The sequence below is a fragment of the Pantoea folii genome (assembly GCF_056678875.1).
The window spans coordinates 230,146-343,506 of sequence record NZ_JBWXON010000003.1; the positions used below are offsets into that span (position 1 = coordinate 230,146).

A 113,361-nucleotide genomic window follows, 5' to 3' on the forward strand; every position below is an offset into this window, starting at 1 on the left:
ACCCGGTTTTATCTTCTCGCCGAATGCCACCACGCTGGATATTGCCGCCCAGCCGGATCCCCGCGATCCCGCTGCTGCCGGGTTCACTGACGGCGCATCGGTTGGCCTGCTCGGCATTGAGTTACACACCCGTCGCCGCAACCGTATGAATGGCGTGCTGAGCGCCATTGGTGGCGGCTTTCGGGTGCAGGTGGAGCAGAGTTTCGGCAACTGCCCGCGCTATATCCAGCTGCGCGATTTCCGCTTTGCTCGTTCGCCCGATGAGCCGGCTATTGGTGAGGTTGAAGTGCTCAGCACGCTCGATGAGGCGGCCCGCAACACCATCGCCACCGCCGATACGTTTTATGTCGCGACTTATGCCGAGCATCAGGTTGATGCTTCGCATCGCGGCGGCAAACCCGGTTTTGTGCGTGTGGATGACGATGGCCTGCTGACCATTCCCGATTTTAACGGCAACCTCTTCTTTTCCACGCTCGGCAACATCCACCAGAACGGGAAAGCCGGGCTGCTGTTTATCGATTACCACAGCGGCGATACGCTGCAAATGACCGGCGATGCCAGCGTGATCCTCGACTCGCCGGAGATCGATGCATTCCAGGGCGCCGAACGGTTGTGGACATTCCGCCCGCGCCGCATCGTGCGACGTCATGCCGCTCTCGCCTTGCGCTGGGAAACGGAAGCAGGCGGTATCTCACTGGCGTCAGAAATGACGGGTGACTGGCAATCGGCTGCCGAACGCCTGCGCGCTAACGAACTGGCGCGACGCTGGCGGCCTTTTAGGGTGACGAAGATTGTCGATGAGAGCGCATCGATTCGCTCGTTTCATCTGATGCCAGATGATGGCGCCGGTTTGCTGGCGTATCAGGCAGGACAGCACTTGCCGATTCGCGTGCAGTTGCCTGGTACAGACAAACCGCTGATTCGTCACTACACCCTGTCGGTTGCGCCGTCGGACGGTTTTTATCGCATCAGCGTCAAACGCGATGGCGTGGTCTCGCGCTATCTGCACGATCATCTACAGGTTGGCGACAGTCTTGAAACGCGAGCGCCAGCCGGTGATTTCACTATCAATGCGCAAGAGACACGCCCAGCGGTTTTAATTGCGGCGGGCGTCGGCATCACCCCGATGCTGGCGATGCTGCGCCATCTGGTTTATGAAGGACGCCGCAAACAGCGTATGCGCCCTACTTACTTTATCCAGTCCGCGCGCAACAAAGCGGAACGCCCGTTTGTACGTGAACTGGATGCATTGCTGGCGGCCTCACAAGGCGCATTCAAACTGGTGCGCGTGTTGAGCCAGCCGGACGGTGCCGAACAGGGATTCGATTACGATGTCTCCGGACGCATCGATATGGCGCTGCTTTCACAAGTGCTGCCCTTTAACGACTACGACTTTTACCTGTGCGGCCCGCCGCAGTTTACGCAGGCGTTATATGACGGGCTGCGCAGCTACAATATCGCCGATAAACGCATTCACGCCGAAGCCTTTGGCCCGTCCTCGCTGCAGCGCCGCATGGATGCGCAGCAAACAGAACAAACCTTACTTCCGATTTCGACGCAATCCATACCCGTGATGTTCATGAACTCAGCCAAAGAGGCGCGCTGGACGCCGAATAGCGGATCGCTGCTGGAACTGGCCGAAGCACGCGGTCTTAGCCCGGAATACAGCTGTCGTGAAGGACATTGCGGATCGTGCAAAACGAGGATTTTAAAGGGAGCGGTAACCTACCCGACTGCGCCGAGTGCCAGTGTGGCAGAGGGGGAGATATTAATCTGCTGTGCGCAGCCGGCACAGCAGAATGGCGATATCGAGCCGATTCAGCTCGAGTTATAACGCGGGATTGTCGTTCAGATACAGCGTAAGGACGTTACACGAAAAGTAGTGCAAACCTGCGTTTATGAAGCGATATTTTTATTCTCAATCATCATGGACTTGCAGAAAATGCAGGTCGCACCATGCGGATTTTTTTGGCTGACATCAAATACCGACTTGCGATATTGAGAACCCTGACACTGAGGGCATTTCATAAAAGTAGTGAACAAATTAATATTAGAGACCTGTAACATTGGTTGCTGAAGGGCCTTTCGGTCCATCTTGTACTGAGAATTCAACATGCTGACCCTCTTCAAGGGAGCGGAAATCACTACCGGTGATAGCAGAGAAATGTACGAAGACATCTTTGCTGCCATTTTCAGGGGTAATAAAACCGAAACCTTTTTCAGAATTAAACCACTTTACTGTACCGAGAATTTTATTAGACATAATTAATACCTTTTCTTTTGCCGTGAGGCTGAGTGAACTGAATCGCAGAGAAAAATCAGGACTGAGATAAAACTCAAAGAGAAAGGCTTATTTTCGGCACTGACGTAGATGAGAGATAAACTGTGAACTAACTTTGAAACTGTCTGCAAATCAGACTGGAGGTCATTTACGCATGTCTAATGCAACATTGCAAGACAAAAGAAAAATAAACTTTCCATTCTTAGGATTAACACTCTCAACATTAAATAAAAACCATTTAAAACAACACGATGTAATTTTATCTTTCGGATTTTTCAGGGGTTTTAGAGGTGTTGCGGCCAGTTAACTGCCGTGACTGGCCGCTAATCATCAATGCAGACTATTTATCTACTGGTCCACAACCGCCAATAATTTTCGAGATAGAAACAGCCGGATGAAGCAAATAATCGTAATCACAGTTTTTTTCTTTGTTATACACGCTTCCAGTACATCCAGACAGCAGAGCCACTACCGCAGCGGCAATTGAAAACTTAATGAGCTTATTCATAATAACGCATCCATTTGTTAAAAGTGTTTTTGAAGATGTTTAATTGCTGTTCTCGTGCACTTAACAAATTAATAAATCACAGAGAATAGCACGTAGCAGAACATAAGTACCTTACAGCGCTTATGCGATAAATTATTAATTAAAAACATAACTAAAGACAACATTACGAATTATCTGTTTATTATCATTATTAGATTAAATTTTTGTAGTGAAAGCCTTACAGGTTTTATAAATGTCAGGGTATCTTTCAGAATGACAACCTTAATTATCATTTAAAGAATTAATTACCACATTAGACAAACGGTCACGAAGGTGTTTAATCGACCCATTTGGTCATTCAAGAAAGACTGGCATCCAGAAGGAATATAGCCCCCAGGCCATCATATAATGTGGGCAACTACGCAAAATTGAAAGCATGCCATTATTATTACTAGCCCTGAAAATTCATCCTACGTAACATAACCCACAGTTATTACATGATTGTTAATTAGGGACAGGTAATGGCACTTCAGGGAACATTGATTCTAAATGGCGCAGATTATGTGCCTTTCAATCTTTACGGCGTTGGCGTTTTTATGCCGTTCTCAGGCAAAGGCGTTTACATGAACAACGCTGCATGTGGTGCAATTCCGAATGAAGGTCCAATACCACCGGGTAAGTACTGGATTGTAGAGCGTGGCAGTGGCGGCCTCTTATCAAGGTTAAAAGCAAAGTCCCAGGATTTCTATAACAGAATGTACGAAGGTGCTGAGTTTGACCGTGATGAATGGTTTGCTTTGTTCAGAGATGACTGGACTATTGATGATCACAGCTGGATTGATGGGGTCAAACGTGGATTATTCAGGCTACATCCGGGGCGTGTATCGGAAGGATGCATCACTTTAGTTCATAACTCCGATTATGCATTGATCCGTAATGCATTAATGCAGACTTCACCAATACGCGTTCCCTGCATGAAATCATTGATGGCACGCGGTTGGATTGAGGTAATTGCCAGTGGCAATAACAACACTTGCCCGTAAGATATGTAAAGTCATCTTCTATTTCGCTTTATCGTTGATCGTCGGGCGAACATTAGGTAGTCCTGAAATATGGTTTAATTATGCATGGGCAACCCGTATTGCACATTTTTTTTACGGAGATGGTGAGATTGGAGCAGACAACTTTTATGATTTATATTTCTACATCTCCGTGTTCTCAGTATTTTCTATCACTACGGCAATTTATATTTTAACAATGAAGTTACTACGAAAAATAAGGAGTAGTTAAATGCCAATCCCTCCGTACATGTGGCTCAAAGACGATGGCGGCGCAGATATTAGAGGCTCTGTTGATGTGCATGACCGTGAAGGTAGTATTGAAATCATCGGATTAAGCCACGGTATTAGCCTTCCGGTTGATACCGCCGCTGGAAAAATAACCGGCACACGCCAGCACTCATCAATGCGTATTGAAAAGGAAGTTGATAGTTCAACGCCCTATCTTTATAAAGCTTCAGCTACCGGGCAGACGCTGAAAAGTGCTGAAATTCGTTTTTACAATATTAGCGATGCTGGGCAAGAGGTCTGCTATTACACGGTTCTGCTGGAAAACGTGAAGATCACCAGCGTTCATTGTGGCGTACCCAATGTGAAATTGTCTGGTAACGACAAGATGAATCATTCGGAAAGCGTCAGCATGCAGTATGAGAAAATCACCTGGCGCATTGTGGATGGCAACATTCAATACGCCGATGCGTGGAACGAACGTCCTACAGCTTAACGCTGGCTTTGCGAGTGCTGCTGCTGGATCAAGGTAAGACACGTGGTGACGACATGCGAGGCCATCCACCGTGGAGATTACTGCCACGTAAATCAACGCGTTTGAAACGGCACCTGGCAAGCGCTCTGTATCTGGTGAGCTACTGCTGAGCATACCGTTAAAGCGCAGGCATCAAGATTAATGCTTTTGATGGCGCTGAAGACGTAAAGGTGTTTTAGAAACCCACAAAAGCAAAAACCCAGCCATAAAGGCTGGGTTTTCAGAATGTTGGTGCCCGGACGCGGAATCGAACCACGGACACGGGGATTTTCAATCCCCTGCTCTACCGACTGAGCTATCCGGGCAACGGGGCGCATTAAACCCTACTCAGGCCGCACCGTCAAACGCTTTTCAGCAAAAATCCGCTGACTGCTGGCTTTTACAGCAACCTTCAGACCATCCGGTAAAAAATTTCTGCAACTACCAACTTTAGTGGTGAATTTTTAACCGCACCCGCCGATAACCGATTTGACGACAAATTCCAATTATAAGGTCCACCATGTTTAGCACTATTACATCGGGAATCCTGTCACGCCTGGCGTGGCAGAAGCGCGCTCGCAGCAGCGCCACGCTCAGTTCGTTGCAGGAGGCGATTGCAATGGTTGAGTTTACGCCGGAAGGCCACATTCTCACCGCCAATGAACTGTTTCTGGAGCGCATGGGATACACGCTGAAGGAGATTGCCGGCCAGCATCACAGCATGTTTTGTACGGCTGATTTAGTCCAATCCCCGCAGTATCGCGATTTCTGGCGCCGCCTGAACCGGGGCGAAGGTTTCAGCGATAAATTCCTGCGCGTTGCCAAGCACAGCCGTCCCATCTGGCTGGAGGCTAACTATGTGCCGGTGCAGGATCGCAGCGGCCGGGTGATTAAAATCGTTAAGCTGGCGAGTGATATCACCGCACGGATTATTGATGCGCAAGAGCAGCGCGCTATGACCACCGCCATTGAACGTTCGATGGCGGTCATCGCCTTTAACCTCAAAGGCGAAGTGCTGATGACCAATGACAATTTCCTCAAAACCATGGGTTATCGCAGCGATGAGGTGATTGGCGTCCATCACAGTCAGTTCTGCCCGCCGCAGATGCGCAACAGTGACGAGTATCGCCGCTTCTGGCACAAGCTGAATCAGGGTGAATTTATCTCCGGCCAGTTTGAGCGCGTTAACAAGCTGGGACGCACCGTGTGGCTGCGTGCCACTTATAACCCGGTGTTTAACGAAGCGGGCGAACTGTACAAAGTGGTGAAATTCGCCACCGATGTGACTGCACAGGTGGAGAAGAACCATCTGGAGCGCGAGGCGGCACAGCAGGCATATCAAACTGCACTGCAAACCAGCGAGAGCACGCGCCTCGGTGCCACGGTGATTGAAAACAGTGTGCAAACCATCAATGAGCTGGCGGGCGAACTGCACGGTATTTCCGGCGATATCAGTAACCTCAGCGAATCCTCCGACCGTATTGGTGCGATTGTCGAGAGCATCCGCCGCATTGCCGATCAGACTAATCTGCTGGCACTCAATGCAGCGGTGGAAGCCGCGCGAGCGGGTCAGCACGGTCGTAGTTTTGCCGTGGTGGCTAACGAGGTGCGCACGCTGGCGGCAAACATCAACCGCGCGACTACCGAGATCGAGAATATGGTGCAGCATAACCATACTCTCGCCGAAAAAGCGTTAAAAGGCATCGAATCGAACCTGAAACGTGCCGATCAAGGCGTCGTGTTAGCCAAAGAAGCGGGTGGCGTGATCTCTGAGATTCGCGGCAGCTCCAGTGAAGTGGTGCGCGCCATCAGTCATGTGGCTGAGGCCTTGAAAGAAGAGTAATTTTTCCTGCTTTCTCTTCTTCTATTGCACTGCTGTGACATAAAACTGTCATGGCAGTGCAGTAATCTAGGATAAATCCTAATCAATGCCAGAATAATTCTTATGCAGCTGCCTGATTTACGCGCAGGATTAACCTCCCTGTCGAGCCGTTCCCGTGCGCGTTCGCTGTGCATTGAGGTGCCGTTTGTCAGCCCAGCCATGGACAACACAGCGGTCATGGCTCTGTTTACCGAACACAAAGATTTGATCGGTTTGCCAGTGATCGAGAACGGCACGCCGTTTGGCATGATCAACCGCCATATCTTCCTGTCACAGATGACGCGCCCTTTCTTCCGCGAACTCTATGACCGCAAAAGCTGTATCGCTTTTATGGACAAAGAGCCGCTGGTGATTGATGCCGATACCGAGCTGGATCAGGTGGCGCATCAGGTGGTGGCAACCGGTGATAAATCGGTCACCGACGGATTTATTTTGACCGAACAGGGCCGCTATATCGGCATCGGTTTGGGGATAGATTTGATCCGCACCGTCTCCGATTTGCAGGCGCAACAGCATCAACAAATTTTGCAGAGTATCGATTATGCGCGCGTGATTCAGGACGCGATGCTTGATCGCTCAAAACAGCAAATGGCCCAGCAGCTCAATGACTGGTGCCTGCACTGGCAGCCGCGCGATGGCGTGGGCGGCGACTATTATGCATTCCATCAGGATGAACACGGCTGGCTGGCATTGATTGCCGACTGCACCGGCCATGGTATTCCGGGTGCCTTTATGACGGTGATCCTGCAATCCGCGCTGGAAAACGCGCTGCAGAAAAACCGTCGGGCACCGTCCGATCTGCTGCAATCACTGAATCGTCATATTAAACAAACCCTTGGGCAGCTCAATGCCACGCAGCAAACGTCGCTCTCCAATGACGGCTGTGATGCTATCGCGCTACGCCTTGATACTCACCAACATCAACTCAGCTGGGCCAGCGCACGCATGCATGCGCTGTTACATCCGGCCGCTGGCGAAGCGGAATCGCTCAAGGCCGATCGCGTCGGTGTGGGTTACACCGATACGCCGCAGGATTACATCTGGCCGGAACATCAACGCACGCTGCATCCCGGCGATATGTTGTTGGTGATGACCGATGGCGTGACCGATCAGCCCGGCGGTGAACGCCACATTATGTTTGGCAAAAAGCGCATTCAGACGCTGGTAACACAATATCAAACCCTGCCGATGGACGAGTTGTCAGCGACCTTTGAGCGGGAATTTCTCAACTGGCAAGGCAACCAGCCGCGACGCGATGACGTCACCTGGTTTGGCTTCCGTTATTAATGAGCACCTTATGAACTCAGGTTCAACCCTTAGCCGCGTACCGCCAGAAAGCGTTGCACTGCACTATACTGGCTTCTTCTCGCCGCAGAACATCACCGCCATGGGCGAGGTGATTAAGGTCTTTCTGGAGAACCAGCAGGCGCCGGTGAAAGTGCGCCGCCGCTTGTTCTCCAGCTTTGTTGAAATCGTACAGAATATCCTGCGTTATTCGCAGGATAGCCGCGTCATGAACCACGCCGAGCAGGATTTTCGCTTCGGCACCGTTACGCTGCGCGTAGATGGCGACACCTACGTGCTGGAAAGCAGCAATCAGGTCGATGAAGTCGCCTGTGAGCAGCTGCGTTACTGGCTGGATTTGCTGCGTACCATGAGCAATGAAGAGATCAAACAAGCATACCGCGTAGGTCTGCGAGCTGAGAGCCCTGCCACAAGCAAAGGGGCCAACATAGGATTACTGACACTTGCCCGTGATGTCAGTGAACCGCTGGAGTATGAACTGCGTCCGCTGGAGTCCAGTGGTTACGCCACGTTTTGGCTCAAAGCCACCATTCACCAGGATTGAATTGTTTATGCAAAACCTTGTTATTGCTGCCACAGAAAGCACGCCCGAGGTCAATTTTGACTTCGAAAGCGGTCAGTTTTCTCTGCGCGGAGAATCCTGGCCGGAAAACGCCGCCGCCTTCTACCGTCCGTTGCTGGATGCGCTGGAAAGCTGGCAGCCCGCACAAAGCGGCCAGATCGAAGCCAATATCGCCCTGCGCTATTTCAACAGCTCCAGCACCAAAATGCTGTTCAGCCTGTTTGATCTGTTCAATCAGCTGGCGCAGAAAGGCCAGAAGGTTGAACTCAACTGGTTCTTTGATGAAGAAGATGATGTGTCTGAAGAGTTCGGCCAGGAACTGGCGCTGGACTTTACCGATCTGCAGGTGAATCTGCGAGCGGAAATGGCCTCATGATGGACCTGAATGAGCTGTTTCGCGAAGAGAGCGAGGTGCTAACGCGCGCTCAGGATGTTGCGGCTCAGACCTCGCTCAGTGCAGACGATTATCGTAATGCGTTGCTGAACGTTAATCGCCACTATCAGCGCCTGATGCGCGAGACCTATCGCATGATCTCGCGCAGTGACCGTGCTGAACGCGAGCTGAACCGCGTCAATGAGCAGCTGCATCAACTGGCTCAGGAGCTGGAATACAAAGCCAGCCACGACCCACTCACTGCTGTCTGGAACCGCGGTGCCATCATTCAGCGTATTACGAATACGTTGAGCAATGGCCCGGCGGCGCTGATCATTCTCGATATCGACCACTTCAAGAAGATCAACGATGAGTTCGGACATCCGATGGGCGATAAGGTGATTTGCGGCCTGGTGTCGCGTATTCAGACGCACTGTCCGGAAGATGCCAGCATTGGCCGTATTGGCGGTGAAGAGTTTACCGTGCTGCTGCCGCACTACCGTTTATCGGACGCGGTGATTGTCGCGGGCGCGATTCACGCCTCCCTGAACGCCTCGCCACTGGCGGTGCTGCCGGGTCAGTTAGTGACGGCCAGCCTTGGCGTCAGCTATGGCAAGCCAGGTTCCGATTTCGAAACCCTGTATAACAATGCTGATGCCGCGCTATATGATGCGAAAAACCACGGTCGCAACCGGGTTTTCTTCCGCTAGAAGAGCCTTGTCGCGACAGCATTTATAGCGCAGAGATCAGCATTACCGCTCAGGATCGCGCGATAAATTGCACCGCGACGTTGGGTGCGATCTCGCGCAAATTAATTTTTCTGCGCCGTTTCTACCGGCGGCTCAGACGGTGGCGGCAGGAAGATGTGATCGAGAATATTGCGCATCAACGGTGCTGCCGTCACCCCTTCACTTCCTCCGTTTTCCAGAATCAGCGCCACTGCGACTTTCGGATCATTAAACGGTGCGAACGCGGTATAGAAGATGTGGTCACGCAGGCGCGTCGGGATCATTTTCGCGTTATAGACCTGGTTCTGCTTCAGACTGAACACCTGAGACGTCCCCGACTTCGCCGCAATGCCGTAAGGCGCGGTGTGGAAATACTTATAACCGGTGCCGTTCGGTGCATTGGCCATGCCGAACATCGCATGACGCACCAGCGACCAATACGGTGATTTTGGATCGCCGATTTGCGGTTGCGGCAATTTAGGTTGATAAAGCTGTTGTTCCTTACCACGCTGCGATTTTTCCAGCAGGTGCGGATTAATCACCCGGCCATTATTAAGCAGTGCCACCAGCGCTTTCACCATTTGAATCGGCGTCGCAATCCAGTACCCCTGACCAATCCCCACCGACACCGTATCGCCCTGATACCATGAGTGTTTATGCACTTTCTGCTTCCACTCACGACTAGGCAGCAATCCTGAATACTCTTCATTGAGATCGATGCCGGTGGGTTTGCCGTAGCCAAACTGGCTCAGCATGGTGTGAATACGATCGATGCCCATCATAAACGCCACCTGATAGAAGAAACTGTCCGCCGACTCCTCAATCGCCTTGGTGACATCCAGCGTGCCATGCCCCGACTTTTTCCAGTCACGATATTTACGATCGGTGCCTGGCAGGGTCCAGGTCGGCGCGCCAAAAATAGTAAAGCTTGGGGTGATCACCTTGGTCAGCAGCGCGGACATCGCCATATAGGGTTTAACTGTCGAGGCCGGTGGATACAGGCCTTGCGTGACACGGTTGATCAGCGGCAGATTTTTGTCCTGCAGCAACGTTTTGTAGGCTTTGTAGCTGATGCCTTTTACAAACGGATTCGGGTCATAGCTCGGCGCAGATACCATCGCCAGCACACTGCCATCGCGCGGATCTTCAATCAGCGCCGCCGCACGCTGGCCGGCGAGCTGGCTCTCAACGTACTGCTGCAGATGCAAATCCAGCGTCAGATAGACGTTCTGGCCGGCAACCGGCGGCACTTCTTTCAGCACGCGCACAATGCGACCGTGGTTATCCACTTCCACTTCCTGATAACCGGTTTTGCCGTGCAAAATGGACTCGTAATAGCCTTCAATGCCCTGCTTACCGATGTTGTGGTCAGCAGCATAGTTTTCGCCGACGCCTTCGGCATTCAGGCGTTTGAAATCGTTATCGTTGATCTTAGAAACATAGCCCACCACATGAGCTAAATCGGCGCCATAGGGATACTCACGGTCCTCATAAGTGTCGATGGCCACGCCGGTGAAACGGAACTGATTGACGGAGAAGCGCGCCACCTGCTCATCAGTGAGTTCTGCTTTTAACTCGACCGGCTTATAGCGGCTGTTCTGTTTGAGTTCGTGCTCGAAGGTTTCAATTTCTTCCGGCGTCAGGTCGACAATCGGCGTCAGCTGCTTCAGCGTTTCCTGCATATTGTCGATTTTGTAAGGCGTCACGAGGATGTCGTACCAGGTGACGTTACGCACCAGCGGAATACCGTTGCGATCGTAGATCAACCCTCGCGTCGGCGCGATGGGGATCATTTTGATGTCGTTTTCGTTGGACCGCGTCTGGTAATAGCTGTGCTGATCCACCTGCAGACGATACAGGTTAACGCCAAGGATAATGAAACAGATGACGACCAGAGCAAAAGCGACAAGCGCACGGCGGACAAACAGTTTTTCTTCAGCTTCGAAATTACGGAAATTCATCAGGGGGGCTTAGTCTCTTTGTTATCACGCTAATGATAAGCAGAGATGGCTTTAGAGCCAGCACGAAGATGCACAAGCCTGGGTAAAAGTGTGTCAGATGTTTACGAGAAGAGGTTCAGGTCACCCTGAGTGGTATCGATGATTCCGAGCGGTGAGTAACGAGATCGTGATAAATGGCAGGATTCATTTCGCGCGAAGAAGAACAAGGTCGCCACCCATGACGACCCTGTGCGCTGGTGGGTTTCGTCAGGTGCGCGTTGAAGCGCACCGAACAAAACAGACGGGATTAATCCCCCAGCAGCACCGACTCCAGCGCGATCTTGATCATATCGTTGAAGGTGGTCTGGCGCTCAGCCGCCGTGGTCTGCTCGTGCGTGCGGATATGATCCGACACGGTGCAGATGGTCAGCGCTTTAGCACCGAACTCCGCTGCCACACCGTAGATACCCGCGGCTTCCATTTCTACGCCCAGAATGCCGTATTTCTCCATCACATCGAACATCTGCGGATCTGGCGTGTAGAACAGGTCAGCAGAGAAGATATTGCCAACGCGTGCGTCCACACCCAGCGCTTTGGCGGCATCAACCGCGTTACGCACCATGTCGAAGTCCGCAATCGCCGCGAAGTCGTGATCCTTGAAACGCATACGGTTCACTTTGGAATCGGTGCAAGCACCCAGACCAATCACCACGTCACGCAGTTTCACATCGGCACGCACCGCGCCGCAGGAACCGACACGGATGATTTTCTTCACGCCGAAATCGGTGATCAGCTCTTTGGTATAGATCGAGCAGGATGGAATACCCATACCGTGGCCCATGACCGAAATCTTACGGCCTTTGTACGTCCCGGTGTAACCCAGCATGCCGCGCACGTTGTTCACTTCAACCGCATCTTCCAGGAAGGTTTCTGCGATGTGCTTAGCGCGCAGCGGATCGCCCGGCATCAGCACCACGTCCGCGAAGTCACCCATTTCTGCATTAATATGAGGCGTTGCCATGGTTATTTTCCTTTTTAAAATTGGTGGGCTGTTTTACAGCAGGCTTTTGCCGTAGTCCATGCTGGACAGGCCAAAATACTTCGCAATGGTCTGGCCGATATCCGCAAAGGTATCGCGATAACCCAGCGATCCTGGCTTCACTTTTGGACCGTAAATCATAATCGGGATGTGCTCGCGCGTGTGCTCGGTGCCCTTCCAGCTTGGGTCACAACCGTGGTCGGCGGTGAGGATCAGAATATCACCCTCTTTCACCAGCGCCATCAGCTCCGGCAAACGGCGGTCGAAGAACTCTAAACCGCCCGCATATCCGGCGATATCGCGACGATGGCCCCAGGTGGAGTCAAAATCAACGAAGTTGGTGAAGACGATGGAATTGTCCGGCGCCTTTTTCATCTGCTCGATGGTGGCGTTGAACAGCGCATCCAGACCGGTGGCTTTCACCTTCTGAGTAATGCCCTGCTCGGCGTAAATATCCGCAATTTTACCCACGGAGATCACTTCGCCGCCCTTCTCGTCCACCAGCTTTTTCAGCATGGTCGGCGCAGGCGGTTCCACCGCCAGATCGTGACGGTTGCCGGTACGCTCAAAGTTGCCCGCTTTGTCGCCGACAAACGGACGCGCAATCACACGGCCGATGTTGTAGCCACCGTTGGTCAGTTCTTCACGCGCGATTTCGCACAGTTCGTACAGACGATCCAGACCAAAGGTCTCTTCGTGACAGGCAATCTGGAATACCGAGTCCGCCGAGGTGTAGAAAATCGGCTTGCCGGATTTCATGTGTTCTTCGCCCAACTGGTCGAGGATCACCGTACCGGACGAATGGCAGTTACCAAGATAACCCGGCAAATCGGCGCGTTTTACCAGCACATCGAGCAGCTCCTGCGGGAAGCTGTTCTCTTTGTCGCTGAAGTAGCCCCAGTCAAACAGCACCGGCACGCCGGCGATTTCCCAGTGGCCTGACGGCGTATCTTTACCGGATGACAGCTCGCTGGCATAAGCGTAGGCACCAATGATTTCAGCATTGGCGTCGAGGCCCGGCGGGAAGCGGCCGGTAGAGAGTTCAGCGGCTTTACCCAGACCGAGCGCAGTCAGGTTTGGCAGATGCAGCGGCCCTTCGCGACCTTCATTGGCGCGGCCTTCGAAGCACGCTTCGGCGATATGGCCGAGCGTATCCGATCCTTCATCACCGAATTTATCGGCGTCTTTGCTGGAGCCGATCCCGAAGGAGTCGAGAACCATAATAAAAGCACGTTTCATGCAAGTCTCCTGCGCAATGGCGCGATGACAAGTCAAAAAAAAGCGATCAGATCAGTATACCCGAATGGCCGCTGCCTGGCACGAAGAAGCGTTACTCGCTGACGCGGCGATAGACCACCGGCGTTTCCGCAGGCGCGCTATCACTCAACGTGATAGCTGCTTTGACCGCTTCCGCAGCCTGCTGCCACTGCGCTTCCGACGCGGCATGAATCACCGCCAGCGGGCGCTGTGTATGAACCTGCGTGCCGAGCGTGGTCATGTCACTTAAGCCCACGCTGTAATCAATGCTGTCGCTGGCACGCTGACGACCTCCACCCAGCGACACCACTGCCATGCCCAGCGCACGGGTATCCATGGCGCTGACAATCCCGGCGCGATCGGCATACACCGCTTTGCTCAGGGTCGGTGCAGGCAGATAGCTGTCCATCCGCTCGATGAAATCCACCGGACCATTCTGCGCCGCCACCATGCGCGCGAATACTTCCGCCGCTTGACCGTTATCCAGCACGTTCTGCAATTTCCGTCGTGCTTCGGCGTCGTTGTCGGCTAGCTTGCCGGAGATCAGCATTTCCGAGCACAGCGCCATGGTCACTTCCAGCAAGCGCGGGTTGCGCGCCTCGCCGGTGAGGAACTGCACTGCTTCGCGGACTTCCAGCGCATTACCGGCGGTGGATGCCAGCACCTGATTCATGTCAGTGAGCAGCGCGGTGGTTTTGCAGCCCGCGCCGTTCGCCACGCCAACAATCGCTTGCGCCAGATTTTCCGAGGCTTCAAAGGTCGGCATAAAAGCACCGGAGCCGACTTTCACATCCATCACCAGCGCATCCAATCCTTCCGCCAGTTTCTTGGCAAGGATCGATGCGGTGATCAGCGGGATCGAGTCAACGGTAGCGGTGATATCACGCGTGGCGTAGAAACGTTTATCGGCGGGGGCCAGTGAGTTGGTCTGGCCGATAATTGCGATACCGACATCTTTGATGATCTGGCGGAAACGATCGTCGCTCGGGAAGATATCGAAACCGGGGATCGCTTCCAGCTTATCCAGCGTGCCGCCGGTGTGGCCGAGGCCGCGCCCGGAGATCATCGGGACATAACCGCCACACGCTGCCACCATCGGGCCGAGCATCAGCGAAGTCACATCGCCCACGCCGCCGGTGGAGTGCTTATCAACAATCGGGCCATTGAGGTTCAACGACTTCCAGTTGAGCACCGAGCCGGAATCGCGCATCGCCATGGTCAGCGCCACGCGCTCTTCAAGATTCATATCGTGGAAGTAGATGGTCATTGCCAGCGCGGCAATCTGACCTTCTGATACGCTGTTGTCGCGCACGCCATTGATAAAGAAACGGATCTCCGCTTCGCTCAGTGGCTGGCCGTCGCGTTTTTTTCGAATAATTTCTTGTGGCAGGAACAAGGTTGCCTCCCCGGGAGATTGCTGTGAAATGCACCAAACATTATTCGGGTCGCCATTGATGGCGACCCTGAGGCTGGGATCAGTAGCCCGCTTTGCTGGTCGCTGTCGCGTGGCCCAGCGTATTCAGCAGGCTCGCCAGCAGGCTTGAAGCACCAAAGCGGAAGTGGCGCGCATCCGCCCAGCCTTCGCCCAGAATGTCATCCGCCAGCTTCAGATAGATCGCGGCATCTTCCGCCGTGCGCACGCCGCCCGCAGGCTTGAAGCCCACCTGCTGCTGCACGCCTTTATCGTGAATCACCTGCATCATGATCGCCGCCACTTCTGGCGTGGCGTTAACCGGCACTTTACCGGTTGAGGTTTTGATGAAATCCGCACCGGCATCGATAGCGATTTCAGAAGCGGCGCGAATCAGCGCTTCTTCTTTCAGTTCACCGGTTTCGATGATCACTTTCAGCAGCACGTTGGCAGCGGCGCAGGCTTCTTTACAGGCTTTCACCAGCGCAAAACCGATGTCGCGATTGCCGGCAATCAGCGCGCGATACGGGAAGACCACATCCACTTCGTCTGCACCGTATGCAATCGCCGCATGGGTTTCTGCCAGCGCGATCTCAACGTCATCGTTGCCGTGCGGGAAGTTAGTGACCGTGGCGATGCGAATATCAGGCGTGCCCTGCTCGCGCAGTGCTTTACGTGCCGCAGGGATGAAACGCGGATAGATGCAAATGGCCGCGGTGTTACCGGCTGGCGACTTCGCCTGATGACACAGCGCGATCACCTTCTCATCGGTGTCATCGTCGTTCAGGGTGGTTAAATCCATCAGTTGCAGGGCGCGTTGTGCGGCCGCTTTAAGATCGGTCATGATGCTCTCCAAAAGGTGACCGGCAGACTGTGCCCACCGGATAATGTGATAATTCTAACAAACCACACCTGAATGAATTGCGCTTCATGTCACATGAAAAAAGAAAATTCGTCATATGAATACAATTATTTAGTGATTTAAGTCACAAATAACCGCCAGCACACCCGTTTTCAGGTGCAATACAGGTTGTGAATATTATCACAAAATAGGGCAAAAAAGGGTAATGCTGATTTTATTACTGTAGCCAATACCCGCCAAAACCGCGGGAAATCCAGATTGTGTCGGGAGGAGATCAGGCAGGCAGGGCAAACACGCGCAGGCTGTTCTGCCACAGCGTATCAGCAATGATATCGGGCGATTCACTGCGCAACTGACACAGCACATCAAACACGTTACGCGCGCGCTCAGGACGGTTGGGCTGCCCCTGATAACCCTGCAACGGCATATCAGGCGCATCGGTTTCCAGTAACAGTGAGGTGAGCGGCAGATTAGCAATAGTGTTGCGGGTTTTACTGGCGCGTTCATAGGTGATGGTGCCGCCCACGCCGATCGCATAGCCAAGCTGGATAAAACGTTCCGCCTGCTGCTGGCTGCCAGCAAAACCGTGTACCACGCCACGGCGCGGTAAATCATGGCGACGCAAATGCAGCGCCAGCTGATCGTGGGTGCGACGCGAATGCAGGATCACCGGCAAATCATACTGTTTCGCCAGTTTGAGCTGTGCATCCAGTAACCGCGTTTGCTTATCAAATTGCGCGTCCTGCATATAGAGATCGAGGCCGATCTCGCCGATCGCCACGCGTTTACTATCAGGCGTTTTCAACCACTGTTCCAGCTGATCCAGATGCGCATCCTGATGCTCGGCAATATTGATCGGATGCAGCCCTAATGCGGCATACAGCGCCACGTGCTGTTGCGCCAGCTGGCTGACCAGTGCAAAGCGGCTGGCATCGACGCTCGGCACAATAATGCGTTCCACACCCGACTGCGCCGCACGGGCGATGCTGCCTGCGGCGTCATCGACAAAAGGCGGGAAATCGAAATGACAGTGGGTGTCGATAAATCTCATGCCAGCGATCCTGCATCAAAATCGGCATCATTATCCGCCAGCGGCGGCGTGTGCACCGCACGATTGTCTGGTGCATTCGCCACGGCGGCCGGTGGTGTCACGGTAGTCTGGCGCAGGAACGGTTCGGCATCGCTCAGCCATTGACCTAGCGTCGCGAGGAAATAGCGGCCGCTGCGGCGTCCTAAATGGTAATCCTGATTCAGTGAAGCCAAACGGCTACCCAGCGCCATACTCGCCAGCGGTTTCGGCGGGTAAATTTCAATGATGCGCAGGTCGTCTGGCGGCTGTTCGATAAACTGCTGAATCTCACGATAGCTCTCTTCATGGTGATGCAGGATGTTGATCATCGGCTGCAGTGCGCTGTCACCCAGCCAGCGCTCCATACGTTTGAACCATTTAGGCGTGTAAGACATTTGTGATGGCACGGTGCGGATCACCACAATGGTATCGGCACCGCGTCGTGCGGCTTCACGCACCGGAATCGCATCGCTGATACCGCCATCGAGATAGTTCACGCCATCCATCAGCACACCGCTGCGATAGAACCCCGGAATGGCGCTGGAAGCTTTGATCACGTCGTGCCAGTTCAGGCTGGTAGGGTTGAAATATTCAGCGCGGTAATCGTCACCGCGACACGCGCACATATAGAACTCGCTGCCTTTGGCAAACAGTCCTTCGGCATTGCTGAGCGACAAGGGAAATTCTTGTTTGGTGATGTCGATCAGCCAGTCGAGATCGATCAGATGGCCACCGCGCACAAAGCGCAACGGATCAAAAAACAGTTTGCTGGTGGTATAACGCGTGATGACGCGGCGCGCGTAGCCCGGTTGGGCGCAAACAAACGCAGACAGGTTTTGTGCCCCTGCGGAGGTGCCCAGCATCAATTGAAACGGGTTAAAACCGGCACGCTGAAACTCATCAAGGACGCCTGCGGTGAAGATGCCGCGTTGACCGCCGCCTTCGCAGACCAGTGCAATTTTGTTGGATTTAAACGGGGTGAGCGCCAGGGGCTCAAAGGTGTCCAGTGACACCGGGATGCGTATTCCCAATGGATGTCCCTCAGTTTTCCTGCTCTGAGGGAGCCGCTAACGGCAGCATCCCGGAGAACCAGTCATTGTCATTCCCTGACCTATTGCATCGTGCAATCGGTGCGGCTGCCTATTATGCCGCAAATGACTGGTCTCCGCTTTAGTGACTCGCGGGTTAGCGTTGTGTTAACGCAATCGGTCAGGGTCGTTTACGCCCGGTAAACAGGCTTACGAGGAACAGAATAATACCGACGATGAAGACAATTTTAGCTGCCCATGCTGCCGTACCCGCCAGACCGCCGAAACCTAATGCTGCAGCAATCAGAGCGATGACCAGAAAGATAATACCCCAACGAAACATAAGCCTCTCCTTACCATAGTGAAAATCGAACTGCTTATTAGTACATCACTGTTTTTATTACGATGCGGCACCGGAACAGTGCCGCTTCGCTCGCGTTAAGATTTCACCTTCAGGTCATTCTTCACGCTTTTTACGCCTTCAATGGCTTTGGCGATTTTCTCAGCACGATCAGACTGTGCCTGGTTCGCCACTTCTCCTGATAACTGCACCACGCCATCGGTGGTTTCCACCTTCACGTTGCGCGATGGCACAATGTCATCTGCTAAAAGCTTAGCTTTTATTTCACTGGTGGTTGCGGTATCGCCCGCATAACCTTTCAATGATGTTTCTTTGCTGTCTTTAACGTGCAGTTTGTCACTGACGGATTTCACACCCTCAACTTTTTGCACCAGCGCAACGGCTTTTTCCGCCTGATCCTGCGAAGCGACAAAGCCGCTCAGCGTGACCACGCCCTGATGCGTTTTTACTGAGATATCCGTACTTTTAATCGCTTCATCATCCACCAGCGCCGCTTTGGCTTTAGCAGTGATGCCGCTGTCATCCATAAAACCATCGACTTTTTTCATAGAACTATCGATTTTAGAACCCGTGCTGCTGGTGTCCGCAGCGTAGGCTGCGCCGCCCATCAGAGCAGTGGTAGCCAGAGCGGCAATCAGGGTTTTAGCAATCTTAGTCTTATTCATCGATATCATCCTTCTATCAGTTAACTCACTCGCAACTGCGAATGCGCCAGCAACAAACGGCGTTGCTGCATTCATAGACGTAATGAAACCAGAGGTCTCTTTTCTCGTCCGACAGAATAATCATAGTAGGGATTACAGGTTTTGCTGGCTTTTGTGGTTGATATCTCGCCAAAAACTGATAAACGCAGCGCAATTAGGAGGAGTCTGTAGGATAAAAACAGGGCCAGTGAAAATCACTGGCCCTGTTGTGAGGCGGGATTAGTGCTCGCGCGTTTTGCGGAACTTCACGTCAGGATAGCGTTCCTGGGTGATGTTTAGGTTTACCATGGTTGGGGCGATGTAAGTGAGGTTATCACCGCCATCCAGCGCCAGGTTCACTTCATTTTTGCGTTGGAAATCGTCGAATTTCTTCGCATCGCTACACTCAACCCAGCGGGCGGTTGAGACGTTGATGGCTTCATAAATCGCTTCAACGTTGTATTCGCTTTTCAGACGCGCCACGACCACTTCAAACTGCAGCACACCGACCGCACCCACGATCAGATCGTTGTTGTGCACCGGACGGAACACCTGCACCGCGCCCTCTTCCGACAGCTGAACCAGACCTTTCAGCAGCTGTTTCTGCTTCAGCGGATCGCGCAGACGGATACGACGGAACAGCTCCGGGGCGAAGTTCGGAATACCGGTGAACTTCATATTTTCACCCTGGGTAAAGGTGTCGCCGATCTGAATGGTGCCGTGGTTGTGCAAGCCGATGATATCGCCGGGGAAGGCTTCTTCTACGTGCGAACGGTCGCCGGCCATAAAGGTCAACGCATCCGAGATCACCACGTCTTTGCCAGTACGCACCTGGCGCAGCTTCATGCCTTTCTCGTACTTGCCAGAAACCACACGCATGAAAGCAACACGGTCACGGTGTTTCGGATCCATATTCGCCTGGATCTTAAACACGAAGCCGCTGAATTTCTCCTCGCTGGATTCCACCAGACGCGCATCGGTTTTACGTGGCATCGGCGTCGGTGCCCAGGCCACTAAGCCATCGAGCATATGATCGACGCCGAAGTTACCCAGTGCGGTGCCGAAGAACACCGGGGTAATTTCACCGCTCAGGAACAGCTCCTGATCGAACTCGTGGGACGCGCCCTGCACCAGTTCCAGCTCATCACGCAGTTGCTGTGCCAGGTCTTCACCCACCGCCGCGTCGAGATCCGGGTTCGCCAGACCTTTGACAATGCGCACATCCTGAATGGTATGGCCCTTACCGGTTTGATACAGGTAAGTTTCATCTTTGTAGAGGTGATACACGCCCTTGAACAGCTTACCGCAGCCAATCGGCCAGGTGATTGGCGCGCAGGCAATCTTCAGCTCGCTCTCAACTTCATCCAGCAGTTCCATCGGATCGCGGATGTCACGGTCAAGTTTGTTCATAAAGGTGATGATCGGCGTATCGCGCAGACGGGTCACTTCCATCAGCTTACGGGTACGATCTTCAACACCTTTCGCGGCATCGATCACCATCAAACAGCAGTCAACCGCCGTCAGCGTACGGTAGGTATCTTCAGAGAAGTCTTCGTGCCCTGGGGTATCCAGCAGGTTCACCAGACTTTCGCGATACGGGAATTGCATCACCGAGGTGGTGATGGAGATACCACGTTGTTTCTCCATCTCCATCCAGTCAGATTTAGCATGCTGGCTGGAGCCGCGGCCTTTGACGGTACCGGCGGTTTGGATCGCCTGCCCGAACAGCAGCACTTTTTCGGTAATGGTGGTTTTACCGGCATCCGGGTGCGAGATGATCGCAAACGTACGGCGGCGCGCCACTTCATCTAAAAAGGAAGCAATAGACATGTGTGAATTCTTCTTCAAGGGCAACGCGCGGGCGGCGCGCTGCGAATAAATCGTTCCGGGCAAAGCCGGGGGATAACGGAACCAATGGTGACGCAGTGGCGTCAATTCACAGCAAGATGTGCGCGATCTACATTGGCGGCAGTCCGGTTATCCAGTCAGCATTAAGGCGGCATAGCATACAATATTTCAGCAGGCGGGGAAATCGCGGGATGGAACCTGTGTACACCCTCGCCCTGCCGCTTTCCTGCAAGCGAGAAGAAGAGACTGCTCGAGCGAGGCTTTCATTCAGGGTTACAGCCTCGCCCATTTGCGGGAGAGGCTGGGGTGTGGGAAACGACACACGACTAACCCAACACGCGCACCACTGCCGCCTTAAAGATCTTCACCCCAATCTCCAGCGAACTCAGTTCAAAACGCATATCAGGATGATGCAGGCCCGGCACCAGATTGGTACCCAGCCCCCAGAAACCGGCTTTCACCTGCGGTCTTTTCACCGGGTAGTAGAAGAAGTCTTCACTGCCTGGCGTGGATTTGGTGTCGAGCAGCCCTTCTTCCCCCAGTACATCGACGATCGCTGCCCGGATCACCGCCGTGGCCTCCTCGTGGATTTCTGCAGCGGGCATCTCTTTCAGTACCACCACTTCAGCGCTCGCACCCAATGCAGCCACGCTGTGCTGAATCGCCTGCGTCACTTTTTGTTTTAGCACCTCCATCGGTGCGTTCTCCTGCGAACGCAGATCCCACACCACGCGCGCCTCATCCGGCACCGAGTTGGTGACACCGGCATCACACAGGAAGCGGGTGGCTTTCACGCTCCATGTCAGACCCGGTGCCAGATGGATACTGTTCACCGCCTGTACCGCTTGTACTGCGGCATCCAGCGCATTGACACCCAAATGTGGGCGCGCGGCATGAGCAGGCACACCTTTAATAGTCGCTTCCAGCGTACTGCACGCCGAATAGAGCACGGCTGGCGTGGCTTGTCCGACATGGCACTCTTCCAGTGGACGCACATGGAAACCGAGGATCATCTCGACATCCTCCAGCGCACCGCCCTCAATCATCGATAACGCACCCGCACCGAGTTCTTCCGCAGGCTGGAACAGCAGCTTAAGCTTGCCGCGCTTGATCGCCCCCTCTTTCAGCAACTCCTGTGCCGCCGTCAGCACCACCGAAGAGTGCCCATCGTGGCCGCAGGTATGGCGTGCACAGGCGACGCCGTTAATGATGTGGCCGAGTGCATCCATATCTGCACGTAGCGCCAGTACCGGACCCGGCACGCCGCTGTCAATTTCCGCCACGATGCCGGTGGTGTGATTAATGCCGCGCGTCACGCTGATGCCAGCCTGCTCAAGCTGGTCGGCGATATAGGCGGAAGTTTTGAATTCTTCGAATCCCAGTTCCGGGATTTCATGCAGGTAATGGTAATGATCTAATACGTTCGACACCGCTAAGCTCCTGACAAGTAAAGGCTCATCACAGCATCCGCCGATGTACGGCTATAATCAATCCAGCGTGAATGAAAATGAGTCAAAACTGAGAACTCTTCGCATTCAATAAATGAAATAATTCCATTTATAATCAATAAGATAATTTCAACTTTTTGTCGAAAAAGCCTTCACAAAAAAGTATAGATTGATGCATAATTCACCGTACTTCACCTGACAAATTAAAAAGGACTCAGCCATGTTAACTGCTGAAATGACCTCTCGCCTGAACGATCAACTGAACCTCGAATTCTTCTCTGCCAACCTGTATTTGCAGATGAGCGCATGGTGCAGCGACAAAGGTTTTGAAGGTGCTGCCTCTTTCCTGAAGATGCATTCTCGCGAAGAGATGGAGCACATGCAGCGCCTGTTCGATTACGTTAGCGATGCCGGTTCTCTGCCGGTGCTGGGCAGCATTGCCGCCCCTGCCGTTAGCTGGAACTCACTGAATGACGTGCTGGAAGAAGCGCTGAAGCATGAGCAGCTGATCACGCAGCGCATCAACGACCTGGTACACACCGCGTTGATGTCTCAGGACTACTCCACCTTCAACTTCCTGCAATGGTATGTGGCTGAGCAGCACGAAGAAGAGAAGCTGTTCAAAACCGTACTGGATAAACTGGCGCTGGTGGGCAACAAAGGCGAAGGCTTGTTCCTGGTGGACAAAGACCTGGGGCGCATGAACGTCGAAGGCCACGGCCAGTCATAATAAAGACGACACACAGCTGAAAACACCACGCCCGGCAATGCCGGGCGTTTTTTTATGCTGAAATCGTACGCTTTGATGGCGACGAGCGTACAAACGATCAGGAACATAGACTCAACCAGGAGCGCATCAATGCGCCCCTGCGTTGTCGCATCGCCATACATGGCGACCGCTTACTCCAGCTCTTTCAGACGCAGTTCTGAAGGCTGCGGGCGGCCAAAGAAATAGCCCTGGAACAAGGTACAACCCTCTTCACGCAGCTTGGCGAATTGCTCGCTGCTCTCCACCCCTTCGGCGGTGATCTGAATATCCAGACTGCGGCTCATGCCGGTGATCGCCCGGATAATCGCCAACGCTTCGCGACTGTCACCCATATCGTTGATAAACGACTTGTCGATTTTGATCTTATCGAACGGGAAGGATCGCAGATAACTCAGCGATGAATAGCCGGTACCGAAATCATCCAGCGCAATCTGCACGCCAATCGCCTTCAGGCTTTGCAGGGTGCGGATATTGCCCAGCGTGCCATCCAGCAGTACCGATTCCGTGATCTCCACCTCGAGGCGATGCGGGGCCAGCCCGGATTCGCGCAACGCGCCTTCCACCACCGACACCAGCGAGCTGTTCTTAAACTGCAGCGGCGACAGGTTAACCGACACAGACTGCTCGGTGCCCCAACTCTGTGCCTCGCGGCAGGCTTCATACAGCGCATAAGCGCCCAGCATATGGATAAGCCCGGTCTCTTCGGCAATCGGGATAAAATCATTCGGCATGATCAAGCCCTTAACCGGATGGTGCCAGCGCATCAGCGCTTCATAACCAATGATTTCGTCCTCATTGGTGATCGGCTGATAGTAGAGTTTCAGCTGACGCCCGGTGATTGCCTCACGCAGATCGTTTTCAATCACGCGGCGACTGCGCGCCACATCATCCATTTCCATGGTGAAGTGTTCAAAGCGGTTGCGCCCGTTGCGTTTGGCTTCGTACAACGCCATATCCGCACAGCGCAGCATGTGCTCAGGCGTGTTGGTAACCTGTGACGTCAACGCAATGCCCACGCTCAACCCAACGGAAAGATTGTGCCCTTCAACATTAATAGGCGGACGGATCGCTTCGATCAGGCGCTGAGCCACCACCGCCGCTTCCTGCGCGTTATTGATATTCGGCAGCACGATAGCAAACTCATCGCCGCCAATACGCGCCAGCGTGTCATGGTCGCGCAGCGCACTGCGCAAGCGTTTTGCCACCACGCGCAGCAGATCGTCACCAATCTGATGGCCCAGCGCATCGTTAACGTTCTTAAAGTTATCGAGATCGAGACACAGCGTGGCGCTCAGCGCATGGTGTTGGTTATCCTGGCGCAGCGCTTCACTCAGCTTCTGCCGGAACAGAATACGGTTTGGCAGGCTGGTGAGGTTATCGTGGTGCGCCATGTGGTGAATACGCGCATCGGCTTCACGCTGATCGGTAACGTCCTCAACAATCAGCATCACGTAGTTCTGACGCATATCTTTGCCACTGATGGTGGTGGCGCGGGTATGCAGAATACGATCACCGCCTGCGGTCAGCAGCAGCTGTTCGCGTGAATGGATGCCTTCGCTGCGCAGCGCGATATCCGCCAGGCTATTGAAATAGTCGCTCAGCTCCGCCGACATACACTCGTGCGGACGCTTGTGCATAATCAAAGACTTACTGACACCAAACAGCTGCTCGGCTTTGTCATTGACCATTAAAATCTCGCGGCTGATGGCGTCTTCAACAATCACGCAAGACGGAATGTTAGCGATGATGGTGTCCAGGAAACCAGACAGCTCAGACATCTTAGCGCTCTGCGACTGCGCCAGATCCCGCGCGCGCAGCAGTTGCTGTTCATTCTCACGACGCTCGGTGACATCTCGCGTGATTTTGGCGAAGCCGATCATCTTGCCATCTTCATTGTGGATAGCATCGATCACCACATGCGCCCAGAACGCCGAGCCATCTTTACGATAGCGCCAGCCTTCATCTTCGAAGCGACCGGTTTTCAGCGCGATACCCAGGTTGGCTTCCGGCGTGTTGGCGATGCGCTCCTGAGAACCGTAAAACACTGAAAAATGCTGGCCGACAATCTCCTCGGAAAGATAGCCTTTGGCACGCTGTGCCCCGGCGTTCCAGTTCACTACACGGCCCTGCAGATCCAGCATATAGATAGCGTAATCGGTCACACCTTCCACCAGCAGTCGGAAGGTTTTCTCGTACTCCTGCTGTTTGCGCTGCAGCTCACGCTGCTCGGTGCAGTCACGGGTGATTTTGGCGTAGCCAATCAGCTTGCCCGCATCATCACGAATCGCATCAATGATCACATGTGCCCAGAACGCGCTGCCATCTTTGCGATAGCGCCAGCCTTCATCCTCAAAGCGCCCGGTTTTGAAAGCGGTGCTGAGGTTTTTCTCTGGGATATGATTTTTGCGGTCCTGCGCACTGTAGAAGCGTGAGAAGTTCTGACCAACAATCTCTTCGGCCACGTAACCTTTGGCACGCTGCGCGCCGGCATTCCAGTTTTCGACGTTACCGTCGAGATCAAGCATGTAGATGGCGTAGTCCGTTACGCCTTCAACTAATAAACGGAAACGTTGCTCCTGTTCCTGCTGTTTGCGCTGCTGTTCTTGCTGAACCGTGCAGTCGCGGGTGATTTTGGCAAAGCCCAGCAGTTCGCCGAAGTCGTCGCGAATCGCATCTATCACTACATGTGCCCAGAAGGCGCTGCCATCTTTACGATAACGCCAGCCTTCGGTTTCGAAGCGCCCCACCGCTGTCGCTATTGAAAGCCCGCGCTGCGGCGCACCGTTTTTACGATCTTCTTCGCTGTAGAACAGCGCAAAATTTTTGCCGACGATTTCGTCCGGCGTATAACCTTTGGCGCGTTGCGCTCCTGCATTCCAGTTGGCGACAGTGCCATCGGGTTTGAGCATGTAAATGGCATAATCCACCACGCTCTGCACCAGCAGCCGGTACATGACGTCAGAGTTATTATTCATTGTTGTTCGCCTATTGCTGGCCTGGTATTAATTGCTTCTTAAGAAAAATCTTAATTACCGTGGAGACTTAAACGCAAAAGCGCAGCGCTGACAAGCGTTAATCGTCCACAGACAAAAGTTGGTAGTCAGGTTATCGGCAATGGCGAAAAAACATTCAGCGGGATACTCAATATATTCTGCTACGTTGACGCTGCTCCTGGGGAAAACGCGGACTATCCAGATGGCATTGCAGGGGGAGATGCGCTTGCCAGCATAATGGCGCGCGTGTCGCTAAAATCGGGCACTCTGCCGCCGCAATAAAGGCCGGGATCACGCGCTGGGCAGCGGTTTTCTCAATTAACCACAGTTGATCGTCGAGCGGCGGATGGACGTTCCAGGGTAGCCAGCGTGCCTGCTGATCGGCCAGTAAGCTGGCTGCGCGCGTGCCGGGCGCAACGTGACTGCTGAAGATCAGGTTAAAGCCTGGCTGAGCACTGAGCTGCGCGGCTAAGCCGCTGTCGGCCACCGCATCGGCCGCCACAATGACATCTGCAGGCCGCCATTGTTCCGGCTGCGGCTGTTTCAACAAGCGCACCAATCCCAGCGCCGTGGTGGCGGGCAGTTTGTCCATCGCCAGCAGTTGCGCGACCTCACTGCGAATTTGCGGGCAGAGCTGAACCGCCAGCCCCCGTGCGGTGAGCTGTAAAGCCACTTCCGGACCGCGTCCGTGTTCCGGCACGGCAATCACCGCGCCGTGGGTGGCGGCCATCCCCAGTGCATCCATCTGATCGCACAAACGCTGCGTGCGATCGCCGTAGGACGCATCAGTGATCAACAGCTTAGCCTGCGGCGGGCAGTCAAACGGCAACAGCAGCGCTTCGCGGCTCCAGTCGCCCATATAGGTGATGCCACCGGCAATCGGCAGATGGAACCATACCGAACCCGGTGAATGGCCGCTGCGGCCGGTAAACAGATTTAACGGGCCAATGGCCGTTTGCCCGCGTAGCGGTAACAAACGTCGCGCATACATCGGCACCGCGACGTTAGCCAACTGCAACCAGGTTTGCTCGGTGGCGTACACCGGCGGTGAGCCGATTTGCGCCCAGCAGTCGAGCGAGGCGGCGTGATCAATGTGCGAGTGGGTCAAACACAACGCATCAACCCGGCCAATGGCGCGGATATCCGGGCGCACGCCGGGTTGCGGACCGGCGCCGAGATCCCACAGCAGGCGATAGCCTTCCATCTCAACCAAAAAGGCCGCGGGCAGCTTGCCGCCCACACCGCTGATAACCGTTAAGCTTGCCATGGTAAAACCCCTTGCGGCAGGCGCCGCGCCAGCCGCGTTGCCAATCCCATCAGCAAACACACGACCAGAATCATTAGGCAGCCTACCGCGGCCGCCAGCGAGGCGGAGCCCCCTTCGTCGAGGAACACGATGGTGGGTCCGATGGTTTGGGTTTGCGAGGTGACCAGCAATACCGAAACCTGGATTTCATTCAGTGCGGTGAGGAACACCAGCACCGTGCCCGCCAGCGCAGAAGGCGCAGCCAGCGGCAGTAAAATATCGCGCATGCGGCGCATAAAGCTGGCACCGCACAAGCGTGCCGCCTCATCCAGCGCCGGTTCCAGTTGCGCGAAGCCTGCCAGGGTCGGGCGCAGCACCAGCGCAAGGAAGTTCGCCAGATACGCGGCGAGGATGATCCACACCGTGCCATACAGCGACACATTGATTATCGGCAGCGGCCGCAGAAAGAACAGCATCGCCGCCACGCCAGTGACAATGCCCGGCAAGGCATAGGTGAGTTCACTGGCCAGCCACAGGCCGCGCACCAGTTTGGTCCGTCGCCAGCTGAGGAAATACGCCAGGAACAGCGCGGTGGACGTCAAAATCATCGCCGCCAGCGTGGTTAGCCCGAGGCTGGTCATAAAGGCGTGGCGCACCGCTGGGTAGCCCCATAGCGCGCTGCGGAAGTTCTCCAGGGTCAGCGTTTGCCAGGTGAGTGCCTGACCATATCCGCTGGTGAGTGCAGTGATCAGCAGCGCACTGACCGGCAGCAGCAGCGTCAGCACCATCCACAGCCAGGCGGTACCTTCAATCGCCATGCGCCCGCGCCCTAGCGTTTGCTGCCACAGGCGCGGCGCACCGTTGACGCGCACATCATGGCGCCCACCGAGCCAGGCGCTGGCCGCCATACCCGCCAACGTGATCACGGCAATCAGCAGCGCGTAAACGGCGGTATTGGGTAAGGCACTCGGACCAATGCCGTTGAGCTGCTGATAGACCAGCGTGATCAGTGTCGGCACGCGGGCGGGAATACCCAGCATCGCCTGAATACCGAAGTTACCGGCAGCGGCGACAAAGGTCAGCGCGGCCCCGGCAAAGATCGCCGGACGCGCCAGCGGCAGAATGATGGTGAACAGCACGCGCATCCTGGAGGCGCCGCTGATCTGCGCCGCTTCGACTAAATCGGCCGGTAAGCGACGTAAACCCGCGCGCACGGTGAGAAACACCAGTGGCGCGTTGTGTGTACCGAGCAGCAGCACGATGCCGCTCAGCGAATAGAGTGGCTGTTCGCCGGGCGCAAACCACGGCAAGCCGAGCGAACCAAACAGCAGCGCTAACGGGCTGGACGGTGCCAGCGCCTGCAGCCACGCCAGCGCCGTGACCTGCGGCGGAATCATTAGCGGCAGGATAAAGGCAAACACCCAGGCGGTTTTGGCGCGCAAATCGCTCAGCGCCACCAGCCAGGCAGCGGCGGTGCCGAGCAGCACCGAAATCAGGGTCGAGCTAAAAGCGATGAGCAACGTATTGCCACTGGCAATCAGCACGCGGTCGCTGGCTATCAGGCGCGTTAACCGAGCCATATCCGGCACGCCCTGAGGGGCAATCGCCGTCCACACCAGTCGCAGCAGCGGCGCTACCGACAGCAAGCCAATCAGCAGCACCATCAGTGCCAGGATCAGCTTTTCGCTGTTGAGACGCCAGCGTTGACCGCCACGCGCCGCGTTACGCCATTCGTTGCTCACCACGCTCATGCTTAGCCGCCAAACATTGCGGTGAACTGATCGCGCACCGTGGCATCTTCCTTGATGGCTTTCGCCACATCAGGGGTCAGCAGTTTGATTTTGTTGATTGGCGTAAAGCCGGCTGGCGCAGAAACACGATCGTCCACCGGACGGTTACCCTGCTCGACCACCAGCTTCTGGCCTTGCTCAGACAGCATAAAGTTCACGAAAGCTTTGGCGGCGGGCAGGTTGTGCACCGACTTCATGATCGCTACCGGCTCCGTCACGTAAGAGACGCCCTCTTTCGGGTACACCAGATCCACCGGTGAGCCTTTTTTCTTCGCCAGAATCACGTCCGCGTCCGTGATGATGCCGTACTTATCCAGTCCGCTGGCCACCGCTTTCAGCGCGGGGCCATTGCCGCCCTGCGGAGCCACACCAATCGCTGCCAGCTTCTTGTAGAAGTTCCAGCCGATGGTTGGCGTGTTGATATCGGTGTGCAGCTTGTACAGCGCCGCACCAGAGTAGAGCGGGCTTGGCATGGCGATCTGACCTTTATTGGCCTCTACCGCCAGCGCGTTCCAGCTGTCAATCGGCTGTGCGTGCTGGGTGTTATAAGCAATCACCGTGGCGATGATTTTGGTGCCAAAGAAGGTTTTGTCTTTGTCGTAGAACGACGGATTGATGTGGCTCAGTGGCGCATCTTTGTAGCTGTAGAGCTGGTTCTGATTCTTCAACGCGCCAAGGTTGATGGCATCGGCAATCAGCAGCACATCTGGCTTAGCGCCACCGCTCATCATCTCGGTCTGCAATACGTTCATCAGCTGTGTGGTGCCGTTACGCGTCCACTCCACTTCGACTTTCGGGTACGCGGCTTTGAACGCGTCCACGGTTTGCTGCGCGATTTCCGGCGCCTGCGAGGTGTAGATCACCAGCTTACCCGACGGCGCCTCTTCAGCGTGGCTGGCGGCGGCGAACACTAATCCACTGGCTAACATCAAAGCGTTAAAAGTCGTGCGCATAGCAATTTCCCTAAGGTTTGAACGTTATGAAGGAAGAATCCAACCGTCGCGCAGCGCCACACCAAGGGTCGCGTCAACAACGGGTAAAGCGGCATCGGCCAGATGCAGCGTGATGCTGTGGTCTGGTGCCTCGATGGGTGCAACATCAATCTGGTGATGGCTGCCGCGATAGATCACTCGCTGCACGCGTGCCGCAAACTGCGGTTCACCCGGCTCAGCGAGACGGAAATCTATAGCGTGAAAACTGGCTTTGCCGTGAGGCATCGGGCGTTGGTCTGGTGCGCAGCGCAAGGTGGCACGCAGGCCGCACAGCGTGGCAAGTGCTTTGCCCTCGCTGGTCGGTTCGATATCGCTAACCGGCAGCACTTTGCCGTCATCGATAAATCCCGCCACCATCTCATTCGCCGGTTCACGCCACAGGGTTTGCGGCGTGGCGAACTGCATCACGCGGCCGCCGTCCATCACGACAATGCGGTCGGCCAGCGCCATCGCTTCATGCTGATCGTGGGTGATGTAGAGCAAGGTGGCGTGGCTGTGGCGATGGAAGCGTCGAAACTCCTCTTCCATGGTGGCGCGCAGATGCACATCGAGGTTGGCCAGCGGTTCGTCGAGCAGCACCAGCGTCGGTTTAGCGACCAGACAGCGGGCTAACGCCACACGCTGACGCTGTCCACCGGAAAGATCGGCGGGACGGCGCGAGGCAAAGTTTTCTAATCCCACCAGTTCCAGCGCCTGCTGCGTGCGGCTGTCACGCTCATGGCGCGGCACGCCGTTGACTTTCAGGCTGTAGGCGACGTTTTCCGCCACCGTCATATGTGGCCACAGCGCATAGCTCTGGAACACCACGCCGAGCTGGCGATCTTCTGGTGGCAGGTGCACGCCAGGCGCAGCAAAGCAGCGTTCGCCGACGTGGATTTCACCGGCATCAGCGGTTTCGAAGCCCGCCAGCAGACGTAATAAGGTGGTTTTGCCGCAGCCCGAAGGGCCAAGAACGGCGATGAACTCTCCCTGCGCAATCTGCAGCGAGATATCCTGAAGTACCGGCTGGGCAGCAAAGGCTTTGCTTAACCCGCGAAGTGTGATCGTTGCCATGTTTCTGGCCTTTATCTGACAGTCCGGCTAAGACCCTACGACAATCAGATGACGATCCCGTGACATCGATTTGACGTTTCCGTGCTCAAACAAAACGGGAGGCCCGAAAGCCTCCCTGCTGATTATTCGACGCTTTCAGCCTGCAGATGCATGCCGATATAGCGCTCATAGCGTGATGGCTTCACGCGTGACAGATCCACCAGCACCAGCCCGTCGATACAGTTGTTGAAATCGGGATCGCTGCCGAAATCGATGAACTGCACACCGCCAGGCTCACACACTTCCGAGTACTGCTTGTAGAGCGTGGGAATCGCGGTGCCGAGGTTCGCCAGCAGATGCTTCAGACGACGCAAGTCTTCCGCATAGTTATCACCGGTAAACTGCGCCAACACCTCCGGCAGCGAGGCCGGATAAGGACGGCGCGATTTTGCCAGCGGCAATTCAGTCGGGAAGTACATGCGGTAGAACGCCACCAGCAGATCGCGCGCCGCCAGCGGCATACCGCCGGAGATCGACACCGGACCGAACAGGTAACGGGTCTCCGGGTATTTGGCGATATAGGCACCAATGCCCATCCACAGATAATCCAGGCCGCGTTTGCCCCAGTAGGCGGGCTGGATAAAGCTGCGACCCAGCTCCAGGCCCTGATTGATGATCGGCAACATGCGCTCGTCGTAGTGGAACAGGCTATCGCTGTAGATGCCTTCCAGGCCACGACGCTCCAGCTGCTCGGCACCCGGAATAAAGCGATAAGCGCCCACAATCTCCAGCGCATCGTCATCCCACAGAATCAGGTGATAGTAATCGTCATCGTATTTATCGAGGTCACGGCGGCGACCGCTGCCCTCGCCCACCGCGCGGAAGGCGATTTCACGCAGGCGTCCGAGTTCACGCAGCAGCGGCACCCAGGTCGCGCCGTTACGACGCCACAGGTAAATCTGTTTGCCATCCGGCAGCGAGCCGAGACGCTCACTCTCCATCAGCGCTTTTTTCAGTTCGGCACGATCTTCCGGGCGCGCAATCGCCGCTTCAGTCTGGAACAGACCACGACGGCCCTGACCAATGCGATATAAGTGCTTGCGCAGCCGTTTCGCCAGCTCTTTGCCCGGCGTGTGGCCATCGTGCCAGTTGGCAAACGGGATCTGCTCGCCAATGTGCAGCTTGATGCGCGATCCACGCTGGCGGAACATCTCGCGCACCAGCATCAGCAGCGCCAGCGGTGAGGCGATTTTGGCGGCGGCATAGAACGCAAGGCTATTACGTCCGACGACGTGTGCCGGAACAATCGGCGCACGAGCACGGGCGGCCAGGCGCAGGAAGCTGTGATGCCAGCGGTTATCGCGCACACCACGGCTCGAAAGGCGCGACACTTCACCCGCCGGGAAGATAATCAGTGCGCCCTGATTGTCGAGATGCTGCTGCATGCGCGTCAGCTGTTCGCGACTGGTGCGGTTGCCCATGTTATCCACCGGCAACATCAGATTGTTGATCGGCTCCAGCATCATCAGCATGCGGTTTGCCACGATTTTCACATCACGACGCACCTGAGACACGGCCGCCAGCAGCGCCAGTCCGTCCAGCGCACCGAGCGGATGGTTGGCGACAATCACCACCGGACCGCTGGTCGGGATCTGCTCCAAATCGCGTTCACTTAATTCACAGCGCACATCCAGGTGCTCCAGTACTTGCTCGACCATATCCACCCCTTTCAGGTGGCGATAACGGTCAGCAAAAGATTGGAATTCATGTTCGCGAACCGCCCATTTCAACAGGCTTTTTTGCCAGTTCGCGGGGTGATGGCCTGGCCAGTAAGTATCGAGAAGCTGATCAACAGAAAACATCATTCACCTTTTGTGCGCAGAGGTTTATGGCACCGAAGTTAAACAGGCTTGTTTTCAGATTTATGACCAGTGAGAAAGCGAAACGGAAATAACGGGGGGAAACGCTGGGCGTTAGCCTGTAATGGCGCCGCTAGCGAACCGTACAGAGGATTGTCGAGCCAGCGAGCGGCAGAAGCCGCCCCTGAAAACACAACCACTTATCGATGGTGTGGCACCGCCCGATTCATCGTGCGTGAGCGGTTAAAGTTTTAACGGCGGCAATTGTGAGAACACACTCAACAATCCTTTACTCCACAGCTGACGAATCTGCGAAAAGTAAGGGTGCTGTTCGGTAATATGATGCTGTTCGTTATCTTTAAAGCTGTCGGTGTGATACACCATCACATCCAGCGGCAGGCCCACCGAAATATTACTCGCCAGCGTCGAGTCCATGGAAATCAGCGCACACTGCATCGCCTGGCTGAGCGGGGTTTCATAACGCAATACGCGATCAATAATCGGCTTGCCGTACTTGCTTTCACCAATCTGGAAATAAGGCGTATCCACACTGGCTTCAATGAAGTTGCCCTGCGGATAGATCTGGAACAGGCGCGGCTCTTCGCCACGAATCTGTCCCCCTAATAGCAGCGTGCCACCAAACTCTTCGCCATCACGTTTGATCACTTCACGCAGGGTTTCTCCCACCAGCAGCGCAATGTCATACAGCGAGCGCCCATTCAGCAGATTGGGCTGATCGCTGTCGTGGTTATTACGCCGTAGCAAACTCATCACGCTTTGCGTGGTCGCCAGATTACCGGCGCTTTGCAGCACCAGCGTGCGTTCATCATCCACCTGAAACACGTGTAATTTACGGAACGAGGAAATATGATCGACGCCCGCGTTGGTGCGTGAATCCGATACAAAAATCATCCCTGACGATAAACGCATTGCCACACAATAAGTCATAGTCACGCCTGCAAAAAAATATCACTGCTGCGCATGCACCTGCTGCACCGCGGCCATCGCCAGCATATCCTCACCGCCGCCACCCAGCCGCATACCGCGCACCGGACAAGCATCGAGATAATCCACACCCACCGCCAGACGTAAATGCTGGCGCGTACTGCGCGTATTGTTGGTGATATCAAAGCTGTGCCAACTGCCATCCAGCCAGGCTTCAACCCAGGCGTGAGTAGCAACGTGTTCTACATTGTCCGTATAAAGATAGCCGCTGACATAGCGCGCCGGGATCCCGAGACTGCGACAACAAGCCAGAAACACATGGCTGTGATCCTGGCAAACGCCGCTGCCCGCCGCAAATACTTTCGCTGCGGTATCACTCACCTGGGTGCTGCCAGGCTGGTACGGCATTTTTAACAGCAGCTCATCCATCAGTTTTTCCAGGCTGGCGAGCGGTTTTTCCGCGTGCCAGTAGCGCTGTGCGAAATCGCGTATCGCCGCATCGGGCAAGGTTAATGGCGTGGCACGCAGAAACACCAATGGCGAAAGGATCGATTCAGGGTCGGGGGAATACTCCCCTTCATCCAGAATTTCCACCACCCCGCGCGCGGCAATCTCAAGTTGCTGATGTGGCGTATCCAGCGTCAGCACATGCAACACGTTGCCGTAAGCATCCAGGGTGCGCGTGGCTTCACACGGCAGATCAAGATCCCATGACAGGATTTGCTGGTGCACCGAGTTTTGCGGCGTCAGGCGCAGATACTGGGTGCTGAGTTTGACCTGATGCTCATAGGCATACCAGGTTTTGTGCTCGATGTTCAGTCTCATTTCGCCTCCAGATAAGTCTGATTGATGCTTTCTGCCAGCGCATTGGTCTGCGAGAGAAAGTGATTAAGCCAGCTGTACAACCCGTCACGCGTCAGACTCTCCCAGGTGCTGAAGCGCATTTCGGCCAACAGCACCGTCACCAGATAGCGTGGACGATCCTCACCGCTGCTGCCGATCTGTTCCAGCTGGTTGGCGATCTCCTCAATGCAGGAGTGCAGCGAACGCGGGCTTTCGTTACGCAGGATCAGCATCTCATTCACCAGATCCGGCATCAGCTGCTGCTTAAAGATCGCGTTATAGGCTTCACGCGCCGACACCGCACGCAGCAAGGTATCGAGGCAGTAGTATTCCCGCACCGAATCGGGGTTTTGCTCCAGCAGTTGCTGGTTGACGCTCAACAAACGCGCGGTACCGTCGCTGCGCTCCATCAGCGTGCCGATACGGATAAAACACATCGCATCGCCGCGCAGCAAGGTGCCGAACATCGCGCCACGAAACAGGTGAGAACGCTCTTTAACCCAGTCAAAAAAGCTGTCAGCGTTGGCGCTGGTGATGCCGCGTCGCCGCATGTTACGCATCTCAATCCACGTCGAGTTGATGCTCTCCCACACTTCAGACGACAGACTGCCGCGCACCGCGTGCGCATTGTTCCACGCCTCCTGCCAGCAGCTAAAAATGCTGCTGGGGTTACGATCATCAAGAGCGAAAAAGTTAAACAGCTGCGGCATGGTGAAACGCCCGTTGAGGGTTTCAAACAGCTGGCGCGTGCCGGTGAGATTGAGCGGCAACAGCAGCTCATCGGTTTGGCTGTTACGCACCGGCATCAGCGAAAGCCGGTTGGTGACATCCAGCACCCGGGCAAGTTGTTCTGCGCGCTCCAGATAGCGCGCCATCCAATAGAGGCCACTGGCCGTGCGGCTTAGCATGATGCGTCATCCTCCAGAACCCAGGTGTCCTTGGTGCCACCGCCCTGCGATGAGTTCACCACCAGCGAACCTTCGGTCAGCGCCACGCGGGTTAAGCCACCCGGCACTAAACGAATATCCGCACCGCATAAGGCAAAGGGACGCAAATCGATATGACGCGGCGCCAGGCCGTTGTCGATAAACGTCGGACAGGTGGAGAGCGACAGCGTGTCCTGCGCGATATAGTTTTCCGGGCGTGCTTTCAAACGATCGCGAAAATCACTCAGCTCCTGCTGGCTGGCCACCGGGCCAATCAACATGCCGTAACCGCCAGCGCCGTGTACCTCTTTCACCACCATTTTGCTGAGATTGGCGAGGACGTAAGTCAGATCCTGCGGCTTGCGGCACTGCCAGGTCGGCACGTTGTTGAGGATCGGATCTTCATCCAGATAGAAGCGGATCATGTCGGGCACGTAGGGATAGATCGATTTGTCATCGGCCACGCCAGTGCCAATGGCATTGGCCAACACCACGTTACCGGATCTATACACCGACAGCAGGCCCGGCACGCCGAGCATCGAATCGGGACGGAACGCCAGCGGATCGAGGAACGCATCATCAACACGGCGATAGATCACATCGACTTTGCAAGGCCCGGCAGTGGTGCGCATCATCACCGCACCGTCTTTGACAAACAGATCGGCACTTTCCACCAGCTCAACGCCCATCTGCTGCGCAAGGAAACTGTGTTCGAAGTAGGCGCTGTTGAAGCGGCCCGGCGTCAGCACCACTACCACCGGATCGTTGACCGGTGAGCTTTCGCGCAGGGTTTGCAGCAGGTGAGAAGGATAGCGTTCTACCGGGGCAATATGCTGCTCGACGAACAGTTCCGGGTAGAGGCGCATCATCATCTTGCGGTTCTCCAGCATGTAGGAGACACCAGAAGGCGTGCGCAGATTGTCCTCCAGTACGTAGTACTCGCCGTCGTTGTTGCGCACCATATCTACACCGGTAATGTGCGCATAGATGTTGCGGTGCAGATCGACACCTTGCATGCAGGGCTGATATTGATCGTTTACCAGCACCTGCTCGGCAGGCACGATCCCCGCCTTGAGGATGTGTTGTTGATGGTAGATATCATGCAGGAAGGCATTCAGCGCCTGCACGCGCTGGCGGATGCCGCGATCGAGCATCGCCCATTCACCCGCCGGAATAATACGCGGTACGCTGTCGAACGGGATGAGCCGTTCTGCGCCGCCATCGTCACCATAGACATTGAAGGTGATGCCCACACGATGAAACAACAGTTCCGCTTCTTCGCGCTTACGCGCCACGGCCTCTTTGTCCGCCTGTTGTAACCACTCCCAGTAATGCTGATAGTGCGCACGGTGTTCGCCGTTGCTCAATAACATCTCATCATAGAAGTGTGACGCTATCTGGTAGCTTTCTTTCATGATTTACCCGGCGCTTGTCAGAGGACCTGGATCCTCTCCTGCACAAAGTGTGCCAGAGGCTCACGCCCCAAACGGCACACGCACCCCGATAGCGGAGCAGCGCCGAATAACACTCAGATTGCACCTTACTGGTGCATTAACTGCTGCGCAATTGGCAGCCAGATATCCGTCATCGCTCCATCGCCCCCCGTGAAAGGATCGCGATGCGGCAAAGGTACGCGCGCGATCTGATCTTTCGCCGCGCGTAAACGAGAAGGTTCATCACGCACGGTTTCCGGGGACATTCCTTCAGGATAGGCGCCAACGGCGAAAAAATCGTCTGAGGCGAACACCTGTTTATGGCCGACACCGGCGGGGATCAGCACCGCATCCCCCTCACGTAGCGTCACCATGCGGCCGCTATCGCCGCCAAACAGCACTTCCGCCCAGCCCGACGCCACGCCTAGCACTTCATGGGTGTTGGGATGGTAATGGGTATAAGGGAAGATCGGCGCGCGCCATGCGGCAGGCCAACCGTTGTCGGTGAAGGTTTTTTCAAACCAGGCTGCGCTGTCGCTTTGCAGCTCTTCATCATAGTCAGGCGCAATGCCGGGCCAGATGATCAGCGGCAGTAGGTTGTTCGGGACGCCGCCCGAGGGCACCGACAGCATCAGATGCTGCGGGTTATTCGATGAACCTGCTGAAAAGGTACCGGCGGCGAAAGACATCAGTAACAGCAGGCTGGAAGTGTTGGCAGTCATACTCTTTCTCCGGGAAGCCATGTTGCTTAATTGTGGCAAAGCCCGAGGGCATTGCAATGTGCGCCCACCAACAAAATTCACATAAAAGAAGGATTTACCTTACTAAAGCCAAATTACCTGGCAACATATTTAACATTTTGTGGCGCCGGAAAAGCGGCTAATAAACTGTTATAAAAAAACACCCGGGATCTGTGTCTGATTCACTTCACTGTTATGTGATTAACTGGCAGGCAGTAACATTCAGAGGTGAACTATGGAAGCGATCAAACAAATTCTGCTCGATGAAATCGCCACGCTTAACCGTGAAGGCCAGCGCGATAATCTGCCACGCTTTAGCTTTTCATTCCTCAAAACCCATCCGGGGCTCTGGGCGATCATGTATCTGTGTTACGCGCTGTGCGTGGCGCTGATCTTCTCCACCGAGATGCTTGGCTGGCCCGCGTTCTGGTTCGCTACCGCCTTTGTATTGGTGATGAGCTTCCTGATGCTGATGGATATCAACCCGAAATACCGTTTTGAGGATATCGACACGCTGGATCTGCGCGTCTGCTACAACGGTGAATGGTATTACGTGCAGCCGGTGTCTCAGCAGGCGCTGGATAAGATCGTGGAAAATCCCGGCACGCCTGACCGCGTGCGCAGCGGCATCGATCGCCTGATGAAGCAGAAAGGCGAAGTGGATTTTTATGATGTTTATTACCTGACATGGGGCAATAAACAGGCGGCAACTATCTGATGAATATCGCCTTGCACAAGATGCAAGACAGCACAGGCTACAAAAATCTGACGCGATATTGTTAGATTGCCCTGCAGGTACAACCGGCACATCGGTGACAATTCAGACTGACCATATTGGTAATCCTTTGTGGTCAGTCGTCTCAGGGGCCAACATTTTGCGACAGAGCCGTTAAGCCGACTCCAGCTGAGCAATCAATTTCCCTAACGTCTCCACCGCCGCCTCGGCGCGCGCATCCCACGGCCAGGCGGTGTTGAAGCGGAAACAGTGGCTGAACCCTTCACTGCCCGAGAACAGCTGACCGGGCGCGATACTGATGCCCTCTTTTAACGCCAGATGATACAGCTGCGTGGTGTTGATCTGCTGCGGCAGCGCAATCCACAAGAAATAGCCGCCTGGCGTATCACTGATCTGCGCGTCAACAGGCAGCACACGACGTAAAGCCTGCTGCGCCAGCTGCTTACGTTTTGCCAGCGTTTGGCGCAACTTCTTTAAGTGCGTGTCGTAACTACGGGTGCTGAGGAAGTCGGCTAATGCCAGCTGCATCGGCGCGCTGGTGGAGAGCGTGCTCATGAGCTGAATACGCTGTACGCGCTGAGCATAGCGCCCGGCAGCCACCCAACCGACGCGAAATCCCGCTACCAGATTCTTGGAAAAACTGCCGCAGTGCAGCACATTCCCCTCGCGATCAAAAGCTTTGGCAGGCAAAGGCTTGTCGTGGCCGCTGTAGAGATCGCTGTAAACGTCATCCTCAATCATCGCGACCTGGTAGCGCGACAGCAGAGTGACCAACTGTTGTTTTCGTTCAGCGCTCAGGGTAAAGCCCAGCGGGTTTTGTCGGTTAGTCATCAGCCAGCAGGCTTTGACCGGCCAGCGTTGCAATGCCTGCTCCAGCTCGTCGAGATCGATGCCCTGCTCAACATCGCTGGCGATGGCTATCGCATTCAGTTTCAGCCGCTCAATCACCTGCAAGGCGCCGTAGAAAGAAGGATTTTCAATCACCACCCAATCACCGGGTTCGGTCACCGCTTGCAGGCTGAGGTTGAGCGCTTCCATCGCGCCGTTGGTGATGACGATATCGTCCGGCGACAAGGTGATGCCCTGCTGGGCATAACGTTGCGCCAGAATTTTACGCAGCGCTTCGTTGCCGGGCGGCAGGTTATTTAAGGCATCACTGGGTTTCAGATTGTGCGAGACCTTGACCAGCGAGCGCATTAACTGACGCTGCGGAAAGAGTTCGGGATCGGGAAAGGCAGAGCCAAACGGCATGATGCCAGGGTCACGCGTGGCTTGCAGCACATCAAACACGAAACTGTTGGTGTCCGCCTGCTCGGTTTTGGCAATCGCCTGTGTCGGCAGACGCGGGCGGCTTTCGCCAGCTCGTGGCGCAACGTAGTATCCGGATTGCGGTTTTGACAGGATCCAGCCCTGACTTTCCAGCACTTCATAAGCGTGCATCACCGTCATCAGGCTAAGGCCGCTCTGTTCAGCCTGCTGACGTAATGACGGCAACTTTTCACCCGGCGGCCAGATGCGCGCTTCGATCTGCGTCCGAAGCTGATCGACCAACTGCTGATATTTCGCCACCCTGGCTCCGATGTTGGAAATGAGTGCGGCTATTTTCCCTCACCCTGGCCCCCTCCCGCAAGCGCGAGAGGGGATGGTTGGGATGGGGGCCATCACCGCACAAAAATCCTTACGGCAACTGCACCAGTTGCTGCTCATTTTCGACAAAATTCGGCAGTTCGTGGATGCGTTCTGGCGGCACCGGTTTGCCCAGCAAATAACCCTGCAAGGTATCGCAACCCAGGCCGGTGAGGAACGCTTGTTGATCCTGCGTTTCCACCCCTTCCGCCACCACTTTGAGATCGAGCGACTGCGCCAGTGCCACAATGGCAGAGACAATGGTGGCATCTTCAGATTTCGCCTGCAGTTCATTGACGAAGGCGCGGTCAATCTTCAGCTCACTGGCGGGCAGACGCTTGAGATACAGCAGGCTTGAATAGCCGGTACCGAAATCATCAATCGAGGCTTTCACGCCCATATCCGTTAGTTGCGTCAGAATTCGCACACTCTCTTCCGGATCGCGCATCGCGGTGGTTTCCGTCACTTCCAGCGTCAGCAATTCGGCCGGTATCTTGTGCTGAGCCAGCGCCTGGGTGACGGTTTCTACCAGGTTGCTCTGCTCAAACTGCAGCGCGGAGAGGTTCACCGCCACCGACCAGTGTGGATGGCCCTGCAGATGCCAGCAGTGCAATTGACGGCAGGCTTCGTTAATCACCCAGTTACCGATGTTGATGATCATGCCGGTCTTCTCGGCAATCGGCAGGAATTTGTCCGGTGCCAGCAAACCGCGCGTCGGATGTTCCCAGCGCAGCAGTGCTTCAAAACCGAGAATCGGACCGCTCGGCGCACAATATTTTGGCTGGTAGAACAGACGCAACTCTCCGTTATCCAGCGCTTGCCACAGATCGTTATTGAGCTGTAATTGCGACTGCGCCAGGGTATTCATCGATGGCTGGAAGAAGTTGTAGCCGTTGCGGCCGTTGTTTTTGGTGTGGTACATCGCAGCGTCGGCGTTAAACATCAGCTCGCGCTCATCTTTGCCGTCGCCAGGATAAACCGCGATGCCGATACTCAGCGACACCACCAGCTCGTAGCGTGAAATATCAAACGGACGATCGACCGCTTTCACCAACGCATCCGCTACCGCTGCGGCGTCATTGGGCTCATCGATTTCGATCAGCAGCACGAACTCGTCGCCACCCATGCGTGCCAGGGTGTAGTGCCCTTTCATCTGGCTGATCATGCGCTCGGCCACGGCAATCAGCAGGTTGTCACCCACATGGTGACCAAAGGCGTCATTGACCGCTTTGAAGCCATCCAGATCCATAAACATCAGCGCAAACTGCGACTTCTCGCGATTGGCTTTGTTGATCGATTGCTCCAGACGATCTTCCAGCAAAATACGGTTTGGCAGGCGCGTCAGGTTATCGTGCAGGGCCAGTTGCGCCAGCTCGCGGTTGGCTTCCGCCAGCGAGTGCGCAAGGATGGAGGTGCGCGCTTGCAGGCGTGCATCCAGCATCGAAACCAGCAACGTAATGCCGAGGATCGCCAGCGTTACCACGGTGACCACAATCGCCAGCCAGTTGCTGTTAACGCCCATGTGCGTGGCATGACTCATCATCGGGAAGCTGGCCGCGGCCATACCGGTGTAGTGCATACCAGCAATGGCGCAGCCCATTACCACCGAAGCACCCAGACGCAGAATGGTCACGCGACCATGTCCTTCGCGCAGGTTAAAGGCGAGCCACAGTGCCGCGCCCGATGCCACCAGCGCAATCACCACTGAAGCGGCAACCCAGCCCCAATTCCAGACGATGCCCGGCGCAAACATCAGCGCGGCCATGCCCATGTAGTGCATGGCGACCACGCCGGAACCGAGCACCAAAGCCCCGCCCGTTAAGCGCCGCCAGGATAAATCATGCGATGAGCACACCAGCCACAAAGCAAAAATCGACGCCAGGATCGCCACCGCCATTGAGGTGGCGGTCAGCAGCGGATCGTAGCTCATCACCATATCCAGGCTCATCGACAGCATGCCGATGAAATGCATCGCCCAGACGCCCACGCCCATGGCGAATCCACCGCCTAATAACCAAACCAGCGCCACCTTGCCAGTTGAAGAAGCCACGCGTCCCGCCATATCCAGCGCGGTAAACGAGGCCAGCATCGCCACCAGAATGGAAACGATGACAGTAAACGAATCGTACGAAGTCACTAACATAGTGATTTCCCAAGTTAAAGCCGTTATCAATCAGCTGTGGTGTTATGAAAAAAAGTCAAGGCTATAGGTTTTATTGTGTGTTTTATCGGCAGTAACACTGCCGATTTGAGTCTTTGAACGATGAAAGCTTCCGAAGCGGAAGAAAATAAAAATGATTTATCAGGCGTTGGTTAAGGGCAGCGGGTGCTCAGCAAACAGCGGCGGTGCATTAAACACAGCGGTAAATTCACCGATACGCTCCGCCGGTGTTGGCTTGCCCAGCAGATAGCCCTGCAGCGTGTCAAAACCGAGCCCGGTCAGCAGACGCTGCTGTTCCTCGGTTTCTACCCCTTCGGCCACCATGCGCAGATTGAGACTTTGTGCCAGTGTCAGCATCGCGCTCACGACGGTGGCGTCCTCGCTGTCGGCACGCAGGCTGTTAATAAAGGCGCGGTCGATTTTCAGTTCGGTGGCTTCCAGATGTTTCAGATGCAGTAAATTGGCATAGCCGATACCGAAGTTATCGATCGCCACTTTCACGCCGAGTTGATGCAATTCTGCAATGCGTTGCTGGCTGAACTGCGGGTCGCGCATCGCGATATTCTCGGTAATCTCCAGCATCAGCGCCCCCTCCGGCAGCTGATAGCGCAGCAGTGCATGACGCAAGCTGTCGATGAGATCGCGCTGATGGAATTGCAACGCCGAAAGGTTAACTGACACGCTCCAGTCGCGGTTGCCTTCATCGTGCCACTGTTTTAACTGACGGCACGCTTCGTTGATCACCCAATTGCCCAGCGCCACGATTTGCCCGGTTTTCTCCGCACGCGGCAGGAACATATCCGGCATCAGTAATCCGCGACGCGGATGTTGCCAGCGCAGCAGCGCTTCAAAGCCCATGAGCACCGTGCCGCCTGCGCGGAATTTTGGCTGATAAAACAGGCACATTTCCTGGTATTCCAGCGCATTCCACAAGTCATTCGCCAGCGCCAGCTGATGCTGTGCCACGGCGCTCATCATCGGTTCAAACAGACACCAGCCGTTTCGGCCGCTGTGTTTGGTGTGATACATGGCGGAGTCGGCGTTGAACATCATCTCCTGCTGGCTACGACCGTGCTGCGGGAACACCACGATGCCGATACTCAACGACACCCGCAGTGAATAACGATCCAGTTCAAACGGCGCATCAATCGCATTCACCAGCTGCTGCGCCAGCGCCGAGGCTTGCAAATCATTGTATTGTGGACACAGCAGCACAAACTCATCGCCACCCAGTCGCGCCAGCAGCACGCCCTCGCCCAGCTGCACGCGCAGACGTTCGGCGACCGCGATAAGCAGGCGATCGCCCACGTGATGGCCCCAGGTATCGTTGACGGCTTTGAAGCCGTCGAGATCCATAAACATCAGTGCAAAGCTTTCATCCTGTAAGGTGGCTTGCTTGATCTGTGCCGTCAGCTGCTGCTCCAATAACACGCGGTTAGGGAGCGAGGTGAGATTGTCATGCATCGCCAGTTGGCGCAGTTCGCTATTGGCACGCTTGAGCTTGGCCGCCAGACGCGCGGCGCGCAGCTGGGCATCCAGCATGGAAACTAACAGCGTGAGACCAAGAATGGACAGCGTGATAATGGTCACCCACACCGCCAGTCCATCCTCACTGATGCCATGATGCTGCTGCATGGTGCTCGGCATGCTGTACTCCGCCGCCGCCATGCCGGTGTAGTGCATCCCGGCGATGGCAATGCCCATCACCAGCGCGGCACAGACACGCATAATCCACACGCTCTCGCCCTGGCGCAGATGAAACGCCAGCCACAGTGCCGCCCCCGAGGCGGCATAGGCAATCACCACGGAGAGCGCGACCAATGGCATGTCCCAGCGAATCGCCGGTTCAATCATTAAGGCATTCATGCCGATGTAATGCATCGCCACCACGCCGCTGCCGAGTATCAGGGTGCCACTTATCAGCCTACGCGGGGTCAGATGGCTGCCCTGAACACCCTGCGCGAAGGCAAAGATGGACGAGAGGATCGCCACCATCAGGGAAAGCGCGGTGAGAGTGATGTCGTAACGCATGGTCATCGGCATCATCATCGCCAGCATGCCGATAAAGTGCATCGCCCAAATACCAATGCCCATCGCGGTGCCACCGCCAATCAGCCACATTTTCGCCAGGCAGCCGCGTGAAACCGCGACGCGTCCGGCCGTATCCAGTGCGGTAAACGCAGCAATGAAGGCCACGATCAATGAAACCGTGACCAGAACGCTATCCCAGGTAACCAGCAGCATGTGCGCTCCTAAACTCAGCCCGCTGCGGAGCAGGTGCTGTATCGTCAAAAAAGTTCAAAGAGTTCGAGAACATTGATTAAGGGTGAGTAATGACCGCACGCAGTGAGGCAGAGGAAGGAGCCGATCCAGATAATTCTGGAAACACCGCGCTATGTTTTTTGTTTTTCATCGTCTGTCGCAGTCAGAAAAATTAATAATATCTGATTAATGCACGAACATAGCATTGAACGGTTAATCGCGGTAGAGGGTTAAATCACTCGCTGTTTAGTTTTTTTAACCTGTTGTCACCCCTTGCGATTACTGAGTTATCGGCGAAAAGTGTGAATTGATTAATGAAAAATCTAAGCGCAACGTCCCAAGTGTTGATTTGCTGATCTATAGTAAAGAAAACTGATATAAATCATTAACCCACCATCTAAGAATATTCCTAGATGTCGGGCACTTACGCGGTTAAGCCGATCGTGGCTCTTGTTTGAATTCGGATTCGTTTACATAAATGAATCACCAGGTGAAAAAGCAATGACCTTGGATAATCAGTAAGGAATGATTATGAAACTCAAGCTTTTTCTTTTGGCGTCCAGCCTGAGCGTAGTGCTCGCCCCTACCGCGGCTTTTGCCGCCACCACAACGGGAACCATTAATGCGACCCTGACCCTGACCACCGGTTGTCTGGTGAATGGTCAGTCTGCCACCACAGGCGTCAACTTCGGTACCCTGAACTTTGGTAGCAGCGCCGCAACCTTCGATACCCTGAACGCCACGCTGGTCGGCGCATCGGGCAACGGTATTTATGTTCGCTGCACCACCGGCCAGACTTTCAACGTGCAGGTCACCAGCAGTAATGCTGCACCGGCGACCATTTACGGCACCGTCAGCGGCCAGCCGCGCTATCTGATTCTCGGCTCCAACAATACCCAGGGCATTGCCTATACCCTGTATAGCGATGCGGCGTTTACCACCGCTATCGCCAATAACACCAACATTGCCGCCAGCGGCACCACAGATCCGACCTTAGGCACCAACTATGCCATTTACGGTCGTGTGGTGGGGGGCGGATTTAACCCATTGATCCCGGCAGGTACTTACACCGATACCATTAACGTTGCGGTGAACTACTGAGGTCAGTAGTGGAGTAATCAGGGTGGCCGTGGTGCAGCGTTGGGCGCACAGTGCAGGCGTCCTCGCCCTGCTGATAGGGAGCGTCTCTGCCTGGGGGTTGCCAACCGCAAACTTTCAGGTTTCTGCGTCAGTAGTGGCAGGCTGTGTTGTCTCCGGTACCAATACCGGGGTCTTTGGCACGCTTAATTTCGGTACGCAATCTGGCGTGTCGTCCAGCAGCGTGAGCGCCAGCTATGTGCAAAGCACCACCATCACCCTTGCCTGCACGCCAGGCACTGCCGTCAGCATGAGCATTAATGGCGGCGCCAACTACACCTCCACTCGCAATCTCAAGATCTCGGGCAATACCAATACCGTGCCCTATTACCTCTATACCAATGTTGCACATACCACGGCGATTCCGGTGAACAGCGCCGTGGCGCTGAGTTACAGCAACGCCAATAACATTACTTTGCCGATTTATGGCCTGTTAACGTTGCCCGGCCCCACGCGCGCCGGCACTTATACCGACACCTTAACCGTTACGCTTAGCTGGTGACGGAAGTGATAAAGAAGGATGAATAATCATGAACCTGCGCGCTCTGTTACTATTGTTTACCATGGCACTAATGCCTGCCGCCCACGCCGCTAATTCGCTGATGATTTGGCCAATCGACCCAGCCATTAACCCTGATGAGAAAGCCAGTGAGTTGTGGCTGGAGAACCGTGGGAATGCCACCACCATGATGCAGGTGCGCATCTTTAGCTGGCTGCAAGTGGGCGGTCAGGAACAGTATCAAACTCAGCAGCAAGTGGTCGCCAGCCCGCCAATGGTGCGCCTCGAACCGGGTCAGAAACAGCTGGTGCGCCTGATTAAGCAGGGCGCGCCGCAAGCGGGACGCGAAATGTCCTATCGCGTGGTGCTGGATGAAATCCCCACGCCGCGCACGCCCGGCGAAAATCAGGCGGGATTAACCTTCCAGATGCGCTATTCGGTTCCGCTGTTTGTCTACGGCAGCGGCGTGACCAGCGACAGTGCGAAGCCGCAACTGAGCTGGCAGCAGGTGGACAGTGGTGGCAAGCGCTGGCTGGAGCTCACCAACCGTGGCAATGGCCATGCGCGGCTGAGTAATGTCACCATTGGTGGCCGCCGCCTGGGCAATGGCCTGTTTGGCTATGTGCTGGCAAACAGCAGTAACCGCTGGCCATTAACCAGCAGCGTGAGCGGTGAGCTGTCCGCAGAAGTGAATAAAGGGCACTGGAGCAGCGCGGCCGCGCGTTGATGACGTTTTCGCTGCATCCATGCACGTTGGCAGTGGCTAGCGTGCTATGCCTGTTACCTCAAATCAGTAGCGCGGAGACCTTTTCCGAGCTACCACCGCCCCCTGCGCTGGAGAACAACGCCAGCGGTCAGCAGTACATGCTGGAGCTGGTGGTGAATCAGAACGCGCGCGGCGATATCGTGCCGGTGGAGCGTAAAAACGGCGACTTTTGGCTGCGCAGTGGCGATTTACAGCGTGCCGGTATCCCTGCGGAGAAACTCCAGGGCGAGCAAATCGATGTGAATCAACTTGCGGAGGTGAAAGCAGAATATGACGAGCGCCGTCAGCGCCTGTTGCTCACCGTTCCACCCGCCTGGCTGCCCGCCCAGGTGATCGGTAAAGATCAGCGCGGCCCTCGCTATCCGGGGCGAGCCAGTAACGGTGCGCTGCTCAATTACGACTTCTACGCCACCCGTACGGATAATGCCGGATCGCGCCTGTCGAGCTGGAATGAGCTGCGCGTGTTTGGTCCCAGCGGGCAATTCTCCACCAATGGCGTCTACACCCAACAACTGGAAGGCGGTGTCAGCGGTCAGCAAGAGGGATACATTCGCTACGATACCTGGTTCAGCAATGAAGATGAGAACGATGCAATTAGCTGGCGCGCCGGGGATCTGGTCACCGATGCGCTGAGCTGGAGTAACAGCGTGCGTCTGGGTGGCGTGCAGATTGCGCGTGATTTCAGCGTGCGACCGGATTTGGTCACTTACCCGCTACCGGCGTTTTCCGGCCAGGCCGCAGTGCCTTCTTCCGTCGATCTGTTTATTAACGGTTATCGCAGCACGCAAGCCAATGTGCAGCCGGGTCCGTGGTCGCTGACCAATGTGCCGTTCGTCAATGGCGCGGGCGATGCGGTGATCACCACCACCGATGCCGTGGGGCGCCAGGTCACTACCACGCTGCCGTTTTATGTCTCCAGCAGCCTGCTGCGACAGGGTTTGTCGGATTACTCCTTCTCAGCCGGTGCTATTCGTGAAAACTACGGACTGGAGAACTTTGACTATGGCGCAGCAGCAGCCAGCGGCTCTTATCGTTATGGGTTAACCGACTGGCTGACGCTGGAGAGCCATGCGGAAGGCAGCGACAGCGTGGCCACCGGCGGCGCAGGGGGACTGGTGAAGCTCGGCAGCTGGGGCGTGGTCAATGGTGCGCTGGCACAAAGTCAGATGGAAGGTAAACCCGGCACGCAATACAGCTGGGGTTATCAGTACAACAACAGCTGGTTCAGTATCGGCACCCAGCATGTGTTACGCACCGCCGATTACGGCAATCTGGCGCTGGTCGGCAGCCGGGGCGACAGCGCCAACACCAGCTACTCACTAGCGCGACGCAGCGCGCAGTACACCGCCAGCGTGTCACTCAATCAATACGGCAGTCTGGGCCTGGCCTACTTTGATATTGCCGGCGGATCGGGCGATCGCACCCGTTTATGGAACCTGTCCTGGAGTAAAAACCTGTGGGGTAACAGCAGCCTGTATATCTCCGCCAGCCGCGATCAGGAACAGGGCGACTGGAGCGGTGCCATCTCTTTGGTGATCCCATTCGGCGAGCAGAGCAGTGCTTCGGTGAGCTACGAGCGCGATCAGCAGGGCAACAACAATCAGCGCCTCTACGTGTCACGCGCCATGCCGACCGATGGTGGCTTTGCGTATGATGCGGCCTGGGCCAATCAGGGTGGCGACAGCGGTGATTACCGCCAGGCAAGCCTGCGCTATCGCAATAACAAAATCGACACCTCTGCCGGGTTCTACGGCGATAACGATAACACCACGCAGTGGGCCGATTTCACCGGTTCGCTGGTGCTGATGGATAACCGCGTGTTTGCCGCCAACGACATCAATGATGCGTTTGTGGTGGTGAAAACCGATTACCCGGATGTCACCGTGCGCTATGAAAACCAGGCAATGGGACGCACTGATAATCAGGGCTATTTGCTGGTGCCATCGATCAGCAGTTACTACGGCGCAAAATACGATATCGATACCCTGGATTTACCGGTTGACCGCACCGCACCAAAGGTGGAACAGCGTTTTGCGGTGAAACGGAAAAGTGGTTACCTGCTGAACTTCCCGGTGGAACGTCTGCGTGCCGCCAGCGTGGTATTGCACGATAAACAGGGGCAACCGTTGCCGATCTCCAGCCAGGTGTTGCGCCCGAATCAGGGTACGGAATATATCGGATGGGATGGCATTGTCTGGATGGAGAATCTGAGCGCTGAAAACCCAATTCATGTCGTGACGCCTGATGGGCGCAGTTGTGATACCACGCTGACCATTGCGGACGGCCAGCCAAAAGCGCTGAAGACCTACGGTCCGCTGACGTGCGATCTGCCGCCGCCGTCGCCGGGTTCGGCGGTCAGCACGGCCAATAATTCACAGTCAGGAATTTCACCATGAGAAAGATTTTTTTGCTGCTGGCGCTGTTTATCTTGCCGGGCACCAGTTATGCGCTTTGTAGTTTATCGGCCCCAACGGCGACCTTTGGCTCCGTGACGACATTCGCGGTGGGCTCCACGGTGCAGAACACCTCCAGCACCACCAACGTCAACTGTGGGTCAGGTACGTTGTCGTTGCTGGGCACCGATAACGTCACATACGCCTTCACCACTGCGACCTATCTCAGCGGCACGCGGGCGGTGTTGAAAAGTTCCAGCACCGGTACCGACAGCATTCCCATTCAAATGTGCATCGACAGCGCCTGCGCTACGGAATTGCAGCAGGGCGGCAGCTATCGCTGGAGCTCGGCTTTACTGCTTGGGCTGGGGAACAGCCTTAACTTTAATATTCCGCTCTATTTCCGCACCCTGACGGGACAGGTGATTGCAGCCGGCACTTACACCACGACGATAACCATAACGGTGAGTTATACGGTGTGCGCGGGTTTGAACGTAGCAGGTTTGTGCGTAGGAACAGTGCAAACCAGTACCGGCACCGCCATGCCGATTACCGTTAACCTGGTTGTGACCAACGACTGCACCACCATCACCGCGCCTAACGTGAGTTTTGGCAGCGCACCGCTGGTGGGGAGTTTCTCCACGGTGCAGCAGACCATCAACGTGGTGTGTTCTAAAGGCAGCACTTTCACTGTGGGGTTGAGCAATGGCAGCTACTACAGCGGCACCACGCGCCAGATGGCGAGCGGGACTAACCGGCTGGCTTATGACATTTATAAAGGCACCACCACCACGACACGCTGGGGACCGACCGGCACTGACCGCTGGAGTAGCGCCAGCGCCACCTCCCTGAACGCGGATCTGGTAACGCGCAACTTCACCTATACAGCGCAGATTCTGACGACGCAGAATACGCCAGCGGCGGGGAGTTATACGGATAGCGTGGTGGTGGATCTGTCGTTTTAGGCAGGGCATGAGCGACGATGTCGCTTGTTAAGAGGCACGATGATTGCGTTTCACTGCGCCATACCCACATATCTGCATAAACAAAAAAGCAGCCCCTTCAACAAGGGGCTGCTTTACTCGAATCGCTTCTTAACGGGCTGATATGAGGCCCGTTGTCAGCCAGGGCGTTACAGCGAAGCTCCCACCGGCGTGCCGCCATGGCGCGCCTGATACTGTTTCACCATGCGGCCAATCAGCAGCGTCCCGATCAATCCGCACACCGCCGCGAATGACAACCACACGCCGGGCATCGCTTTATCACCCGTGGCATGGATCAGGTAGCTTGAAACTGCTGGCGTGAAGCCACCAAACAGCGCGGTCGCCAGACTATACGCCAGTGAGAAGCCGGTGGCGCGCACTTCAGCCGGCATAATTTCCGCCAGATAGACCACCATCGCACCGTTATAGCTGGCATACAGGAACGATAACCACAATTCCGCTTCCACCAGATGCGCAAAGGTGGGCGATCCCACCAGCCAGTGCAGCACTGGCCAGGTGGTAAGAATCATCAGGATAGTAAAAGTGATCAGCAGCGGGCGGCGTCCTATGCGATCCGACAGCGAGCCCATGACCGGCAACCAAATCAGGTTAGAGATGCCGACAAACAGCGTCACCATAAAGCTCTGCTCGTCGCTCATCATCAACACGGTTTTGCCAAAAGTCGGGGTGAAGGCGGTGATCATGTAGAACATCACCGTGGTGGTCACCACCATCAGCATCCCCGCCAGTACCAATGCCCAGTTCTCACCGACCGAGCGCATAATCTGTCCCATGGAAGGATGCTGCTTGCGCTTGCTGAACGCTTCGGTTTCTTCCAGCATGCGGCGGATCCAGAACAGGAACGGCACAATCATACAACCGACCACGAACGGAATACGCCAGCCCCATTCGGTGACCGCATCCTTCGCCAGCAGATGGTTCAGGCCGAGGCCGAGCAGCGCCGCGAAGATCACCGCAACCTGCTGGCTTCCAGACTGCCAGCTAACATAAAAACCTTTGCGTCCTTTTGGTGCTACTTCAGACAGATAAACTGACACACCGCCCAATTCCACACCCGCAGAGAAGCCCTGCAGCAAACGACCCAGCAGAATCAGAATCGGTGCGGCGGCACCCAGCGTGGCATAGCCCGGCACCAGGGCGATGGTGAGTGTGCCCAACGCCATCAAGCCCAATGTCAGCAACAGTCCTTTACGGCGTCCGTGATGGTCGATGTAGGCACCCAGAATAATCGCGCCAAGTGGACGCATCAGGAAGCCCGCACCAAAGGTCATCAGCGTGAGCATCAATGAAGCAAAGGGATCATCTCCGGGGAAAAAGGTTTTGGCGATCGCCGTAGCGTAATAGCCAAACACCATAAAATCGTACATCTCAAGAAAGTTACCGCTGGTAACGCTAAAGATGGTTTTGGCCCCGCCTTGCGATGGCTTTTGTAAAGATTGACTCACGCTCATGTTGTCCTTCCTGGGTTTTTCTACCGTTGTAGCGGGTTGCGCCAGGAATAGATGTGATCAGCCTCACCATTGCAGTTTACAAAAGTGATACCAAAAGTAACGAGAAATTAACATTAACGGCGGGAGAAAATAGAAAGGGCCGCTTTCGATGGCGGCCCTTATGAGCGATAAGAGGGGGGATTTATTTCTTCACCGTCTCCATGCCCATCAAACCAATCTTCAGATAACCCGCTTCACGCAATTGATCCATCACGCTCATCAGGGTTTCATAATCCACTGACTTATCCGCCTGGAAGAAGATGGTGGTGTCTTTCTTGCCTTCGGTCTGCGCCGTCAGCGCATTCACCAGCGTCTCTTTGGTGACCGCATCGTTGCCGATATAGATCTGCTTATCTTCCTTAATAGATAGATAAACCGGTTTTTCCGGACGCGGTTGCGGTGCGCTGGTGGAGGCAGGCAGGTTAACACGCACATCCACCGTGGCTAATGGCGCGGCGACCATAAAGATGATCAGCAGAACCAGCATAACGTCGATAAACGGCGTCACGTTGATTTCATGCATTTCGCCATCGCCTACCGAGTCATCGTTTAAACGCATCGCCATAATACTTATCCTACGCGCAGTTTCTGTGCCGCCGTCGGACGGGTCGCTTCTTTCGCGGTGTCCACATTGCCGAGATCCAGATCGCGGCTCTGCAGCAGCATCACCTGCGCCGCAACATCACCCAATGAGGCTTTGTAGCTGGCAATCATGCGCGCGAAGACGTTGTAGATAACAACAGCAGGAATAGCAGCAACCAGACCAATCGCGGTCGCCAGCAACGCTTCTGCGATGCCCGGCGCCACAACAGCGAGGTTGGTGGTCTGGGTTTTAGCGATACCGATAAAGCTGTTCATGATGCCCCAAACGGTACCAAACAGACCGATGAAGGGTGCAACAGAACCGATGGTAGCGAGGAAGCCGTTACCGCGACCGGCATGACGGCTGAATGCCGCAACGCGACGATCAAGGCGGAAGCTGGTACGTTCCTTAATGCCATCAAGGTCTTCGGTACCTGCAGAGAGTTCCAGCTCATTCTGCGCATCGTTCAGCAACACCGCACTATGGCTGTTACTTTTGAAGCTTTCAGCGGCGCGGTAAGCATCATTAAGCGAACGCGCTTCGCCCAGCGCCTGCTGTTCGCGTTTCAGGCGACGTTTCGCCCCGCTCAGCTCAGCAAACTTGCCGAAGAAAATCGCCCAGGTGACAACCGAGGCCAGTAACAGGCCAATCATCACCACTTTTACCACGATATCGGCATGCTGATACATGCCCCAAACGGAGAGGTCCGTTTGCATCAAATCACTGGCTACCACGCTGCGTCTCCAACTTCTGTTGCACAGTTCACGATTGAAGCGCGGATCATAGCAAAAAAATTGACCGAAGTGATAGTAGTTCTCATTACTATTTACAAACGATTAATGCTTCAATTTCTAACAATCTATGTGGTTTTTATGGATGCGCTGGCTGATGTTTTACAAATGTGACCTAAATTGAAAATTTATTAAAACATCGTTTCAAAATGTGATGTATTTCATCCAATCAACATTTGACCACTTTTTCGCCAGCGCAATTTCACTATTCTGAGCCAGCCCTTCCCGATTGTGGTGTGCCTGACACCGCTAATGATCACTAAGCTGGAGCAATAATAATGACATCTAAAAAACGACTCACGATTGCAATCTCTTCTCTGGTTATGCTGCTGGCGAGTGGTGCTCATGCCAAAGTGTTAAAAGTCGCGGAAGTACAGCCCGCCGGTTATCCCACTGTGGTCGCGCTGCAGCATATGGGCGATAAGTTAAAAGAAGCGACGCAAGGACGATTAGAGTTGAAGGTTTACGCTGGCGGCGTGCTGGGCGATGAGGATCAAACGCTGCAGCAGGTTCAGCTCGGCGCGATTGACATGATTCGCGTCTCGCTGGCTCCTGTCACCACTATCGCCCCTGAAACCAGTGTGCTAACCCTGCCCTATGTGTTCCGCGATGAAGACCACATGCACAAGGTGCTGGATGGCGATGTCGGCAAACAGATTGTCGAAAAATTCGATAACGATCCCCGCACTCGCATGGTGTTCCTCGGCTGGACCGACGCGGGCACACGCAACATGATCACCAAAAAACCTCTCACCAAACCCGAAGATTTGCAGGGGATGAAAATTCGCGTGCAGAACAGTGCCATTTCACTGGCCACGCTGAAAGCGATGGGTGCCAATCCTGTGGCAATGGGCGTCAGCGAAGTGTTTAGCGCCATGCAAACTGGCGTGGTCGATGGCACAGAGAACAATCCACCGACGTTTGTCGCCCACAACTATCTGCCCGTGGCGAAGTACTACACCCTGAGCGGCCACTTTATTCAGCCGGAGATGATCCTGTTCTCTAAAGCTTCGTGGGGACGGCTTTCCGCAGAAGATCAGGCGCTGCTGAAGAAACTCGGCAAGGAAGCGCAGGATGAAGAGCGCCAGCTGTGGGCCACTTACACCGCCCAGTCAGTGCAGAAAATGAAAGCCGGCGGCGTGACATTCCAGGACACCAACCGCGATTACTTTATGAAAGCCACGCAACCGGTGCGCGACCAGTTTGGCGGCAATTATCAGGATCTGATGAAACAAATTGCGGATGTGAAATAACCCTCTCAGCGCCGCGCGACCACGTGGCGCCTTGCTCAGGTAACGAAGCATGAATGCATATTCCCGTTTGATGGATGGGCTCTATTTGTTGTGCATGGGCATCGCGGCGGTAGCCCTGTTGATTATGGTCGCGGTGATACCCATCGGTATTTTCGCGCGCTATGTGCTGAATGGTGCCCTCTCATGGCCGGAGCCGGTCGCTATCGTCTGCATGATCATCTTTACCTTTATTGGTGCGCCCGTCGGATTGCGGGCAGGCACACACATTTGTGTGTCGATGGTGACCGATCGCCTCTCTGAGGCTGCACAAAAATGGGCACAACGGCTGTGCAACCTGCTGCTGATCGTGGTGTGCTTAATCCTGCTGCAGGCCAGCTACAGCTTGTGTGAGGCCATGTGGATTCAACCGCTGGCGGCCTTGCCTGCTGTGACGTATGGCGAAATGTATCTGCCCATTCCTATCGGCGCGCTGTTTACGCTGCTGTTTGTGATCGAGCGAATACTGAATGGCGATCAAAGTCAGCGTCCGCTGGTGACGCTGGGCGGCACACACTAAATTCGGAGCACTAAAATGGATGCTTTCATTCTGGTTGGTAGTTTGGTGTTGCTGCTGTTGGTCGGCTTTCCGGTGGCCTTTGCCGTCGGATTTGCTGCCTTTATTGGCGCCTGGTGGATCGATTTGCCATTGGAAGCCGTGGTGATTCAGATCACCAACGGGGTCAACAAATTTTCACTCCTCACCATTCCGTTCTTCATTCTGGCCGGGGCGATCATGGCCGAGGGAGGGATTGCCCGACGCCTGGTAAACTTTGCCTATATCTTCGTCGGTTTTATCCGCGGGGGCTTGTCGTTGGTGAATATCGTGGCGTCGACATTTTTTGGCGCGATTTCAGGATCGTCAGTGGCCGATACCGCCTCGATCGGATCGGTGATGATCCCGCAAATGGAGCAAAAAGGTTATCCGCGAGATTTTGCCGCCGCCGTGACCGCCAGCGGTTCGGTGCAGGCGGTGTTAACGCCGCCCAGCCATAACTCCGTGATCTACTCGCTGGCCACCGGTGGCGTCGTTACCATATCCTCGTTGTTTGTTGCGGGTATTATCCCCGGGCTGATGCTGGGATTCTGTTTGATGGTGATGTGCCTGGCGTTCGCACGCAAGCGCGGTTATCCCAAAGGCGAAGCCATTCCGTTGCGTCAGGCGGTGAAAATCTTCTTCGATGCGTTCTGGGGACTGTTTACCATCGTCATTATTTTGGGCGGTATTCTTTCCGGCATTTTTACCGCTTCGGAATCCGCTGCGATCGCCTGCCTGTGGGCGTTTTTTGTCACGATGTTCATCTATCGCGATTTCAAATGGAATCAGCTGCATATTCTGGTGTTTCGTACCATCAAAACCGTCACCATTGTGATGGTATTGATTGCCTTTGCGGCGGGCTTTGGCGCAGTGATGACCTTTATGCAACTGCCGACCATGATCACCGATGCCTTCACCAGCATCTCTGATAATAAATACGTGATTCTGATGTGCATCAACGTGTTACTGCTGGTGATCGGCACCTTGATGGACATGGCCCCTATTATTCTGATTTTAACCCCTGTCTTGCTGCCCGTTGCCACCAGTCTGGGCATCGATCCTGTGCATTTTGGCATGATTATGATGACCAACCTGGGTATCGGTCTGATTACCCCGCCGGTCGGTACCGTGCTGTTTGTTGCCAGCGCCGTCAGTAAACAGAAAATTGAGCAAGTGGTGACGGCCATGCTGCCCTTCTACGTCACGCTGTTTTTCATCCTGATGCTGATCACTTACGTGCCCGCGCTATCGCTTTGGCTGCCGCATGTCATGGGTGTGATGTAACGCGAAATCGCAGGGACGCGCTTTTGCCCGGCCAATTCATCGACTGACTCCGATAATCCGCAATCAGGGTCAACCCACTGCGGTGTTTCGTGGTAACGTGGATGTTTTGTGGTAAGTGTCAGGAAAGGCAGTGATGGCAACGAATAAAATTGATACCACGCTGGTTAGCGCGGGACGAAGCAAACGTTACACTCAGGGCTCAGTTAACAGCGTCATTCAGCGCGCATCTTCACTGGTTTTTGACACGGTTGCTGACAAAAAACGGGCGACGGCAGGTCGTGCATCGGGCGAGCTTTTTTATGGTCGCCGTGGCACCCTCACCCACTTCTCGCTGCAAGACGCCATGACCGAACTGGAAGGCGGCGCGGGTTGCGCGCTGTATCCGTGCGGTGCAGCGGCAGTATCTAATGCGATTATCTCTTTTGTCGAAGCGGGCGATCACATTCTGGTGAGCGGCGCCGTGTATGAACCAACGCAAGATTTCTGCACCAAAATTCTCAGTAAGCTGAATGTCACCACCACGTTCTTTGATCACTGCATTGGCAGCGAAATCAGTGAACTGATTCAGCCGAACACGCGCGTGGTATTCCTCGAATCTCCCGCCTCCATCACCATGGAAGTGCAGGACATTCCCGCCATCGTCGCCGCCGTGCGTGCGAAAGCGCCCGACGCGATCATCATGATTGATAATACCTGGGCGGCGGGCGTGTTGTTTAACGCGCTGGAGCATGGCATCGATATTTCGATTCAGGCGGGCACCAAATACATTATTGGTCACAGCGATGCGATGATTGGCACCGCCGTCGCCAATGAACGTTGCTGGCCTCAGCTGCGTGAAAATTCGTACCTGATGGGCCAGATGGTGGATGCCGATACAGCGTATATGGCCAGTCGCGGCTTGCGCACGCTCGGTACGCGTTTGCGCCAGCATGAAGAGAGCGGTTTGCAGGTCGCCGAATGGCTGGCCGCTCAACCGGAAGTGGCGCGCGTCAACCATCCGGCGCTGACGCAGAGTAAAGGTCATGAATTCTGGCAGCGCGATTTCAACGGCAGCAGCGGGCTGTTTTCCTTCATCCTGAATGAAAAATTGAGCCGTGAGCAGCTGGCGAATTACCTCGATCACTTCCACCATTTCAGCATGGCTTATTCCTGGGGTGGCTATGAATCCCTGATTCTGGCCAACCAACCGGAAGAGCTGGCAGAGATTCGCCCGGCAGGCGGCGTCGATTTCGACGGTACGCTGGTGCGTTTGCATATTGGTCTTGAACACGTTGATGACCTGCTGAACGACCTGAAAGCGGGCTTTGCGCGCTTAAAACAGTAAATATTTAAACAAAACCTAAACCATTTCGTGTCGCATCGGTGAGATCAACGTCTGCGATGCCACAGATGGTTAAAATAGAATCCTTGTGACTCGATGGGATAGCAGATGGGTGTTTTACATGAGATTGTTCACGCGCTCTGGCATCAGGATTTTGCCGCGCTGGCCAATCCGGATGTCGTGTGGATTGTCTACGGCGTGATGTTTTTAACGCTGTTTCTGGAAAACGGTTTGTTGCCTGCCTCTTTTCTGCCGGGTGACAGCCTGTTGCTGCTCGCAGGCGCCATGATTGCCAAAGGCGTGATGGATTTCGTGCCCACCATGGTGATTCTGACCACTGCCGCCAGCCTGGGTTGCTGGTTGAGTTATTTACAGGGGCGATGGCTGGGCAATACGCGGATGGTCAAAAGCTGGTTGATGCATTTGCCGGCGCAATATCATCAGCGCGCCTGGAATCTGTTTAACCGCCACGGTTTGATGGCGCTGCTCGTCGGGCGTTTCCTGGCGTTTGTTCGTACCTTGCTGCCGACCATGGCGGGCATTTCGGGTTTACAGAATGGGCGCTTCCAGCTGTTTAACTGGCTGAGCGGCGCGCTGTGGGTCGGGATTGTGGTCGCCATGGGCTATGGCATCAGTCAGGTGCCGTTTATCAAGCGTCACGAAGATCAGGTGATGGCGGTGCTGATGGTGCTGCCGATGGTGTTGCTGTTTGTCGGTCTGACCGGCAGCATCGTGGTGATCTGGAAAAAACGCCGCCAGAAAACGAGCTAATCCGATACGGGTTGCCATAAATGGTAACCCTTCAATGGTTCAGTGCAGTTTCGTCGCGCGCGCATTCATGCACATTTGGCCATTCAGATGGCGTCAAACAGCACCCATTCGCTCAGGGCCATTTCGTTAAATACACATTTATCTGCATTGGTTCAGGCAGCGTCAAACGGCAACGTTTGGCGCACGCGGCTGGCTTCCTCTCCCGGCGTCACGCCGAAATAGCGTTTAAACTCCCGCGAAAACTGCGAAGGGCTTTCATAGCCCACGCGCACCGCTGCCGCACTGGCTTTCATCCCATCCTGCAACATCATCAAGCGCGCCTGATGCAGACGATAGCGCTTGAGGTATTGCAACGGCGAGGTTTGGGTCACGGCTTTAAAGTTGTGATGAAACGCCGAAACGCTCATGTTCACTTCGGCTGCCAGCATATCGACGCTGAGGCTTTCGGCGAAATGGCTTTCGATGCGTCGCAAGGCGCGCGCAATCTGGCTGAACTGGGTCTGACGATTCACCAGCGACAGTAGCGCACCGCCAATCGGGCCGGTGAGCACGTAGTAGATAATTTCCCGCACCAGCTGTGGGCCCAGCACGCGCGCATCACGCGGATGGCTCATCGCATCCAGCAAACGCTCGGCAGCGCACAGCATCTCTTCACTCATAAACGCCGAATGGATACCGGAAGTCTGCAACTGCGGCTGAAATTGTTCGTCGTCGCCAATATCCATCAACAGATCCTGCAAGCTGGCGATATCCACGCTCAGGCACATGCCGGCCAACGGCTCTTCCGGAGTGGCTTCGGTTTCGCACTCCACCGGCAGCGGTACGGTCAGCATCAAATACTTCGTGGCGTCGTAATGAAACACCGTGCTGCCGAGATAACCGGTTTTACGTCCCTGGAAAAGAATCACAATGCCGGGTTGATACATCATCGGCGTACGCGGAAGCGTTTCGCAAGCGTAGATGAGCTTGACGTTTTCCACAGCGCACAGCGGCTTACGCGCATCATTCATTAGCGCGGTTACGCGCTGCGCCAGCTGGCGGCAAAGGGCATCGTTCGGCATGGATCACTCTCAGGCAGCAAAAAAATCAGTGTGCCGCAATGCTGCTCAAAGCTCCACCCTTCAGCAGAATCAGGCAAGATTCTGGCAGAAATGACCAGGGTAAAAGGGCGAGGTGATTGCCACAATGATCCTGCGGTTGAGTTTGTTGACTAGACTTAACCACAGCGCTTTTACGGTAAGTCACTGCGACAGATAAGGAGCAACTATGGCAGAGCAACCCATTATCAAACTGCACGACGGCAATATGATGCCGCAACTCGGACTCGGTGTCTGGCAAGCGAGTATCGAGGATGCCCGGGCGGCGATTGTCGAGGCCCTAAAAGTAGGCTATCGCTCGATTGATACCGCCGCCATCTACAAAAATGAGGAAGCCGTCGGTCAGGCACTGCAGGACACCGATGTCGCACGCGAAGACATTTTCATTACCACCAAACTGTGGAATGACGACCAGCAGAACGGTCAGCAGGCGATTGAGACCAGCCTGAAGAAGCTGCAACTGGAGAGCGTCGATCTCTATCTGATGCACTGGCCGTGCCCGGAAAAAGATCACTACGTTGAAGCCTGGAAAAAGATGATTGAGCTGCAACAGCAGGGCTTAACCAAAAGCATTGGCGTCTGTAACTTCCATGAAGCCCATCTCAAACGCCTGATCGATGAAACAGGCGTCTCGCCGGTGGTGAACCAGATTGAGCTGCACCCGATGCTGCAACAGCGCACCCTGCATGCCTGGAACGCACTGCATCAAATCCAAACCGAATCCTGGAGCCCGCTGGCGCAAGGCGGTAAAGGAGTATTCGATCAGGAGATCATCCGCGAACTGGCGAAGAAATACGGTAAGACGCCAGCGCAGATTGTGATTCGCTGGCATCTGGATAGCGGATTAGTGGTGATTCCAAAATCGGTGACGCCGGAACGTATTCGTGAAAACTTCCAGGTGTTCGACTTCAGACTGGAAAAACCCGAGATCAGCGAGATCACTAAGCTGGATAAAGGAAATCGTTTGGGGCCGGATCCGGAGAGCTTTAACGGCTAAGTCGGCACCGTTTAATCGTCAGGCGGATACGGCCATTCCGTACTCGCCTGCATTGGCTTCACAACAGCCATGCGGTCATGTGCGGGTTGCTATGAATCGTGACCCTGTCGATTTGACGATCTGTTGTAAGGTGCGCATCACTGCGCACCTTTTTTCTTATGGCACCGGATTGACCTGCAACTGCCCCGCCGTGCCGCGGTCGGCTAATTCCAGCGTCTGGCTGTAGTAGACAAACGGGAAGTGATCCGACGAACTCTGCGGGAAGCTCACCAGCAACTCCACATCACCATCCACCCACACCGTATCTTTCCAGCCGCGATCTTCGCCCATCGGCTGTGCGCCATTGACGCTTTTGATCAGGAACATCACGCCCTGAATATGCAGCGATTGCGGGCGATCGGCATGGATAATCCAGCGTTCAAAGGTGCCCTGCTGCACCGTGGTGTCGATGCGGCTCATGTCCCACAGTGCGCCATTGATGCCCGGCACACTGTCGCCAATGCGGAATTCGCGCGTGCGCACCGCCACGCCATCCAGAATCTGATCCGCTAATAAACGCATCGGCAGATTGTCGGTAACCAGCGGCAGTAAGCCGGTGGGGCGCAGGCTCAGAACCAGCGTGTTGGCGAGGATGGAGGAAGGTTCAAACAGACCACGCAGGCGATCCATCAGGCCCGCCGCAGTCCCTGCCGTAATCGAGACTTCATCGCCCTGCGACATATCCACCAGCACTTCACGGCGTTCACCGGGTGCCAGCGACAGCGTTTGCACCGCAACGGGCGCAGGCAGGAAGCCTTGATCGCTGGCAATCACGGTAAACGGACGATTATCCGAGAAGCTCAAATCAAAGCGACGCGCGTTCGAAGCATTCAACAGGCGCAGACGCACCCAACCACGCGACACCTCGACATACGGATTCTGCACGCCGTTGACCAGCAACGTATCCCCGAGGAAACCGCCGTCTGATGGTGGGTTATAAACCGGCGTGGCAAAGTTATCGAGACGCTTGTCCTGGATAATCAGCGGGAAGTCATCAACGCCATAGTGTTTGGGCAGCGGCAGCGCTTTGCTGACGTCATCTTCAATCAACCACATGCCCGCCAGGCCGTTGTAGACGTGTGGCGCCATACGATTTGGCGTATTGGCGTGATACCACAAGGTCGATGCCCCCTGACGTACCGGCAATACCGGCGCCCAGTCAACGCCGGCTGACATCATGCGCGGTGCACCGCCCATTAAGGCACCCGGCACCTGCAATCCACTTACCGTCATCGCCACCGGTTCGTTGAGACGGTTGCTGTAAATCAACTTCACGTCATCGCCGCTGTAGACGCGCACCGTGGGACCGAGGTACAGGCCATTAATACCCCAGACCGGCACTTTATTGTTATTACCGCTAAATGACCAATGGCTGCGTTGCAGCGTCAGAAAGAGCGGTTGGCCACGGCGAGACTCAAGCAGTGGCGGAACAGGAAGCGGCACATCGCCCATCGGAGCCGCAGCGTAGGCGGCATAAGGCATGCTACTGGTCGCCAGCGCAACACCGGCGGAAAGCTGAATAAACTGACGTCTGCTGCAAGACATAAAACTTCAGACCTTTTGAGCGGGGCGTGAAGACGCCGTGTCCATGTTGTTCTTGTTAGTGAGTTTTTGCTGTGATGAGCACGGGGCAGCGTTTCTACCCCGTGGATGGCTAGAGTTTACCGTTTTTTTCGCGTTCGGCGACTTCGGCGTTCAATTCTTCCAGCTTAGCAGACATTAATTCGCGGCAGTGGGTGGCTAATTTGCGCACCGAGGTGGTTTCAAACTGTTTGGTATCCACTGGCGGCAGCATTTCAACAATCACCAGGCCGTTGTTCCAGCGATTAAGTTTCACTTTGCCGTGGGTATTCGACACCACCACAGGGATGATCGGCACACCTGCTGCCACTGCAGCATGAAACGCACCGGTTTTAAACGGCAGTAAACCACGGCCACGGCTGCGGGTACCTTCCGGGAACATCCAGAATGAAATCTTCTTTTTATTAAACTGCTCGACCAGTTCACCGATGGTGCCATGCGCTTTGGCGCGGTTATCACGGTCAATCAGCAAATTACCGGTCAGCCAGTAGAGTTGACCAAAGAATGGGATCCACAGCAGGCTCTTTTTGCCGACGGTGACCGTGGTCGGCTGCACGATCTTCGCCGCCGTGATCATGTCGTAATTGTTCTGATGGTTGGCAATGTAAATCGCATTGCCATAGCTCTCCGCGTCGGCGGGTTTGCGCAGCTCGACTTTGACGCCAAACACCGTCGACAGGCGACCAAACATGTGGCCGAACGTCGCCACATGGCGAGGATTACGCGGTGAGAACAAACACCAGATACTGCCGAAGATGCACACCAAAATCGAATAAACGATAACAATAATCGTGCGTAAAATTAGTAACATAGCTTCCTCAAGTTGGGCAATCCATTGCCTGGTCAGTCTTATTCTTCGCTACTGGCGTCACTTTTCGGGCGCGCTGGCGCGTTCACTTCCACGCTATCAATGCGCTGCAGGCCACGCGACACGCTGCCACGACGACCGCGATCGGCACGCACTTTTTGCAGATCTTCATCGCGCATGATCAGCTTACGCTTGCCGACATACAGGGTAATCGAACTGCCCGGCGGCAGAATCAGCAACCACTGCAGCTTATCCACGCCCGCAGCGGCATCCGCTGATGGAATAGAGATGATTTTATTACCTTTGCCTTTCGACATCTGTGGCAGATCGCCCACCGGGAACATCAACATACGTCCGGCCTGGGTAATCGCCAGCAGCATATCATCACCCGAATGCACCGCCATTGGCGTCATCACTTTGGCATTGTCTGGCAACGTTAGCAGCGCTTTACCGGCGCGGTTGCGCGAAATCAAATCGGCAAAGGTACAGATAAAGCCGTAACCCGCATCGGAGGCCATCAACAGTTTTTGGTCGTCCGCTTCCATCAGCACCTGTTCAAACGCGGCACCTGGCGGTGGCGTCAGTTTGCCGGTTAGCGGCTCGCCCTGCCCGCGCGCCGATGGCAACGAGGTCGGATCCAGCGTATAACTACGGCCGGTGGAGTCGATAAAGGCCACTGGCTGATTGCTCTTACCGCGTGCGGCGGCGAGGTAACTGTCACCGGCTTTGTAACTGAGACCGGTTGGATCGATATCGTGGCCTTTGGCGCTGCGCACCCAGCCCATCTGCGACAGCACAATCGTCACCGGCTCGGCACTCACCAGCTCGGTTTCGCTCAGCGCTTTAGCTTCTTCACGCTCATGCAGCGGTGAACGGCGATCGTCACCGTAGGTCTGGCTATCTGCCAGCAATTCTTTCTTCAGCAGGTTGCTCATCTTGCGTTCGGACGCCAGAATCGCCTGCAGTTGATCGCGCTCTTTCTCCAGCTCCGCCTGCTCACCACGAATCTTCATCTCTTCCAGTTTGGCGAGATGGCGCAGTTTCAGTTCCAGAATGGATTCGGCTTGCGTATCGCTGAGTTCAAAGCGCGACATCAGCACTTGCTTAGGCTCGTCCTCGGTACGGATGATGTGAATCACTTCATCAATGTTGAGGAACGCCACCAGCAAACCTTCGAGGATATGCAGGCGGCGCAGCACGCGCTCTAAACGATAGTTCAGGCGGCGCGTCACGATATCGCGACGGTACACCAGCCATTCAGACAGGATCTCCAGCAGGTTTTTCACCGCCGGACGGTTATCCAGCCCAATCATATTCAGGTTAACGCGATAGCTCTTTTCCAGATCGGTGGTGGCAAACAGATGATTCATCACCTGCTCCACATCCACACGATTCGAGCGTGGCACAATCACCAGACGCGTTGGGTTCTCGTGGTTGGATTCATCACGCAGATCTTCCACCATCGGCAGCTTTTTATTGCGCATCTGGTTAGCGATCTGCTCCAGCACGCGCGCACCGGAAACCTGGTGCGGCAGTGCAGTGATCACCACATCGCCATCTTCTTTCTTCCACACCGCGCGCTGACGGATCGAACCGCGCCCGCTTTGGTAGATTTTACGGATCTCGCTGCGCGGCGTGATGATCTCGGCTTCGGTCGGATAATCCGGGCCCTGCACAATATCCAGCAACTCATCCAGCGTGGTGTTGGGTTTGTCGATCAGCTTCACCGCCGCTTCCGCCACTTCACGCAGGTTGTGCGGTGGGATATCGGTGGCCATGCCCACGGCGATACCGGTGGTGCCGTTCAGCAGGATATTCGGCAGACGAGCCGGCAACATCTTCGGCTCCTGCATGGTGCCGTCAAAGTTCGGGATGTAATCGACCGTGCCTTGTCCCAACTCACCCAGCAAAATCTCGGCATATTTGGAGAGGCGTGACTCGGTGTAACGCATCGCGGCGAAGGATTTGGGATCGTCCGGCGCACCCCAGTTGCCCTGACCATCCACCAGCGGGTAGCGATAGGAGAACGGCTGTGCCATCAACACCATCGCTTCATAACAGGCGCTGTCGCCATGCGGATGGTATTTACCTAATACGTCACCGACGGTACGGGCAGATTTTTTGAATTTGGCGCTGGCATTGAGGCCCAGTTCCGACATCGCGTATACAATTCGGCGCTGCACCGGCTTGAGGCCATCGCCGATATACGGCAGTGCGCGGTCCATGATCACGTACATGGAGTAGTTCAGGTACGCGTTTTCCGTAAATTTGTGCAGGGCAAGACGCTCTGCACCATCCTGCGTCAATTCGCTCATTAAGCTCGCATCCTCACTTCGTGGCCCGCAACGGCGGGGCATCCGGCGCTCATTTGGCGAGGATAGTACCTTATTCGTGCGAGTTAGTCACAGGGAAGCCAATGACCGCAGGCAGAATCGTATGGCATTAAATAACGTGATATCGGTTGGAAAATGAAAAAGGAATGAGATCAATATCACAATCAATATTCCCATTAATATGTGAGCAGGATCGCAATTAATTATTAACTATTTCAGGTGTATTAAAGCTGTCCGTAATCATGGACAACATTTAGTATTGTTGCTTACACCGTCCTTTCCTAAATTTATACTCCATAAGACATCAATATTGCGCTCCTGATTTCTGGCATTAAGAAATAGATAACGAGGAAATAATCTTAAAAACGCTTTGCCAAAATAAAGGGTGACCGAATGCAAATACTGACTTCGCGACAACACCGTTTAGTCAAACTGCTGTTGCAACATGCTGCACCGCAGCCGATCAGAGAATTAGCCCTACAGTTGGGCGTGTCAGAAAAGACGATTCAGCGCGACTTGCAGTGGCTGGAAAGCTGGCTTGGTAGCTGGTCACTGACGCTGGAGAAAACCCCAGGCCGCGGCGTGCGTTTGCGGGTTGATGATATCCAGCAGCGCCTGCAACTGGAGCAGCAACTCAACGGCGATGAAAGCAGTGCCGATGCGCTGGGGCAAAACAGCCGCCGAGTAAAAATTGCCTCGCAGTTGCTGAGTGACGCCCCGCGTGCGACCTCCATCAGTAAGCTGTCGGAACGCTATTTTATCAGCCACGCCTCGATTGTGAATGACCTGAAAGTGATTGAAGAGTGGCTGCAGCCGTTGGGTTTGACGCTGCAACGTGGGCCAGGTGGCACCCATATCGAAGGTAACGAACAGGCGCTGCGTCAGGCAATGGTCTCCCTGATCAATGATGTGATGCAGCAAAACGTTGCCGGAACGCCGCTGTTGCCACGTCTCGATCCCGGCAGCCAGCAGGCACTGGTGCATTATTTTGGCGATGAGGATGTGGCTTTTGTGCAGACACTGCTGCAACAGATGGAGCAGCAACTCAGTTACCCGCTGGGCGATGCCTGGTATCTGAATCTCTGCACCCATATTCTGATCATGATGCACCGGATGGCGCAGGGGAATGCGCTGGCACTGGCAACTCTGGCCACAATGCAGGATCTCGATCAGCGCATTTTACTGATTGCCCAGCAAATGGTGACGCAGATTGAACAGCGGATGTGCTGTGCCCTGCCCGCCGATGAAGTGGGTTTTATTTATCAATATATCGTGTCATCCGGCATTGTGGTGGAAGAGCGCGGCGATAATGCGCCGATGCATAATCAATTCTGCACCGCAGAGTCCGTAAAAATAACCTGTGAATTAATTGATCGTTTCGCAGCCTTTATTCAGCAAGATTTAGCGCAGGACCGATTATTATTTGACGGCTTACTGGTGCATATAAAGCCACTATTAAATCGACTCAAATATCATATTCATATTCGCAATCCGCTGCTGGAGGATATTCAGCAGGAAATGAAAGGCATATTTTCGTTAACGCACCAGGCGATGCAATTAACCGCTCGCACTTACGGGCTTTCGCCAGTGGCTGACGACGAAATCGGTTATCTCTGCGTGCATTTCCAGGCCGCGCTGGAGCGGCAAATTGCCCATAAACGCATTCTGGTGGTGTGTTCCAGCGGCGTGGGGACGTCGCATCTGCTGAAAAGCCGCATCTTGCGGGCATTCCCTGACTGGGAAATCGCGGGTGTCGTCTCCGCCAGCAATCACGCCGCGTTTTGTCAGAACCAGACAGTGGATTTAGTGATCACCACTATCCATCTCAACGCCGGGCCTATTCCGGCAGTGTATGTGAGTGCATTTTTTAACGATGACGATATCCGGCGGGTCACTGACGCCATGATTGGCAGCCAGCTGCCGGACGGCGCGCAATGCGCGTTGGCTGAACATTAATTGAATGAGGTAAAACCCATGGACATTTCCCGCATTCTGACGCCACGCCGCGTTAACCTGGCGCTCACCGCCACCACCAAAGAAGAAGTGATCAACGAACTGACCGATCTGCTGTATCAGGACGGCGCCATCACCGATCGTGCAGCCTTTATTGAAGATGTCTGGCTGCGTGAAGCTGAGGGCTCAACCGGGTTCGAAAACCACGTTGCCATTCCGCACGGCAAGTCTTCCGCCGTCCAACACACCACATTAGCCATTGGTCGTACCCAACAGGATATCCCCTGGGAAACGCTCGATGGCAGCCAGGTGCGCTGCATCATCCTGTTCGCGGTGCGACTGGAAGATCAGAACACCACCCATATTCGCCTGTTGTCGCAGGTGGCCAGCGCGCTGGCCGATGATGAGGTGATAGCCCAACTGCTGGTGGAAAACGACCCCAGCAATATCATCCGGCTGTTTAGCCAGTACGCCGAAACCGACCTCTGTTAATCCCCTAACTTTTTGAGGTGACACATGAATATCGTCTGTGTAGCGGCCTGCACGGCAGGCATCGCGCATACCTATATTGCGCGTGAAAAACTGATCAAAGGCGCTCATGCACTGGGCCACACCATCCACGTTGAAACCCAGGGCACCATCGGCACTGAAACCTCGTTGACGCGTGAAGACATCGCTGCCGCTGACGTGGTGATCCTCGCCATTGATGTGAAGATCAACGGTGAAGAACGCTTTCAGGGCAAACCCATCGTACGAGTGAAAACCGAAGTGGTGATCAAGTCACCGGTGAAATTCCTCGAAAAAGTGGCGGATTCACTGGCGCGTGCCTGAGGAGATCCATCATGAACGACAACAAACGTCAGTACGGACAAGAGATCAAAGGCCATCTGCTCACCGGGATATCCTGGATGATCCCGCTGATCGTCGCCGCCGGGATCTGTATCGCGCTCGGCCAGGTGATTGGCGGGCCGGATGTCGGCAAGCAAACCGGCACTATCGCCTGGATGTTGAATCAGATCGGCGGCTGGGGCATGGGCTTGATCGTGCCGCTGATCAGCGCGGCCATCGCCTACTCCATCGCCGATCGTCCCGGCTTTGCGCCCGGTTTGATCGTCGGTTTTATCTGCGGGCAGATCGGCACCGGTTTTATTGGCGGTATGCTCGGCGGCTTCCTGGTGGGTTACACGGTATTGCTGTTGCGCCGCACCATTAAGCTGCCGCAGTCGATGCAGGGGTTGATGCCGATAATGGTGCTGCCGGTGTTGAGCACCATCATCGCCGGTCTGTTGATGATGACCTTTATTGGCCAGCCGATTGTCTGGCTGCAGAAGGCGCTGATTCATCTGCTGGAATCGATGCAGGGCGGATCGAAGTTTGTGCTGGGTGCGGTGCTGGGTGCGATGGCGACTTTTGACTTCGGCGGCCCCATCAACAAAACCATGTCGCTGTTCGCCGACGGCATGCTGGTCGACGGGATTTATGGCCCGGAAGCAGTGAAGTTCGTCGGCTCAATGATTCCGCCGTTTGGCATCACGCTGTCGTATCTGCTGACGCGCCATAAGTACACCAAAGCGGAGAAAGAGGCGCTGAAAGCCGCCTTCCCGATGGGTATCTGCATGATTACCGAAGGGGTGATTCCGATTGCGGCGCGTGACCTGCTGCGTGTGGTCGGCAGCTGTGTGGTGGCCTCTGCCATCGCCGGTGGGCTGATTATGGTGTGGGGCGTGGAAGCACCGGTGCCGCATGGCGGGATGTTTGTGGTGCCGCTGTTCACCAAACCGCTGATGTTCTGTCTGGCGCTGGGTATCGGCACCGTGGTGTGCGGCGTGATGCTGTCGCTGATGAAAAAACCGGTGACGCAGGCAGATGAAGAGTTCGATGACGTGGAAGCCCCCGGCGTCCGCGACGAAGAGATCAAATTCACACTGGAATAAGGAGCCACCATGTTTGCCATGATGAACGACCTGATTCAGGCCGCTGCCAAACAGCAGTATGCCGTGCTGGCGATTAACTGCTTCAACCTTGAAACCGCGCGGGCGGCGATTCAGGCCGCCGAACAGCAGCGCGCACCGCTGATATTGAATGTCTATCAGGGTCACAGCACGCACTTCCCTCCTGCTGTGGCCGTGCCGCTGGTGCAGGCGCTGGCGAAAGACGCCACGGTACCGGTTGCCCTGGCGCTGGACCACGGCAAGGCCTTTCCGCTGATTGGTCAGGCATTCCGCGCCGGGTTCACCGGGCTGATGATCGATGCCTCTGCCGATCCGCTGGCCGAAAATATTCGCCAGACCGCAGCGGTAGTGAAGATGGCGCACACCGCTGGCGTTTGCGTCGAAGGCGAGTTGGGGCATATCGCCGATGCGCCGACCTACGAGTTAGCCGATGCCTCCGTGAAGATGACGCAGGTTGCCGACGTGCTGCCGTTTATCGAACAAACCGATATCGATTTGCTGGCGATTTCGGTGGGCACCGCGCACGGCCTTTATCCGGCAGGCGTGAAGCCGAAGATTGATTTCCAGCGCTTGCAGGAGCTGCATGCGGTCTCAACACGACCATTGGCACTGCATGGCGGTTCGGGCACACCCGCCGAGGATATTCGCCGCGTTGGTCAGCATGGTGTGGCGAAGATTAACGTCGGTGCCGCCGTGTTTGATGCCGGTAAAAACGCGGTTGAGCAGGCGCTGAAACAGCATCCGCACGCGGAACTGGCCGATCTGCTTGGGCTGATGGAATCCGCCTGCCGTGAAGTGGTGATTGAGTATCTGGGCTGGTCGGGATCGGCTGGCAAAGCGTAGTGCTCGGGCGCGCTCACCCTAAATGGCACCCCAACGGGGACCCGTAGGGTACGCATTTAAGCGTAGCGCTGAAACGAACGCACGTGATTTGACGCATTTATACGCACCTGAAAAGCCGCTTCGATCATCGTGATTTAAAGCAGCGGCAAGATACCGCGCGATAAGTCGTGCAGCAACAGGATGCAGAAGCATTTCCCTTTTTATCCATCATCGGGTCGGCGCACGCGTCGGCTCTGGTAAAACTCACGTTGAGGAAATATTAACATGTTGATTTCAATGAAAGAGATGTTGGCACCGACTCGTGAACACCGCTACGCCATCGGCGCATTTAACGTAGCAGACAGCTGCTTTATCCGTGCCGTGGTGGAGGAAGCCGAAGCCACTAACACCCCGGCGATCATCTCGATTCACCCGAGTGAGCTGGAGTTTGTGACCGATGAATTCTTTGGCTATGTACGGGAACGCACGCTGAAGAGCAAAGTGCCCTTCACCATTCACCTCGACCACGGTGCATCGATTGCGCAGGTGCTGCGCGCCATCCAATGTGGATTTACGTCGGTGATGATCGATGGATCACTGCTGCCGTACGAAGAGAACGTGGCGCTGACCAAAGAGGTGGTGAAGCTGGCGCATTCGGTGGGTGTGTCGGTGGAAGGTGAACTCGGCACCATTGGTGATACCGGCACCACCGTGGAAGGTGGCGTTAGCAAAGTGATCTATACCGAACCGGCGCAGGCAGAAGATTTTATCCAACGCACCGGCGTCGATACATTGGCAGTGGCAATTGGCACCGCACACGGTATCTATCCAAAAGATATGAAGCCGGAACTGCAGATGCATATTCTGAAGGATATTGCCCAACGCACCGATATTCCGCTGGTGCTGCACGGGGGTTCTGCTAACCCGGATGCGGAGATTGCTGAGGCGGTGACCCTCGGCGTGGGCAAAATCAATATTTCCAGCGATATGAAGTACGCCTACTTCGCTAAACTGCGCGAAATTCTGGCGCGTGAAACCTGGTGGGATCCCAATGTGATTTATCCGGAAGCGATTACCGCCGCCAAAGCAGTGATTCGCTACAAGATGAATCTGTTTGGTGGATTGGGTAAAGCGAGTTTATATCGCTGAGTACCCGAATGGGGCCATGTTGCCCCTTTTGAGCCACGCAATAATCGCGCCGCTCCAGTAGCGGCGCGATGCATCAGGCCTGAGTTTACTTAATCACACCCAGCCACTGCGAGGCGATCTGCGCATATTCGCCGGTGGCGGTGCTGAGATGTAGCCACTGATCGACATACAGTTTCCAGCTCATATCATCACGCGGAATCATGTAGGCTTTTTCACCATACTGCATCGGCTTACCCGGATTGATGGCGCACAGCGTCGGGTAGTGCTTCATCTGGAACAATGCTTCGGACGCATCCGTAATCATCACATCGGCTTTCTTATCCACCAGCTGCTGGAAAATACCGACGTTATCGGCCAGTTGCAGCGTCGACTGCGGTAAGTGGCTGTGCACAAAGGCTTCATTCGTGCCGCCAGCCGGTTCAATCACCCGCACGCTCGGCTTGTTGATCTGCGCGACGGTTTGGTATTTGTCTTTATCATCACAGCGCACCAGCGGGATTTTGCCATCCACACCCAGCGGCTCGGCAAACCAGGCAATCTGCTGGCGTTTTAAGGTAACGGACACGCCACCCAGCGCGATATCACACTGCTTCGCCACGAAATCGTCACTCATGGTTTTCCAGGTGGTTGGCACCCACTGCACTTTGGCACCCAGACTTGCCGCCAGTGACTGCGCCATGCTGATATCCAGCCCTTCATACTGCCCATCGCTGCGCAGATAGGTGTAAGGCTTGTAGTCTCCCGTGGTACAGACTTTCAGGGTTTTACTGCTACGAATCTCGTCGAGGTGGGATTGCGCCGACGCAGCGCCACTCACCAGAAGTAATGCACTCAGTATCGCGGTTTTCATGGTTTCTTCTTTTTTATGTTGATGTTGGTTTGCGCGCGGATTGTTGCATAGCCCTGCGCATTGTTGCTTTATTAGCAAAAGTCTTGTGATCAATCACGCATTTTTTTGCTTCGCCTGCGCGCGTACAGTGTGCGCTATCAACGGGAAACGGAGCGAATCATCCATGAGCAATATTTTAATCATCGACGGCGGCAAAACCTTTGCCCACTCGAAAGGCGAACTCAACCACACCCTCACTGACGTGGCGGCCAGCCAACTGCGCGATCTGGGCCATAACGTAGTGGTCACCCTTGCTGACAGCGACTACAACGTGGCAGAAGAAGTGCAAAAATATCTCGACAGCGATGTGGTGATTTATCAGATGCCTGGCTGGTGGATGGGCGAGCCGTGGACGGTGAAAAAGTACATTGATGACGTGTTCACTGAAGGCCATGGCTCACTGTATGCCAGCGATGGTCGTACGCGCAGCGACGCGGGCAAAAAGTACGGTTCAGGCGGTCTGATTCAGGGCAAAAAATACATGCTGTCGCTGACGTGGAACGCACCGCTGGAAGCGTTTAATGACCCTGAGCAGTTCTTCGAAGGCGTGGGCGTGGATGGTCTCTATCTGCACTTCCACAAAGCCAACCAGTTCCTTGGCATGGAAGGTTTACCGACCTTTATCTGTAACGATGTGATCAAGATGCCGGACGTGCCGCGCGATATCGAACGTTATCGGACTCATCTCAGCCAGATCTTTGCTTAACTGTAAGCACACCGGGAAAAGAGGAAGCGTTATGTTAACCGTCGTTGCAGAAATTTGCGTCAAGCCAGGCCGCCGTCATGTGGTGCTGGATGCCATCAATAAATTGATCCCCACCGTGCTGGAAGAAGAGGGTTGCCATCAGTATGACGCGCTGGTTGACCATCAGGCGCAGGTGCCGTGGAAGCAGAATTCCCCAGATTCCATTTTCATGCTGGAGCAGTGGGAATCGCTGCGCCATCTTGAGCAGCATCAGCAAATGCCGCATATGGATGCGCATCGCGCCACGATTAAAGACGATGTGGTGGATGTGAAGATCCTGGTATTAGAGCCGGTTCGTTAATCGTCCAGGCCTCTGCTTGTGCAGGGGCTTTTTTATAGCAGGCGATCTTGTTCAATCTTCTCGCGCAGAAAATCGAGAAAACAGGTAATGCGCGAGGTGAGTGACTGGTTGCGGTAATACACAGCATGAACCGGCAGACGCCATTCACGCGTTTCCTGCTCCAGCACCTGCACTAAATCACCCCGCTCACGATCTTTACGGCTGACAAAATCAGATAAACGTGCAATACCCTGGCCTGCCAGCGCCAGCTGACGTAGGGTTTCTCCGCTGGAAGCCGACAACGTGGGTTTAATTTGCAAAAACTCACCTTCACGCTGCCATACGGGCCAGACGTTATGCGCATCCAGCTGGCTGAATCCCAAAAGCTGATGGGCTGACAACGCCTCAACTGATTCCGGGCTGCCATACTGCTGCAGGTAAGCCGGGCTCGCCACTAAACGCGTGGCGCTGCTGCCCAGCACGCGGGCACGCAGCGTAGAATCACGCAGCTCCCCGACACGAATCGCGATATCGGTCTGCTGCTCCAGCAAATCGATCATGATGTCGTCGGTATTCAACTCCAGCTGAATCAGCGGGTACCGCTGTCGAAATTCCGCCACCAGCGGCACGATTACATGCAGCATAAAGGGGGCGTTGGCATTGATGCGCAATCTGCCAGAGGGGATATCGCGACGTTGGGCGATCTGCTCTTCCGCCCTTTCTACCGACGAAAGGATCTGGCGCGCATGATCGAGGAAGATCAAGCCTTCCTCGGTGAGCGCGAGACGCCGCGTGGTGCGGTGCATTAGCGTGGTTTGTAATTTGCTTTCCAGCCGACTCAGCGCCCGGCTGATACCAGAACTGGTTTGATCGAGCTGCTCGGCCGCCGCTGTGATTGAGCCGGTATCCACCACCGCCACCCAGGCGCGTAGCTCTTCCAGTGTGATTTTCACGTTCCTTTCCCCGGTAAAAATGTTTGGCTTGCCCAAATAACAAGGGACGCCGCAGCGTCCCAGGTCATCAAGCTTCCAGGTCGGCGAGGTCGCCTTTTTCCTGTAGCCAGTTACGGCGATCTTCAGAACGTTTCTTCGCCAGCAGCATGTCCATCACGCGCAGCGTCTGCTCGACATCATCATCGCTGACCGTCAGCTGTACCAGACGGCGCGTGTTCGGGTCGAGCGTGGTTTCACGCAGCTGCAGCGGGTTCATCTCACCCAGACCTTTGAAGCGCTGTACGTTCGGTTTGCCTTTCTTGCGCTTCAGCTGCTCCAGCACGCCCTCTTTCTCGTCTTCATCCAATGCGTAAAAGACTTCTTTGCCGAGATCGATGCGATACAGCGGTGGCATGGCGACATAAACATGGCCATGTTGCACCAGCGAGCGGAAGTGCTTCACAAACAGCGCACACAACAAGGTGGCGATATGTAAGCCATCGGAGTCCGCATCCGCAAGGATACAGATCTTGCCGTAACGCAGCTGGCTCAGATCTTCACTGTCGGGATCGATACCGATCGCCACCGAGATGTCGTGCACTTCCTGCGAGGCCAGCACTTCATCCGATGAGACTTCCCAGGTGTTCAGGATCTTACCTTTAAGCGGCATGATCGCCTGATAATCACGATCGCGCGCCTGCTTGGCCGATCCACCTGCGGAGTCCCCTTCCACCAGGAAGAGTTCGGTGCGATTCAGATCCTGTGCGCTACAGTCGGCCAGTTTGCCCGGCAGTGCCGGTCCGCTGGTGAGCTTTTTACGCACCACTTTCTTGGCCGCGCGCATACGACGCTGGGCACTGGAGATCGCCAGTTCGGCAAGCATTTCGGCGGCTTGCACGTTCTGGTTCAACCACAAGCTGAAAGCATCTTTCACGATAGCCGAGACAAATGCCGCGCACTGACGCGAAGAGAGACGCTCTTTGGTTTGACCGGCGAACTGTGGATCCTGCATTTTGACCGACAGCACGTAGGCGCAGCGATCCCAAATATCTTCCGCAGACAGTTTCACGCCGCGTGGCAGGATATTGCGGAACTCGCAGAACTCACGCATCGCATCCAGCAAGCCCTGACGCAGACCGTTAACGTGCGTCCCGCCTTGCATGGTGGGAATCAGGTTCACGTAGCTTTCGGTCAGCAGTTCGCCGCCTTCTGGTAGCCATAGTAACGCCCAATCCACCGCTTCCACATCACCCGCGAAGCTGCCGACAAAGGGTTTTTCCGGCAAGGTAGGGAGGCCGTTGACTGCTTCTGATAAGTAATCAGAGAGGCCGCCATGATAGAGCCATGTCTGCTCGGTATCATTGACCTTGTCTTTAAACACGATCTCCACGCCCGGACACAGCACCGCTTTGGCTTTCAACACATGCGTCAGGCGCGACACCGAGAAGCGTGGACTGTCGAAGAAACTCTCATCCGGCCAGAAATGCACGCGCGTGCCAGTGTTACGTTTGCCGACCGTGCCGGTCACCGTCAGATCCTGCACTTTATCGCCATTTTCGAAGGCAATATCGTAGACCTCGCCGTTACGGCGCACGGTGACTTCAACACGTTTTGACAGGGCATTAACCACCGAAATCCCCACGCCATGCAAGCCGCCGGAGAACTGGTAGTTTTTGTTGGAGAATTTACCGCCCGCATGCAGACGGCAAAGAATCAGCTCAACCGCTGGCACACCCTCTTCCGGATGGATATCTACCGGCATGCCGCGACCGTCATCGATGACTTCCAGTGACTGATCCGCATGCAGGATCACTTCCACGCGCCTGGCGTGACCCGCCAGCGCCTCATCGACACTGTTATCGATCACTTCCTGGCCCAGATGGTTTGGGCGCGTGGTATCGGTGTACATCCCCGGACGACGACGCACCGGTTCAAGGCCGGTTAAGACCTCAATGGCATCGGCATTATAACTTGATTGGCTCATCGTAACTGTCTGATTAGCAATAGGAATAGGGGTCCATCTCGCAGCAATCAGGGAGCATTTAATCCCAGAAAATCAATGATCTGCGCAAAATGGCGTTCGAATCCGATATAAGCATGATTGCCACCCTCTTCGACCGTTTGGCGGCATGCGCTGTAGTATTCCAGCGCCTGGCGGTAATCGAGTACTTCATCGCCGGTCTGTTGCAGCAGCCAGAGTAAATCGGGCGCTTCGAGAGGGTCAATCTGCATGACTTTCAGATCGTAAATGTGGCGTGACTCTAACACATATTGCTGGCCGGTGTAGGGATTACGGTTCTCGCCGAGATAATCCACCAGCAGCTCAAACGGGCGCACCGCTGGATTGACCACCACCGCAGGCAGCATAAAGCATTGCGAGAGCCAGGTAGCGAAGTAGCCCCCGAGCGAAGATCCCACCAGACCGAGCGGTTCACCGGCGTACTGCATCACCAGCTCTTCCAGCATGCTGGCGGCTTCGGCGGGGAACGTGGGCAGCTGCGGCACCAGAACATTAATGTGCGGATGATGTTGGGCTACCCACTGCTGCAGTTGTGTGGCTTTGGCCGATTGCGGTGAGCTGTTGAATCCGTGCAGATAGATCAGCGCCGCCATCGCTTAGTAGCCCTCGGAATCTAAATCTGGGCGGAACAGATCGCTTTGCAGACGATTCACTTCGGTCTCCAGTAAGCCATCTGCCTTCAGAGTTAACCAGCGCCAACCTGGTGCGACGTTATCGATGGTGAAGTTGGTGCAATGCGGTTTGAACTGCACGCAGGTCGAAGGAGAAGCCAGCACGCGACGACCATGCCAGTCGAGATCTAATTCCTGATGAATGTGGCCACACACCAGATTACGCGCACGCGGGAAGTGTTGCAGCACCGCTTCTAATTGATGGGGATTGCGCAAGCTATGCTGATCCAGCCAGGTACAGCCGGAAGCGAGCGGATGATGGTGCAGCAACACCAGCGTATGGCGCTCAGGATGCTGGCGCAGCGCCTTGTCGAGCCACTCGAGTTGGTATTCGCTTAACATGCCATGCGGCACACCAAAGACCTGACTATCCAGCAGCACCAACTGCCAGTGCTCACCCAACAGCACATGTTTATCGGAAGCGATTTCGGCATCGGCAAGTGTATTGACCATCGCGGGCTGAAAATCGTGATTCCCCGGCAGCCAGACACACGGCTTTGGCAGGCGTGAAATGCCCGCTACAAAGTGTTGATAAGCTTCGACGGTGTGATCCTGGGCGAGATCGCCGGTGGCGATAATCAAATCATAATCGCGCTGTTGTGCCATGATGGCGTCCAGCACCGCATCAAAACTCGACCAGGTATTTACCCCAAGCAGCGATTGATGTTTTCCTGCAAAAAGATGGGTGTCCGTGATTTGTAAAATCCTGATATCGGCCCCATTTGCCGCAGGAAGAGTAAGCAGGCTATCCAAAGCGTTTCCTTTCTCTCCACGCCATAGTTGTATGCTATCAGCAGACCGGCACTGCTACAGCACCGTGCGCCAGACAATAGCGCAACCAATCTGCAAGAAACTGGTTAATCTGATGTTTTTCATCGCGCTGATGCAGTTTTTTATTAGGGTAATCATAGCGCGCTTTGAAGCGATAGATCTGCTGAGTGGAACACACTTCAGCGACCATCGCATCATGGTACAGCCGAACGGACATGGATGGCAGGCTCCAGTAACTTACTGCCGGGGCCACCTGGCGAATCTCCAGCAGCGTGGTATAACGCGTCGACTCTTGAATAGTCAGCTGATAACGGGCGCCGCTCACCTGATAGATCACCGACGCGCCTGCCTCGTCATCACGCGGCAGCAGGCGACGCAGTTGGGCGAAATTGGTTTCGCACAATCGCATCATTTCGGGAAAGTCAGGGGTATAGCGCTGTTTCATTTTAGCTTCCACTCTTGTCGTAGTTTTTCATGGTGCAACGCCAGCCATTGCAGGGCGATGACAGATGCCGCGTTATCAATAATCCCCTCTTCCACCCAGCGATAAGCCTGTTCGCGGCTCACCACATGGACAAGAATATCCTCATTCTCTTCCTCCAGCCCGTGATTTCCCTCTGCCAGGCTGGCATCCACTTCGCCCACCAGCACCGACAAACGTTCAGACGTTCCGCCTGGGCTGGCTAAATAATTCACTATCGGTTTCACACGCCCGACCTTGAGGCCTGCTTCTTCTCCGGCTTCGCGACGCGCCACATCTTCCGGCGTTTCACCGGGTTCAATGATACCGGCCACCATTTCCAGCAGCCAGGGCGTTGGGCTGGAATCATAAGCCGGGATGCGAATCTGTTCGATTAGCACCACTTCGTCGCGTAAGGGATCATAGGGTAGCAGCACGGCGGCGTGTCCGCGCTCAAAAACTTCGCGTACCACCTCACCGCTCATCTCGCCATTAAAGCGGCGATGGCGGAAACGGTAGCTAATAATGGAAAAAAAACCATCGTAGCGTGTATCGCGTGCAATAATTTCTACATCGTTTTTTGTGAAAGTCACAGGGGATTTTTTTTCACCCGCCATCATCTGGTTCCTTATGCAGATTGGGATGGAGCGAAGAAAAGCCAACCCTTGTGCTCCGTCCGAGTGGTTCTTTCTGAATTATTTACGTAAATTAGGGGAAGAAGGCACGTTCAGCCAACTTATCTCTGACGCCGCCTCTGTAGAATCGGCGATTATTTTTTGGCTTACCTGCAGCACTACCAGTGCAATTTGCTGCAACAAAAGGAATGCAAATGAAAAAACTGCTCCCACTTTTTATTGGGTTGAGCCTGGGCGGATTTAGCCTTGCCAGCCAGGCAGAGAACCTGTTGCAGGTTTACCAGCAGGCGCGCCTTAGCAACCCGGATCTGCGTGCTTCAGCCGCTGACCGTGATGCAGCCTTTGAGAAAATTAACGAAGCGCGTAGCCCTTTATTGCCACAGCTCGGTCTGGGCGCAGATTATACCTATAACAACGGTTACCGTGACAGCAGCGGTCTTCATTCCAACACGACCAGCGCTTCTCTGCAATTAACACAAACCATTTTCGATATGTCGAAATGGCGTGCGCTGTCGCTGCAGGAAAAAACCGCCGGGATTCAGGATGTCACTTATCAGGTCGCACAACAGGATCTGATTCTGAATACCGCAACGGCGTATTTCAACGTGTTGAAGGCGATTGATACCCTTTCTTACACAGAAGCGCAGAAACAGTCGATCTACCGCGAATTGGATCAAACCACCCAACGCTTCAACGTGGGTCTGGTGGCGATCACTGACGTGCAGAACGCCCGTGCGCAGTACGACAGCGTGCTGGCCAACGAAGTGACCGCGCGTAACAACCTTGATAACGCGGTGGAATCGCTGCGTCAGATTACCGGTATGGATTATCTGGCACTGGCTTCACTGAATATTGATCGTTTCAAAACCGCACGCCCGGATGCCGTTGCTTCCTTGCTGAAGCAGGCTGAAAGCCGCAATCTCAGCCTGTTATCTGCACGTTTGAGCCAGGACCTGGCGCGCGAGCAAATTCGCTCTGCTGAGTCTGGTCATATGCCAACGCTGGATCTGACTGCCTCTACTGGTGTGTCTAACAGCAAATATGGCGGCAGCCGTGCTAACCAGAGTTCTGGCACCACTGACTCCATCACGGGTTCCAACCAGGTTGGCCTGAGCTTCTCCCTGCCGCTGTACAGCGGTGGTTCGGTGACTTCGCAGGTGAAACAGGCGCAGTACAACTTTGTTGCCGCCAGCGAACAGCTGGAAGGCGCACATCGTAGTGCGATCCAGACCGTGCGTTCTTCGTTCAACAACGTTAACGCGTCTATCAGCAGCATCGATGCTTACAAACAGGCCGTTGTGTCTGCTCAGAGCTCATTGGATGCGATGGAAGCCGGTTATCAGGTGGGTACCCGTACCATCGTTGATGTGCTGGATGCGACCACAACCCTGTTCAACTCTAAACAGCAACTTTCTGATGCGCGTTACAGCTACCTGATTAACCAGCTGAACATCAAATATGCGCTGGGTACGTTGAATGAGCAGGACCTGCAGCAGCTGAACAGCACGCTGGGCAAGGAAATCACCACCGCACCTGCAGTGGTGGCACCGGAAAACAGCCAGCAGGCTTCACGTGTCGATAATGGTCCGAAAACTTCGGCACCTTCAGCCGCCGCGAAAGCGCGCCCGGCTGCCGCGCACAGCAGCGGAAATCCTTTCGGTAATTAATCCCTTAAGGGGCCGCTTGCGGCCCCTTTCGCATTCAAACGTATAACAACGTAAAGATCCCCCAGCCATCCGGCTTCTCGCTTCATTTTCCACCACTCATCACCTATCCTAAGCCCCACCTTTGGGCACAGGATGAAAATAATGAAACGGACTAAACATATTCGTCATGCCGCTTTTCGTAAAAGCTGGCAGGCACGCCATTTAACGCCAGTGGCACTCGCGGTTACCGCAGTGTTTATGCTGGCTGGCTGCGAACAAAGCGATGAGACAGTATCGCTGTACCAAAACGCGGATGATTGTGCGAAAGCTAACCCTAGCCAGAGCGCGCAATGTACCACTGCGTATAACAATGCGAAGAAAGAAGCCGAACGCACCGCACCGAAATACGCCACGCGCGAAGATTGCGTCGCAGAGTTCGGTGAGAATCAGTGCCAGCAAACACCTGCTCAGGCCGGTGTCGGTAGCACCAACAATGCCGAAGCGCAGCAGAGCGGTAGCTTCTGGATGCCGCTGATGGCCGGTTACATGATGGGTCGCATGATGGGCGGCGGCGCGGGCTTTGCGCAGCAACCGCTGTTCTCACCGAAAACCCCGAACAGCCCGGCTAACGGTCAGTTTGTCGATGCTTCTGGCAAAAACTACGGTACCGCAACGTCGGGCCGCAGCATGAACGTGCCGAAAACCGCGATGGCGCCAAAACCGGCGACCACTTCCACCATCACGCGTGGTGGCTTCGGTGAAACCGTTGCGAAACAAAACACCATGCAGCGCAGCAATGCCACCAGCACCAATCGCAGCAGCACTGGCAGCAGCCGCTCGATGGGAGGCTAAGCCGTAGTATGCAACGTATTGCTATCAGCGAACGTCCGGACTGGCGCGAAAAAGCCAACGAATACGGCTTCCAGTTTCACACCATGTACGGTGAACCTTACTGGTGTGAAGACGCTTACTACCAGTTCACCCTGGCACAGGTTGAGCAATTAGAAGATACCACCGCCGAACTGCATCAGATGTGCCTGCAGGCGGTGGAAAAAGTGGTGAACAGTGATGAACTGCTCACCCGCTTCTGCATTCCCAAACACACCTGGGACTTCGTACGAGACTCGTGGAAGCTGCGTCAGCCGTCGCTCTATTCCCGTCTGGATTTAGCCTGGGACGGTAAAGGCGATGCCAAGCTACTGGAGAATAACGCCGACACGCCGACCTCTCTGTATGAAGCCGCCTTTTTCCAGTGGATCTGGCTGGAAGATCAAGTTAATGCGGGCAACCTGCCACAAGGCATTGACCAGTTTAATAGCCTGCAGGAAAAGTTGATTGAGCGCTTTGCCGCGTTGCATCAGGAGCACGGTTTTCACTGGCTGCACTTTGCCTGCTGCCGTGACACCGAAGAAGATCGTGCCACAGTGCAGTATATGCAGGATTGCGCCACCGAAGCCGGCCTGCCGAATGAATTCCTGTATATCGATGAAATTGGGTTGGGTGAAAGAGGCCAGTTTACCGATCAGCATGATCAGGTGATCAGCAACCTGTTTAAGCTTTATCCGTGGGAATTTATGCTGCGTGAAGTGTTCTCCACCAAGCTGGCAGATGCCGGTGTGCGTTGGTTAGAACCGGCGTGGAAAAGCATTATCTCGAATAAAGCGCTGCTGCCGCTGCTGTGGGAAATGTTTCCTGACCATCCCAATCTGCTGCCCGCCTTCTTTGCCGACGACAAAAATGCCCCGCAGATGGACAAGTACGTGGTGAAACCGCTGTTTTCACGTGAAGGCGCCAATATTCGCATCATTGAAAACGGCCAGGAGATCGCCCGTGCTGACGGTCCGTACGGCGAAGAGGGAATGATCATCCAGCAATTCCATCCGTTGCCGAAGTTCGGCGACAGCTACACCTTGATCGGTAGCTGGCTGATTGACGATCAACCTGCTGGTATCGGCATTCGTGAAGATCGCGCGCTGATCACTCAGGATCTGTCACGCTTCTATCCTCATACCTTTATCGAATAAATGCTGTGCCGCCCGTCAGACGCGGGCGGCCAGTGCATTAACTGACCTGCACCGAAAGCATACTGATTGCGCCCATCTCCATCCCTTCCACCGGAATGCTGATCGACTCCTCCTCGGCACGCGCGCCTAGGATATACAGCAACGGCAGATAATGTTCTGGCGTTGGGTTGGACATCTCTGCACCTTCATGCTGCAGATAATTCACCAACGGATGATCTGCTGCTTCACCGGCAAAGCTCAAATTCTCACGCACAAATTCATTGAAGCTTTCTGCCCATGGATAGCTTGTGGCGGCACCCTGCCAGCGAAGCATCCGCAGGTTATGCACCACGTTACCGCTGGCGACGATCATCACGCCTTCGTCACGCAGCGACGCCAGTTTGCGACCTAATTCGAAGTGCCATTGCGCCGATTGCGTCCCATCGATACTTAACTGCACCACCGGGATATCGGCTTGCGGATACATTTTTGCCAGCACGCCCCATGAGCCGTGATCAAATCCCCACTCCTGGTCGGCATGGACGTCAATCGGTGCCAGCAGATCGATCACTTGCTGTGCCAGCTCTGGCGAGCCCGGAGCCGGATAACGCACATCAAACAGCGCCTGCGGGAAGCCACCAAAATCATGGATGGTGCGAGGATTATGCATGGCCGTCACCGCCGTACCGCGTGTGTACCAATGTGCCGACACCGCGAGAATGGCGCGCGGACGTGGCAATGTTGCACCCAGATGCTGCCATGCGCGGGTATAGGTATTGTCTTCCAGTACGTTCATCGGACTGCCGTGACCTAAAAACAGGGCGGGCATACGGTTGTGGCTCATGATGGTTCCTCTGACGAAAGTGTCGCTTTATTAGCCGCTACGATACGCGCTTTCGTGCCGGGATTAACGCTGATAACTGTGATGATCTCTATCAGGGAATTTGAATAAGAAATCGCGAAGTGAATGGACGGTGAAAATGGGGTTTTAAGATGTACTTAAGCGCTATAAAAAATCCGCAGCCTGGAAAGCCGCGGATCTTTTGATGGCGATAACTGAGGTTTAGCTTGCCTGGCGCGTTTCACGCTCGCGGCGATAAGCCACCAGGTCTTCAATCGTCACGACCGGCATATCGTGTTGTTTGGCAAACACAATCGCTTCTGGCGCATGCGCCATGCTGCCGTCGTCATTGGTCAATTCACACAGCACACCGGCGGGTTTGAAGCCTGCTAATGTCACCAAATCGATGGTGGCCTCAGTGTGACCACCACGCGTCAGCACACCGCCTTCGCGCGCGCGCAGCGGGAAGACATGGCCTGGACGGTTGAGATCGCTCGGCTTCGCGCCATCTGCCACAGCGGCACGAATGGTGGTGACGCGGTCAGCGGCAGAAACGCCAGTGGTAACGCCTTCCGCTGCTTCGATGGTGACGGTGAAGCCGGTGCCATAGGAGCTGGTGTTGGTTTCGACCATCATCGGCAGATCCAATTGCTGGCGGCGTTCTTCGGTGATGCACAGGCAGACAATGCCGCTGCCGTGGCGAATGGTCAGCGCCATTTGCTCTACGGTCATGGTTTCGGCGGCAAAGATCATGTCGCCTTCGTTTTCACGATTTTCATCGTCGAGCACCATCACACCGCGACCGTTACGCAGCGCATCGATGGCGCGTTCTACACGCTGTTCCGGCGTGCCAAATTCAGAAAGAAGCGTCTGATTCATGGTAAAAAACCTTATAAAAATATATGAGTTACCAGAACCAGGGCGTGCTTAGGAGTGCGCAAATATTACACATGGCAAAAACGTGACGCGGGCGTAAGCCCGGCTGATGTCGTTACCCTCTCCCATCCGGACTCTAACCGTCGGCCCCGGAATTACACCGGATCTGCTGACCTTTCACTTTGCAGCGAAAGCGCTCGCGGGCTTTCAGCCGAAGCTGATTTACCGCCGGTGGGGAATTTCGCCCCGCCCTGAGAATAAGCGAGGTCACTATAACGCCAATCATCTGGACGGGCAATCGACAAAAGCGCAAATGCTTTTGCATTTACTGCGATGCGGAATTCAGGTTTAACCTTTTCGTTTCAGGCATTACACTTAACCTTTGTTGAGTCGGAACACGTGCTGTTATCAGCCACCGCAACCAGGAAATCATCATGATCGACACGAAAAAAATTGAACAACTGGCTCGCCAGGTCCATGAAGCCATGCCAAAAGGGATTCGCGACTTTGGTGACGATGTCGAAAAGAAAATTCGTCAGGTATTGCAGGCGCAGTTAACCCGCATGGATTTAGTTAATCGTGAAGAGTTTGATGTGCAGACGCAGGTACTGCTGCGCACGCGCGAGAAGTTGGCCGCACTGGAACAGCGCCTGGCAAAACTGGAGAGTGAGAGCCCAGCCGCACCGGCACCTGCGGTGGTGACACCGGACCCGGCGGGTAAGATCGACACTCCGCAGTAATTCGCTGACTCGGCGGCGTATATTGCTCGAAAACACTCGCTGAGCTTACATTGCTCGCAGACAACAACAGGCGGCCATTGGGCCGCCTGTTTAGTCAGAATACGCTTGCTTCTTCACTCGCCGTGAGTGATAGCGAATCATCTGGAATCTTAGTGCTCGCCGTGAGTGGCTGCGAATCATTGAAAATCCCAGTGCTCGCTTTTAATGACAGCGAATCTTCTGGGATCTCAATGCTCATCATGAGTGGCTGCGAATCGTCTTGATGATGTTAGAGGTGGAGATACCGTCTTCAAAGTTCAGCACGCGCACGTCACCGCCGTTCGCCCAAACCTCTTTACTGCCCGCAATATCTTCCGGCTTATAATCGCCGCCCTTCACCAGCAGATCCGGTAACACACCTGCAATCAAACGCTGTGGCGTATCTTCTTCAAACAGCACCACCCAATCCACCGCTTCCAGCGCACCGAGCACGATCATACGGTTTTCCTGTGGGTTAACCGGACGGGTTTCACCTTTCAGACGTTTGGTGGAAGCATCACTGTTTACCGCAACAATCAGACGGTCGCCCAGCTTACGTGCATTGGCAAGATAGGAAACGTGGCCCGCATGCAAGATGTCGAACACGCCGTTGGTCATCACCACTTTCTCACCGCGCTGACGCGCCAGCGCCACCGCTGCTTTAAGCTCGGCTTCGGTCATCACACCAAACCCGCTGTCGGGACGTGCATGAATAGCGTTTTCCAGCTCAACGGTGCTCACGGTTGATGTGCCGAGTTTGCCCACGACCACGCCCGCTGCGGCATTGGCGAGGAAACAGGCTTCTTCCAGACTGTCTCCGGCCGCCAGCACGGCGGCCAGCACGCCAATCACCGTGTCACCTGCACCGGTGACGTCAAACACTTCCTGCGCCTGCGTCGGCAGATGCAGCGGCGATTTGCCCGGTTGCAGCAACGTCATGCCGTTTTCAGAGCGGGTGACCAGCAGCGCGGAGAGCTCATAATCGGCGATCAGCTGCATGCCGCGGCTGACAATCTCTTCCACGGTTTTGCATTTACCCACCACGGCCTCGAATTCAGACAGGTTTGGCGTCAGCAGAGTCGCACCGCGATAGCGCTCAAAATCCGTGCCTTTCGGATCGATCAACACCGGCACGTTGGCTTCACGCGCCAGCTGAATCATGGCTTGCACGCTGCTCAACGCGCCTTTGGCGTAATCTGACAGCACCAGTGCACCGGCCTGCGCCAGCGATTGACGCATACGATCGTGAATAGGCTGTGGATCAACCTGCTCGAAACCCTCTTCGAAATCGAGGCGGATCAGCTGCTGGTTGCGAGAAAGCACGCGCAGTTTGGTGATGGTGGGATGGCTTTTCACCGCGACAAAATCACAATCGACTTTGACCTTTTCCAGCGTCTCACTCAGCACACGTGCCGCATCGTCTTCACCCGTCAGGCCAATCAAACGCGAACCAGCACCCAGTGCAGCAATGTTCATCGCCACGTTGGCCGCGCCGCCTGGACGCTCTTCGATGGTATCGACTTTCACCACCGGTACCGGGGCTTCAGGCGAGATACGGCTGGTTGGGCCATACCAGTAGCGATCTAACATGACATCGCCAACAACCAGCACAGCGGCTTTGCCAAAAGCGGGCAGTGTTACTTTCATTCCAAAGACTCCAGACTACGGTCAAAATTATGTGCGGATAATAACATACCCCGATGAGACTTCGAGCCACAGGTGCGAGGGCTGCGCGCCTTCCTGTAGGCCGGGTCACTAAGGGCGAAGCGTTATTTTACGCTTCCGCGCTATCAGATTCGGTGGCAGCCAGCCAGCGTTGCCAACTGCGATGCACGGCAGCCCGCTCAGTAGCAAAAGATTCCGGCGCAACGTGCCCCGGCAGCTCCTGCAATGCCAGATGGTGCAATGCATCACGCAGCGTGACATAGGCGTGAGTCAATGCCTGCGCTTCTTCTGCATCCATGATCTCCTGACGCGCCATCAACTCAAAAATACGCACATTGTCTGACCAGCGCGTCAACGCAGGCTGCTCTGCCGCGTAGCCTAAGACAAGATATTGCGCGATGAATTCAATATCGGTGATGCCGCCCTCATCGGTTTTGATCTCCCAGCGCCCTTTGTGCTTGTTACTGAGGTGGGCACGCATTTTCTCGCGCATTTCACGCACTTCTTTTTGCAGTGCAGGACGCTCACGCGGCAGGCAAAGAATGCCGCGACGGATGTCATTGAAGCGATCGCAGAGCGACGTCTCACCAAACACAATACGCGCACGCACCAGCGCCTGATGTTCCCAGGTCCAGGCTTCATTACGCTGATAATCATCGAAGGCGGCAAAGGTACTCACCAGCATGCCCGCCGCGCCAGACGGACGCAGCCGCGCATCGACTTCATACAAGATGCCTGAGGAGGTGCGCGTGCTGAACAGATGCATCACGCGCTGCGCCAGCCGCAGGTAAAACTGGCGGCCATCAATCACGCGTTCGCCATCAGTTTCCGCATCGTCCGGGCAGTCGTGCAGGAACACCAAATCCAGATCGGAGCTGTAACCCAGCTCCCAGCCACCCAGTTTGCCGTAGCCGACCACGGCAAAACCACGCTCGCTGTCGCTGGTGAGGTGCGAAGGACGACCATAGCGCTGCACCATCATTTGCCACGCTTGCTGCACCACCGATTCGATAATGGCTTCCGCCAGCCAGGTTAAGTGATCACTCACTTTCATCACCGGCAGCGTTTCAGCGATATCGGCAGCGGCAATACGCAGATGCTGCGCCTGCTTGAACTGGCGCAGCGCTTCCAGCTGCTGTTCTTCATCATCGGTAGGAATGCGCAGCAGATACTGGCGCAATTCATCGCGATACGCATCGGTGGCTGTCGCCTGGTACAGCGTGGCGGGATCGAGCAGTTCATCCAGCAACAGCGGATAACGTGCCAGCTGGCTGGCGACCATCGGCGAGGCGGCACACAGGCGGATCAGATGACGAAGTGCGCCGTGGTATTCCGTCAGCAGCTCCAGATAAGTGCTGCGGGTTAACACACCGAGCAGCAGCGGCGTCAGGCGACCCAGTACCACATCGGCATCTTCGCGTGGACAGACTTCACTCAACAGGCGCGGCATCAGTTGATCAAGCGCCAGACGTCCACGCGGACCGATGGTACGGCGGCTGACATCCTGGCGGAAACTGTTGAGCGATTCGTACAGCGCATGACGTTGCGCTTCGTTCAGCTGTGGCACGACAGGAATGAGATCGCTCTCCTCCAGCGTGTCCTGCCACAAGCCTGCGAATTCAGCCAGCTGCGGTTGATCGTCAACGTCTGGCGCATCATCACCAATCAGTTCATCAAAGATACTGCGCACGCCTGCCATCTGCTGTTCAAGCTGCGCCATCAGCGCATCCCAGTCCGCCGCGCCCATCGCCCAGGCTAAACGCTGACGATCGAGTGGGTTTTCCGGCAGCGTTTGCGTCTGCTCATCGTTGATGCTTTGCAGCAGGTTTTCCAGACGACGCAGGAACAGATAGGCCCCGCGCAAATGTTCCACCTGCGCCGAACTCAGCAAAGCCAGTTCACCGATGGCCTGCAGCGTTGGCAGCAGGGAACGGAGCTGAAGTGAGCGCTCACGTCCACCACGAATGAGCTGGAACACCTGCACGATAAATTCGGTTTCGCGAATGCCGCCCGCGCCGAGTTTGATGTTGTCTTTCAGGCCACGACGCCGTACTTCACGTGCAATCATGCCTTTCATGTTACGCAGTGACTGAATCACACTGAAATCGATGTAGCGGCGATAGACGAACGGACGCAGCATCTGCTGCAGTTCCTGGCTCCAGTGGCCCTGGTCGTCGCCCATAAGGCGCGCTTTGACCATCGCGTAACGCTCCCAGTCGCGGCCCTGCTCCTGATAATAGTCTTCCAGCGCAGCAAAGCTCAGCACCAGCGGTCCACTGTCACCAAACGGGCGCAGGCGCATATCCACGCGATAGACGAAACCATCCACGGTAGGCTGATCCAGCACTTTAATCAGGCGCTGGCCCATGCGGGTAAAGAATTGAGCGTTATCGAGTTCGCGACGGCCACCTTGCGTCACGCCGTTTTCCGGCCAGGCAAAGATCAGGTCGATATCGGAAGAGAAGTTGAGTTCGCCGCCGCCCAGCTTGCCCATGCCAAGGATCAGCATGGGCTGCGCTTCACCGGCTTCATTGCACGGCGTGCCGAAATCGCGGCTGCAATCCTGCCACACCCAATCACGAGCGGCAGCGATGAGGATCTCCGCCAGCGTGCTGAGTTGCGTCAGGCTCTGTTCAGTGCTGGCGTGTTGCAGCGCCTGCATCCACGCTATACGCACCAACATATGGCGGCGGAACAGGCGCAGTTCGCGCATCAGGGAAGTTTCATTTTCCACGCCCGCCAGCGCCTGATTTAGCCAGGCACTGTAGTGTTGCCACTCATCTGGTAGAGGCGGTTGCTGCTGGAGCTGTTGCCACAACTCCGGATGCTGCTGCAGGTTATCAACGATAAAGTCACTAAAGGTCAGCGCGCCCGCCTGCTCTGCCGTAAAGGCGGAAGGCGGCATATTCAGGCGCTCGGCCACGATAGCTAACTGCGCCTGCATCAGCGCCGGTAACGGTAACAACATCTTCCCTCCCTGATTCGATTGTGCGTCCGACTTAGCGTTTCACTCCGCTATTCAGCCAGAACGGCGATGGCCGAATGGCCAGATTAACCAGTTGAATCAACCCGCGCTCCTGCTGGATGCGAATCGCATGCTGCAGCTCCTGCCAGCCTGCCAGCCAGACATTCACCTCTTCCGCTGGATAAGCCCCTGCCAGCAGATGCACCGCTAACAGCTGGCGATTCAGGCGCGTGGATTTGTCCTGAAATTCGTTAAACAGCTGCACGTCGACAAAGGTCTCACGCAGATCGGCAGCAATACGGCTGAGCATGATGTCGCTGAAGCGTTTGAACGAACCTTGCAGCTTGCTTTTGCTCTTATCATCCAGCCAGTTCTGCCATTGCGACTCCACCAGCCAGTGAGTAAGTGCTAACTGGGCTTCGACAGAGACCGCAGAAAAACAGGCGGTTTCCGCATCAATTTCTGCATCTGCTAACAGCTCATCGAGACGCGTCAGCTTCTGACGCAGATCGCTGCTCGCCTTGCGCGGCACCAGCGCACCAAATAGCGAGAACGCCTGTCGCAGGGTTTCCAGCGCATCCATCACCGCTTCTTTGGCATCGGCATTTCCACGCAGCCACACTTCTTCATGGTACTGCCACTGGTTAAGACCGGCGGTCATCGCGTTGATCATGCCCTGCTCTACCGTGGCTTTAGCGCCGATTTTTTGTAGCGCTAATGCACGCAGCGGACGGGCAGGATTGCCCTGAGCCAGCTGATAACCGCGCGCGGCTTTGCTCAAGCTGCCCAGGCGCAGGCCGCCTGCGGTGATCAAGGCTTCAGCGAACTTCAGCATGTCGGCGCGCTGGCCGCTTTTCAGCTCCAGCTCCACTTCGTACAGCGGCTCGCTCAATTCACCTGCGGCAACGTCTCCACGATCAAACGCCACTTCAATTTCGCTCTCACCAAACTGCACCAGCCAGGCTTCACGCTGGAAATGGGTGCTGAACAGCGGTTGCAGGCGCTGCTGTAATGCCGCCACATCGGTGCCTTCTGGCCAGATTTCAGCCGGCAGCTGGGCGATATCCAGCGTTGGCTCGGTGAGGTCGACGTTATATTCCGGGCGCTGATGCAGACCGCCCACGGTTTTGCCGGCGGCCTTCAGCGTCATCTCATAACGCTGATCGACACCGCGGATGCGCAGGCCCATGTCCCAACGACGTAGCTGATTGTCATCGGTCTCAAAATAGATGTTGGTCAGCTCGCGTGCGGCGAAGTGCTGATGTGGCCACGCGGCAAGGGTTTCACCGAGTTTTTCGGCGGCTTGTGGTGTGGCAATGAACTTTAATTCGATTTCGATGGTCATAATTTTTTATTCAATACGCTGCTGGCACTTACGAGTTTAATCTGGCGAAGAGTAATGCACCGGAAGCCCGCTGTCTCCGCTTTCTTGTGCTTTTACGACCCTTTTCGCACCAGATTGAGACCAGGATAGTTCTCATTCAGATTTTTGAGAAGCGTCTCCAGACTGTGCCGGTAATTTTACGCCATTAAGAAAAAACGACATCGAATGAAAAAAATCACACTTGCTGCCCTTTCTTTGCTGGCATTTAGCGCCATCGCCCCCGTTCATGCTGCTGACGAAAAGCGTTATATCTCCGATGAATTATCCACTTGGGTACGCAGCGGCCCGGGCGATCAATATCGCCTGATTGGCAAGTTGAATGCCGGAGAGGAAGTCACCCTGTTGCAGGTCAACAACGATTCCCAATATGGCCAGATTCGTGATGCCGAAGGGAAAACCAACTGGATCCCACTGTCCCAGTTGAGTGCCGAACCGAGCCTGCGCACTCGCGTGCCACAGCTGGAGCAACAGGTCAAAGATCTCACCGCTAAGCTGGCGAATATCGACAACAGCTGGAATCAGCGTACTTCTGAAATGCAGAGTAAAGTGGCGAACAGCGACGGCACCATTGACGGCCTGAAAGCGGAAAATCAAAAGCTGAAAAATGAGCTGATTGTCGCGCAGAAAAAAGTCAGCGCCGCGAACGTCCAGTTGGATGACAAACAGCGCACCATCATCATGCAGTGGTTTATGTATGGCGGCGGCGTGTTAGGTGTTGGCTTACTGCTTGGTTTGGTGCTGCCGCACATGGTGCCGCGCCGCAAGAAAAACGATCGCTGGATGAACTAAAACCGCCACGCCGATTTGTTCTTTTCTTCAAGGGGATCGTAAGATGCCCCTTTTGGCGTGCCCGATATTTAGCCAAAGTATGCAACAATAACGCAACATGCGTGCACGGCGCGCAGAATACATTGCCTCTGGAGTGGTTGAGTGAAGACGTTTCTGGTCGGTGGCGCGGTGCGTGATGCCTTACTGCGTTTGCCGGTAAAAGATAGAGATTGGGTGGTGGTCGGTGCCACACCTGAAGCGATGCTGGCACAAGGTTATCAGCAGGTGGGCCGGGATTTTCCGGTTTTTTTGCACCCACGCAGTCGAGAAGAGTATGCACTGGCGCGTACCGAACGCAAAAATGGCAAAGGCTACACCGGTTTTGTCACACAATTTGCCCCAGACGTGACGCTGGAGCAGGATTTGCAGCGCCGCGATCTCACCATCAATGCCATTGCGCAGGCCGACGACGGCAGCTTAATCGACCCTTATCGCGGACAGCAGGATTTGGCGAAACGCACCCTGCGCCATGTCTCATCCGCCTTTAACGAAGATCCACTGCGCGTCCTGCGTGTGGCGCGTTTCGCTGCCCGTTTTGCCCACCTCAATTTCCGTGTCGCGGATGAAACGCAGGCCTTAATGCGTGAGATGGCGGAGAGCGGCGAATTAGCTGACCTTACGGCCGAACGCGTGTGGAAAGAGACCGAGAAGGCACTGCTGACCCGCAATCCGCAGGTCTATTTTCAGGTATTGCGTGACTGCGGCGCATTGCAGGTGCTGTTCCCGGAGCTGGATAACCTGTACGGCATTCCGGCGCCGATCAAATGGCATCCCGAAATTGATACCGGCGTGCATGCGTTAATGACGCTGACGATGTCTGCCGCACTGTCAGAGGAGCTGGATGTGCGCTTTGCCACGCTGTTCCACGATGTCGGTAAAGCATTAACGCCGCCAGAAAAATGGCCGAGTCATCATGGTCACGGTTTAGCCGGCGTGCCGATTGTCGAAGCACTGTGCCAGCGGCTGCGCGTGCCCAATCAGGTGCGCGATCTGGCGTTAATCGTCACCGAATTCCACGATATCGTCCACACCATTGAACGCCAGTCAGCGGAATCACTGGTTGCCCTGTTCGATCGCATTGATGCATGGCGCAAGCCCGATCGCGTAGAGAAGATGGCACTGACCAGCGAAGCCGATGCGCGTGGTCGCACCGGAATGGAAAGCATGGCCTATCCACAAGGCGATTATCTGCGTCAGGCGTTTGCGCTGGCTCAGGCGGTGCCAACGAAGGATGTGGTTGCAGCAGGTTTTAAAGGACCAGCCGTGCGGGAAGAGTTGACGCGTCGTCGGGTGATGGCAGTGCAGGATGGGTTGATCAACGTGCGGCCAGCATAACCGGCCGCACGCCGCGCTTACATGAAGATGGCGTAAACCGCCGCCGCCACAATAAAGCGATAGATAGCGAACGAAACAAACGAAATACGTTTAATCAGTTCCAGGAACACTTTGATCGCCAGCAGAGCCACGATAAAGGCGGTCACGAAGCCGACGGCGAACATTGGGAAATCCTGCATGGTCAGGAAGCCCATGCTCTTGTAGAGATCCAATCCGGTGGCACCAATCATCATCGGCACCGCAAGGATGAATGAGAACTCTGATGCAGCATAACGGCTCACGCCCATCAGCATACCGCCAGAAATGGTGGCACCCGAGCGCGAGAAGCCCGGCCACAGCGCCAGACACTGGAAGCAGCCAATCATAAACGCCTGGCGGTAAGTGATATCATCGATACCTACCGCTTTAGGCTGTTTAGGTTTGAAGTACTCAGCCACCAACAGCAACACGCCGCCGACGACCAGTGCGTACATCACGTTAATCGGATTAAACAGGCTTTTGATTTGATCGTGCAGCAGCAAGCCAATCACCACCGCCGGAACCATACCTAACAAAATGTGAATCAGGGTCAGTTTCCCGGTTCCAGTGCCTTCATGCGGCTCTTTACCGAAGTGAATACCAATCAGTCCGAACAGGCGACGCCAGAACATCACCACTACCGCTAAAATTGAACCCAGCTGAATGACGACTTCAAAGGTTTCAGCTTTATCGCCCTCGAAGCCCAACAGATGGCCAACGATGATCATATGGCCCGTAGAAGAGACCGGCAGGAATTCCGTGAGGCCTTCCACAACCCCCAGGATTGCAGCAACCCAAAGCTGGTGAATATCTGCCATCAAAATTTTTCCTCTATCCGTTTTAAACAGTAAAAAGGCGGTCGCAAGGTGCTACCGCCTAAAATTATGCCTGCGCCACGCTGAAGGAAACCTTAAGAAAATCGGCAAGTTCGCGTCCGTTAGCGCAACGGCCTCAAGTGAGACACACCATAATTTGGTTTGGTTTCATTGTGATGGCAATCACGGATGATTTATTTAGGAATAGTCCCGCGCTCGATACGCACGCCAACGGTCGCTGCCTGGGCCACCGCGCCAGGTTTCCCGACCTTGATGCGCACACCGGGCGTTTTGAAACGATTCATCAACAGATCGGCAATTTCTTCCGCCACGCGTTCGACCAGGGCAAAGCGCTGGCCCTGCAGATGATTGAGGATAACCTCGGTGACATCGGCGTAGCTCAGACAGTCGTTCACATCGTCACTCACCGCAGCACGACGGTTGTCCCACGCCATTTCGACATCGAGCACCAGCTTCTGCTGCATGCCCTGTTCCCAGTCGTAAACGCCAATGGTGGTGAACACGGTGAGTTGTTCTATAAATACGATATCCATGATGTCAGTCTCTGTTTTTGGCTAAGCCGGATACCACTTCCGGCGGATTATGCGTATTATCCACGCTTATCGAGAACAAAACGACCCAAAAGGAACGGTACGAGGCTATGAGTGCTATCGCGCTTGGTATGATTATTTTCGCGTATCTTTGCGGCTCGATTTCCAGTGCGATCCTGGTTTGTAAACTCGCGCGCTTACCCGATCCGCGTACCGCCGGCTCCGGCAACCCTGGTGCGACCAACGTGTTGCGCATTGGTGGTAAAGCCGCTGCGGCTGCGGTACTGATCTTCGATGTGGCAAAAGGGATGATTCCGGTGTGGATCGCCTATCTGCTGCACGTCACGCCGATGTATCTCGGCTTAACCGCGATTGCCGCCTGTCTCGGCCATATCTATCCGGTGTTTTTCCGTTTTCGTGGTGGTAAAGGCGTGGCAACCGCATTCGGTGCGATCGCGCCCATTGGCTGGGATTTGACGGGATTGATGACCGGCACCTGGCTGCTGACGGTGCTGCTGAGCGGCTACTCCTCGCTGGGTGCGATTGTCAGTGCGCTGATTGCCCCGTTCTACGTGTGGTGGTTCAAACCGCAGTTTACCTTCCCGGTTTCGATGCTCTCCTGTTTGATTCTGTTGCGTCATCACGACAACATCCAGCGCCTGTGGCGCGGGCAGGAAAATAAGATCTGGAAGCGGAAAAAGAAGAAATAAAAAAACCGGCGCGATGCCGGTTTTTTCGTTTTAGATGGCGGGCAATTCGGCCAGTGGCCAACGTGGCCGGACACTGACGCCCAATCCACCGCGTGTGCCGCCTTTCAGCCGCACCATGCCAGCGTAGGCAATCATCGCGCCGTTATCAGTACAGAACTCCGGGCGTGCATAAAACACCTCGCCACCGCGCTTTTGCATCATCTCGGCCATACGCTCACGCAGCGTACGGTTGGCGCTGACACCACCGGCAATCACCAGGCGTTTAAAGCCGGTCTGCTCCAGCGCGCGTTTGCACTTGATCATCAGCGTATCCACCACAGCATCCTCAAAAGCACGAGCGATATCGGCACGCGCCTGCTCATCGCCGTTATGTTCACGAATGGTGTTGGCGGCGAAGGTTTTCAAACCCGAGAAGCTGAAATCCAAACCTGGGCGATCGGTCATCGGGCGCGGGAATTTGAAGCGACCCGGCGTGCCCTGCTGCGCCATGCGTGACAGCATCGGCCCGCCTGGATAATCCAGACCGAGCAGTTTGGCGGTTTTATCGAAAGCTTCGCCAGCCGCATCGTCAATCGATTCACCCAGCAAAGTGTATTCACCAATACCCGTGACGCTGATCAACTGCGTGTGACCGCCGGACACCAGCAGTGCCACAAACGGAAACGCCGGTGGATTCTCTTCCAGCATCGGCGCCAGCAGATGGCCTTCCATATGATGCACAGGCACCGCAGGCACATTCCACGCAAACGCCAGTGCACGGCCGATAGTGGCGCCCACTAAAAGCGCACCGACCAAACCTGGACCGGCGGTATAGGCCACGGCATCAATGTCTTTTGCGGCTAATCCGGCTTCTTTCAGCGCAGCCTGAATCAGCGGAACGGTTTTACGCACGTGGTCACGTGAGGCCAGTTCGGGCACTACGCCACCGTAATCGGCGTGCAGTTTGACCTGGCTATATAATTGATTCGCCAACAGACCGGATGCATCGTCATAAATCGCGATGCCGGTTTCATCGCAGGACGTTTCAATACCCAGAACTCGCATAGCTTTTATCACCCTCTTCTTGCGGCGCGCAGTGTAGCACAGGCGAATCACACGCTGGACGACTTTGCCAGGAAAAAGTGTTTTTCTGTCGCACAAAGAGTGCGCTATACTCCACGGCCTGAAAAAACCGGCAGCCGCGATGGCATATGTCTCTGTTGGTTCTAAATTGTTCATGGTGCTTTACAACTCGGCTACGGCTGGAGTAAAATGCTGCACCATTTTAAAAGTGCTGGCGCCGCAGTCAGCAGCAAAACCGAATTTATCGAGGTAAGAGTTACATGCCGGTAATTAAAGTACGTGAAAACGAGCCTTTCGACGTAGCACTGCGTCGCTTCAAGCGTTCTTGCGAGAAAGCAGGTGTTCTGGCGGAAGTTCGTCGTCGTGAGTTTTATGAAAAACCAACGACTGAGCGTAAGCGCGCTAAAGCGTCTGCTGTTAAGCGTCACGCCAAGAAACTGGCTCGCGAAAACGCACGCCGCACTCGTCTGTACTAATTTCTTTCGGAAGTTCGCTTCCGCCGCGTGTTAAACGCAGACAGAGTCAAGTAAGAGGCCGTGCTTTCCGAAAGGAAGCGCGGCTTGTTGCCGTTTATGAGCTGAAAAACCGGGGCTTATGGCTGGACGAATTCCACGCGTATTTATCAATGACTTACTTGCCCGCACGGATATCGTGGATCTTATCGATGCCCGCGTTAAGCTGAAAAAGCAGGGTAAGAACTATCACGCGTGCTGTCCTTTTCATAACGAGAAAACCCCCTCTTTCACCGTAAGCGGTGAGAAGCAGTTTTATTACTGCTTCGGCTGTGGCGCCAAAGGTAACGCCATCGACTTCCTGATGAATCACGATCGTCTGGATTTCGTTGAAAGCGTTGAGGAGCTGGCCACGCAACACGGCTTAGAAGTGCCGTATGAAGCGGGCAACGGCCCCAGCCCGATGGAACGTCATCAGCGCCAAAGTCTGTATCAGCTGCTGGAAGGCCTCGACGGTTTCTATCAGCAAAGCCTGCGTAACCCGCAAGCGACATCTGCACAAAATTATCTCGCCACACGCGGTCTCAGCCAGCAAGTGATCGATCACTTCGCGATTGGTTATGCGCCAGCAGGCTGGGATAACGTGCTGAAACGTTTTGGTCAGCAGAAAGAGGACCGCGAATCCTTGATGGAAGCGGGCATGCTGGTCAGTAACGATTCCGGCCGCACTTATGATCGTTTCCGCGATCGCGTGATGTTCCCGATTCGCGATAAGCGTGGGCGCGTCATTGGCTTTGGTGGACGTGTACTGGGCAACGATACGCCGAAGTACCTTAACTCGCCGGAAACACCGATTTTCCATAAAGGCCGTCAGCTATATGGCCTGTATGAAGCGCAAAAGAATCATCCGCAGCCAGCGCGTTTACTGGTTGTAGAAGGCTATATGGACGTGGTGGCGCTGGCGCAATTTGGCATCGATTATGCCGTTGCTTCGCTGGGCACCTCGACCACCGCGGAACACATTCAGCTGCTGTTCCGCTCTACCGACACGGTGATTTGCTGTTACGACGGTGACCGCGCGGGGCGCGAAGCCGCATGGCGTGCATTGGAAACCGCATTGCCTTACATGAATGACGGTCGTCAGCTACGCTTTATGTTTTTGCCAGATGGCGAGGACCCGGACACGCTGGTGCGTAAAGAAGGCAAAGAGGCGTTTGAAGCGCGGATGGAGCAGGCTTTACCGCTCTCCACGTTTTTATTCGACAGCCTGATGCCGCAGGTCGATCTGAGCACGCGTGACGGTAAAACCAAGCTGGCAACGCTGGCGCTGCCTTTGATTAGCCAGATCCCCGGTGAAACCTTACGCATTTATATGCGTCAGAATCTGGGTAATAAACTCGGCATTCTTGACGATAACCAGTTAGACAAGCTGATGCCAAAGCAGGCAGAAAGCGGCACTGCGCCAACGCCTCCCCCGTTGAAGCGCACCACCATGCGCGTGTTGATTGCGTTACTGGTGCAGAATCCGCAATTTGCCGCCATCGTTCCTACGCTGGACGGGCTTGAGCAGTCAAAAATGGCGGGTTTGCCGCTGTTTGTGGAGTTAGTCAGTCGTTGTACGGAGAATCCTGGCCTGACGACCGGACAGCTACTAGAGTTATATCGCGGGACAGAATTTAGCCAGCCCCTTGAAACGCTGGCAACCTGGAACCACATGATAGTGGATGAAGAAGCAGAAGCCGTGTTCCAGGATTCACTGGCGAGTCTTTATGACTCAGCCCTTGAACAGCGCCTTGAAGCGCTTATCGCACGCGACCGTACCGAAGGCCTGAGCGCCGCCGAACGCCGCGAGTTCTGGGCCTTAAGCCAGGCATTAGCGAAAAAATAAGATTATTACCGGGTCAGAACTGTGAAGGCTGTGAAAGCACACATTCTGACTTGGGTGTACGGTTTTCGCTTTTTTAAGCACACCGTACGAGGGCCGTCGGCGTCGAAGCCAGTTTCGTTACCGCCAGCGCGCAGCAACCGGAGCGTACTGAAGTACGTGAGGATTGCGAGCACTGCCGGGGACGAAAATGGCGAGTAAGCCAGGCCCGCAAAGAAAGAACTCAAGCGGCTTAAGTGCCGATATATGAAGGGTCGATACCCTGGCCGCGTTGAAGGCAGCGGCAAAAGAACAACGCCTTCACTGTTATAGTTGGCTCGCTGCCGACCGACACCAATCTAATTAACAGAAGTGTGGATACCGTCTTATGGAGCAAAACCCGCAGTCACAGCTTAAGCTGCTTGTCACCCGTGGTAAGGAGCAGGGCTATCTGACCTATGCTGAGGTCAATGACCATCTGCCGGAAGATATCGTCGACTCCGATCAGATCGAAGACATCATCCAGATGATTAACGACATGGGTATTCAGGTAGTTGAAGAAGCGCCTGATGCCGATGATCTGATGCTGAATGAAAACAGTACTGATACTGACGAAGATGCCGCAGAAGCTGCCGCGCAGGTACTCTCTAGCGTTGAATCTGAAATTGGTCGTACTACTGACCCTGTGCGTATGTACATGCGCGAAATGGGTACCGTTGAGCTGCTGACACGTGAAGGCGAAATCGACATCGCCAAGCGTATCGAAGACGGTATCAACCAGGTTCAGTGCTCTGTTGCTGAGTACCCGGAAGCCATTACCTATCTGCTCGATCAGTACGATCGCGTGGAAGCGGGCGAATCTCGCCTGTCTGACCTGATCACTGGCTTTGTTGATCCGAACGCGGAAGAAGATATCGCGCCAACGGCGACTCACGTCGGCTCTGAACTGTCTGAAGAAGACCGTAACGACGACGAAGAAGAAGACGAAGATGATGACGACAGTTCTGACGATGATAACTCCATCGATCCAGAACTGGCGCGCGAGAAGTTCAACGATCTGCGCACCCAGTACGAAACCACCCGTACCGTAATCAAAGCCAAAGGCCGCAGCCACGCTGATGCCGTTGCAGAAATCAATAACCTGTCTGAAGTGTTCAAACAGTTCCGCCTGGTGCCGAAGCAATTCGACTACCTGGTGAACAGTATGCGCGTCATGATGGAGCGCGTGCGTACGCAAGAGCGCCTGATCATGAAGCTGTGTATTGAAATCTGCAAAATGCCGAAAAAGAACTTCATCACCCTGTTCACCGGCAACGAAACCAGCCCAAGCTGGTTCAAAGCGGCGCTGGCCATGAATAAACCATGGTCTGAGAAGCTGCTGGAAGTTGAAGATGAAGTGACGCGTTCACTGCAGAAACTGCAGCAGATTGAAGAAGAAACCGGCCTGACCATCGAGCAGGTTAAAGATATCAACCGTCGCATGTCGATCGGCGAAGCCAAAGCGCGTCGTGCGAAGAAAGAGATGGTTGAAGCTAACTTGCGTCTGGTTATTTCTATCGCGAAGAAATACACCAACCGTGGTCTGCAGTTCCTCGATCTGATTCAGGAAGGTAACATCGGCCTGATGAAAGCGGTTGATAAGTTTGAATACCGTCGTGGTTATAAATTCTCAACTTATGCGACCTGGTGGATTCGTCAGGCTATCACCCGTTCTATCGCCGACCAGGCGCGTACCATCCGTATTCCGGTGCATATGATTGAGACCATCAACAAGCTCAACCGTATTTCGCGCCAGATGCTGCAAGAGATGGGCCGTGAGCCAACGCCGGAAGAGCTGGCTGAACGTATGCTGATGCCAGAAGATAAAATCCGCAAAGTGCTGAAAATCGCTAAAGAGCCGATCTCCATGGAGACGCCGATTGGTGATGATGAAGATTCGCATCTGGGCGATTTTATCGAAGACACCACGCTGGAGCTGCCGCTGGATTCTGCTACCTCAGAAAGCCTGCGTTCAGCCACCCACGACGTGCTGGCGGGTCTGACTGCGCGTGAAGCGAAAGTCCTGCGTATGCGTTTCGGTATCGATATGAACACCGACCACACGCTGGAAGAGGTTGGCAAACAGTTTGACGTTACCCGTGAGCGTATTCGTCAGATCGAAGCCAAGGCGCTGCGTAAGCTGCGTCACCCAAGCCGCTCCGAAGTACTGCGTAGCTTCCTTGACGATTAATCCTCGTTAAGACGAAAAACCCCGGCTTGCCGGGGTTTTTTATTGCCTTCAAAACGGCGTCAGCCCTTTTTCCTGCATCATTTTGCGCGCGTTATCGCTCTGTAAATACTTCACAAACTGCGCTGCCGCCTGCTTCTGCTGGGTGCTACGCGTAATCACCGCGCCGTATAGCGTATCCTGCTGCACCGTTGGCGGAATCAGTCCGACAATGGTAATCCCCTTCACTGCCTGCAATTCACTGTTCTGCTGGAAGCCCAGCTCCGCTTTGCCCTGCGCCACCGCTTCACCCACTGGCGTGGCGGGGATCACGGACACTTTGCTGGCGGTCTTCGGCCCCAACTTCAGCTTACTCAGCATTTTGCCTTGAATATATTTGCCGCTGGCACTGTCTGATATCGCGATGCTGGATGCTTCCGTGAGAACCTGTTTGAATTTCGCCACGGTGCTGATATCCGGCGGCGTCATGCCCTGCTTCACCGCCATCGCGATATAGGAGTGCGCCAACACCTGATGACTGCTGCTATCAACAAATTTGGCCTGCTCCAGTGGCTTGATAGCGTAATCGACCATCACCAGCACATCGGCATTATCCTGACGTTTCAGACGATTAGGGATCGCCTGTGGCGTATCGCCCATCGATGGCGCCGCTTCCAGCTGCAGGGTATTGCCAGTTTGCTGCTGATAATCCTGCTTCAGGCTCTCAATCACCGGATACATGCCACCGGAGCTAAATACTTTCAGCGTCTCTGCCTGTGCCGTCTGTTGCGCCATCACCAGCAGCGCCGCTAACGCGATTGTGCGTTTCATCTTCCCTCTCTTTATTTGCCATAAAGATTTGGGTTTAGTCAGAAAACGCAAATTGAACAACTTTAGGGCCGCGTTAAGCGGAGCACGCTCACGCGTTATTCTGTAACCAATCATGAAGTTGGTGATAAGCTGCCGCCATCTCCTCTATCGTCGCGCGGTTCAACCCGCTGGGATTGGGCAGCACCCACAAACGCGTTTCGCCCAAGGTTTGCGGCTGCTCGCCCCACTCCACTTTGCGCTGTCGGAACGCTTTCTGGAACGCATCTTTACCCAGCACCGCCAGCGCACGCGGCTGATAGCGTAAGATCTTCTCCTGCAAACGCGCCCCGCCATCGCGCAACTCATCACCCGCCAACTCATTGGCCTGAATGGTCGGACGCTCAACCAGCATGGTAATGCCACAACCGGTTTCCAGCAGCCGCTGCTCCTGTTCCGGTTTCAGCAATTCGCGGGTAAAACCGGCCTGATGGATCACCTTCCAGAAGCGATTCCCCGGATGAGCAAAGTGGAAGCCGGTGTGCGCCGATGACTTGCCCGGATTGATGCCACAAAACAGCACCTGCAAATCCGGTGCAATAATGTCCTGAATATCGTGCTCGCTCATGCACTCTCCAATCCTGCGCGCTGTTTCACCGACCGACGGCTAACCGCCAGCATATTGCGCGCTTCCTCATCATCCGGACAGGCGCGCGCCAGCGCCACCGCACCGACCATTTCGGCCAGCATACTGGCGGCGACATCATCAGCCTGAGGATGGTGCATTTCGTTGAGTGCCTGCGCCAGCCGTTGCCGCACCGCATCACGACGTTGCGAGAACAGCGTGCGTGTTTCAATCGGCAGATGAGCAATCTCACTCACCAGCGCAGGCATCGGGCAGCCTTCTCCCGGCGTGTTGCGATGATGCTCAGAAAGATAGCTGTCGATCAGTTGGGTCAATCGCTCGGCTGGATCTTCGAGTTGGGTGATGGCGGCAAAGCGCTGTGCCGAATCGGCAAACATCTCGGCAATCACCGCTTCAACCAGCGCTTCCCGAGAATCAAAGTGCGCGTAGAAGCCGCCGTGAGTTAAGCCCGCGCGCTTCATCAGCGCCGCCACGCCAATGCCTTCAGTGCCGCATTCACGCATCACCACTGCTGCCTCATCCAGTATGCGCTGCCGCGTGCGCGCCTTGTGGCTCAGCTTTTCCATCTCTCACCATCCTGCTCATCGTTAATGGCAATCAGTGTAATTATTACGATCATCATATTCCAGCTTGACGAAAAATATGATGATCGTCATATTAAGTTCCATCAGATATGACAACCATCATTTAAAGGAACCGACCATGACACAGCAACTGGCTTTGATTACCGGTGCATCCAGCGGCATTGGTGCAACTTACGCGAAACAGCTGGCCGCACGCGGCAGCAATTTGATTCTGGTGGCGCGTGATGCATCACGTCTTAACCAGCTGGCGCAATCACTGCGTGACGCGCACGGCGTGGAAGTGAGTGTGCTGGCGGCCGACCTGACGCGCACTGAAGATTTGCAACGCGTGGCGCAAACCCTTGCGGACAACGAGCGGATTACGATGCTGGTAAACAATGCCGGGATGGCAGTTGAAGGCGAGTTCGTCGCGGGTGATATCTCGCAAATACAAACCATGCTGACGTTAAACATTGTGGCTCTGACGCAGCTGGCACATGCAGCCGCGCAAGCATTCCGCCGCCATGGTACGGGAACGATTGTGAATATCGCTTCCGTGCTGGCACTGGTGAATGAAATGGCGAATGGTGCGTACAACGCCAGTAAGGCCTTTGTGCTCTCGCTGACGCGCAATATGCAGCGTGAGCTGGCGGAGAGTGGCGTGCGTATTCAGGCGGTATTGCCGGGCTTAATCCGTACCGAAATCTTCGAGCGCTCGGGGAAATCGGTTGATGACCTTCCGGCTGAGAGCGTGATGGAGGTTGAGGATTTGGTGGCTGCGGCACTGCGCGGGCTGGATAGCGGTGAGCTGATCACCATTCCTTCAGTGGAAGATCTGGGACTATGGCAGAGCATGGAGAGTGCTCGCTTCGCCATCCTGCCGTTTATCTCGTTGAATAAGCCGGCTTCGCGTTATTTATGAGATGTGAGTGGTGATTGAGATGAGGTGGAAGGATAGCCTTGTCTCAAAAACCTGCTGAGGTTGTGGGCTGATTGAGCGATCTTAGGGGGTGGGAAGGGATTTTTGCTTGGAGATCAAGGAGTCAGAGATTGTTCTAATTTTCACCAACCGATTGGTGAACGCTGGATCACCCCTCCGAGATACTTTATAATCCCCGCTCCGCTGGCCCCTTAGCTCAGTGGTTAGAGCAGGCGACTCATAATCGCTTGGTCGCTGGTTCAAACCCAGCAGGGGCCACCAAATTTAGTGATATAAATCATTCAGTTAAGCCACCTTCTTGGGTGGCTTTTTTGTTTTCATAATTCATCATTGGCAGCAAAATGGCAGCAGATTTTTTTTCAGCCTCAACTGATGCTTACAACTTTGATTCCAAGAGGCTCCCACAGTGGGCTCTAAACCCGTCTCCAAAGGTGCTTGGTAGAGAAAGGATCTATGTTGAAACAACCCTTTGAATCCTTAACCTAACTTGGGAAGATTAATTTTTTATATACACTAATAAAATCATTGAGTTAGATTATAGCGAGTCAGAAAATTTAATTTTTTAGAAGCCTATAAAAATTGTTGCTTATAATTATTATGTGCTTCTTAAAATATAATATGATGGCTTTATCGTTCTAAGTAGCGATCAAGCCAAAGTTCTTCTAACTTTTTGAGACGGATAGGGTCAATGCCTCTTGAAAATTTTTTCTTTTTGTATTCTGCATGCTGTAGAAAATACACCAGAAAAAATGATCTTAATAATGAACTGTAACCATCCAATCGAATAATTTCTTCTTTAAGTCTCCTCTTTCTATCTTTACCCGTAATCTTCTTAGCGTCAGCTGCGCTTTTAATATCCTCAGGGGGAAGATCTTCAAGCCTCACGGCTTCAGCCCATAACATATCAATTAATATTAGACATCTACGTCTGATACCATCGTGACAAGAAAGCCACAAGCGAATTGAACGCTGAACGCTAACATGCTCTTTGTCATTACTATTTCTTTGATGAAATGAATACTCGTAATCCAATAGACTCCTCATGGCAGCGCTTTGCCTTAGGAATTCAGTACCTAATATTGGATAAGCATCACCTACTCGGAGATGTCCTTGCATAATGCGCAGACAAATATCATTAAGTTCGTTGAAAACTCGTATTGCCGGTTCTAACGCCCAAATGTCTCTAGCATTATTACGACTTTCTGCTTTCATCTTATCTATCTCGGCAATGACTTCTAAAGTAGCAATTTGATAGAAGTCTCCAGATGAATGTCCAAAGTAAATAACTTTACTCCAATCAATCCTTATTTCACTCCATCGTTTTCTGTAAGTCTCTGCCCAGTCAAGTCTAAGTTGAGTTCTTTGACTCATTAATATGAAAATCTGACATAAACCAATAAGTGCTAAAACCCCTGTTGCATATGCTGTAAATATAACTGAAGAAGTGTCGCTCATTCTTTAATTCCTTTTCAATTGATTAAACAAGCAAATATTGAAACATTTATTTTTTTCCATCCGATACATACTCATATTATCTATCTTTATTTATTTTAGAGTCATTTATATTGACTTTCAATCTGCCATTTTTTCATATATTTTCATCAAAAAACATTAATTAATTAACAGTTTTCACTTATTTTTTGGAAAATTTCATAACCGATAAAAATTAAAAAAGCCCGGCTAAGCGGGCTCTTCAGAACATAGTTGCGTTCATATCCACAATGGTTGCTGCTGGTTTCTGCCTGGATGCGGCGGCACAGGTTTAACGTTACCCGGTTTCATAATGATCTCAGAAACCGTTTCATGAGATTTAAACGTACAGCTGCAATTGATATTCTGGCACTGGTTATAACGTTCTTTGGTTGTTGCTGATACTTGAAAGCTGCTGCGGGTATGTGCGGCATTCCCGCACAAAGGGCAATTCATCATAATGTCGTCTCCAAACCCCAATTGAGATAAATACTACTCAATTTAACCCTTTTGAGATAGTACTATTCCATTTCAAGCGAATCTATTTTCACTTCAAGTTCAATACTGGTCGTGTAACCATTCTCCGCGCTCAATCCGTGCGTCAGCGTCGTGATAATCCATTCCGCCGTATCAATCTGCTGTTTAAACCCGCTGACCTTCACCGGCATTTCCGTGTAGAGATCGGCCCGGCCACGTGCCAGCTGAATAGAGAACGTTGCCACCCCGCGCTGCAGCCGTTCCCACTGCATTTTGGCGGCGCGCTCGGCGTTGGCCCGGTTCGCATAGGTGCGGCTCAGCACCAGGACGTTTTCATCCGTGCCGATCAGATAGTCGCCCTGCTTTGCCTCCGGCTCCTTCTTCTGCGCGGCGGGCTTTCGCCGCTTACGCTTCACCGTGGCTTCCGGTTTCTTCTTCGGCTCGCGGGTGTGCAGCCAGCTCGCGATCACGCCGGTGTAGGCGTCCCGGTCAGCCAGCGTAAACCGATGGCCATCGCCGTCTTTGCGCACGAGCGTGATGACGGGCAGCACTTTACCGCTGGCTGTTTTACCCTGGCCCTGCCGGATAAACAGCAGGTTGCCGTCCTTGATGCAGGCCACCGCGCCGCACTGTTTTGCCAGGCGCATTAAAAAGCTGGCGTCTGACTCGTTGGTCTGGTCGATGTGATCGAGCGCCATTTTCGCCACGTCGTCGCCCACCGCCGTTTTGAGTTTGTGCCGCCCGGCAATCTCTTTCACCACCTCACCGACGCTGGTCTGGTGCCACGACTTTTCGCGCTTCGTGTTCAGCGTCTGACGGAAGTCCGCGCTGCGCGCGCGCAGGGTCAGCCGGTCCGGCGTGCCGCTGTGCTCGATTTCGTCCACGATGTAGGTGCCTTTCGGGAAAAGCGCCTCCCCTTTCCAGCCCAGCGCCAGCTCCAGCTCAACGCCCCGGCGCGGCATCAGCAGCTGTCCATCCGCGTCGTCCAGCTCGATGTCCAGCTGGTCCGCCTCAAAGCCCCGGTTATCGGTCAGCGTCAGGCTTATGAGTCGCTGCTCAATTTTCTGCGTGATGTCCGCACCGGCAAGCGTCAGCCTGAAGGCGGGCGCATTCGCCTGCCCGTTAATCCAGCTGCCCGCCATCATGAGAACAGCCCGCCCACTGCCGCGCCCACTTTACCGGCGGCGTCGGTGGCCGCGCCCTGCATGGCCGACAGCTGATCGCTGAGGCTGCCGAACATTTCACCTAGCGATTCATCGGTGCGCTTCAGCGTAAGCGTGAACTCAATCCGCCGGCACACGCCGTTGCTGAAGAACTCCGCTTTGGTCTGGCTCATGCTCTCGATCACGAACATGCCGTAAATCGTGCCGCTGCCCTCAATCAGCGGCCACGCGCGCCCCAGCTCGGCAATCTGCTCGAGCGCAAACAGCGACAGCCTGCCGCCGGTGATTTCCGGCAGCAGCACGCCCGACAGCGTGATGGTGTCGTTTTCCGGACCGAGGAACTGCAGCGCCGGGCGCACGCCCACGCGGCTGTTCGACGGGAAGCGCCAGCTGCGCTGGAGCTGCAGCTCCTGATACGGCACCGTCTTGAGCATGAAAACAAACAGGCCCAGCGTCATCATCATTATTCAAACCCTCCACGGTCACGGTAGCTGCTGCGGGCGCGGGACTGCGCCTGCCGCTCTTTCGCCTCAAGCCTGCGCATCACCTCGTCCACCACGTCCTGCGCGTTCTGGCCCGGCTGCTGCACGATGGTGATCGGCGCGTGAATGCTCACGGGCGCTGCGCTCATGCCGGACTGCTGGCGCGGTGCGTCCTGCCGGTACGCCTGCGCGGGCAGGCTCAGCGGGTGCAGCGGCTTCGCCTCCGCCGTTCCGGCAGACATGCCGAGCGTCATCGCCGCCATGGCCGCCAGCTGCGCGGTGCGTTTCCGGCTCGTCACGCTCACCGGCCCGCCTACGATTTCCGGCCCGTTTTCACCCACCACGCCAAACTGGCCCGCCGGGATGTTGCCGCCGGTGTCGTACATGCCCGCAAACGCCGGGAAGCCGCCCGTGGGCAGCGTTACCCCGCCACCGCTGACGCTGGCCGCTTTAGGCGGTTGTGGCAGCTTTGTGCCAGCCGCCGCCTTACTGACGAGGCCGAACTTGTCCAGCAGCTCGCCGATCCCGGCCTTAAGTGAGTCAAGCGGGTGCATCACCATGTTCAGCCCGTCGGCCAGCGCCTGCCCGAACGCTTTGCCCTTCGCGGCGGCGCTGTCCAGTTCGGCCGCCGTGGACTGCACCGGCGTCAGCAGGTCTTTAAACCAGCCAAACAGCGCCTGAACCTTATCGCCAATCCACTGGAAAACCGGCTGCAGCGGTGAAAACGCCTCGCTGATGGGACCGGCGGCGGCCCTGAAGCCGTCCACCACGCCGCCTAAAAAGGCTTTAATCGGTGCCCAGTATTTCCAGATAACCAGCGCCACACCGGCAAGCGCGGCGACGGCCAGCCCGACGGGACTCAGCAGCGCACCCAGCGCCCATATCACCCCCGTCAGCACCGTGCGCAGCAGCGCCAGCGGCGACTTCACCAGCCACATCAGCGCGCCACCGGCACCGCGCACCGAGGCGGCCAGCGGCGCAAGGGCGGCACCGGCCAGCCCGCGCACCTGCGCGCCGAGCGCACGCACACCGGCCATCGGGTTACGGAAAGACGCAACCAGCGTCTGCCCGGCGTCCTGCGCCTTCTCCTTGATTTTCTCCAGCGCGCCCTCGCGGAACGCGTTGAGAATGCCGCCGCTTTCCTCGTCATCGTCACCGCCGCGCAGGGACGCCAGCGCGTCGCGGATTTTCTCCAGCCAGTTCACCGATTCCCCGGCCTCGCCGCCGCTGAACAGTGAGAACAGCTTTTTGATGCCGTCACCTGAAGACGTCAGCCCGGGCGCAAGTTTTGCGAATGCCTTGCCCAGCCCGCCCAGCAGCGGCGAGAGCTTCGCCAGCCCTTTCAGGCCGATCATACTCAGCCCGAAGCGCAGCATCAGGATCGGCCCCAGCACGGCGGCCATGCCCACGGCGAGCGTGCCGAGCGCCAGCGTGACGGTTGCCACCACGGCGGCGATTTTCATCAGCCTGCCGGCCAGCTCCGGGTTCGACTCCACCCAGCGGCGCATGGTGCCGGTGACGCGCTTCACCGCGTCCATGATTTCCAGCAGCGGCTGGCGCAGCGCGTCGCCGAGGCCGCTCAGCGTGTTGGCCGCGCCGGATTTCACCAGCAGCCACTGCGCGGAAAGCGAGTCCTTATTGATGTCGGACTCTTTCTGCATGGAGCCGCTGGCCGCGTTGCCCTGCGTCAGCTGCAGCTGGCGCCGCAGCTCCGGCATGTTGTTGGCGAGCTTCGCCGCGTCCTTGCCGAACTCCTTGCCAAATACCATGGTCATCGCGGTAAGACGCTTGTCGGCGGGCAGGTTGTTCACCTTTTCCAGCACGCGCTGAATGGTGCCCATCGCGTCGGTAGTCATCTGCTTCTCAATCTGTTTCGGATCGAGCTTCAGCAGCGCCATGCCGCCCATAAAGGACTTGCCCTGCATGGTGGCGACGGAGAGTTCACGCACCATGGCGTTTGCCGCGCTGGCGGCGGTTTCCGACGTTGCGCCAAGGCTCAGGAACGTGGAGCCGAGCGCAGCGGCCTTGCGGTAGTCCAGCCTGTCCGCCACGCCGCCCATGCGCTGAAGCACGTCGATAATGTCCGAGCCTTTGGACATCGCGTTGTCGTCCAGGTAGTTCAGCGCGTCGCCCAGCTGCTCGATGTTGCGGGTGGGGATTTTGTAGAGCTGCGCAATCTTGCCCAGCCCCTCGGCCAGCTCACCGGCGGGCAGCTCAAACGCGGTGGATGCCTTCGCCGCCGTGGTGGCAAACGCCAGCAGGTCGCGCTTCTGGTCCTCGTAGGAGTCGTTCTGGTTGGTCACGCCCATGCGCGCGCCGCCCTCAACCAGCGCGGCGTAGTCAATCGCGCCGTTGTCCATCGGCAGCTGCTCGCTGGCGGCCTTGATGGCGGCCTGCATGTCGTAGAACTGCGCCGTGCGGTTGCCGTCGTTGTCGCGCAGGCCGTTCACTTGCTTCGCCACGCCCTTCATGGCGTCTTCCATGTCTGCCGAGGATTTCACGGCGGCCAGCACCGGCGCGCCCATCGCCAGCCCGGCCACGGTGGTCGCCGCACCGGCACCGGCAATTTTATCGCGCACCTCAAGCGAGCGGGCGTGGCGCTCCCGCACCGCGTTGAGTTTCTCCTGCTGCTCGCCGAGCCGCTTCAGCGACTTCTGCTGGCGGTCAATCGCCGCGCGCGCGTCATCGGCGCGGCCTTTCAGGTCGCGCTGTGCCTGGCTTAATTTTTTAGTATCAATGCCGGATTCAGTAAGCGCGGCGCGCTGGCGCTGCACCGAACCCAGCAGGCCGTTATAGCTCTGCTGCAGCTCGCGCACGCGGTTTTTCGCCTGCTCCAGCACCCTCGCCTGCGCGGCGGTGGGCCGGTTAGTCTCGCTGAACTGCGTCGCCAGCTTTGCCGCTTCTTCGCGCGCGCCCTTGAGATTGTTTGCGGTGATGGCAAGCTGTGACCGGGCCTTGCGGAAACCGTCGATGCGCGCGGCCTGCGCGTCTAAATCTTTCAGGCTGGCGCGCGCGGTGCGCAGGGAGTCGGCCAGCTCGCGGGTGCTGGCCTTTGCAGAACGGAAGGGGCGGGTCAGTTTGTCTACCGCGTTAAGAACAACCTGCAGGCGCAAGCCTTTATCACTCATCGCTGGTCCCGTGTCGCATTATCGCCTTATGCCGCCACTCCAGTACCTCGGTCAGCGTCATGAACTCGGTAACGGACGGCGGCCAGTGAAAGACGGTGGCGATGTCCGCCACCAGATCGTCAACCGTCAGGCCGTCGCTAAATCCGACAGCACCGACTTCTTCAGTAAAAAAGTGACCACCTCAACCGACAGGCTCACCAGATCGGCGGGGTCCATCTCGGTGATTTCCTGCGTGGTCAGCGCCGGGGTGGTGACGCGCGGCAGCACGGTGATCATGGCGTTGACGTCCATGTCCATCAGCGCCTGCAGGCGGGTGCCGCGCAGCGCGCCGGACTGCGGCTTGCGCACGACGACGCTTTTAATCTCGGTCTTGCCGCGCTGGATCGGGGTGTCCAGTTCAACGGTTTTTTCGGTGTTTTTGTCGGTCATGATGATGTCTCGCTAAAAGGGGTAAAGGCGGCAGGGTTTGCCCTGCAGGGTTGATTACAGGCCCAGCGCGTTACGGTGCGCTTCCATCAGGTCCGTGCCGTCCACGATGTGAACCATGTTCACCAGGTCAATCTCGTAGAGCACTTCGCCATTGATGGTCAGCTTCGCGTAGCTGTTGGTGCCGGACACTTTGGTGGTGCTGGATTCGCCGGTCTTCCACTCGCCGGAGTCCAGCTCCTTGTGACGTCCGCGCACGACCAACTCCACCGCCTGCACCTCGCCGGTGTCGTCGCGCTGAATAGAGCCGGTGAAGCGCAGCTGCACGCCGTCCACGGTCAGGGTGCCCATCTGCTTGAACAGTTGCGCCTCAACGCCGCCGCAGGTGAACTCGGTATCAAGCGCGCCGTCGTCCAGCCCCATGTCGATGTCCACCGCACCGGCCATGCCGCCGCCGCGATACTTCTCGAACTTGCGGGTGATTTTTGGCAGCGTCACGGACTCAATCAGCCCCTGCCAGTTGTTGCCTGCGTTGAACAGGTTCAGGTGCTTGAGCTTGCGGGGTAATGCCATGATTCAGTCTCCTTATGCGCTGACGCGGCTCGCGAAATCGACCAGATACTGATCGGAGATGCGCTGGCGCAGCAGCAGGTTTTCCAGCGGCGGCACCGGCGTGTAGTCGTAGTCAATCAGCAGCTTGCCCGCCTTGAGCGTGTCCTTGTCGTTCACGCTCTCATCCAGCCAGCAGTCCGCGCCGATGAGATAGCCCTGACTCACGAGGCTGCGCAGCTTGGCGCGAATGCCCTCGATAATGTCGCGGGCCAGCGACGGGTTCAGCGGGCCGTCCACCGCCCACATGTGCGCCTCGGCCATGGTGTCGGCCAGCACCTGCGCGGTGCGGGTGTAGCACTCAAACGCAAACAGCGGGTCATCGCTCAGGCAGCGCGAACCCCAGAAACGGAAACCGTCTTTGCGGATCAGCGTTGTGATGTCGTTCTGGTTCAGCAGGCCGGAGTCGGTAGCCGGATCCTGCAGGTCCCAGAAAACGTCTTTGGAAATGCCGGTAACGCCGTTCACGCCGACGTTCGACAGGGATTTGTGCCAGCCGGTCTGCTCGTCGATTTTGGCGCGCAGGCCGAGCGCGCGGGCGGTGGCGAAGGCCGTCGCGTCCGCTTTCAGCACGGTGTCAAAGTTGATGAAGTCCGGCCAGATGAGCATGCCCTCGCGCTGGCTGAAGTTCGCGCGGTAGGCGATTGCCTCTTCCACGCTTTTACAGCCGTACGCCGACAGGTAGGCAAAGCCGCGCAGGCTCTGCGCCACGCTCAGCAGCTCGGTTGCAACGGCCTGCGTGTCGTGTCCCGGCACGCCGAGAATGCGGGGCTTAACGCCGCACACCGCCTGCGCGGCCAGCAAAGCTTTCATGCCGGTGCGCTGGCCGTCGGTGACGCCGCCGATGATGTTGACGGTGGTTTCCGCCTCGGTTTCGCCCTGCGGCACGCGCACCACGACGGTGAAGGGTTTGGCCTGGTCGGCGATGGCGTCCAGCGAGCGGGCCAGCGTGCCGGACTCGCCCGCCCTGCCGCTCGCGGTAAGAACGTCGGTCAGCAGCACCGGACGGTTAAGCGGGAACGTGGCCGCGTCGGCGTCGTCGCCGGTGCAGACCAGGCCAACAATCGCCGTGCTGATGGTGGTAATAGTTCGCGTGCCCTCGTTGATTTCCTCAACGCGCACGCCGTGGTGATAATCCTGTGCCATATGGCGGTTCTCCTGTGAAGGGGTTCCGCTATGGTCGGCGCTATGTTACTTCGGGGCACTGATTTGCTGTTGTGTGGGTAATGACACAACGGACGAGCGCAGCGCCCGTTGCTCTGATGCGGGGATATAGCGGTATAGCGTTTTGACCGATACGCCGATCACCAGTGATACCTGAAGGAGCGTTGCCCCCTGCGCCAGCATTCGCCTGGCACGCTCCGTGATTTCGGGGGTCATTAAGCGCCGCCTGCCACCAATGCGACCTTTTTCCCGCGCAGCTGCAAGACCGGCGCGTGTTCGCTCCACTATCAATTCACGTTCCATTTCGGCAAGCGCGCCCATGACATGAAAAAAGAATCGCCCCATGGGCGTGCTGGTATCAATGCTGTCCGTCAGGCTGCGAAAGTTAACGCCCCGCTCGCGCAGCTCCTCCGTCAGCATAACCAGATGCTGCATACTTCGCCCCAGCCGATCGAGCTTCCACACAACGAGCGTGTCGCCCTGTCCCAGCGTGCGCAGCGCCTTCTTAAGTCCCGGCCTGTCGCGGGATTTCCCGCTAATTTTATCCTCCAGTATCAGGTCGCAATTTGCGCTCTTTAGCGCGTTACGCTGTAAATCCGTGTTCTGCTCATTTGTTGACACCCTGATATAGCCAATCAGCATGGACTTATCCTGTTAAAAGCCGCGAAGTGTGCCAGCAGGCCGCTAATCAGTGCCAGAAGTATCTTTCTCATAAACCTTGGTTTGGGCGACGGCTCCGCGCTGCCCGTTGGTGTGCCGGTGCCTTGGCCTTTAGCGACGGTACCTACCG

General features: G+C 55.3%; 104 protein-coding genes, 2 tRNA genes and 1 riboswitch (1 of these 107 only partly in view). Of the genes, 42 read left to right on the plus strand and 64 right to left on the minus strand.

The window, feature by feature from the left end:
- A protein-coding gene (locus AC1MDE_RS06065) for an FAD-binding oxidoreductase (RefSeq protein WP_480344384.1) crosses the window boundary here: on the plus strand, positions 1-1,834 show its 3' portion. 209 nt of this gene lie to the left of the window's left edge; the window shows 1,834 of its 2,043 coding nt (coding positions 210-2,043); its start codon lies off the left edge, out of view; it ends in the stop codon at positions 1,832-1,834.
- Positions 1,835-1,896: 62 nt separating this feature from the next.
- Here AC1MDE_RS06065 and ymcF read toward each other — a convergent pair whose 3' ends face one another.
- Positions 1,897-2,115, minus strand: a complete 219-nt coding sequence (gene ymcF / locus AC1MDE_RS06070) for a cold shock small protein YmcF (protein ID WP_480344385.1) — start codon at positions 2,113-2,115, stop codon at positions 1,897-1,899.
- Positions 2,051-2,263, minus strand: a complete 213-nt coding sequence (gene cspE / locus AC1MDE_RS06075) for a transcription antiterminator/RNA stability regulator CspE (protein ID WP_072226484.1) — start codon at positions 2,261-2,263, stop codon at positions 2,051-2,053. The genes ymcF and cspE overlap by 65 nt, the downstream gene beginning before the upstream one ends.
- A gap of 172 nt (positions 2,264-2,435) precedes the next feature.
- Here cspE and AC1MDE_RS06080 point away from each other — a divergent pair, with 172 nt between their 5' ends.
- Positions 2,436-2,588 carry a hypothetical protein gene (locus tag AC1MDE_RS06080; protein WP_167347091.1) on the plus strand — a complete coding sequence of 51 codons (153 nt, stop codon included), beginning with the start codon at positions 2,436-2,438 and terminating at the stop codon, positions 2,586-2,588.
- 33 nt (positions 2,589-2,621) lie between these two features.
- Here AC1MDE_RS06080 and AC1MDE_RS06085 read toward each other — a convergent pair whose 3' ends face one another.
- Complete coding sequence (locus AC1MDE_RS06085) at positions 2,622-2,789, minus strand: YhfL family protein (RefSeq protein WP_064511320.1); 168 nt, start codon at positions 2,787-2,789, stop codon at positions 2,622-2,624.
- Positions 2,790-3,289: 500 nt separating this feature from the next.
- Between AC1MDE_RS06085 and AC1MDE_RS06090 the strand changes: the two genes are divergently transcribed.
- Both AC1MDE_RS06090 and AC1MDE_RS06095 read left to right on the plus strand, forming a co-directional pair.
- Positions 3,290-3,811 (plus strand): DUF2778 domain-containing protein, encoded by a 522-nt coding sequence (locus AC1MDE_RS06090; RefSeq protein ID WP_058959275.1) that lies wholly within the window; start codon positions 3,290-3,292, stop codon positions 3,809-3,811.
- Between the two features lie 247 nt (positions 3,812-4,058).
- Positions 4,059-4,550 (plus strand): Hcp family type VI secretion system effector, encoded by a 492-nt coding sequence (locus AC1MDE_RS06095; protein ID WP_034823348.1) that lies wholly within the window; start codon positions 4,059-4,061, stop codon positions 4,548-4,550.
- 268 nt (positions 4,551-4,818) lie between these two features.
- Here the strand turns inward: AC1MDE_RS06095 and AC1MDE_RS06100 are convergent.
- Positions 4,819-4,894: transfer RNA gene (locus tag AC1MDE_RS06100), tRNA-Phe, on the minus strand.
- A 194-nt stretch (positions 4,895-5,088) separates the two neighbouring features.
- Between AC1MDE_RS06100 and AC1MDE_RS06105 the strand changes: the two genes are divergently transcribed.
- From AC1MDE_RS06105 to AC1MDE_RS06125, 5 genes are all read left to right on the plus strand, one after another.
- Positions 5,089-6,411, plus strand: coding sequence for a methyl-accepting chemotaxis protein (locus AC1MDE_RS06105; RefSeq protein WP_479399573.1), 1,323 nt, complete (start codon positions 5,089-5,091; stop codon positions 6,409-6,411).
- A gap of 102 nt (positions 6,412-6,513) precedes the next feature.
- Positions 6,514-7,737, plus strand: coding sequence for a SpoIIE family protein phosphatase (locus tag AC1MDE_RS06110; RefSeq protein WP_038644771.1), 1,224 nt, complete (start codon positions 6,514-6,516; stop codon positions 7,735-7,737).
- 10 nt (positions 7,738-7,747) lie between these two features.
- Positions 7,748-8,299: a SiaB family protein kinase gene (locus AC1MDE_RS06115; RefSeq protein ID WP_097118104.1), complete on the plus strand. Its 552-nt coding sequence runs from the start codon at positions 7,748-7,750 to the stop codon at positions 8,297-8,299.
- A gap of 7 nt (positions 8,300-8,306) precedes the next feature.
- Entirely contained in the window at positions 8,307-8,693 is a 387-nt protein-coding gene (locus AC1MDE_RS06120) for a DUF1987 domain-containing protein (protein WP_034828496.1), read from the plus strand.
- A complete protein-coding gene (locus AC1MDE_RS06125; protein WP_080748190.1) occupies positions 8,690-9,400 on the plus strand; it encodes a GGDEF domain-containing protein in 711 nt (236 codons plus the stop codon). Before AC1MDE_RS06120 ends, AC1MDE_RS06125 begins: the two co-directional genes overlap by 4 nt.
- A gap of 101 nt (positions 9,401-9,501) precedes the next feature.
- Here AC1MDE_RS06125 and mrdA read toward each other — a convergent pair whose 3' ends face one another.
- The 11 genes from mrdA to AC1MDE_RS06180 all read right to left on the minus strand — a co-directional run bounded on the left by mrdA (position 9,502) and on the right by AC1MDE_RS06180 (position 22,346).
- Positions 9,502-11,379, minus strand: a complete 1,878-nt coding sequence (gene mrdA, locus AC1MDE_RS06130) for a penicillin-binding protein 2 (protein WP_058959211.1) — start codon at positions 11,377-11,379, stop codon at positions 9,502-9,504.
- 286 nt (positions 11,380-11,665) lie between these two features.
- Positions 11,666-12,379, minus strand: a complete 714-nt coding sequence (gene deoD, locus AC1MDE_RS06135; RefSeq protein WP_034828492.1) for a purine-nucleoside phosphorylase — start codon at positions 12,377-12,379, stop codon at positions 11,666-11,668.
- A gap of 33 nt (positions 12,380-12,412) precedes the next feature.
- Positions 12,413-13,636, minus strand: coding sequence for a phosphopentomutase (gene deoB / locus AC1MDE_RS06140; RefSeq protein ID WP_480344386.1), 1,224 nt, complete (start codon positions 13,634-13,636; stop codon positions 12,413-12,415).
- Between the two features lie 91 nt (positions 13,637-13,727).
- Complete coding sequence (gene deoA / locus AC1MDE_RS06145; protein ID WP_058959210.1) at positions 13,728-15,050, minus strand: thymidine phosphorylase; 1,323 nt, start codon at positions 15,048-15,050, stop codon at positions 13,728-13,730.
- Positions 15,051-15,129: 79 nt separating this feature from the next.
- Complete coding sequence (deoC, locus tag AC1MDE_RS06150) at positions 15,130-15,909, minus strand: deoxyribose-phosphate aldolase (protein ID WP_058959209.1); 780 nt, start codon at positions 15,907-15,909, stop codon at positions 15,130-15,132.
- Between the two features lie 292 nt (positions 15,910-16,201).
- Positions 16,202-16,978, minus strand: a complete 777-nt coding sequence (locus tag AC1MDE_RS06155; protein WP_160833663.1) for a TatD family hydrolase — start codon at positions 16,976-16,978, stop codon at positions 16,202-16,204.
- A complete protein-coding gene (locus AC1MDE_RS06160; protein ID WP_479399580.1) occupies positions 16,975-18,027 on the minus strand; it encodes a patatin-like phospholipase family protein in 1,053 nt (350 codons plus the stop codon). Before AC1MDE_RS06160 ends, AC1MDE_RS06155 begins: the two co-directional genes overlap by 4 nt.
- Positions 18,028-18,205: 178 nt before the next feature.
- Positions 18,206-18,367 (minus strand): DUF1328 domain-containing protein, encoded by a 162-nt coding sequence (locus tag AC1MDE_RS06165; RefSeq protein ID WP_007893192.1) that lies wholly within the window; start codon positions 18,365-18,367, stop codon positions 18,206-18,208.
- A gap of 95 nt (positions 18,368-18,462) precedes the next feature.
- Positions 18,463-19,050, minus strand: a complete 588-nt coding sequence (osmY, locus tag AC1MDE_RS06170) for a molecular chaperone OsmY (RefSeq protein WP_224933861.1) — start codon at positions 19,048-19,050, stop codon at positions 18,463-18,465.
- A 258-nt stretch (positions 19,051-19,308) separates the two neighbouring features.
- The gene (gene prfC / locus AC1MDE_RS06175) at positions 19,309-20,898 is read right to left on the minus strand and encodes a peptide chain release factor 3 (RefSeq protein WP_479399582.1); all 1,590 of its coding nucleotides are present in this window, start codon (positions 20,896-20,898) and stop codon (positions 19,309-19,311) included.
- 344 nt (positions 20,899-21,242) lie between these two features.
- Complete coding sequence (locus tag AC1MDE_RS06180) at positions 21,243-22,346, minus strand: M20 peptidase aminoacylase family protein (protein WP_166933495.1); 1,104 nt, start codon at positions 22,344-22,346, stop codon at positions 21,243-21,245.
- Positions 22,347-22,584: 238 nt separating this feature from the next.
- Between AC1MDE_RS06180 and ftnA the strand changes: the two genes are divergently transcribed.
- Entirely contained in the window at positions 22,585-23,094 is a 510-nt protein-coding gene (ftnA, locus tag AC1MDE_RS06185) for a non-heme ferritin (RefSeq protein WP_038644750.1), read from the plus strand.
- A gap of 170 nt (positions 23,095-23,264) precedes the next feature.
- Here ftnA and AC1MDE_RS06190 read toward each other — a convergent pair whose 3' ends face one another.
- The 11 genes from AC1MDE_RS06190 to AC1MDE_RS06240 form a co-directional block, all read right to left on the minus strand.
- Positions 23,265-26,108 carry a sensor domain-containing protein gene (locus AC1MDE_RS06190; RefSeq protein ID WP_480344387.1) on the minus strand — a complete coding sequence of 948 codons (2,844 nt, stop codon included), beginning with the start codon at positions 26,106-26,108 and terminating at the stop codon, positions 23,265-23,267.
- Between the two features lie 166 nt (positions 26,109-26,274).
- On the minus strand, positions 26,275-27,393 hold the full coding sequence (locus AC1MDE_RS06195; protein ID WP_082678149.1) for an MBL fold metallo-hydrolase: 1,119 nt from the start codon (positions 27,391-27,393) through the stop codon (positions 26,275-26,277).
- Entirely contained in the window at positions 27,381-29,123 is a 1,743-nt protein-coding gene (locus AC1MDE_RS06200) for an ABC transporter permease (protein ID WP_058961910.1), read from the minus strand. Before AC1MDE_RS06200 ends, AC1MDE_RS06195 begins: the two co-directional genes overlap by 13 nt.
- 2 nt (positions 29,124-29,125) lie before the next feature.
- On the minus strand, positions 29,126-30,115 hold the full coding sequence (locus AC1MDE_RS06205; protein ID WP_058961911.1) for an ABC transporter substrate-binding protein: 990 nt from the start codon (positions 30,113-30,115) through the stop codon (positions 29,126-29,128).
- Positions 30,116-30,139: 24 nt separating this feature from the next.
- Positions 30,140-31,207, minus strand: coding sequence for an ABC transporter ATP-binding protein (locus AC1MDE_RS06210; RefSeq protein ID WP_058961912.1), 1,068 nt, complete (start codon positions 31,205-31,207; stop codon positions 30,140-30,142).
- 122 nt (positions 31,208-31,329) lie between these two features.
- Positions 31,330-33,048 (minus strand): bifunctional ornithine lipid synthase OlsF, encoded by a 1,719-nt coding sequence (gene olsF, locus AC1MDE_RS06215; RefSeq protein WP_034828463.1) that lies wholly within the window; start codon positions 33,046-33,048, stop codon positions 31,330-31,332.
- 240 nt (positions 33,049-33,288) lie between these two features.
- Positions 33,289-33,993, minus strand: coding sequence for a proteasome-type protease (locus AC1MDE_RS06220; protein WP_038644739.1), 705 nt, complete (start codon positions 33,991-33,993; stop codon positions 33,289-33,291).
- Between the two features lie 21 nt (positions 33,994-34,014).
- The gene (locus AC1MDE_RS06225) at positions 34,015-34,815 is read right to left on the minus strand and encodes a transglutaminase family protein (protein ID WP_034828459.1); all 801 of its coding nucleotides are present in this window, start codon (positions 34,813-34,815) and stop codon (positions 34,015-34,017) included.
- Positions 34,812-35,741: an alpha-E domain-containing protein gene (locus AC1MDE_RS06230; protein ID WP_038644735.1), complete on the minus strand. Its 930-nt coding sequence runs from the start codon at positions 35,739-35,741 to the stop codon at positions 34,812-34,814. Before AC1MDE_RS06230 ends, AC1MDE_RS06225 begins: the two co-directional genes overlap by 4 nt.
- A complete protein-coding gene (locus AC1MDE_RS06235; RefSeq protein ID WP_166933480.1) occupies positions 35,735-37,174 on the minus strand; it encodes a circularly permuted type 2 ATP-grasp protein in 1,440 nt (479 codons plus the stop codon). The genes AC1MDE_RS06230 and AC1MDE_RS06235 overlap by 7 nt, the downstream gene beginning before the upstream one ends.
- Positions 37,175-37,299: 125 nt before the next feature.
- Entirely contained in the window at positions 37,300-37,914 is a 615-nt protein-coding gene (locus tag AC1MDE_RS06240) for a cupin domain-containing protein (RefSeq protein WP_058961914.1), read from the minus strand.
- 253 nt (positions 37,915-38,167) lie between these two features.
- Here AC1MDE_RS06240 and AC1MDE_RS06245 point away from each other — a divergent pair, with 253 nt between their 5' ends.
- Positions 38,168-38,650: a YlaC family protein gene (locus AC1MDE_RS06245; RefSeq protein ID WP_034828452.1), complete on the plus strand. Its 483-nt coding sequence runs from the start codon at positions 38,168-38,170 to the stop codon at positions 38,648-38,650.
- Between the two features lie 171 nt (positions 38,651-38,821).
- On the opposite strand, the gene AC1MDE_RS06250 is transcribed toward AC1MDE_RS06245, so the two are convergent.
- From AC1MDE_RS06250 to AC1MDE_RS06260, 3 genes are all read right to left on the minus strand, one after another.
- A complete protein-coding gene (locus AC1MDE_RS06250; protein ID WP_058961943.1) occupies positions 38,822-40,237 on the minus strand; it encodes an aminotransferase-like domain-containing protein in 1,416 nt (471 codons plus the stop codon).
- Positions 40,238-40,346: 109 nt separating this feature from the next.
- Entirely contained in the window at positions 40,347-42,437 is a 2,091-nt protein-coding gene (locus AC1MDE_RS06255) for a putative bifunctional diguanylate cyclase/phosphodiesterase (RefSeq protein ID WP_479401513.1), read from the minus strand.
- Between the two features lie 159 nt (positions 42,438-42,596).
- The gene (locus AC1MDE_RS06260) at positions 42,597-44,699 is read right to left on the minus strand and encodes a putative bifunctional diguanylate cyclase/phosphodiesterase (RefSeq protein WP_479401511.1); all 2,103 of its coding nucleotides are present in this window, start codon (positions 44,697-44,699) and stop codon (positions 42,597-42,599) included.
- 549 nt (positions 44,700-45,248) lie between these two features.
- On the opposite strand from AC1MDE_RS06260, the gene AC1MDE_RS06265 reads away from it, so the two are divergent.
- From AC1MDE_RS06265 to AC1MDE_RS06285, 5 genes are all read left to right on the plus strand, one after another.
- Positions 45,249-45,818 carry a spore coat protein U domain-containing protein gene (locus tag AC1MDE_RS06265; RefSeq protein WP_034828445.1) on the plus strand — a complete coding sequence of 190 codons (570 nt, stop codon included), beginning with the start codon at positions 45,249-45,251 and terminating at the stop codon, positions 45,816-45,818.
- 67 nt (positions 45,819-45,885) lie between these two features.
- Positions 45,886-46,356: a Csu type fimbrial protein gene (locus AC1MDE_RS06270; RefSeq protein ID WP_480344407.1), complete on the plus strand. Its 471-nt coding sequence runs from the start codon at positions 45,886-45,888 to the stop codon at positions 46,354-46,356.
- 25 nt (positions 46,357-46,381) lie between these two features.
- Positions 46,382-47,080, plus strand: a complete 699-nt coding sequence (locus AC1MDE_RS06275) for a fimbrial biogenesis chaperone (RefSeq protein WP_201785692.1) — start codon at positions 46,382-46,384, stop codon at positions 47,078-47,080.
- Entirely contained in the window at positions 47,077-49,515 is a 2,439-nt protein-coding gene (locus tag AC1MDE_RS06280) for a fimbria/pilus outer membrane usher protein (protein ID WP_479402306.1), read from the plus strand. The genes AC1MDE_RS06275 and AC1MDE_RS06280 overlap by 4 nt, the downstream gene beginning before the upstream one ends.
- Complete coding sequence (locus AC1MDE_RS06285; protein WP_058961920.1) at positions 49,512-50,477, plus strand: Csu type fimbrial protein; 966 nt, start codon at positions 49,512-49,514, stop codon at positions 50,475-50,477. The genes AC1MDE_RS06280 and AC1MDE_RS06285 overlap by 4 nt, the downstream gene beginning before the upstream one ends.
- A 167-nt stretch (positions 50,478-50,644) precedes the next feature.
- On the opposite strand, the gene tcuC is transcribed toward AC1MDE_RS06285, so the two are convergent.
- The 3 genes from tcuC to exbB all read right to left on the minus strand — a co-directional run bounded on the left by tcuC (position 50,645) and on the right by exbB (position 53,305).
- Positions 50,645-51,967, minus strand: coding sequence for an MFS transporter (tcuC, locus tag AC1MDE_RS06290; RefSeq protein WP_160833681.1), 1,323 nt, complete (start codon positions 51,965-51,967; stop codon positions 50,645-50,647).
- Between the two features lie 181 nt (positions 51,968-52,148).
- Positions 52,149-52,571 carry a TonB system transport protein ExbD gene (gene exbD / locus AC1MDE_RS06295; RefSeq protein ID WP_034828432.1) on the minus strand — a complete coding sequence of 141 codons (423 nt, stop codon included), beginning with the start codon at positions 52,569-52,571 and terminating at the stop codon, positions 52,149-52,151.
- A 5-nt stretch (positions 52,572-52,576) separates the two neighbouring features.
- Complete coding sequence (gene exbB, locus AC1MDE_RS06300; RefSeq protein WP_072017041.1) at positions 52,577-53,305, minus strand: tol-pal system-associated acyl-CoA thioesterase; 729 nt, start codon at positions 53,303-53,305, stop codon at positions 52,577-52,579.
- 353 nt (positions 53,306-53,658) lie between these two features.
- Here exbB and AC1MDE_RS06305 point away from each other — a divergent pair, with 353 nt between their 5' ends.
- The 5 genes from AC1MDE_RS06305 to AC1MDE_RS06325 all read left to right on the plus strand — a co-directional run bounded on the left by AC1MDE_RS06305 (position 53,659) and on the right by AC1MDE_RS06325 (position 58,583).
- The gene (locus AC1MDE_RS06305; RefSeq protein WP_058961922.1) at positions 53,659-54,633 is read left to right on the plus strand and encodes a TRAP transporter substrate-binding protein; all 975 of its coding nucleotides are present in this window, start codon (positions 53,659-53,661) and stop codon (positions 54,631-54,633) included.
- Positions 54,634-54,682: 49 nt separating this feature from the next.
- Positions 54,683-55,189, plus strand: a complete 507-nt coding sequence (locus AC1MDE_RS06310; RefSeq protein ID WP_058961923.1) for a TRAP transporter small permease — start codon at positions 54,683-54,685, stop codon at positions 55,187-55,189.
- Positions 55,190-55,204: 15 nt separating this feature from the next.
- Positions 55,205-56,491, plus strand: coding sequence for a TRAP transporter large permease (locus tag AC1MDE_RS06315; RefSeq protein ID WP_034828425.1), 1,287 nt, complete (start codon positions 55,205-55,207; stop codon positions 56,489-56,491).
- A 133-nt stretch (positions 56,492-56,624) separates the two neighbouring features.
- Positions 56,625-57,815: a cystathionine beta-lyase gene (gene metC / locus AC1MDE_RS06320; RefSeq protein WP_480344388.1), complete on the plus strand. Its 1,191-nt coding sequence runs from the start codon at positions 56,625-56,627 to the stop codon at positions 57,813-57,815.
- Positions 57,816-57,920: 105 nt separating this feature from the next.
- On the plus strand, positions 57,921-58,583 hold the full coding sequence (locus AC1MDE_RS06325; protein ID WP_038644709.1) for a DedA family protein: 663 nt from the start codon (positions 57,921-57,923) through the stop codon (positions 58,581-58,583).
- A gap of 152 nt (positions 58,584-58,735) precedes the next feature.
- Here the strand turns inward: AC1MDE_RS06325 and AC1MDE_RS06330 are convergent, their stop codons facing one another.
- Entirely contained in the window at positions 58,736-59,644 is a 909-nt protein-coding gene (locus tag AC1MDE_RS06330) for an AraC family transcriptional regulator (protein ID WP_058961925.1), read from the minus strand.
- Between the two features lie 205 nt (positions 59,645-59,849).
- On the opposite strand from AC1MDE_RS06330, the gene dkgA reads away from it, so the two are divergent.
- Positions 59,850-60,677 carry a 2,5-didehydrogluconate reductase DkgA gene (gene dkgA / locus AC1MDE_RS06335; RefSeq protein WP_034828419.1) on the plus strand — a complete coding sequence of 276 codons (828 nt, stop codon included), beginning with the start codon at positions 59,850-59,852 and terminating at the stop codon, positions 60,675-60,677.
- A 156-nt stretch (positions 60,678-60,833) separates the two neighbouring features.
- On the opposite strand, the gene ftsP is transcribed toward dkgA, so the two are convergent.
- The 3 genes from ftsP to parC all read right to left on the minus strand — a co-directional run bounded on the left by ftsP (position 60,834) and on the right by parC (position 65,420).
- The gene (gene ftsP, locus AC1MDE_RS06340) at positions 60,834-62,261 is read right to left on the minus strand and encodes a cell division protein FtsP (protein WP_058961926.1); all 1,428 of its coding nucleotides are present in this window, start codon (positions 62,259-62,261) and stop codon (positions 60,834-60,836) included.
- Positions 62,262-62,370: 109 nt separating this feature from the next.
- Complete coding sequence (locus AC1MDE_RS06345; protein WP_058961927.1) at positions 62,371-63,108, minus strand: 1-acylglycerol-3-phosphate O-acyltransferase; 738 nt, start codon at positions 63,106-63,108, stop codon at positions 62,371-62,373.
- A gap of 38 nt (positions 63,109-63,146) precedes the next feature.
- Entirely contained in the window at positions 63,147-65,420 is a 2,274-nt protein-coding gene (gene parC / locus AC1MDE_RS06350; protein WP_479399608.1) for a DNA topoisomerase IV subunit A, read from the minus strand.
- 411 nt (positions 65,421-65,831) lie between these two features.
- Here parC and AC1MDE_RS06355 point away from each other — a divergent pair, with 411 nt between their 5' ends.
- The 6 genes from AC1MDE_RS06355 to AC1MDE_RS06380 all read left to right on the plus strand — a co-directional run bounded on the left by AC1MDE_RS06355 (position 65,832) and on the right by AC1MDE_RS06380 (position 71,314).
- The gene (locus tag AC1MDE_RS06355; protein ID WP_058961929.1) at positions 65,832-67,394 is read left to right on the plus strand and encodes a BglG family transcription antiterminator; all 1,563 of its coding nucleotides are present in this window, start codon (positions 65,832-65,834) and stop codon (positions 67,392-67,394) included.
- Positions 67,395-67,412: 18 nt separating this feature from the next.
- Positions 67,413-67,883 carry a PTS sugar transporter subunit IIA gene (locus AC1MDE_RS06360; protein WP_034828413.1) on the plus strand — a complete coding sequence of 157 codons (471 nt, stop codon included), beginning with the start codon at positions 67,413-67,415 and terminating at the stop codon, positions 67,881-67,883.
- A gap of 24 nt (positions 67,884-67,907) precedes the next feature.
- A complete protein-coding gene (locus AC1MDE_RS06365; protein ID WP_058961930.1) occupies positions 67,908-68,222 on the plus strand; it encodes a PTS fructose transporter subunit IIB in 315 nt (104 codons plus the stop codon).
- Between the two features lie 11 nt (positions 68,223-68,233).
- Positions 68,234-69,325, plus strand: coding sequence for a PTS fructose transporter subunit IIC (locus tag AC1MDE_RS06370; protein WP_034828408.1), 1,092 nt, complete (start codon positions 68,234-68,236; stop codon positions 69,323-69,325).
- A 9-nt stretch (positions 69,326-69,334) separates the two neighbouring features.
- Complete coding sequence (locus tag AC1MDE_RS06375) at positions 69,335-70,186, plus strand: class II fructose-bisphosphate aldolase (RefSeq protein WP_058961931.1); 852 nt, start codon at positions 69,335-69,337, stop codon at positions 70,184-70,186.
- Positions 70,187-70,450: 264 nt separating this feature from the next.
- Positions 70,451-71,314 carry a ketose-bisphosphate aldolase gene (locus tag AC1MDE_RS06380; protein ID WP_034828403.1) on the plus strand — a complete coding sequence of 288 codons (864 nt, stop codon included), beginning with the start codon at positions 70,451-70,453 and terminating at the stop codon, positions 71,312-71,314.
- 85 nt (positions 71,315-71,399) lie between these two features.
- Here the strand turns inward: AC1MDE_RS06380 and AC1MDE_RS06385 are convergent, their stop codons facing one another.
- Positions 71,400-72,164, minus strand: coding sequence for a transporter substrate-binding domain-containing protein (locus AC1MDE_RS06385; protein WP_058961932.1), 765 nt, complete (start codon positions 72,162-72,164; stop codon positions 71,400-71,402).
- Between the two features lie 163 nt (positions 72,165-72,327).
- On the opposite strand from AC1MDE_RS06385, the gene AC1MDE_RS06390 reads away from it, so the two are divergent.
- Positions 72,328-72,909 (plus strand): NAD(P)H-dependent oxidoreductase, encoded by a 582-nt coding sequence (locus AC1MDE_RS06390; protein ID WP_034828398.1) that lies wholly within the window; start codon positions 72,328-72,330, stop codon positions 72,907-72,909.
- A gap of 31 nt (positions 72,910-72,940) precedes the next feature.
- Entirely contained in the window at positions 72,941-73,249 is a 309-nt protein-coding gene (locus AC1MDE_RS06395) for a putative quinol monooxygenase (protein WP_058961933.1), read from the plus strand.
- A gap of 32 nt (positions 73,250-73,281) precedes the next feature.
- Here the strand turns inward: AC1MDE_RS06395 and AC1MDE_RS06400 are convergent, their stop codons facing one another.
- From AC1MDE_RS06400 to nudF, 6 genes are all read right to left on the minus strand, one after another.
- Positions 73,282-74,181 (minus strand): LysR substrate-binding domain-containing protein, encoded by a 900-nt coding sequence (locus tag AC1MDE_RS06400; RefSeq protein ID WP_058961934.1) that lies wholly within the window; start codon positions 74,179-74,181, stop codon positions 73,282-73,284.
- A gap of 67 nt (positions 74,182-74,248) precedes the next feature.
- Positions 74,249-76,144, minus strand: coding sequence for a DNA topoisomerase IV subunit B (parE, locus tag AC1MDE_RS06405; RefSeq protein ID WP_058961935.1), 1,896 nt, complete (start codon positions 76,142-76,144; stop codon positions 74,249-74,251).
- 47 nt (positions 76,145-76,191) lie between these two features.
- Entirely contained in the window at positions 76,192-76,773 is a 582-nt protein-coding gene (yqiA, locus tag AC1MDE_RS06410) for an esterase YqiA (protein WP_058961936.1), read from the minus strand.
- 3 nt (positions 76,774-76,776) lie between these two features.
- Complete coding sequence (cpdA, locus tag AC1MDE_RS06415) at positions 76,777-77,604, minus strand: 3',5'-cyclic-AMP phosphodiesterase (protein WP_480344389.1); 828 nt, start codon at positions 77,602-77,604, stop codon at positions 76,777-76,779.
- A 37-nt stretch (positions 77,605-77,641) separates the two neighbouring features.
- Positions 77,642-78,067: a DUF1249 family protein gene (locus AC1MDE_RS06420; protein ID WP_479414327.1), complete on the minus strand. Its 426-nt coding sequence runs from the start codon at positions 78,065-78,067 to the stop codon at positions 77,642-77,644.
- The gene (nudF, locus tag AC1MDE_RS06425; protein WP_058961938.1) at positions 78,064-78,699 is read right to left on the minus strand and encodes an ADP-ribose diphosphatase; all 636 of its coding nucleotides are present in this window, start codon (positions 78,697-78,699) and stop codon (positions 78,064-78,066) included. Before nudF ends, AC1MDE_RS06420 begins: the two co-directional genes overlap by 4 nt.
- 212 nt (positions 78,700-78,911) lie before the next feature.
- On the opposite strand from nudF, the gene tolC reads away from it, so the two are divergent.
- The 3 genes from tolC to AC1MDE_RS06440 all read left to right on the plus strand — a co-directional run bounded on the left by tolC (position 78,912) and on the right by AC1MDE_RS06440 (position 82,387).
- On the plus strand, positions 78,912-80,384 hold the full coding sequence (tolC, locus tag AC1MDE_RS06430; RefSeq protein ID WP_480344390.1) for an outer membrane channel protein TolC: 1,473 nt from the start codon (positions 78,912-78,914) through the stop codon (positions 80,382-80,384).
- Between the two features lie 141 nt (positions 80,385-80,525).
- Positions 80,526-81,215, plus strand: coding sequence for a DUF1190 family protein (locus AC1MDE_RS06435; RefSeq protein WP_479399620.1), 690 nt, complete (start codon positions 80,526-80,528; stop codon positions 81,213-81,215).
- 8 nt (positions 81,216-81,223) lie between these two features.
- A complete protein-coding gene (locus AC1MDE_RS06440) occupies positions 81,224-82,387 on the plus strand; it encodes a glutathionylspermidine synthase family protein (protein WP_480344391.1) in 1,164 nt (387 codons plus the stop codon).
- Between the two features lie 37 nt (positions 82,388-82,424).
- Here the strand turns inward: AC1MDE_RS06440 and ygiD are convergent, their stop codons facing one another.
- A complete protein-coding gene (ygiD, locus tag AC1MDE_RS06445) occupies positions 82,425-83,210 on the minus strand; it encodes a 4,5-DOPA-extradiol-dioxygenase (protein WP_058961942.1) in 786 nt (261 codons plus the stop codon).
- 219 nt (positions 83,211-83,429) lie between these two features.
- A complete protein-coding gene (gene ribB / locus AC1MDE_RS06450; RefSeq protein ID WP_034828370.1) occupies positions 83,430-84,086 on the minus strand; it encodes a 3,4-dihydroxy-2-butanone-4-phosphate synthase in 657 nt (218 codons plus the stop codon).
- Between the two features lie 110 nt (positions 84,087-84,196).
- Positions 84,197-84,346, minus strand: a riboswitch (FMN riboswitch).
- Positions 84,347-84,517: 171 nt separating this feature from the next.
- On the opposite strand from ribB, the gene ubiK reads away from it, so the two are divergent.
- Positions 84,518-84,823 carry a ubiquinone biosynthesis accessory factor UbiK gene (gene ubiK, locus AC1MDE_RS06455; protein ID WP_034828368.1) on the plus strand — a complete coding sequence of 102 codons (306 nt, stop codon included), beginning with the start codon at positions 84,518-84,520 and terminating at the stop codon, positions 84,821-84,823.
- A 237-nt stretch (positions 84,824-85,060) separates the two neighbouring features.
- Here the strand turns inward: ubiK and hldE are convergent, their stop codons facing one another.
- From hldE to AC1MDE_RS06470, 3 genes are all read right to left on the minus strand, one after another.
- Positions 85,061-86,488, minus strand: a complete 1,428-nt coding sequence (gene hldE / locus AC1MDE_RS06460) for a bifunctional D-glycero-beta-D-manno-heptose-7-phosphate kinase/D-glycero-beta-D-manno-heptose 1-phosphate adenylyltransferase HldE (protein ID WP_480344392.1) — start codon at positions 86,486-86,488, stop codon at positions 85,061-85,063.
- A gap of 127 nt (positions 86,489-86,615) precedes the next feature.
- Positions 86,616-89,474 carry a bifunctional [glutamate--ammonia ligase]-adenylyl-L-tyrosine phosphorylase/[glutamate--ammonia-ligase] adenylyltransferase gene (gene glnE, locus AC1MDE_RS06465; RefSeq protein WP_480344393.1) on the minus strand — a complete coding sequence of 953 codons (2,859 nt, stop codon included), beginning with the start codon at positions 89,472-89,474 and terminating at the stop codon, positions 86,616-86,618.
- Positions 89,475-89,505: 31 nt separating this feature from the next.
- Positions 89,506-90,816, minus strand: a complete 1,311-nt coding sequence (locus AC1MDE_RS06470) for a CYTH domain-containing protein (RefSeq protein ID WP_479399627.1) — start codon at positions 90,814-90,816, stop codon at positions 89,506-89,508.
- 204 nt (positions 90,817-91,020) lie between these two features.
- Between AC1MDE_RS06470 and AC1MDE_RS06475 the strand changes: the two genes are divergently transcribed.
- Positions 91,021-91,644 (plus strand): TIGR04211 family SH3 domain-containing protein, encoded by a 624-nt coding sequence (locus tag AC1MDE_RS06475; protein WP_034828360.1) that lies wholly within the window; start codon positions 91,021-91,023, stop codon positions 91,642-91,644.
- Positions 91,645-91,785: 141 nt separating this feature from the next.
- The gene (locus AC1MDE_RS06480; RefSeq protein ID WP_058959466.1) at positions 91,786-93,018 is read left to right on the plus strand and encodes a multifunctional CCA addition/repair protein; all 1,233 of its coding nucleotides are present in this window, start codon (positions 91,786-91,788) and stop codon (positions 93,016-93,018) included.
- Positions 93,019-93,035: 17 nt separating this feature from the next.
- Here AC1MDE_RS06480 and bacA read toward each other — a convergent pair whose 3' ends face one another.
- Positions 93,036-93,854: an undecaprenyl-diphosphate phosphatase gene (gene bacA, locus AC1MDE_RS06485; protein WP_058959467.1), complete on the minus strand. Its 819-nt coding sequence runs from the start codon at positions 93,852-93,854 to the stop codon at positions 93,036-93,038.
- Between the two features lie 191 nt (positions 93,855-94,045).
- Positions 94,046-94,405 carry a bifunctional dihydroneopterin aldolase/7,8-dihydroneopterin epimerase gene (gene folB / locus AC1MDE_RS06490; RefSeq protein WP_034828354.1) on the minus strand — a complete coding sequence of 120 codons (360 nt, stop codon included), beginning with the start codon at positions 94,403-94,405 and terminating at the stop codon, positions 94,046-94,048.
- Between the two features lie 107 nt (positions 94,406-94,512).
- Between folB and plsY the strand changes: the two genes are divergently transcribed.
- Positions 94,513-95,112: a glycerol-3-phosphate 1-O-acyltransferase PlsY gene (gene plsY, locus AC1MDE_RS06495; protein ID WP_034828352.1), complete on the plus strand. Its 600-nt coding sequence runs from the start codon at positions 94,513-94,515 to the stop codon at positions 95,110-95,112.
- A 30-nt stretch (positions 95,113-95,142) separates the two neighbouring features.
- Here plsY and tsaD read toward each other — a convergent pair whose 3' ends face one another.
- Entirely contained in the window at positions 95,143-96,156 is a 1,014-nt protein-coding gene (tsaD, locus tag AC1MDE_RS06500) for a tRNA (adenosine(37)-N6)-threonylcarbamoyltransferase complex transferase subunit TsaD (RefSeq protein ID WP_479399632.1), read from the minus strand.
- A 278-nt stretch (positions 96,157-96,434) separates the two neighbouring features.
- Between tsaD and rpsU the strand changes: the two genes are divergently transcribed.
- The 3 genes from rpsU (at position 96,435) to rpoD (ending at position 100,720) form a co-directional block, all read left to right on the plus strand.
- Positions 96,435-96,650, plus strand: a complete 216-nt coding sequence (rpsU, locus tag AC1MDE_RS06505; protein ID WP_001144069.1) for a 30S ribosomal protein S21 — start codon at positions 96,435-96,437, stop codon at positions 96,648-96,650.
- A 118-nt stretch (positions 96,651-96,768) separates the two neighbouring features.
- Complete coding sequence (dnaG, locus tag AC1MDE_RS06510) at positions 96,769-98,514, plus strand: DNA primase (RefSeq protein WP_058959469.1); 1,746 nt, start codon at positions 96,769-96,771, stop codon at positions 98,512-98,514.
- A gap of 364 nt (positions 98,515-98,878) precedes the next feature.
- Positions 98,879-100,720 (plus strand): RNA polymerase sigma factor RpoD, encoded by a 1,842-nt coding sequence (gene rpoD / locus AC1MDE_RS06515; protein ID WP_479414322.1) that lies wholly within the window; start codon positions 98,879-98,881, stop codon positions 100,718-100,720.
- Between the two features lie 48 nt (positions 100,721-100,768).
- Here rpoD and AC1MDE_RS06520 read toward each other — a convergent pair whose 3' ends face one another.
- From AC1MDE_RS06520 to AC1MDE_RS06530, 3 genes are all read right to left on the minus strand, one after another.
- Positions 100,769-101,527 carry a substrate-binding domain-containing protein gene (locus AC1MDE_RS06520; protein ID WP_479414320.1) on the minus strand — a complete coding sequence of 253 codons (759 nt, stop codon included), beginning with the start codon at positions 101,525-101,527 and terminating at the stop codon, positions 100,769-100,771.
- Between the two features lie 88 nt (positions 101,528-101,615).
- Complete coding sequence (gene mug, locus AC1MDE_RS06525) at positions 101,616-102,131, minus strand: G/U mismatch-specific DNA glycosylase (protein WP_480344394.1); 516 nt, start codon at positions 102,129-102,131, stop codon at positions 101,616-101,618.
- On the minus strand, positions 102,128-102,715 hold the full coding sequence (locus AC1MDE_RS06530; protein WP_480344395.1) for a TetR/AcrR family transcriptional regulator: 588 nt from the start codon (positions 102,713-102,715) through the stop codon (positions 102,128-102,130). Before AC1MDE_RS06530 ends, mug begins: the two co-directional genes overlap by 4 nt.
- 136 nt (positions 102,716-102,851) lie before the next feature.
- Between AC1MDE_RS06530 and AC1MDE_RS06535 the strand changes: the two genes are divergently transcribed.
- Together AC1MDE_RS06535 and AC1MDE_RS06540 are read left to right on the plus strand one after the other, a co-directional pair.
- Positions 102,852-103,634 (plus strand): SDR family NAD(P)-dependent oxidoreductase, encoded by a 783-nt coding sequence (locus tag AC1MDE_RS06535; protein WP_480344396.1) that lies wholly within the window; start codon positions 102,852-102,854, stop codon positions 103,632-103,634.
- Positions 103,635-103,837: 203 nt separating this feature from the next.
- A tRNA-Ile gene (locus AC1MDE_RS06540) sits at positions 103,838-103,913 on the plus strand.
- Between the two features lie 366 nt (positions 103,914-104,279).
- Here the strand turns inward: AC1MDE_RS06540 and AC1MDE_RS06545 are convergent.
- The 10 genes from AC1MDE_RS06545 to AC1MDE_RS06590 all read right to left on the minus strand — a co-directional run bounded on the left by AC1MDE_RS06545 (position 104,280) and on the right by AC1MDE_RS06590 (position 113,213).
- Positions 104,280-105,107 (minus strand): hypothetical protein, encoded by an 828-nt coding sequence (locus tag AC1MDE_RS06545; protein WP_480344397.1) that lies wholly within the window; start codon positions 105,105-105,107, stop codon positions 104,280-104,282.
- Positions 105,108-105,362: 255 nt separating this feature from the next.
- On the minus strand, positions 105,363-105,581 hold the full coding sequence (locus AC1MDE_RS06550) for an ogr/Delta-like zinc finger family protein (RefSeq protein ID WP_480344398.1): 219 nt from the start codon (positions 105,579-105,581) through the stop codon (positions 105,363-105,365).
- A 62-nt stretch (positions 105,582-105,643) separates the two neighbouring features.
- Positions 105,644-106,744, minus strand: coding sequence for a phage late control D family protein (locus AC1MDE_RS06555; RefSeq protein WP_480344399.1), 1,101 nt, complete (start codon positions 106,742-106,744; stop codon positions 105,644-105,646).
- Entirely contained in the window at positions 106,741-107,226 is a 486-nt protein-coding gene (locus AC1MDE_RS06560; protein WP_480344400.1) for a phage tail protein, read from the minus strand. Before AC1MDE_RS06560 ends, AC1MDE_RS06555 begins: the two co-directional genes overlap by 4 nt.
- Positions 107,226-110,372, minus strand: coding sequence for a phage tail tape measure protein (locus AC1MDE_RS06565; protein WP_480344401.1), 3,147 nt, complete (start codon positions 110,370-110,372; stop codon positions 107,226-107,228). Before AC1MDE_RS06565 ends, AC1MDE_RS06560 begins: the two co-directional genes overlap by 1 nt.
- Positions 110,365-110,484, minus strand: coding sequence for a GpE family phage tail protein (locus tag AC1MDE_RS06570; RefSeq protein ID WP_071531062.1), 120 nt, complete (start codon positions 110,482-110,484; stop codon positions 110,365-110,367). Before AC1MDE_RS06570 ends, AC1MDE_RS06565 begins: the two co-directional genes overlap by 8 nt.
- A gap of 14 nt (positions 110,485-110,498) precedes the next feature.
- Positions 110,499-110,801 (minus strand): phage tail assembly protein, encoded by a 303-nt coding sequence (locus AC1MDE_RS06575; protein WP_480344402.1) that lies wholly within the window; start codon positions 110,799-110,801, stop codon positions 110,499-110,501.
- A gap of 54 nt (positions 110,802-110,855) precedes the next feature.
- Complete coding sequence (locus tag AC1MDE_RS06580) at positions 110,856-111,371, minus strand: phage major tail tube protein (RefSeq protein WP_480344403.1); 516 nt, start codon at positions 111,369-111,371, stop codon at positions 110,856-110,858.
- A 12-nt stretch (positions 111,372-111,383) separates the two neighbouring features.
- Positions 111,384-112,553 (minus strand): phage tail sheath protein, encoded by a 1,170-nt coding sequence (locus tag AC1MDE_RS06585; protein ID WP_480344404.1) that lies wholly within the window; start codon positions 112,551-112,553, stop codon positions 111,384-111,386.
- Positions 112,554-112,598: 45 nt separating this feature from the next.
- Positions 112,599-113,213 carry a recombinase family protein gene (locus AC1MDE_RS06590; RefSeq protein ID WP_480344405.1) on the minus strand — a complete coding sequence of 205 codons (615 nt, stop codon included), beginning with the start codon at positions 113,211-113,213 and terminating at the stop codon, positions 112,599-112,601.
- Positions 113,214-113,361: the final 148 nt, after the last annotated feature.

Excerpts from the sequence above, each read along its gene's own strand:
- ymcF (WP_480344385.1), bottom strand. The coding sequence starts at position 2,115 with ATGTTGAATTCTCAGTACAAGATGGACCGAAAGGCCCTTCAGCAACCA.
- cspE (WP_072226484.1), bottom strand. The coding sequence starts at position 2,263 with ATGTCTAATAAAATTCTCGGTACAGTAAAGTGGTTTAATTCTGAAAAA.
- AC1MDE_RS06080 (WP_167347091.1), top strand. The coding sequence starts at position 2,436 with ATGTCTAATGCAACATTGCAAGACAAAAGAAAAATAAACTTTCCATTC.
- AC1MDE_RS06085 (WP_064511320.1), bottom strand. The coding sequence starts at position 2,789 with ATGAATAAGCTCATTAAGTTTTCAATTGCCGCTGCGGTAGTGGCTCTG.
- AC1MDE_RS06090 (WP_058959275.1), top strand. The coding sequence starts at position 3,290 with ATGGCACTTCAGGGAACATTGATTCTAAATGGCGCAGATTATGTGCCT.
- AC1MDE_RS06095 (WP_034823348.1), top strand. The coding sequence starts at position 4,059 with ATGCCAATCCCTCCGTACATGTGGCTCAAAGACGATGGCGGCGCAGAT.
- AC1MDE_RS06105 (WP_479399573.1), top strand. The coding sequence starts at position 5,089 with ATGTTTAGCACTATTACATCGGGAATCCTGTCACGCCTGGCGTGGCAG.
- AC1MDE_RS06110 (WP_038644771.1), top strand. The coding sequence starts at position 6,514 with ATGCAGCTGCCTGATTTACGCGCAGGATTAACCTCCCTGTCGAGCCGT.
- AC1MDE_RS06115 (WP_097118104.1), top strand. The coding sequence starts at position 7,748 with ATGAACTCAGGTTCAACCCTTAGCCGCGTACCGCCAGAAAGCGTTGCA.
- AC1MDE_RS06120 (WP_034828496.1), top strand. The coding sequence starts at position 8,307 with ATGCAAAACCTTGTTATTGCTGCCACAGAAAGCACGCCCGAGGTCAAT.
- AC1MDE_RS06125 (WP_080748190.1), top strand. The coding sequence starts at position 8,690 with ATGATGGACCTGAATGAGCTGTTTCGCGAAGAGAGCGAGGTGCTAACG.
- mrdA (WP_058959211.1), bottom strand. The coding sequence starts at position 11,379 with ATGAATTTCCGTAATTTCGAAGCTGAAGAAAAACTGTTTGTCCGCCGT.
- deoD (WP_034828492.1), bottom strand. The coding sequence starts at position 12,379 with ATGGCAACGCCTCATATTAATGCAGAAATGGGTGACTTCGCGGACGTG.
- deoB (WP_480344386.1), bottom strand. The coding sequence starts at position 13,636 with ATGAAACGTGCTTTTATTATGGTTCTCGACTCCTTCGGGATCGGCTCC.
- deoC (WP_058959209.1), bottom strand. The coding sequence starts at position 15,909 with ATGACCGATCTTAAAGCGGCCGCACAACGCGCCCTGCAACTGATGGAT.
- AC1MDE_RS06155 (WP_160833663.1), bottom strand. The coding sequence starts at position 16,978 with ATGAGATTTATCGACACCCACTGTCATTTCGATTTCCCGCCTTTTGTC.
- AC1MDE_RS06165 (WP_007893192.1), bottom strand. The coding sequence starts at position 18,367 with ATGTTTCGTTGGGGTATTATCTTTCTGGTCATCGCTCTGATTGCTGCA.
- osmY (WP_224933861.1), bottom strand. The coding sequence starts at position 19,050 with ATGAATAAGACTAAGATTGCTAAAACCCTGATTGCCGCTCTGGCTACC.
- prfC (WP_479399582.1), bottom strand. The coding sequence starts at position 20,898 with ATGTCTATTGCTTCCTTTTTAGATGAAGTGGCGCGCCGCCGTACGTTT.
- ftnA (WP_038644750.1), top strand. The coding sequence starts at position 22,585 with ATGTTAACTGCTGAAATGACCTCTCGCCTGAACGATCAACTGAACCTC.
- AC1MDE_RS06190 (WP_480344387.1), bottom strand. The coding sequence starts at position 26,108 with ATGAATAATAACTCTGACGTCATGTACCGGCTGCTGGTGCAGAGCGTG.
- AC1MDE_RS06195 (WP_082678149.1), bottom strand. The coding sequence starts at position 27,393 with ATGGCAAGCTTAACGGTTATCAGCGGTGTGGGCGGCAAGCTGCCCGCG.
- AC1MDE_RS06200 (WP_058961910.1), bottom strand. The coding sequence starts at position 29,123 with ATGAGCGTGGTGAGCAACGAATGGCGTAACGCGGCGCGTGGCGGTCAA.
- AC1MDE_RS06205 (WP_058961911.1), bottom strand. The coding sequence starts at position 30,115 with ATGCGCACGACTTTTAACGCTTTGATGTTAGCCAGTGGATTAGTGTTC.
- AC1MDE_RS06210 (WP_058961912.1), bottom strand. The coding sequence starts at position 31,207 with ATGGCAACGATCACACTTCGCGGGTTAAGCAAAGCCTTTGCTGCCCAG.
- olsF (WP_034828463.1), bottom strand. The coding sequence starts at position 33,048 with ATGTTTTCTGTTGATCAGCTTCTCGATACTTACTGGCCAGGCCATCAC.
- AC1MDE_RS06220 (WP_038644739.1), bottom strand. The coding sequence starts at position 33,993 with ATGACTTATTGTGTGGCAATGCGTTTATCGTCAGGGATGATTTTTGTA.
- AC1MDE_RS06225 (WP_034828459.1), bottom strand. The coding sequence starts at position 34,815 with ATGAGACTGAACATCGAGCACAAAACCTGGTATGCCTATGAGCATCAG.
- AC1MDE_RS06230 (WP_038644735.1), bottom strand. The coding sequence starts at position 35,741 with ATGCTAAGCCGCACGGCCAGTGGCCTCTATTGGATGGCGCGCTATCTG.
- AC1MDE_RS06235 (WP_166933480.1), bottom strand. The coding sequence starts at position 37,174 with ATGAAAGAAAGCTACCAGATAGCGTCACACTTCTATGATGAGATGTTA.
- AC1MDE_RS06240 (WP_058961914.1), bottom strand. The coding sequence starts at position 37,914 with ATGACTGCCAACACTTCCAGCCTGCTGTTACTGATGTCTTTCGCCGCC.
- AC1MDE_RS06245 (WP_034828452.1), top strand. The coding sequence starts at position 38,168 with ATGGAAGCGATCAAACAAATTCTGCTCGATGAAATCGCCACGCTTAAC.
- AC1MDE_RS06255 (WP_479401513.1), bottom strand. The coding sequence starts at position 42,437 with ATGTTAGTGACTTCGTACGATTCGTTTACTGTCATCGTTTCCATTCTG.
- AC1MDE_RS06260 (WP_479401511.1), bottom strand. The coding sequence starts at position 44,699 with ATGCTGCTGGTTACCTGGGATAGCGTTCTGGTCACGGTTTCATTGATC.
- AC1MDE_RS06265 (WP_034828445.1), top strand. The coding sequence starts at position 45,249 with ATGAAACTCAAGCTTTTTCTTTTGGCGTCCAGCCTGAGCGTAGTGCTC.
- AC1MDE_RS06285 (WP_058961920.1), top strand. The coding sequence starts at position 49,512 with ATGAGAAAGATTTTTTTGCTGCTGGCGCTGTTTATCTTGCCGGGCACC.
- tcuC (WP_160833681.1), bottom strand. The coding sequence starts at position 51,967 with ATGAGCGTGAGTCAATCTTTACAAAAGCCATCGCAAGGCGGGGCCAAA.
- exbD (WP_034828432.1), bottom strand. The coding sequence starts at position 52,571 with ATGGCGATGCGTTTAAACGATGACTCGGTAGGCGATGGCGAAATGCAT.
- exbB (WP_072017041.1), bottom strand. The coding sequence starts at position 53,305 with ATGCAAACGGACCTCTCCGTTTGGGGCATGTATCAGCATGCCGATATC.
- AC1MDE_RS06305 (WP_058961922.1), top strand. The coding sequence starts at position 53,659 with ATGACATCTAAAAAACGACTCACGATTGCAATCTCTTCTCTGGTTATG.
- AC1MDE_RS06310 (WP_058961923.1), top strand. The coding sequence starts at position 54,683 with ATGAATGCATATTCCCGTTTGATGGATGGGCTCTATTTGTTGTGCATG.
- AC1MDE_RS06315 (WP_034828425.1), top strand. The coding sequence starts at position 55,205 with ATGGATGCTTTCATTCTGGTTGGTAGTTTGGTGTTGCTGCTGTTGGTC.
- metC (WP_480344388.1), top strand. The coding sequence starts at position 56,625 with ATGGCAACGAATAAAATTGATACCACGCTGGTTAGCGCGGGACGAAGC.
- AC1MDE_RS06325 (WP_038644709.1), top strand. The coding sequence starts at position 57,921 with ATGGGTGTTTTACATGAGATTGTTCACGCGCTCTGGCATCAGGATTTT.
- AC1MDE_RS06330 (WP_058961925.1), bottom strand. The coding sequence starts at position 59,644 with ATGCCGAACGATGCCCTTTGCCGCCAGCTGGCGCAGCGCGTAACCGCG.
- dkgA (WP_034828419.1), top strand. The coding sequence starts at position 59,850 with ATGGCAGAGCAACCCATTATCAAACTGCACGACGGCAATATGATGCCG.
- ftsP (WP_058961926.1), bottom strand. The coding sequence starts at position 62,261 with ATGTCTTGCAGCAGACGTCAGTTTATTCAGCTTTCCGCCGGTGTTGCG.
- AC1MDE_RS06345 (WP_058961927.1), bottom strand. The coding sequence starts at position 63,108 with ATGTTACTAATTTTACGCACGATTATTGTTATCGTTTATTCGATTTTG.
- parC (WP_479399608.1), bottom strand. The coding sequence starts at position 65,420 with ATGAGCGAATTGACGCAGGATGGTGCAGAGCGTCTTGCCCTGCACAAA.
- AC1MDE_RS06355 (WP_058961929.1), top strand. The coding sequence starts at position 65,832 with ATGCAAATACTGACTTCGCGACAACACCGTTTAGTCAAACTGCTGTTG.
- AC1MDE_RS06360 (WP_034828413.1), top strand. The coding sequence starts at position 67,413 with ATGGACATTTCCCGCATTCTGACGCCACGCCGCGTTAACCTGGCGCTC.
- AC1MDE_RS06365 (WP_058961930.1), top strand. The coding sequence starts at position 67,908 with ATGAATATCGTCTGTGTAGCGGCCTGCACGGCAGGCATCGCGCATACC.
- AC1MDE_RS06370 (WP_034828408.1), top strand. The coding sequence starts at position 68,234 with ATGAACGACAACAAACGTCAGTACGGACAAGAGATCAAAGGCCATCTG.
- AC1MDE_RS06375 (WP_058961931.1), top strand. The coding sequence starts at position 69,335 with ATGTTTGCCATGATGAACGACCTGATTCAGGCCGCTGCCAAACAGCAG.
- AC1MDE_RS06380 (WP_034828403.1), top strand. The coding sequence starts at position 70,451 with ATGTTGATTTCAATGAAAGAGATGTTGGCACCGACTCGTGAACACCGC.
- AC1MDE_RS06385 (WP_058961932.1), bottom strand. The coding sequence starts at position 72,164 with ATGAAAACCGCGATACTGAGTGCATTACTTCTGGTGAGTGGCGCTGCG.
- AC1MDE_RS06390 (WP_034828398.1), top strand. The coding sequence starts at position 72,328 with ATGAGCAATATTTTAATCATCGACGGCGGCAAAACCTTTGCCCACTCG.
- AC1MDE_RS06395 (WP_058961933.1), top strand. The coding sequence starts at position 72,941 with ATGTTAACCGTCGTTGCAGAAATTTGCGTCAAGCCAGGCCGCCGTCAT.
- parE (WP_058961935.1), bottom strand. The coding sequence starts at position 76,144 with ATGAGCCAATCAAGTTATAATGCCGATGCCATTGAGGTCTTAACCGGC.
- yqiA (WP_058961936.1), bottom strand. The coding sequence starts at position 76,773 with ATGGCGGCGCTGATCTATCTGCACGGATTCAACAGCTCACCGCAATCG.
- AC1MDE_RS06420 (WP_479414327.1), bottom strand. The coding sequence starts at position 78,067 with ATGAAACAGCGCTATACCCCTGACTTTCCCGAAATGATGCGATTGTGC.
- nudF (WP_058961938.1), bottom strand. The coding sequence starts at position 78,699 with ATGGCGGGTGAAAAAAAATCCCCTGTGACTTTCACAAAAAACGATGTA.
- tolC (WP_480344390.1), top strand. The coding sequence starts at position 78,912 with ATGAAAAAACTGCTCCCACTTTTTATTGGGTTGAGCCTGGGCGGATTT.
- AC1MDE_RS06435 (WP_479399620.1), top strand. The coding sequence starts at position 80,526 with ATGAAACGGACTAAACATATTCGTCATGCCGCTTTTCGTAAAAGCTGG.
- AC1MDE_RS06440 (WP_480344391.1), top strand. The coding sequence starts at position 81,224 with ATGCAACGTATTGCTATCAGCGAACGTCCGGACTGGCGCGAAAAAGCC.
- ygiD (WP_058961942.1), bottom strand. The coding sequence starts at position 83,210 with ATGAGCCACAACCGTATGCCCGCCCTGTTTTTAGGTCACGGCAGTCCG.
- ribB (WP_034828370.1), bottom strand. The coding sequence starts at position 84,086 with ATGAATCAGACGCTTCTTTCTGAATTTGGCACGCCGGAACAGCGTGTA.
- ubiK (WP_034828368.1), top strand. The coding sequence starts at position 84,518 with ATGATCGACACGAAAAAAATTGAACAACTGGCTCGCCAGGTCCATGAA.
- hldE (WP_480344392.1), bottom strand. The coding sequence starts at position 86,488 with ATGAAAGTAACACTGCCCGCTTTTGGCAAAGCCGCTGTGCTGGTTGTT.
- glnE (WP_480344393.1), bottom strand. The coding sequence starts at position 89,474 with ATGTTGTTACCGTTACCGGCGCTGATGCAGGCGCAGTTAGCTATCGTG.
- AC1MDE_RS06470 (WP_479399627.1), bottom strand. The coding sequence starts at position 90,816 with ATGACCATCGAAATCGAATTAAAGTTCATTGCCACACCACAAGCCGCC.
- AC1MDE_RS06475 (WP_034828360.1), top strand. The coding sequence starts at position 91,021 with ATGAAAAAAATCACACTTGCTGCCCTTTCTTTGCTGGCATTTAGCGCC.
- bacA (WP_058959467.1), bottom strand. The coding sequence starts at position 93,854 with ATGGCAGATATTCACCAGCTTTGGGTTGCTGCAATCCTGGGGGTTGTG.
- folB (WP_034828354.1), bottom strand. The coding sequence starts at position 94,405 with ATGGATATCGTATTTATAGAACAACTCACCGTGTTCACCACCATTGGC.
- plsY (WP_034828352.1), top strand. The coding sequence starts at position 94,513 with ATGAGTGCTATCGCGCTTGGTATGATTATTTTCGCGTATCTTTGCGGC.
- tsaD (WP_479399632.1), bottom strand. The coding sequence starts at position 96,156 with ATGCGAGTTCTGGGTATTGAAACGTCCTGCGATGAAACCGGCATCGCG.
- rpsU (WP_001144069.1), top strand. The coding sequence starts at position 96,435 with ATGCCGGTAATTAAAGTACGTGAAAACGAGCCTTTCGACGTAGCACTG.
- dnaG (WP_058959469.1), top strand. The coding sequence starts at position 96,769 with ATGGCTGGACGAATTCCACGCGTATTTATCAATGACTTACTTGCCCGC.
- rpoD (WP_479414322.1), top strand. The coding sequence starts at position 98,879 with ATGGAGCAAAACCCGCAGTCACAGCTTAAGCTGCTTGTCACCCGTGGT.
- AC1MDE_RS06520 (WP_479414320.1), bottom strand. The coding sequence starts at position 101,527 with ATGAAACGCACAATCGCGTTAGCGGCGCTGCTGGTGATGGCGCAACAG.
- mug (WP_480344394.1), bottom strand. The coding sequence starts at position 102,131 with ATGAGCGAGCACGATATTCAGGACATTATTGCACCGGATTTGCAGGTG.
- AC1MDE_RS06530 (WP_480344395.1), bottom strand. The coding sequence starts at position 102,715 with ATGGAAAAGCTGAGCCACAAGGCGCGCACGCGGCAGCGCATACTGGAT.
- AC1MDE_RS06535 (WP_480344396.1), top strand. The coding sequence starts at position 102,852 with ATGACACAGCAACTGGCTTTGATTACCGGTGCATCCAGCGGCATTGGT.
- AC1MDE_RS06545 (WP_480344397.1), bottom strand. The coding sequence starts at position 105,107 with ATGAGCGACACTTCTTCAGTTATATTTACAGCATATGCAACAGGGGTT.
- AC1MDE_RS06550 (WP_480344398.1), bottom strand. The coding sequence starts at position 105,581 with ATGATGAATTGCCCTTTGTGCGGGAATGCCGCACATACCCGCAGCAGC.
- AC1MDE_RS06555 (WP_480344399.1), bottom strand. The coding sequence starts at position 106,744 with ATGATGGCGGGCAGCTGGATTAACGGGCAGGCGAATGCGCCCGCCTTC.
- AC1MDE_RS06560 (WP_480344400.1), bottom strand. The coding sequence starts at position 107,226 with ATGATGATGACGCTGGGCCTGTTTGTTTTCATGCTCAAGACGGTGCCG.
- AC1MDE_RS06565 (WP_480344401.1), bottom strand. The coding sequence starts at position 110,372 with ATGAGTGATAAAGGCTTGCGCCTGCAGGTTGTTCTTAACGCGGTAGAC.
- AC1MDE_RS06575 (WP_480344402.1), bottom strand. The coding sequence starts at position 110,801 with ATGACCGACAAAAACACCGAAAAAACCGTTGAACTGGACACCCCGATC.
- AC1MDE_RS06580 (WP_480344403.1), bottom strand. The coding sequence starts at position 111,371 with ATGGCATTACCCCGCAAGCTCAAGCACCTGAACCTGTTCAACGCAGGC.
- AC1MDE_RS06585 (WP_480344404.1), bottom strand. The coding sequence starts at position 112,553 with ATGGCACAGGATTATCACCACGGCGTGCGCGTTGAGGAAATCAACGAG.
- AC1MDE_RS06590 (WP_480344405.1), bottom strand. The coding sequence starts at position 113,213 with ATGCTGATTGGCTATATCAGGGTGTCAACAAATGAGCAGAACACGGAT.